General features: G+C 64.2%; 84 protein-coding genes and 4 pseudogenes (1 of these 88 only partly in view). 60 read left to right on the top strand and 28 right to left on the bottom strand.

The features are described 5' to 3' along the window. Positions 1-163 (bottom strand): annotated as a pseudogene (locus DNK59_RS29520) (enoyl-CoA hydratase-related protein); the annotation flags it as partial. On the opposite strand from DNK59_RS29520, the pseudogene DNK59_RS29515 reads away from it, so the two are divergent. Continuing rightward, positions 153-388: pseudogene (locus tag DNK59_RS29515) on the top strand (acyl-CoA dehydrogenase family protein); the annotation flags it as partial. The pseudogenes DNK59_RS29520 and DNK59_RS29515 sit on opposite strands and share 11 nt — an antisense overlap. Before the next feature lie 137 nt (positions 389-525). Here the strand turns inward: DNK59_RS29515 and DNK59_RS29510 are convergent. The 10 genes from DNK59_RS29510 to DNK59_RS29465 all read right to left on the bottom strand — a co-directional run bounded on the left by DNK59_RS29510 (position 526) and on the right by DNK59_RS29465 (position 13,177). Beyond that, the gene (locus DNK59_RS29510; protein ID WP_103742494.1) at positions 526-786 is read right to left on the bottom strand and encodes a PAAR domain-containing protein; all 261 of its coding nucleotides are present in this window, start codon (positions 784-786) and stop codon (positions 526-528) included. Positions 787-882: 96 nt separating this feature from the next. Next, positions 883-1,791, bottom strand: a complete 909-nt coding sequence (locus DNK59_RS31845; RefSeq protein WP_256596733.1) for a T6SS immunity protein Tli4 family protein — start codon at positions 1,789-1,791, stop codon at positions 883-885. A gap of 92 nt (positions 1,792-1,883) precedes the next feature. Then, positions 1,884-3,605 (bottom strand): triacylglycerol lipase, encoded by a 1,722-nt coding sequence (locus tag DNK59_RS29500; RefSeq protein ID WP_110725595.1) that lies wholly within the window; start codon positions 3,603-3,605, stop codon positions 1,884-1,886. Continuing rightward, on the bottom strand, positions 3,602-6,130 hold the full coding sequence (locus DNK59_RS29495; protein ID WP_110725594.1) for a type VI secretion system Vgr family protein: 2,529 nt from the start codon (positions 6,128-6,130) through the stop codon (positions 3,602-3,604). The genes DNK59_RS29500 and DNK59_RS29495 overlap by 4 nt, the downstream gene beginning before the upstream one ends. Before the next feature lie 229 nt (positions 6,131-6,359). After that, positions 6,360-7,133 carry an enoyl-CoA hydratase gene (locus DNK59_RS29490; RefSeq protein WP_110725593.1) on the bottom strand — a complete coding sequence of 258 codons (774 nt, stop codon included), beginning with the start codon at positions 7,131-7,133 and terminating at the stop codon, positions 6,360-6,362. 21 nt (positions 7,134-7,154) lie between these two features. After that, positions 7,155-8,282: an acyl-CoA dehydrogenase gene (locus tag DNK59_RS29485; RefSeq protein ID WP_092314796.1), complete on the bottom strand. Its 1,128-nt coding sequence runs from the start codon at positions 8,280-8,282 to the stop codon at positions 7,155-7,157. A gap of 12 nt (positions 8,283-8,294) precedes the next feature. Further along, on the bottom strand, positions 8,295-9,485 hold the full coding sequence (locus DNK59_RS29480) for an acetyl-CoA C-acyltransferase (protein ID WP_110725592.1): 1,191 nt from the start codon (positions 9,483-9,485) through the stop codon (positions 8,295-8,297). A 12-nt stretch (positions 9,486-9,497) separates the two neighbouring features. Next, positions 9,498-10,259: an SDR family NAD(P)-dependent oxidoreductase gene (locus DNK59_RS29475; RefSeq protein ID WP_110725591.1), complete on the bottom strand. Its 762-nt coding sequence runs from the start codon at positions 10,257-10,259 to the stop codon at positions 9,498-9,500. A 14-nt stretch (positions 10,260-10,273) separates the two neighbouring features. Further along, positions 10,274-11,938, bottom strand: coding sequence for an AMP-binding protein (locus DNK59_RS29470; protein WP_110725590.1), 1,665 nt, complete (start codon positions 11,936-11,938; stop codon positions 10,274-10,276). A 222-nt stretch (positions 11,939-12,160) separates the two neighbouring features. Beyond that, positions 12,161-13,177 carry an AraC family transcriptional regulator gene (locus tag DNK59_RS29465; protein ID WP_110725589.1) on the bottom strand — a complete coding sequence of 339 codons (1,017 nt, stop codon included), beginning with the start codon at positions 13,175-13,177 and terminating at the stop codon, positions 12,161-12,163. A gap of 387 nt (positions 13,178-13,564) precedes the next feature. Between DNK59_RS29465 and DNK59_RS29460 the strand changes: the two genes are divergently transcribed. The 7 genes and pseudogenes from DNK59_RS29460 to DNK59_RS29430 all read left to right on the top strand — a co-directional run bounded on the left by DNK59_RS29460 (position 13,565) and on the right by DNK59_RS29430 (position 21,968). Continuing rightward, positions 13,565-14,836, top strand: a complete 1,272-nt coding sequence (locus DNK59_RS29460; protein ID WP_244168933.1) for a sugar ABC transporter substrate-binding protein — start codon at positions 13,565-13,567, stop codon at positions 14,834-14,836. A 156-nt stretch (positions 14,837-14,992) separates the two neighbouring features. Beyond that, positions 14,993-15,919: a carbohydrate ABC transporter permease gene (locus tag DNK59_RS29455; protein WP_092314786.1), complete on the top strand. Its 927-nt coding sequence runs from the start codon at positions 14,993-14,995 to the stop codon at positions 15,917-15,919. A gap of 10 nt (positions 15,920-15,929) precedes the next feature. Beyond that, positions 15,930-16,760, top strand: a complete 831-nt coding sequence (locus DNK59_RS29450; RefSeq protein ID WP_110725588.1) for a carbohydrate ABC transporter permease — start codon at positions 15,930-15,932, stop codon at positions 16,758-16,760. 24 nt (positions 16,761-16,784) lie between these two features. Further along, a pseudogene (locus tag DNK59_RS29445) lies at positions 16,785-17,887 on the top strand (ABC transporter ATP-binding protein). Positions 17,888-17,912: 25 nt separating this feature from the next. After that, complete coding sequence (locus DNK59_RS29440; RefSeq protein ID WP_110725599.1) at positions 17,913-19,388, top strand: mannitol dehydrogenase family protein; 1,476 nt, start codon at positions 17,913-17,915, stop codon at positions 19,386-19,388. Between the two features lie 125 nt (positions 19,389-19,513). Continuing rightward, complete coding sequence (gene xylB, locus DNK59_RS29435; protein ID WP_110725587.1) at positions 19,514-21,010, top strand: xylulokinase; 1,497 nt, start codon at positions 19,514-19,516, stop codon at positions 21,008-21,010. 13 nt (positions 21,011-21,023) lie between these two features. Continuing rightward, on the top strand, positions 21,024-21,968 hold the full coding sequence (locus DNK59_RS29430) for a carbohydrate kinase (RefSeq protein WP_110725586.1): 945 nt from the start codon (positions 21,024-21,026) through the stop codon (positions 21,966-21,968). 117 nt (positions 21,969-22,085) lie between these two features. Here DNK59_RS29430 and DNK59_RS29425 read toward each other — a convergent pair whose 3' ends face one another. Further along, on the bottom strand, positions 22,086-23,387 hold the full coding sequence (locus DNK59_RS29425; RefSeq protein WP_110725585.1) for an OprD family porin: 1,302 nt from the start codon (positions 23,385-23,387) through the stop codon (positions 22,086-22,088). Between the two features lie 648 nt (positions 23,388-24,035). On the opposite strand from DNK59_RS29425, the gene DNK59_RS29420 reads away from it, so the two are divergent. The 17 genes from DNK59_RS29420 to DNK59_RS29340 all read left to right on the top strand — a co-directional run bounded on the left by DNK59_RS29420 (position 24,036) and on the right by DNK59_RS29340 (position 42,498). Beyond that, positions 24,036-25,388: a UDP-glucose/GDP-mannose dehydrogenase family protein gene (locus tag DNK59_RS29420; protein ID WP_177431317.1), complete on the top strand. Its 1,353-nt coding sequence runs from the start codon at positions 24,036-24,038 to the stop codon at positions 25,386-25,388. Then, the gene (locus DNK59_RS29415) at positions 25,385-26,404 is read left to right on the top strand and encodes an NAD-dependent epimerase (protein ID WP_110725584.1); all 1,020 of its coding nucleotides are present in this window, start codon (positions 25,385-25,387) and stop codon (positions 26,402-26,404) included. Before DNK59_RS29420 ends, DNK59_RS29415 begins: the two co-directional genes overlap by 4 nt. A gap of 57 nt (positions 26,405-26,461) precedes the next feature. Beyond that, positions 26,462-27,214: a sugar transferase gene (locus DNK59_RS29410; RefSeq protein ID WP_110725583.1), complete on the top strand. Its 753-nt coding sequence runs from the start codon at positions 26,462-26,464 to the stop codon at positions 27,212-27,214. A gap of 1 nt (position 27,215) precedes the next feature. Then, complete coding sequence (locus DNK59_RS29405) at positions 27,216-27,860, top strand: CpsD/CapB family tyrosine-protein kinase (protein ID WP_092314766.1); 645 nt, start codon at positions 27,216-27,218, stop codon at positions 27,858-27,860. Positions 27,861-27,882: 22 nt separating this feature from the next. Further along, a complete protein-coding gene (locus DNK59_RS29400; RefSeq protein ID WP_110725582.1) occupies positions 27,883-28,902 on the top strand; it encodes a polysaccharide biosynthesis/export family protein in 1,020 nt (339 codons plus the stop codon). Positions 28,903-28,913: 11 nt separating this feature from the next. After that, positions 28,914-30,506, top strand: coding sequence for a lipopolysaccharide biosynthesis protein (locus tag DNK59_RS29395; protein ID WP_110725581.1), 1,593 nt, complete (start codon positions 28,914-28,916; stop codon positions 30,504-30,506). Beyond that, positions 30,491-31,618, top strand: a complete 1,128-nt coding sequence (locus tag DNK59_RS29390; protein ID WP_110725580.1) for a glycosyltransferase family 4 protein — start codon at positions 30,491-30,493, stop codon at positions 31,616-31,618. The genes DNK59_RS29395 and DNK59_RS29390 overlap by 16 nt, the downstream gene beginning before the upstream one ends. Next, positions 31,615-32,985, top strand: a complete 1,371-nt coding sequence (locus DNK59_RS29385) for an O-antigen ligase (protein WP_110725579.1) — start codon at positions 31,615-31,617, stop codon at positions 32,983-32,985. The genes DNK59_RS29390 and DNK59_RS29385 overlap by 4 nt, the downstream gene beginning before the upstream one ends. 112 nt (positions 32,986-33,097) lie before the next feature. Beyond that, positions 33,098-34,063 (top strand): glycosyltransferase family 2 protein, encoded by a 966-nt coding sequence (locus tag DNK59_RS29380; RefSeq protein WP_110725578.1) that lies wholly within the window; start codon positions 33,098-33,100, stop codon positions 34,061-34,063. Continuing rightward, a complete protein-coding gene (locus DNK59_RS29375; protein WP_110725577.1) occupies positions 34,056-35,192 on the top strand; it encodes a glycosyltransferase in 1,137 nt (378 codons plus the stop codon). The genes DNK59_RS29380 and DNK59_RS29375 overlap by 8 nt, the downstream gene beginning before the upstream one ends. Position 35,193: 1 nt before the next feature. After that, on the top strand, positions 35,194-36,192 hold the full coding sequence (locus DNK59_RS29370; protein WP_110725576.1) for a polysaccharide deacetylase family protein: 999 nt from the start codon (positions 35,194-35,196) through the stop codon (positions 36,190-36,192). After that, a complete protein-coding gene (locus tag DNK59_RS29365; RefSeq protein ID WP_110725575.1) occupies positions 36,189-37,496 on the top strand; it encodes an oligosaccharide flippase family protein in 1,308 nt (435 codons plus the stop codon). Before DNK59_RS29370 ends, DNK59_RS29365 begins: the two co-directional genes overlap by 4 nt. Continuing rightward, positions 37,496-39,424 carry a hypothetical protein gene (locus tag DNK59_RS29360; RefSeq protein ID WP_110725574.1) on the top strand — a complete coding sequence of 643 codons (1,929 nt, stop codon included), beginning with the start codon at positions 37,496-37,498 and terminating at the stop codon, positions 39,422-39,424. The genes DNK59_RS29365 and DNK59_RS29360 overlap by 1 nt, the downstream gene beginning before the upstream one ends. Continuing rightward, positions 39,421-40,122, top strand: a complete 702-nt coding sequence (locus DNK59_RS29355) for a GNAT family N-acetyltransferase (protein WP_110725573.1) — start codon at positions 39,421-39,423, stop codon at positions 40,120-40,122. Before DNK59_RS29360 ends, DNK59_RS29355 begins: the two co-directional genes overlap by 4 nt. After that, on the top strand, positions 40,119-41,243 hold the full coding sequence (locus DNK59_RS29350) for a GNAT family N-acetyltransferase (protein WP_110725572.1): 1,125 nt from the start codon (positions 40,119-40,121) through the stop codon (positions 41,241-41,243). Before DNK59_RS29355 ends, DNK59_RS29350 begins: the two co-directional genes overlap by 4 nt. Further along, the gene (locus DNK59_RS29345) at positions 41,240-42,019 is read left to right on the top strand and encodes a ChbG/HpnK family deacetylase (protein WP_110725571.1); all 780 of its coding nucleotides are present in this window, start codon (positions 41,240-41,242) and stop codon (positions 42,017-42,019) included. The genes DNK59_RS29350 and DNK59_RS29345 overlap by 4 nt, the downstream gene beginning before the upstream one ends. Positions 42,020-42,234: 215 nt before the next feature. Then, entirely contained in the window at positions 42,235-42,498 is a 264-nt protein-coding gene (locus DNK59_RS29340) for a DUF2790 domain-containing protein (RefSeq protein ID WP_110725570.1), read from the top strand. A gap of 52 nt (positions 42,499-42,550) precedes the next feature. Here the strand turns inward: DNK59_RS29340 and DNK59_RS29335 are convergent, their stop codons facing one another. Next, entirely contained in the window at positions 42,551-42,817 is a 267-nt protein-coding gene (locus DNK59_RS29335) for a DUF1652 domain-containing protein (RefSeq protein WP_110725569.1), read from the bottom strand. A gap of 324 nt (positions 42,818-43,141) precedes the next feature. On the opposite strand from DNK59_RS29335, the gene DNK59_RS29330 reads away from it, so the two are divergent. Continuing rightward, a complete protein-coding gene (locus DNK59_RS29330; RefSeq protein ID WP_110725568.1) occupies positions 43,142-43,447 on the top strand; it encodes an NIPSNAP family protein in 306 nt (101 codons plus the stop codon). Between the two features lie 67 nt (positions 43,448-43,514). On the opposite strand, the pseudogene ilvA reads toward DNK59_RS29330, so the two are convergent. Then, positions 43,515-44,537: pseudogene (gene ilvA / locus DNK59_RS29325) on the bottom strand (threonine ammonia-lyase, biosynthetic); the annotation flags it as partial. A gap of 344 nt (positions 44,538-44,881) precedes the next feature. Here ilvA and DNK59_RS29320 point away from each other — a divergent pair. Together DNK59_RS29320 and map are read left to right on the top strand one after the other, a co-directional pair. Continuing rightward, on the top strand, positions 44,882-45,082 hold the full coding sequence (locus tag DNK59_RS29320; RefSeq protein ID WP_092314732.1) for a ParD-like family protein: 201 nt from the start codon (positions 44,882-44,884) through the stop codon (positions 45,080-45,082). Continuing rightward, positions 45,079-45,843, top strand: a complete 765-nt coding sequence (map, locus tag DNK59_RS29315; RefSeq protein ID WP_110725567.1) for a type I methionyl aminopeptidase — start codon at positions 45,079-45,081, stop codon at positions 45,841-45,843. The genes DNK59_RS29320 and map overlap by 4 nt, the downstream gene beginning before the upstream one ends. Positions 45,844-45,846: 3 nt before the next feature. Here the strand turns inward: map and DNK59_RS29310 are convergent, their stop codons facing one another. Together DNK59_RS29310 and DNK59_RS29305 are read right to left on the bottom strand one after the other, a co-directional pair. Further along, positions 45,847-46,788: a magnesium transporter CorA family protein gene (locus DNK59_RS29310; protein ID WP_110725566.1), complete on the bottom strand. Its 942-nt coding sequence runs from the start codon at positions 46,786-46,788 to the stop codon at positions 45,847-45,849. 7 nt (positions 46,789-46,795) lie between these two features. After that, positions 46,796-48,382, bottom strand: coding sequence for a RimK family protein (locus DNK59_RS29305; RefSeq protein WP_110725565.1), 1,587 nt, complete (start codon positions 48,380-48,382; stop codon positions 46,796-46,798). 93 nt (positions 48,383-48,475) lie between these two features. On the opposite strand from DNK59_RS29305, the gene DNK59_RS29300 reads away from it, so the two are divergent. After that, positions 48,476-49,579: a GNAT family N-acetyltransferase/peptidase C39 family protein gene (locus DNK59_RS29300; RefSeq protein ID WP_110725564.1), complete on the top strand. Its 1,104-nt coding sequence runs from the start codon at positions 48,476-48,478 to the stop codon at positions 49,577-49,579. A gap of 99 nt (positions 49,580-49,678) precedes the next feature. On the opposite strand, the gene DNK59_RS29295 is transcribed toward DNK59_RS29300, so the two are convergent. The 3 genes from DNK59_RS29295 to lpxO all read right to left on the bottom strand — a co-directional run bounded on the left by DNK59_RS29295 (position 49,679) and on the right by lpxO (position 52,465). Further along, on the bottom strand, positions 49,679-50,830 hold the full coding sequence (locus DNK59_RS29295; RefSeq protein ID WP_110725563.1) for a PQQ-dependent sugar dehydrogenase: 1,152 nt from the start codon (positions 50,828-50,830) through the stop codon (positions 49,679-49,681). A 74-nt stretch (positions 50,831-50,904) separates the two neighbouring features. Continuing rightward, entirely contained in the window at positions 50,905-51,285 is a 381-nt protein-coding gene (locus DNK59_RS29290) for a hypothetical protein (RefSeq protein ID WP_110725562.1), read from the bottom strand. 280 nt (positions 51,286-51,565) lie between these two features. Further along, positions 51,566-52,465, bottom strand: a complete 900-nt coding sequence (gene lpxO / locus DNK59_RS29285; RefSeq protein ID WP_092314718.1) for a lipid A hydroxylase LpxO — start codon at positions 52,463-52,465, stop codon at positions 51,566-51,568. A gap of 290 nt (positions 52,466-52,755) precedes the next feature. On the opposite strand from lpxO, the gene DNK59_RS29280 reads away from it, so the two are divergent. From DNK59_RS29280 to DNK59_RS29270, 3 genes are all read left to right on the top strand, one after another. Then, entirely contained in the window at positions 52,756-53,559 is an 804-nt protein-coding gene (locus DNK59_RS29280; RefSeq protein WP_371920326.1) for an alpha/beta fold hydrolase, read from the top strand. 249 nt (positions 53,560-53,808) lie between these two features. Beyond that, complete coding sequence (locus tag DNK59_RS29275) at positions 53,809-55,395, top strand: ABC-F family ATPase (RefSeq protein WP_016965368.1); 1,587 nt, start codon at positions 53,809-53,811, stop codon at positions 55,393-55,395. 256 nt (positions 55,396-55,651) lie between these two features. Then, positions 55,652-56,839 carry an MFS transporter gene (locus DNK59_RS29270; protein WP_110725560.1) on the top strand — a complete coding sequence of 396 codons (1,188 nt, stop codon included), beginning with the start codon at positions 55,652-55,654 and terminating at the stop codon, positions 56,837-56,839. A gap of 1 nt (position 56,840) precedes the next feature. On the opposite strand, the gene DNK59_RS29265 is transcribed toward DNK59_RS29270, so the two are convergent. Together DNK59_RS29265 and DNK59_RS29260 are read right to left on the bottom strand one after the other, a co-directional pair. Beyond that, a complete protein-coding gene (locus tag DNK59_RS29265; RefSeq protein WP_110725559.1) occupies positions 56,841-57,878 on the bottom strand; it encodes a dienelactone hydrolase in 1,038 nt (345 codons plus the stop codon). 264 nt (positions 57,879-58,142) lie between these two features. Then, entirely contained in the window at positions 58,143-58,754 is a 612-nt protein-coding gene (locus DNK59_RS29260; RefSeq protein WP_110725558.1) for an FMN-dependent NADH-azoreductase, read from the bottom strand. A gap of 131 nt (positions 58,755-58,885) precedes the next feature. Here DNK59_RS29260 and DNK59_RS29255 point away from each other — a divergent pair, with 131 nt between their 5' ends. Together DNK59_RS29255 and DNK59_RS29250 are read left to right on the top strand one after the other, a co-directional pair. After that, positions 58,886-59,794 (top strand): LysR substrate-binding domain-containing protein, encoded by a 909-nt coding sequence (locus tag DNK59_RS29255; RefSeq protein WP_092314708.1) that lies wholly within the window; start codon positions 58,886-58,888, stop codon positions 59,792-59,794. Next, complete coding sequence (locus DNK59_RS29250; protein WP_244168878.1) at positions 59,791-60,150, top strand: MmcQ/YjbR family DNA-binding protein; 360 nt, start codon at positions 59,791-59,793, stop codon at positions 60,148-60,150. The genes DNK59_RS29255 and DNK59_RS29250 overlap by 4 nt, the downstream gene beginning before the upstream one ends. On the opposite strand, the gene DNK59_RS29245 is transcribed toward DNK59_RS29250, so the two are convergent. Further along, positions 60,147-60,569: a DUF1294 domain-containing protein gene (locus DNK59_RS29245; protein ID WP_110725557.1), complete on the bottom strand. Its 423-nt coding sequence runs from the start codon at positions 60,567-60,569 to the stop codon at positions 60,147-60,149. The genes DNK59_RS29250 and DNK59_RS29245 overlap by 4 nt on opposite strands. Next, a complete protein-coding gene (locus DNK59_RS29240; RefSeq protein WP_110725556.1) occupies positions 60,566-61,396 on the bottom strand; it encodes an undecaprenyl-diphosphate phosphatase in 831 nt (276 codons plus the stop codon). Before DNK59_RS29240 ends, DNK59_RS29245 begins: the two co-directional genes overlap by 4 nt. Before the next feature lie 294 nt (positions 61,397-61,690). On the opposite strand from DNK59_RS29240, the gene DNK59_RS29235 reads away from it, so the two are divergent. The 9 genes from DNK59_RS29235 to DNK59_RS29195 all read left to right on the top strand — a co-directional run bounded on the left by DNK59_RS29235 (position 61,691) and on the right by DNK59_RS29195 (position 69,785). Beyond that, positions 61,691-63,325 (top strand): methyl-accepting chemotaxis protein, encoded by a 1,635-nt coding sequence (locus tag DNK59_RS29235; RefSeq protein ID WP_110725598.1) that lies wholly within the window; start codon positions 61,691-61,693, stop codon positions 63,323-63,325. Positions 63,326-63,413: 88 nt separating this feature from the next. Continuing rightward, a complete protein-coding gene (pnuC, locus tag DNK59_RS29230; protein WP_110725555.1) occupies positions 63,414-63,977 on the top strand; it encodes a nicotinamide riboside transporter PnuC in 564 nt (187 codons plus the stop codon). After that, positions 63,974-64,498 carry an AAA family ATPase gene (locus DNK59_RS29225; protein ID WP_110725554.1) on the top strand — a complete coding sequence of 175 codons (525 nt, stop codon included), beginning with the start codon at positions 63,974-63,976 and terminating at the stop codon, positions 64,496-64,498. The genes pnuC and DNK59_RS29225 overlap by 4 nt, the downstream gene beginning before the upstream one ends. A gap of 329 nt (positions 64,499-64,827) precedes the next feature. Continuing rightward, the gene (locus tag DNK59_RS29220; protein WP_110725553.1) at positions 64,828-65,268 is read left to right on the top strand and encodes a hypothetical protein; all 441 of its coding nucleotides are present in this window, start codon (positions 64,828-64,830) and stop codon (positions 65,266-65,268) included. Between the two features lies 1 nt (position 65,269). Beyond that, positions 65,270-65,848, top strand: coding sequence for a hypothetical protein (locus DNK59_RS29215; protein WP_060839373.1), 579 nt, complete (start codon positions 65,270-65,272; stop codon positions 65,846-65,848). Between the two features lie 63 nt (positions 65,849-65,911). Further along, positions 65,912-66,901, top strand: a complete 990-nt coding sequence (locus DNK59_RS29210; RefSeq protein ID WP_110725552.1) for a heme utilization protein — start codon at positions 65,912-65,914, stop codon at positions 66,899-66,901. Between the two features lie 63 nt (positions 66,902-66,964). Beyond that, on the top strand, positions 66,965-67,645 hold the full coding sequence (locus DNK59_RS29205; protein WP_092314694.1) for a C39 family peptidase: 681 nt from the start codon (positions 66,965-66,967) through the stop codon (positions 67,643-67,645). A 50-nt stretch (positions 67,646-67,695) separates the two neighbouring features. Next, complete coding sequence (locus DNK59_RS29200; protein WP_110725551.1) at positions 67,696-68,436, top strand: hypothetical protein; 741 nt, start codon at positions 67,696-67,698, stop codon at positions 68,434-68,436. Between the two features lie 47 nt (positions 68,437-68,483). After that, positions 68,484-69,785 (top strand): hypothetical protein, encoded by a 1,302-nt coding sequence (locus DNK59_RS29195; RefSeq protein WP_110725550.1) that lies wholly within the window; start codon positions 68,484-68,486, stop codon positions 69,783-69,785. Between the two features lie 66 nt (positions 69,786-69,851). Here DNK59_RS29195 and DNK59_RS29190 read toward each other — a convergent pair whose 3' ends face one another. Continuing rightward, positions 69,852-71,177: a sigma-54 dependent transcriptional regulator gene (locus DNK59_RS29190; protein ID WP_110725549.1), complete on the bottom strand. Its 1,326-nt coding sequence runs from the start codon at positions 71,175-71,177 to the stop codon at positions 69,852-69,854. A gap of 354 nt (positions 71,178-71,531) precedes the next feature. Here DNK59_RS29190 and DNK59_RS29185 point away from each other — a divergent pair, with 354 nt between their 5' ends. Further along, entirely contained in the window at positions 71,532-71,798 is a 267-nt protein-coding gene (locus tag DNK59_RS29185; protein WP_092314686.1) for a hypothetical protein, read from the top strand. A 249-nt stretch (positions 71,799-72,047) separates the two neighbouring features. On the opposite strand, the gene paaX is transcribed toward DNK59_RS29185, so the two are convergent. Further along, positions 72,048-72,971, bottom strand: coding sequence for a phenylacetic acid degradation operon negative regulatory protein PaaX (gene paaX, locus DNK59_RS29180; RefSeq protein ID WP_092314684.1), 924 nt, complete (start codon positions 72,969-72,971; stop codon positions 72,048-72,050). A gap of 82 nt (positions 72,972-73,053) precedes the next feature. Continuing rightward, positions 73,054-73,647: a phenylacetic acid degradation protein PaaY gene (gene paaY, locus DNK59_RS29175; RefSeq protein WP_110725548.1), complete on the bottom strand. Its 594-nt coding sequence runs from the start codon at positions 73,645-73,647 to the stop codon at positions 73,054-73,056. 383 nt (positions 73,648-74,030) lie between these two features. Between paaY and paaF the strand changes: the two genes are divergently transcribed. The 15 genes from paaF to nhaB all read left to right on the top strand — a co-directional run bounded on the left by paaF (position 74,031) and on the right by nhaB (position 89,906). Further along, entirely contained in the window at positions 74,031-74,804 is a 774-nt protein-coding gene (gene paaF, locus DNK59_RS29170) for a 2,3-dehydroadipyl-CoA hydratase PaaF (RefSeq protein WP_110725547.1), read from the top strand. 46 nt (positions 74,805-74,850) lie between these two features. Further along, positions 74,851-75,642 carry a 2-(1,2-epoxy-1,2-dihydrophenyl)acetyl-CoA isomerase PaaG gene (gene paaG, locus DNK59_RS29165; RefSeq protein WP_110725546.1) on the top strand — a complete coding sequence of 264 codons (792 nt, stop codon included), beginning with the start codon at positions 74,851-74,853 and terminating at the stop codon, positions 75,640-75,642. 2 nt (positions 75,643-75,644) lie between these two features. Then, a complete protein-coding gene (gene paaH, locus DNK59_RS29160; RefSeq protein WP_110725545.1) occupies positions 75,645-77,165 on the top strand; it encodes a 3-hydroxyacyl-CoA dehydrogenase PaaH in 1,521 nt (506 codons plus the stop codon). After that, complete coding sequence (gene paaI / locus DNK59_RS29155; RefSeq protein WP_110725544.1) at positions 77,158-77,607, top strand: hydroxyphenylacetyl-CoA thioesterase PaaI; 450 nt, start codon at positions 77,158-77,160, stop codon at positions 77,605-77,607. The genes paaH and paaI overlap by 8 nt, the downstream gene beginning before the upstream one ends. Then, positions 77,600-78,805, top strand: a complete 1,206-nt coding sequence (pcaF, locus tag DNK59_RS29150) for a 3-oxoadipyl-CoA thiolase (RefSeq protein WP_092314672.1) — start codon at positions 77,600-77,602, stop codon at positions 78,803-78,805. Before paaI ends, pcaF begins: the two co-directional genes overlap by 8 nt. An 81-nt stretch (positions 78,806-78,886) precedes the next feature. Further along, complete coding sequence (gene paaK / locus DNK59_RS29145) at positions 78,887-80,206, top strand: phenylacetate--CoA ligase PaaK (protein ID WP_110725543.1); 1,320 nt, start codon at positions 78,887-78,889, stop codon at positions 80,204-80,206. Between the two features lie 177 nt (positions 80,207-80,383). After that, positions 80,384-81,373 (top strand): 1,2-phenylacetyl-CoA epoxidase subunit PaaA, encoded by a 990-nt coding sequence (paaA, locus tag DNK59_RS29140; protein ID WP_110725542.1) that lies wholly within the window; start codon positions 80,384-80,386, stop codon positions 81,371-81,373. A gap of 30 nt (positions 81,374-81,403) precedes the next feature. Continuing rightward, entirely contained in the window at positions 81,404-81,685 is a 282-nt protein-coding gene (gene paaB / locus DNK59_RS29135) for a 1,2-phenylacetyl-CoA epoxidase subunit PaaB (protein WP_060843646.1), read from the top strand. Between the two features lie 8 nt (positions 81,686-81,693). After that, positions 81,694-82,455, top strand: coding sequence for a 1,2-phenylacetyl-CoA epoxidase subunit PaaC (gene paaC, locus DNK59_RS29130; protein WP_110725541.1), 762 nt, complete (start codon positions 81,694-81,696; stop codon positions 82,453-82,455). Continuing rightward, positions 82,442-82,972, top strand: coding sequence for a 1,2-phenylacetyl-CoA epoxidase subunit PaaD (gene paaD / locus DNK59_RS29125; protein WP_092314666.1), 531 nt, complete (start codon positions 82,442-82,444; stop codon positions 82,970-82,972). The genes paaC and paaD overlap by 14 nt, the downstream gene beginning before the upstream one ends. A gap of 28 nt (positions 82,973-83,000) precedes the next feature. Next, a complete protein-coding gene (gene paaE / locus DNK59_RS29120) occupies positions 83,001-84,077 on the top strand; it encodes a 1,2-phenylacetyl-CoA epoxidase subunit PaaE (protein ID WP_110725540.1) in 1,077 nt (358 codons plus the stop codon). A 50-nt stretch (positions 84,078-84,127) separates the two neighbouring features. Further along, positions 84,128-84,436 carry a DUF485 domain-containing protein gene (locus DNK59_RS29115; protein ID WP_092314662.1) on the top strand — a complete coding sequence of 103 codons (309 nt, stop codon included), beginning with the start codon at positions 84,128-84,130 and terminating at the stop codon, positions 84,434-84,436. Then, a complete protein-coding gene (locus DNK59_RS29110; RefSeq protein ID WP_110725539.1) occupies positions 84,433-86,079 on the top strand; it encodes a cation acetate symporter in 1,647 nt (548 codons plus the stop codon). Before DNK59_RS29115 ends, DNK59_RS29110 begins: the two co-directional genes overlap by 4 nt. Positions 86,080-86,142: 63 nt before the next feature. Then, entirely contained in the window at positions 86,143-88,197 is a 2,055-nt protein-coding gene (gene paaZ, locus DNK59_RS29105) for a phenylacetic acid degradation bifunctional protein PaaZ (RefSeq protein WP_110725538.1), read from the top strand. A gap of 206 nt (positions 88,198-88,403) precedes the next feature. After that, positions 88,404-89,906: a sodium/proton antiporter NhaB gene (gene nhaB / locus DNK59_RS29100; RefSeq protein WP_110725537.1), complete on the top strand. Its 1,503-nt coding sequence runs from the start codon at positions 88,404-88,406 to the stop codon at positions 89,904-89,906. Positions 89,907-90,006: 100 nt separating this feature from the next. Here the strand turns inward: nhaB and zwf are convergent, their stop codons facing one another. Next, positions 90,007-91,524 carry a glucose-6-phosphate dehydrogenase gene (zwf, locus tag DNK59_RS29095; protein ID WP_110725536.1) on the bottom strand — a complete coding sequence of 506 codons (1,518 nt, stop codon included), beginning with the start codon at positions 91,522-91,524 and terminating at the stop codon, positions 90,007-90,009. Further along, entirely contained in the window at positions 91,521-92,501 is a 981-nt protein-coding gene (gnd, locus tag DNK59_RS29090; RefSeq protein ID WP_092314651.1) for a phosphogluconate dehydrogenase (NAD(+)-dependent, decarboxylating), read from the bottom strand. The genes zwf and gnd overlap by 4 nt, the downstream gene beginning before the upstream one ends. A gap of 408 nt (positions 92,502-92,909) precedes the next feature. Here gnd and DNK59_RS29085 point away from each other — a divergent pair, with 408 nt between their 5' ends. Next, a protein-coding gene (locus DNK59_RS29085; protein WP_110725535.1) for a DUF6026 family protein crosses the window boundary here: on the top strand, positions 92,910-92,997 show its 5' portion. 95 nt of this gene lie beyond the right edge of the window; 88 of the gene's 183 nt are visible here — the first part of the coding sequence; the start codon lies at positions 92,910-92,912; its stop codon lies beyond the right edge, outside the window.

Raw genomic sequence — 92,997 nt, 5'->3', positions numbered from 1 at the left:
GATCCTTGAACTGCGGATCACGCTTGGCGATGAAGGCGGCCATGCCTTCTTTCTGGTCCTGGGTGGCGAAGGCGGCGTGGAATACCCGGCGCTCGAAGCGCACGCCTTCGGACAGGCTGACTTCGAAGGCGCGGTTCACGCTTTCCTTGATCATCATGCTCAACCTGTGCACCATCCCCGAGGCCAACCCGCTGGGTGAACGGGGCAAGGGCCTGGTTGTCGCCCTGTCCAACCTCGAAGGGGCGCATCGGCATCGCCGCCCAGGCCTTGGGCGAGGACTATCCGGTGGAGCGCTACTACCGCGATGCGCGGATCACCCAGATCTACGGGCTCCAGCGAGATCCAGCGCCTGCTGATTGCTCGCGAGCTCAAGCATTACCAGCTGTAGACAGCAGCGCCGCCAACCAAAAATCGCAGCTCAGGCTGCGATTTTTTGGCTGCTCCCCGCATGAGCCGGCTTGCCGGCGAAGAGCCCCTTGAGTCATGCAATGCGCCTTCGCTGGCAAGTCAGCGACTGCACAAGTATCAGAATTCGGCTCGGCCTTTGGGATCGCTGGCGATAAGATTGGCGCCACAAGCGGTTTTCATCCCATCAAGCGCGATCGCAACGCCCCTGACGTCCAACAAAGTGCTGCCCTGCACAATCGGGAAGGCTCCCTTGCACAACGGGCACATCACCTGATGGCCCACTCCCGCCATGGGCTTGCCATTCAAGTCGGTATCGCCGAAGGCCTCTATGACAGTGCCACCATGGGTGGTGGAGTCGCCAAGCCGTACAATATCCATATCTGTTTCCTTTCCCTTGCTGACTTTGGAAAACATTCATTCGCTTGTCGGTGAAGTCGAACCATGGCGGACAGCCGGACTTCAACCTGTAGGCAGTCAGGACACCGGGCGCAGACGGATCGAATCGATGATTGCGTCCCAAAGCTCCAGCGCCTCTCTATCGGATTTGAAGGCAGGAGGCGGCGGATTGCCATTTTTATCAGGGCTGCGCTCTAGCACCCCAAGGGTCGCGGAGATATTGGGTTCAGTGAGTGACTCATTCTGACCTTGGGCTTCCCAGGCAAAGGTATAGAAGCGTTGCCCCTTATCGCTGGCAGCGAGCAGATACTCATCAGCCGGTACCGGGCCAGCACGTTCTCTTCTACGCAAGGTCTCGATCCCCGAGAACGCTTGTGCTGCACCAATCAGGAAACCACCGACTCGATCCAGCAAACGATCCTGCTCGGCTCCAGTACTTGAACTGAACTCGAAATGCGCACCGGGATAGTTGGGGAAAGTCACACCAATATCGAACCTTTCAGGCTGAAAGCGGCTACCCGCAATGTACGCGCGATCGATGCAGAAACCAGGTTTGCTGGGGATCTCACTGGGCGCGCGCGAATACAGGTTGTGGACGAGGTAGTCCGTAATTTCGATCCCGCGACTCTCTCTGTCCGGAGACATTTCTCCTTTCCAGTGATATGCCCGCCATGATGGTTGTGATACGGCGAAAGTGTCCATCAAGTAAGTTTCGAGGCTGGCGGGGGTAGCCCATGACAACAAACCCGTTGAGCCTCCGGCAAAATCCAACCGACGGATAAACATGCTTCCTTGCACTTTTTTATGGCGTTCACTTTTCAGTTCCTGCTCACGCTGAGTAATCCGAACGGCCAATGCTGTTGGGGTATCCTCAAGTGGCTCGATCACTCGGCCCCACAGGTAGTAACCGGCATTGATCTTCGCCTCAGAGGGCAGATCAATCAGAAAGCGACCAAAGCAATGGGTGATCCATCCGGTTTTTTCCATGACAGGGCTCCGAGAAGAGGACAACGAGGTACAGCTGGCCACACTACTCAGGGTGACCAAGATAAGAATCATGAACAGGTGTTTCGAGCGCATCATGAACCGCCTTGGTCGCCAGAGTGCCAATTTGCAAGCTGGGCGATTTTGATCACGCCATAGAACGCGGCCCATTGGGCACGTTTATCGTTGTAGCTATCCGCATGCTCGTAACCTTGTTCGCTGTTGTAGCTCCCACGTCCCTTGTTGCCGTGCCGAAAGCTAGCCCTGATATTATTTTGTCCGGGTGTTTGCCCAGAGTCGGTGGGTACTGTGCCATCTCCGCCACTGCCAGAAGCTTCATCACCTTGCTCACTCCACGAACCAAGAGTGGGAACGATGTAAGGTAGGCCGCGACGAAACCAACTGTTGTAACTACCTCTTTCATCATCCTTAAAAGTTGAGCCTGGCCTTTCCAACGGTCCAGGCTCGCCCTGCCAGATTATGTCGCGCCAACTGTGGCGCTCTGGAGAGTTATCGGCAGCGTAATGGGCATAAGTTTCAGAGTGATAGCCGGCCGTAGATAGTTCAATATGAAACTCTTCGACAACGTCGATCAGCTTATTAAACATCGCACGCGGACTTAGAATACTGTTCTGTTTGTCAAGCTCCGACGATATATCCAGATACTTACTGTTCTGCTCCGGCACCAGCCCATACCACGCAGAACTCTTATAGATCTCCCGGTAAGGATCCTTGTTTTGCGGATAAGCTCGGCGGCTCTCATCAACATCGCGAATAACCTGTCCTTGTGCATTACATAGGAATAGCCAGGGTTTCCCTTGCCGATACTCGGCAGTTGGTAGCAGCTCCAATGCACCAGGGGAGTTGCCTACCACTGACGTCACCTCACCGGCGTTGGCGCCTAGAATGAGCCGCACTGCACCTTCATAGCCGCAGTGCATGTGATGGTAGATCGCCGACGAGCCGACTGCCGGCTGCACGCCATGAACCACACCCAATACACGCTGATAACCCTGCACCTGAGTCAGAGTGCGGCTGACCAATCCCCCCATGGAATGAGTCACCAGAATCACCTTCATCTGCTCCGCCTGCTCGGAACTGATGCCGCCCCGCTGACGGTAGAAAGACAGCACCGTGTTTTCGATATAGTCACGTACATCCTGAGCCGACTGCCGATTGGACTGCAGCCAGTTGTAACCGGCACACCAGATGTCGAACTGGTATTTACCGGCCTGTAGCAGCTGTTTCTCGTCAAGAGCATCCACTTTGCCCAGCTCCTCACCATACTCGGCAGGCGAGCGCTGGCTTTCTTCACCCCACCATCCCTGAATCTCCTGCTGGCTGACGATGCTATCGAGCCGCGTCTCCATCAGCGCCATAAAGGGACCGTACCCCATGCAATGGACCTTGCCCCAACCTCGACTCCGAGCCGCCTCCTCACTCAGACCTGAGGCGCCCAGGTCGATAGCGCCCAGATCATCGACTTCCACGTCCTCGGCCTTCAGTAACTCCTGGCGTCGCTTGGGCCCGCGAAAAACCCAGACCAGCACAGCCCCAAGAGCTTCCAGCACGCCGCTGAACCCTCCAGCATTCGGTGGTCGCCATACCCTGGCTTTGGTTTTTTTATTTCGTAGGTTCGTCCCCATGATGCCCGGAATGAAGATCACTGGAATGGGGGCGAGTTGTTTGACTAGCAGCACCTTGTCACGTTGATCATCGGCTGGAGTCAGTTGAGCCTTGTAAACCGGACGACCTAAATTGTCCCGGGTTCGGGGAATAATCACATCCTGCTCACTGTGAAGGCCTGCTTGGTTCATGTACTGGACTCCTTGTCAGCGTTGCTACCGTTGCCATTGGCCAGAATCCGTATCTGCACTTGATCCATCGACAGATCCTGCTGTCTTGGCAATCGCCCATGGCTGTCAGTGCTGAGTTTTATAGTCGCCCCGTCACCACGCTGCAGTTCTACCTGGGTGTTGGCCAGCGGCTTTAGTGTGGTTTCGTCGCGTAGGACATAGGCGTCATTGAAGGGGGTCGAGTCCCATGAGTTGAAAGTGGTTGATGCATGAGCGGGGCCGCTATGGCTGTGCTTCGCCGCCTTGACGGTAAAGTTGCCCGGCATACCCAGTTCGACGTCCCCGCCCTTGAGAGTCAGGTAGGCGCCACCGCACATCAGCGTGATGTGCTCCTGGGCCGAGATCAGCACATGCTGCTTGCTCGCACTGAGCTCCACGCTCTGGTCAGCCTCTAGGCGAATGCTGTTTTTTTGCGCCTGCAACAGCATTAGCCCTTGATGCGCGATCTGCCGAATTTCGCCACCTTGGGCAAACAACCCAAGATCAGAGCCCGCGTTGAGCACGATCTTTTGCCCGGAAGTAAGCTGCTGGTTCTGCTGGGCCACGCTGTCGATATGTTCACCAGCGGCCATAGTGATGCTCTGCGGGGAAGCGGCCGCGATGCCAGCGGGACCACTCAGGACGATGGCTGGTTTGCCACCCTTGCCGCCCGGTTCATCGTTGGCCCCGCGCCCCAGCTCGCGAACCACTTCATTGAGAGTTTCCTGAGGCTTGCTGTCATGGGCCACGCCAGCATGCCCCGTGGCGTAGTCGCCCAACCCCTTGGCCACCTGCAATGCCGCTTCCAGCACTTGAACCACACTAGCCCGGTCCAGTTGCCCGCCGTCAGCCTTCAATTGCTCCTCGGTGCTGAGCAGCAATCCTTTAGCGGCACGCAACGCACCGTGCTCATCGGTGCGAAGCTCGAAACCCTCGCCGCGAGCCGCTCCACCAGCAGGGCGTGGATGGGTCAGGTAGCCCAAGTGCAATGCTGTATTGCCGTGATCACTCATCAAGGCTGCGCTGATCTGTTGGGTGGTATCGTCGATGCGCAACTCGTTGGCTCGCGCCTCCCTGTATTCCTTGCTTTTGATCGTGCTGAGAGTCTTGTGATTCGGTAATTGATAGGGTGGCATGTGAGACCTGCGATAGGTACGCCCAGTAATAATCGGCTGGTCGCAATCACCATCCAGATAATCGACGATCACTTCCTGGCCGACACGCGGGATCGCCATATGCCCCCATTCCGCCCCCGCCCAATTCTGCGCCACCCGCACCCAGCAGGAACTGAACGCGTCGTTCTTGCCTGTTCGATCCCACGGATACTGAATTTTCACCCGACCAAATTCATCCACATGGATTTCTTCCTCTTGCGGGCCGACCACCGTCGCGATCTGCGGTCCGTCGACCACAGGCTTGGGCAGTGGCTGCGGACGCCATTCGGTCTCCTCGGTAACGACCTGCGCGGTGAAGTCATAGCTCACACCTCTTTCAGCATCACCTGACTCTTCTTGCTGACTGGCGTACTGGATCCCTTTGTGAGTGATCCTGACCGTACGCCACCAACGATTGAAGTCAGCCCTCGGGTGACCTGTCAGTTGAAAGGAAAATCCCGGTATCAGACGAGGATCATCACCTTGCACAATCGCCATTCGAGCATCGCGGCGCAGGCCCAGCAGACGGTTCTGCGTGAAGGGTTTACCGGTAGCGCTGACCTTGTAGCGGCCAGGGTAGTCATAACGCTCATAGTGCCGAGCCTGATGTTCAAGGTCGTCGCCCACTCTGCGCTGTTGCTGGTTGAATGCCGGCCGCTTGAAGCTGTAGTCCCGTTGAGTTTGCTCGGCCGTGCGAACATTTTCCGTGTAGCTGAAGGCATACAACACCGGCTGCTCAGCATCCCCAGCCGGTTGCCCGCTAAATAGCACCGGCTCTCCTTGAATGCGCTCCTGAACATACAGTTTGTCGCTTTGAATCAACGTACAAGTGCTTTCTTGGTGCTTGAAGAAATAGAACAGCCCCTCTTCTGCCGAAAGCCGTTCGAAAAAATAAAGGTCGCTGTCGCCCACCTGGGCGCAGTACTCGCGGGGCAAGTGGTCGGTATAGATACGTTGCTGATAATCCAGAACACCGTGCTCATCCAATACCGACTTGAGAATCTCTGGCACGCTTTTGTGTTGGAAAATACGCCAGTCAGAGCTCAACCCGAGTCGAGCGAACTGCGGTTCGACCAGCGCCCGGTAACGCGTACGACGAAAACCCGTGGTGCCTTGGGTAAAACTGGAAACCAGGCCGTGGACATGGCGTATGGCCGTACCGCCCTGCCAGATCGTCAGCAAGACGGGTTGATCGAGGACATGAGAAAAATCGATGTTAGGCGTGTAGCTGGCCAGTTCCAGCACCATCCGATAAGACTCGCAAATCGCTTCTTCCAGGGTGAATTCGACAACCTCGAATTCCACCTGTGCTGAAGTGACGGAAAAAGTGAACTTCAAGTCCCTTTGGCGCATATGACGGTTCCTTGTCATGCGTGGGCTGGAATGAGCATCCAGCCTTGATCAAGCTGCACTTGACGCGAGCGCAACAACCTAGCAAGGGGGTCAAGCAAAACCTATAGGATTTGTCGTAAAACGCCGGGCGATGTTCTTCTGTGATGGGAATAGGGGCAGGACCGCGCGACGCTAGTTGAAACAAAAAAACGCAGCCTTGGCTGCGTTTTTTGGCGGTTCAGCGTAGAAGCTACTGATCCTTGAACTGCGGATCACGCTTGGCGATGAAGGCGGCCATGCCTTCTTTCTGGTCCTGGGTGGCGAAGGCGGCGTGGAATACCCGGCGCTCGAAGCGCACGCCTTCGGACAGGCTGACTTCGAAGGCGCGGTTCACGCTTTCCTTGATCATCATGCTCACCGGGATCGATTTGGCGGCAATCACGGCGGCGACTTTCAGGGCTTCTTCCACCAGTTCGTCCGCCGGCACGATGCGCGCGACGATACCGCAGCGTTCGGCTTCCACGGCGTCGATAAAGCGTCCGGTCAGGCACATTTCCATGGCCTTGGCCTTGCCCACCGCGCGGGTCAGGCGCTGGGTGCCGCCCATGCCCGGCAGCACGCCGAGGTTGATTTCCGGCTGGCCGAACTTGGCGTTGTCACCAGCCAGGATGAAGTCGCACATCAGCGCCAGTTCGCAGCCGCCACCGAGGGCGAAGCCGTTGACCGCGGCGATGATCGGCTTGCGCCGGTTGGCCACGCGGTCGCTGTCGCTGAACAGGTCGTCGAGGTAGATCTGCGGGTAGCTCAGCTCGGCCATTTCCTTGATGTCGGCACCGGCGGCAAAGGCTTTCTTGGAACCGGTGATGACGATGCAACCGATCTGCGGGTCGGCTTCCAGGCGGTCCAGCGCCTGGTTCACTTCGCTGACTATCTGCGCGTTGAGGGCGTTGAGCGCCTGGGGGCGGTTGAGGGTGATCAGGCCGACCCGATCCTTGATGTCCAACAAGATGGTTTCGTAGCTCATGTATCAGCTCCTGCTAAAAAGTCAGAGATTGCGCGAAATGACCATGCGCTGGATGTCGCTGGTGCCTTCGTAGATCTGGCAGATGCGCACGTCGCGGTAGATCCGCTCCAGCGGGAAGTCGCTCAAATAGCCATAGCCGCCCAGGGTTTGCAAGGCCGCCGAGCAGACCTTCTCGGCCATTTCCGAGGCAAACAGCTTGGCCATCGAGGCTTCCACCAGGGCCGGCTTGCCGCTGTCGCGCAGGGCCGCGGCGTAATGCACCATCTGCCGGGCCACGGCGATCTGGGTGGCCATGTCCGCCAGGCGGAAGGCCACCGCCTGGTGCTCGATGATCGGCTTGCCGAAGGTTTCGCGCTCGCGGGCGTAGTCGCGCGCCGCTTCAAAGGCGGCCCGGGCCATGCCTACCGATTGCGAGGCAATGCCCACGCGGCCGCCTTCGAGGTTGGCCAGAGCGATCTTGTAGCCCTCGCCCTCCTCCCCCAGGCGGTTGGCCAGTGGCACCTTCACATCCTCGAAGAGGATCTGGCAGGTGTCGCTGGCGTGCTGGCCAAGCTTGTCCTCGATGCGCGCGACCTTATAGCCCGGCGCATCGGTGGGCACGATAAAGGCGCTGATGCCGCGCTTGCCGGCCGCCGGGTCGGTGACCGCGAAGACGATCACCACCCCGGCGTTCTGCCCGGAGGTGATGAACTGCTTGCAGCCGTTGAGCACGTAGTGGTCGCCATCACGCCGGGCCCGGGTCTTCAGGCTGCTGGCGTCGGAGCCGGCCTGGGGCTCGGTGAGGGCGAAGGCGCCGAGCATGGCGCCGCTGGCCAGGGGCTTGAGGAAACGCTCCTTCTGTTCATCGTTGCCAAACTTGAGGATCGGTACGCAGCCCACCGAGTTGTGCACGCTCATGATGGTGGAACAGGCGCCATCACCGGCGGCGATCTCCTCCAGGGCCATGGCATAGGCCAGGTAGCCGGTGTCACATCCGCCCCACTGCTCGGGCACCAGCATGCCGAAGAAGCCCAGCTCGGCCATCTCGGCGATGGCTTCCCGGGGAAAGCGGTGCTCGCGGTCCCAGTCGGCGGCAAAGGGCTTCAGACGCTCCTGGGCAAACTGCCGGGCGGCGTCGCTGATCTGCAGTTGTTCGTCATTGGGCAACATCGGGATTCCTCGTTACAGGCATTCAACGGCCATGGCCGTGGCTTCACCACCGCCGATGCAGATCGCGGCCACGCCACGCTTGAGGCCCTTCTGGCGCAGGGCCGAGAGCAGGGTCACCAGGATCCGCGCGCCGGAGGCACCGATCGGATGGCCCAGGGCGCAGGCGCCACCGTGGACGTTGACCTTGGCGTGGGGGATGTCGAGCTTGTTCATGGTCACCAGGCTGACCACGGCGAAGGCTTCGTTGATCTCGAACAGATCGACCTCGTTCAGTGACCAGCCGGTCTTTTTCATCAGCCGCTCGATGGCGCCCACCGGCGCCACCGGGAACAGGCCCGGGGTGTCAGCAAAGGCCGCGTGGCCATGGATGACCGCCAAGGGCTTGAGGCCGCGTTTGTCGGCTTCGGAGCGGCGCATCAGGACCAAGGCGGCCGCGCCGTCGGAGATCGAACTGGAGTTGGCGGCGGTGACCGTGCCGCCGTCACGGAACGCCGGTTTCAAGGTGGCGATCTTGTCCAGCTTGGCCTTGGGCGGCTGTTCATCATCGCTGATCAGCTTCGACTCCTTGCCGACCGTCACTTGCAGGGGAACGATCTCGTCCTTGAACAGGCCGTCCTTGATCGCCTGCTGGGCGCGGGTCAGGGAGGCCACGGCGAAGTCGTCCTGGGCCTGGCGGGTGAAACCGTTGGCCTCGGCGCAGTCCTCGGCAAAGGTGCCCATCAGCCGGCCCTTGTCGTAGGCATCTTCCAGGCCGTCGAAGAACATGTGATCGAGCACCTTGCCGTGGCCCATGCGGTAGCCGCTGCGGGCGCGGTCCAGCAGGTACGGTGCGTTGGACATGCTTTCCATGCCGCCGGCGATCACCACCTCGGCGCTGCCGGCCAGCAGCCTGTCATGGGCCAGGATGGTGGCCTCCATGCCGGAGCCGCACATCTTGTTCAGGGTGGTGCAGCGGGTGCCCTTGTCCAGCCCCGCGCCCAGGGCCGCCTGGCGCGCCGGGGCCTGACCGAGGCCGGCGGACAGCACACAGCCGAACAGCACTTCTTCTACCGCATCGGCGCCGATGCCGGCGCGCTGCACCGCGGCGCGAATCGCCTCGGACCCCAGTTGCGGGGCGCTGAGGCCTTTGAGTTCGCCCTGGAACCCGCCCATCGGGGTGCGCACGGCGCTGACAATGACAATCGGATCTTGAGCAATGGACATGAGAATTCCTCCTTATTTGGCGGCCATGCGCAAGGCGCCGTCGAGACGGATCACCTCGCCGTTGAGCATGCTGTTTTCAATGATATGCCGCACCAGCGCGGCGTACTCGACGGGCTTGCCCAGGCGCGGTGGGAACGGCACCCCGGCGGCCAGACCGGCACGCACTTCGTCGCTCATGCCGGCCATCATCGGGGTTTCGAAAATCCCCGGGGCGATGGTCATCACCCGGATGCCGAAACGCGCCAGCTCGCGGGCCACAGGTAGAGTCAGGCTGGCGATGGCGCCCTTGGACGCGGCGTAGGCGGCCTGACCGATCTGCCCGTCGAAGGCGGCGATGGAGGCCGTGTTGATGATCACCCCGCGCTCGCCATCGGCGTCGGCAGCGCTCTCGGCGATGGCCGCCGCGGCCAGGCGCAGCAGATTGAAGCTGCCGATCAGATTGACGTTGATCACCTGGCTGAAGCTGGCCAGGGCATGGGGGCCGTTCTTGCCCAGGACCTTCTCGCCGCGCACGATGCCGGCACAGTTGACCAGGCCGTTAAGCCCGCCAAAGGCCTTGACCGTGGCCTGCACCGCCGCTTCGGCCGCCGCCTCCTGGCTGATGTCGGCCACCACGCTGTGGCAGCCCAACTGCTGGGCCTTGGCCGCCACGGCCTCGGCGTTGAGGTCCACCAGCATCACCTTGGCGCCGGCGGCCACCAGCATTTCGGCGCTGGCCGCACCGAGGCCGGAAGCGCCGCCACTGACGAGAAAAACCTTGTTTGCGATCTGCATCGTTTCAATCCTGTTTACGCGGTAGCTGTTGACGCCGCGGCCTCTTGAGCCTTGGCAATTTCCTGGTTGCGCAAGATAAAGCGCTGCAATTTGCCGCTGGGGGTCTTGGGCAAATCACTGACAAATTCGATTTCACGGGGGTAGGAGTGGGCCGCCAGGCGCTTGCGCACATGCTGGCGCAACTCCTCGGCCAACTCCGCTGTGGCGCGGTACTGCTCGCTGAGCACCACAAAGGCTTTCACCAGCTCGGTGCGCTCCGGATCGGGCTTGCCCACCACCGCCGCCTCCACCACCGCCGGGTGCTCGATCAGGGCGCTCTCCACGTCGAACGGGCCGACCCGGTAGCCGGAGGTGGTGATCACGTCGTCGCTGCGACCGACGAAGCTGATGCTGCCGTCCTGGTTCAGCTCGACGGTGTCGCCGCTGAGGTAGTAGTCGCCGACGAACGCCTTGGTCGGCACCCCGGCGTAACCGGCGAACCAGCACATCGGCGACTGGCGCCGGTCGATGGCGAGGATCCCCGGCTGGCCGACACCCAGCTCGCGGTACTCTTCGTCCAGCACCACGATGCGGTGGCCGGGCGAGGCGAAACCGGCGGCGCCGACATGCACCGGGTGCTCCAGGCCGTGGTGGTTGCACAGCACCATGCCCAGCTCGGTCTGGCCGTAATGGTCGTGGATCACCACATCCAGCTGCTCGGCGAACCAGCGGATGACTTCCGGGTTCAGCGGCTCGCCGGCGCTGCTGACGATGCGCAGCCGCCCCTTGATCGAACGGGCGAACTGGTCGCCGCCGGCGATCAGCAGGCGGTAGGCCGTAGGTGAGCCGGTGAGGTTGGTGATGCCGTACTTGTTGATCACCCGGCAGGTGCTTTCCAGGGTGAAGGGGCCATCGTAGAAGGTGATTGGGTGACCCAGGCCCAGGGGCCCGGTGACGCCGAAATAGATGCCATAGGCCCAACCCGGATCGGCGACGTTCCAGAACGCATCCTCGGGGCGCAGGTCCACCGCGTCACGGGTGTAGTTCTGGAACGCGACAATGGCCTTGAGCGGCACTTCCAGGGCTTTCGACGGGCCGGTGGTGCCCGAGGTGAACATCAGCAGGAACGGGTCTTCGCCGGTCAGCAGCACCGGCTCGCAGTGGGCCGGATACTGTTCCAGCTCGGCCCAGAAACTGAAATCGCCACGCACGATGCCCTGCCCTTTGGCCGCCGCGACCGTGACGATGGTCGGGCACTCGGCGACTTCCGCCAGCTTCGGCCGGTTCAGCGCATCGCAGATCACCAGCTTGGCTTTGGAACTATTGAGGCGGTGCTCGATGGCCTTGGGGCCAAAGGCGGTGAACAGCGGCTGGTACACCGCGCCAATGCGCCAGGTGGCCAGCACCGTGATCAGCAACTCGACATTGCGCGGCAGCAGCCCGGCGACCCGGTCACCCTTGCCGACTCCCTGGGCCAGGAAGAAATTGGCCAGGCGTGCGGCCTTGTCCTGCAATTCGGTGAAGGTATAGGTGGCGCTACTGCCGTCGCGGCCTTCCCAGAACAGCGCGATGCGCCCGGGCAACGCATGCCGGTCGCAGCATTCGACACAGGCATTGAGCGCCGACAGCGAACCCGCCAGGGCGGCGTCGACACAGTGCTGATAATTGAAATCCTTGATGGCGGACAGGTAGTTGCGCATTGCCAGAATCCCTCACTGTTCTTATTAGGATGGGAACCTCATGAAAAGCAGGGAAATACTGGCGCCAGAGCCCTCGCGCGACAATGGTCAAAGCTATCAAGTTGCGTGACCGGTTTGGCCAAGAGCCCACGCCGGGCTTGCCGGCGCAGACGGCGTCCGGGGTGGTGCGAGGCTTGCGGGCCTCTTCGCCGGCAAGCCGGCTCCTACGGGCGCTGGGGTGGGTTATGGCGGGTCGTTGAGGATCAGGCTGCGGTAGTGACCAGGATTGGAACCGGACCATTTGCGAAACGCCTTGTAGAACGAGCTGGTGTCGGCAAACCCCAGGCGCCCGGCGATCTCGGCAAAGCTGATCTGCGGCTCGGCCAGCCAGACGATCGCCAGCTCCTTGCGCACGCTGTCCTTGAGCGCCTGGTAGCTCTGCCCCTCCTCGGCCAGGCGGCGGCGCAGGGTCGAGGCGGAGATGCACAGGCTCTGGGCCAGGCTTTCGCTTTCCGGCCACTGCTCTCCGGGCAATTGCCGCAACTGCTGCTTGATGCGGCTGGCCAGGCTTTCAGGGTCGCGGTATTTCACCAGGATGTTGGCCGGGGCCTGGGCCAGAAAGCGCTTGAGCTCTTCCTCGCTGCGCTTGATCGGCAGGTCCAGGCAATCGGCGGCGATGATCATCCGCGTGCGCGACCGGGCAAAGCGCAGGTTGTCGGAGAACATCACCCGGTAGTCGTCGCAGAAATCCGGCTGCGGGCAGCGCAGTTCGATGGCCAGGATCGGAATCCGCCGTCCCGCCAGCCAGCAGGCCACGCCGTGGACGATCATCCAGTAGGTGAAATAGGTGAAGGCCCGGCCCGGCTCATGCTCGTCCTCCTGCAGGACGATTTCCGCCAGGCTCTGCTGGCGTACCAGTTGCGCCGGCAGGCGCTCGAACATCAACGACAGAAAGCCCAGCAACGAGTCCAGCCCCGCCGCCAGGGTCGGCTGGGCCATGGCCGAGCGGCAGAGAAACGCCAGGCTGCCGGATTTCAGCCGGCGCGGGTCCATGCCGAAGAACTCATCGTCCAGGCGCCGGGCCAGCAGACGCCAGAGACGCGCGTAGGCAAGCGCCGGAACCCGCGCCGAGGCCTGCTGCAAGAGCGCCGGATCAATCCCGACCTTGCTCAGCACTTCAGCGGTGGCCGCCCCCGGCGCACAACTTTGCAGCAGCGCCTCGCGCACCAGCTGCATGGAGATGGTGTCTTTTTCCGCCATCGTGACCAACGTTTTCCTAAGAATCCCGGGAGCGCCATCTTAGGCAGTGATCGGGAAAAAGCCAGTGGGCTTTGGCCGTAGTTGACGCCCTTGCGCCAGCAAAAACCGATACGCATTCGTCCGACCCTGCAGCGCCCGAGCACCAGGGCAAGCCGAGCAAACCGCCACCACGCCCCATGACCCGGCATCCCGGCAGTGCAAAAAAGTATCGATTCAAGTGTCAGGGATGATTTGTCAGCACTGCGTTGGCGGGCTGTAATCAGCCCACCTTCTTCCTCGCCCGGCGGAAGACATAACAACAATAACCGTCCTTCTGCAGCCCGCACCGGCGCAGAACAGGAGTGACCGATGAAACCTTGCACCAAAGCCCTGCTCGTCACCACCTGCATGACCCTCAGCAGCGTCACCCTCGGCGCCCAGACCCTGACCATCGCCACCGTCAACAACAGCGACATGATCCGTATGCAGCGGCTGTCGAAAACCTTCGAGGCCGAGCACCCGGACATCCAGCTCAACTGGGTGGTACTGGAAGAAAACGTCCTGCGCCAGCGCCTGACCACCGATATCGCCACCCAGGGCGGGCAGTTCGACGTGCTCACCATCGGCATGTACGAGGCCGCGCTCTGGGGCGCCAAGGGCTGGCTGCAACCGATGCAGGACCTGCCCGCCAGCTATGAGCTGGATGACGTTTTCCCGTCGGTGCGCGAGGGGCTGTCGGTCAAGGGCACGCTCTATGCCCTGCCGTTCTACGCCGAAAGCTCGATGACCTACTACCGCACCGACCTGTTCCAGCAAGCCGGCCTGAGCATGCCCGAGCGCCCGACCTGGGAGCAGATCGGTGAGTTCGCCGCTAGGCTCAACAAGCCCGGCCAGGAGCAATACGGCCTGTGCCTGCGGGGCAAGGCCGGCTGGGGCGAGAACATGGCCCTGATCACCACCCTGGCCAACAGCTACGGCGCGCGCTGGTTCAATGAGCAATGGCAGCCCGAATTCACCGGGCCGGAGTGGAAGAACGCCCTGACCTTCTACGTCGACAACATGAAAAAATCCGGCCCGCCAGGGGCGTCGAGCAACGGCTTCAATGAAAACCTGGCGCTGTTCAACAGCGGCAAATGCGCGATCTGGGTCGACGCCAGCGTCGCCGGCTCCTTCGTCACCGACAAGGGCCAGAGCAAGGTCGCCGAGCATGTGGGCTTCACCTTTGCCCCGCATCAGGTCACCGACAAGGGCAGCGCCTGGCTGTATTCCTGGTCCCTGGCGATCCCCGCCAGTTCCAAGGCCAAGGACGCCGCCAGGACCTTCACCACCTGGGCCACCTCCAGGCAGTACGCGGCCCTGGTGGCGCAGGAGGATGGCATCGCCAACGTGCCGCCGGGGACCCGGGCTTCGACCTACAGCGCGGCCTACATGAACGCCGCGCCCTTTGCCCGGATCACCCTGGAATCGCTGAAGGCGGTGGACCCGGGCCACCCGACCCTGAAACCGGTGCCCTACGTCGGCATCCAGCTGGTGACCATTGCCGAGTTCCAGGCCATTGGCACCCAGGTCGGCAAGCTGTTTTCCGCGGCGCTGATCGGCCAGAGCACAGTGGACCAGGCCCTGGCCGCCGCGCAGCAGAGCACCGAGCGGGACATGCAGCGCGCCGGCTACCGCAAATAACCCGGCGCGTCCCGTAGGAGCCGGCTTGCCGGCGAAAGGGCCTGTGAACCTTGGGTGGCCCTTGAGCACGCCTTCGCTGGCAAGCCAGCTCCTACTGTCCACCGGCAATGCCAGCGCGCTGTCGCGCACTCTTGTACCCAACGGGTTGTGATCACCATGAATACCTCGACTGCCAAGCTCCATCTGCAAGCGCAGACGGCCCCCCGCAAGCGTCGCCAGACCAACCCCGGCTGGTTCCTGGTCAGCCCTTCGGTGCTGCTGTTGCTGCTGTGGATGATCGTGCCCCTGGGCATGACCCTGTACTTTTCGCTGATCCGCTACAACCTGCTGTACCCCGGCGAAAACCAGTTCGTCGGCCTGGAGAACTTCAGCTACTTCCTCACGGACTCGGGCTTTGTGCCCGGGGCCAGCAACACCTTGCTGCTGGTGGGCAGCGTGCTGCTGATCAGCGTGGTGTTCGGGGTGCTGATCAGCGCCCTGCTGGAGGCCAGCGAGTTCTTCGGCCGCGGCCTGGTCCGGGTGCTGCTGATTTCGCCGTTCTTCATCATGCCCACGGTGGGTGCGCTGATCTGGAAAAACCTGATCTTCCACCCGGTATCGGGCATCCTCGCCGCCGTGTGGAAGCTGTTCGGCGCCCAGCCGGTGGACTGGCTGGCCCACTACCCACTGCTGTCGATCATCATCATCGTCTCCTGGCAGTGGCTGCCGTTCGCCATCCTGATCCTGATGACCGCCATGCAGTCCCTGGACCAGGAGCAGAAAGAAGCCGCGCGCCTGGATGGCGCCGGGCCGCTCGCGATCTTCTGGCACCTGACCCTGCCGCACCTGGCGCGGCCGATCGCGGTGGTGGTGATGATCGAAACCATCTTCCTGCTCTCGGTGTTCGCCGAAATCTTCACCACCACCAACGGCGGCCCGGGCTACGCCTCGACCAACCTGGCCTACCTGATCTACAACCAGGCGCTGGTGCAGTTCGACGTGGGCATGGCTTCCGCCGGCGGCCTGATCGCCGTGGTCATCGCCAATATCGCCGCGATCATCCTGGTGCGGATGCTCGGCAAGAACCTGACCGACCAGCGCTGAGGAGCCCGTCATGACCCTGCAACAATCCCGACGCCTGCGCAGCCTGCTGCTGGGCACCCTGGCCTGGGCCATCGCGATCCTGATCTTCTTTCCGATCTTCTGGATGGTGCTGACCAGCTTCAAGAGCGAAATCGATGCCTTTGCCACGCCGCCACAGTTCATCTTCACGCCGACGCTTGCGAACTACCTGCACATCAACGAGCGCAGCAACTACTTCGCCTATGCCTGGAACTCGGTGCTGATCTCCTTCAGCGCCACCGCTCTGTGCCTGCTGATCGCGGTGCCGGCGGCCTACTCCATGGCCTTCTACGAGACTCGCAACACCAAGCGCACCCTGCTGTGGATGCTCTCGACCAAGATGCTGCCGCCGGTGGGCGTACTGATGCCGATCTACCTCCTGGCCAAGGGTTTCGGCCTGCTGGACACGCGCATCGCACTGATCATCATCTACACCCTGATCAACCTGCCGATCGTGGTGTGGATGGTTTACACCTACTTCAAGGACATCCCCCGGGACATCCTCGAAGCCGCCCGCCTGGACGGCGCCACGCTGGCCCAGGAGATGCTCCGGGTGCTGCTGCCGATCGCCAAGGGCGGGCTGGCTTCCACCGTGCTGCTGTCGCTGATCCTGTGCTGGAACGAAGCCTTCTGGTCGCTGAACCTGACCTCTGCCAATGCCGCCCCGCTGACCGCGCTGATCGCCTCCTACTCCAGCCCCGAAGGGCTGTTCTGGGCCAAGCTCTCGGCGGTTTCGACCCTGGCCTGCGCACCGATCCTGATCTTCGGCTGGATCAGCCAGAAACAGCTGGTGCGCGGCCTGTCCTTTGGCGCGGTGAAGTAACCCTCGAATTCTGGAGACACCCCAATGGCTCACCTGAAAATCAGCAACCTGCAAAAAGGCTTCGAAGGCTTCGAGATCATCAAGGGCATCGACCTTGAGGTACACGACAAGGAATTCGTGGTGTTCGTCGGCCCCTCGGGCTGCGGCAAATCCACCCTGCTGCGACTGATCGCCGGGCTGGAGGAAGTCAGCGGCGGGCACATCGAGCTGGACGGTCGCGACATCACCAACGTCAGCCCGGCCAGGCGCGACCTGGCCATGGTGTTCCAGACCTACGCCCTGTACCCGCACATGAGCGTGCGCAAGAACATGTCCTTCGCCCTGGACCTGGCCGGGATCGACAAGGCCCTGGTCCAGCAGAAAGTCGAGGCGGCGGCGCGCATCCTCGAACTGGGGCCGATGCTCGAACGCAAGCCCAGGCAGCTGTCCGGCGGCCAGCGCCAGCGCGTGGCCATCGGTCGGGCGATTGTGCGCAACCCGAAGATCTTCCTGTTCGACGAACCGCTGTCCAACCTGGATGCCGCGCTGCGGGTGCAGATGGCCTGGAGCTGGCGCGCCTGCACCAGGAGCTGCAGGCCACCATGATCTACGTCACCCACGATCAGGTCGAAGCCATGACCCTGGCGGACAAAGTGGTGGTGCTCAACGGCGGCCGAGTGGAACAGGTGGGCGCGCCCCTGGAGCTGTATCACAACCCGGCCAACCTGTTTGTCGCGGGCTTTCTTGGCACGCCGAAAATGGGCTTTCTAAAGGGCCACGTCAGCCAGATGGACAGCCAGGGTTGCGAGGTGCACCTGCAAGCCGGGACGCGCCTGCGCCTGGAGCGCCACAGCGCACAGCTCAAGGTCGGCAGCGCGGTGACCCTGGGCATCCGTCCCGAACACCTGGAGCTGGGAGAGCCCGGCCCCGCCAGCCTGGCGGTGACCGCCGACGTTGCCGAGCGCCTGGGCAGCGACACCTTCTGCCATGTCCGCAACAACTGCGGCGAAGCCCTGACCCTGCGCATCCGCGGTGACCTGGCCAGCCGTCACGGCGAGCCATTGCACCTGCGCCTGGATCCCGAGCACTGCCATCTGTTCGATGCCCAAGGCCTGGCCGTTCCCCGCTTGCTGCGCGCCGCCGCCTGATCCCCTGATGACCGAGAGCCCCCGGATGAAACTCAATCGCTTGAACCTCAGCCAATTGCCGCCCCAGGTGCGGCTGCCCGCCTACTTGCCCAGCGACACCCGCCAGGGCATTGCCCACATCGGCGTTGGCGGCTTTCACCGGGCCCACCAGGCCTATTACACCGATGCCCTGATGAACCAGGGCCTGGGCCTGGACTGGAGCATCTGCGGCGTCGGCCTGCGCCCCGAAGATCGCCGCGTCCGGGACGATCTGGCCGGCCAGGACTACCTCTACAGCCTCTACGAGCTGGGTGACGGCGCCGGCCACGAAGTCCGGGTGATCGGCGCCATCAGCCAGATGCTGCTGGCCGAGGACGGCGCCCAGGCGCTGATCGACAAGCTGGCCAGCCCAGAGATCCGCATCGTCTCCCTGACCATCACCGAGGGCGGCTACTGCATCGACGACAGCACCGGCGAGTTCATGCTGCATCTGCCGCAGATCCAGCACGATCTGGCCCACCCGCGGCAGCCACGCACGGTCTTCGGCTTTCTCTGCGCCGCCCTGGCCCGTCGCCGGGCCGCGGGCATCCCGGCCTTCACCCTGATGTCCTGCGATAACCTGCCGCACAACGGCGCGGTGACCCGCAAGGCGCTGCTGGCCTTCGCCGCCCGCCACGACGCCGATCTGCACGACTGGATCGCCCGTCACGTGAGCTTTCCCAACGCCATGGTCGACCGCATCACCCCCATGACCAGCAATGCCCACCGCCTGCAACTGCACGATGAACAAGGCATCGACGATGCCTGGCCGGTGGTCTGCGAACCCTTTGCCCAGTGGGTGCTGGAAGACCGCTTCAGCAACGGCCGCCCGGCCTGGGAGCGGGTCGGCGTGCAGTTCACCGACGACGTCACGCCCTATGAAGAGATGAAGATCAAGCTGCTCAACGGCAGCCACCTGGCTTTGACCTACCTGGGTTTTCTCAAGGGCTACCGCTTCGTCCACGAAACCCTGGAGGATCCGTTGTTCGTCGCCTACCTGCGGGCCTACATGGACCTGGACGTGACCCCGCAACTGGCGCCGGTGCCGGGCATCGACCTGGCGGCGTACAAGGACACCCTCATCCAGCGCTTCTCCAATCGGGCGATTGCCGACCAGCTGGAGCGGGTGTGCAGCGACGGCTCATCGAAGCTGCCCAAGTTCACCGTGCCCACGCTCAACCGCCTGATTGCCGATGGCCGCGACACCGAGCGCGCGGCCCTGGTGGTGGCGGCCTGGGCCCTGTACCTGCGGGGGGTGGACGAAACCGGCAGGCACTACTCGATCCCCGACCCCAGGGCCGAGTTCTGTCAGGCCCTGGTGGCCGACGACCACCTGTTGAGCCAGCGTCTGCTGGGGGTGGAAGAGATCTTCGGTTTGGCGATTGCGCGCTCCGCCGAGTTCATCGCCGCCTTCGAGCGCTGCTTCAACAGCTTGCGCGAACACGGCGTGAGCACGACCCTGGAGCGCTTGCTCGCGCGATGAAGTGCGCTTGGCGGTAACGTGCCTGGCAAGGGCCCACGGGTCTTTTCGCCGCCTCGCCCAAGGCCCGGCGGCGGCCAGGGCGAGATTATCCAGAGCGCCAACAACCATCAGAACCGGGAATCCTCATGACTCAACCCAGGCTTTTTCTTGGCATCGACTGCGGCACCCAGGGCACCCGGGCGCTGATACTCGACAGCCGCAGCGGCAGCGTTCTGGGCCACGGCGCCGCGCCCCACCACCTGATCAGCGGCGCCAATGGCCGCCGCGAGCAAGACCCGGCGCAGTGGCTGCAGGCCTGCATCGGTGCAACCCGGCAGGCATTGCAGGCAGCCGGGGTGGATGGCCAGCAGGTGCTCGGTGTCGGGATCTGCGGCCAGCAGCACGGGCTGGTGCTGCTCGACGACCAGGGCCAGGTGCTGCGCCCGGCCAAGCTCTGGTGCGACACCCAAAGCAGCGCCGAGAACCAGCGCCTGCTGGACTGGCTGGGGGGCCCACAAGGCTCTCTGGAGCGTTTGGGGCTGGCCATCGCGGCGGGCTATACGCTGTCGAAACTGCTCTGGACCCGAGAGCAGCACCCCCAGGTGTTCCAACGTATCGCGCACATCCTGCTGCCCCACGACTACCTGAATTTCTGCCTGACTGGACGCTATTGCAGCGAGTACGGCGACGCCTCGGGCAGCGGCTACTTCGATGTACGCAAACGCGATTGGGACCGCGCCCTGCTGGCCCATATCGACCCCAGCGGGCGCCTGGAACGGGCCTTGCCGCAACTGCTCGAAGCGCACCAGGCGGTAGGCCGCATCCAGCCAGCGATGGCCCGGCAACTGGGCATCAGCGCGCAGGCACTGGTGGCCAGCGGCGGTGGCGACAACATGCTCGGGGCCATCGGCACCGGCAATATCCAGCCCGGCATCATCACCATGAGCCTGGGTTCCTCCGGCACCGTGTATGCCTTTGCCGACCATCCAAGGATCAGCCCGGAGCCGGCGGTGGCGACCTTCTGCTCATCCAGCGGTGGCTGGCTGCCGCTGATCTGCACCCTGAACCTGACCAATGCCACCACCCTGGTGCGCGAGCTGCTGGACCTGGACCTGGCCGGTTTCAACCAGCGCCTGGCGCAAGCGCCGATCGGCGCCGGAGGGCTGCGCCTGTTGCCGTTTTTCAACGGTGAGCGGGTGCCCGCCCTGCCCCATGCCCAGGGCAGCCTGCATGGCATGACCCTGGACAACCTGACCCAGGCCAATCTGTGCCGCGCCGTGGTCGAAGGCACCACCTTCGGCTTGCGCTACGGCCTGGACCTGTTGCGCGCGGCGGGCTTGCACAGCCAGAGCATCCGCCTGATCGGCGGTGGGGGAAAAAGGCCGCTGTGGCGGCAGATGGTCGCCGATATCATGCACACCCCGGGGATCTGCCCCCGGGGGCGCGAAGCCGCGGCCTTGGGCGCGGCGATCCAGGCCGCCTGGTGTCACGGCCGGGAGCAGCAGCCGACGCTGGACCTGCAATCACTTTGTGAGCGCTGCGTGCACCTGGACCCGAGCAGCGCCACCCAGCCTCGGGCCGAACACGTAGCGGCCTACGAATCGCTGTACCAAGACTATCGACAACGACTGACAACCCTTTGAAGAGCGAAAGACTATGTATTTGGTGTGTGGCGAGGCGCTGTTCGACTTTTTCAGCGCGGATGAGGCCGGTGCTGCGGCCAATAAAGTGGCGTTCCAGGCGATTGCCGGTGGTTCGCCATTCAACGTGGCGGTGGGTCTGCGCCGCCTGGGCATCGACACCGCGCTGCTCGCCGGGCTGTCCCGGGACTATCTGGGCCAGCGCCTGCGGCGGGTGCTGCAAGAGGAAGGCGTGCGCACCGACTACCTGCAGGAGTTCGCCGCCCCGACCACCCTGGCCATGGTCGCGGTAGGCGCCGATGGCTCGCCGCACTACAGCTTCCGCGGCGAAGGCTGCGCCGATCGCCCATTGCTCGAGGAACACCTGCCGGAGCTGGACGCCGGGGTGCGCGGGCTGCATGTCGGCTCATTCGCCCTGGTGGTGCAGCCGATTGCCGACACCCTGCTGACCCTGGTGCGCCGCGAGCGCGGGCGGCGCCTGATCAGCCTCGATCCCAACGTGCGGCTCAACCCGCAGCCGGATATCCAACTGTGGCGCCAGCGCATCGCCGAACTGGCCGGGTACGCCGACCTGATCAAGGTCAGCGACGAAGACCTGACCCTGCTCTATCCCGGGCAGGCGCCGGAGGTGCTGATTCAGGGATGGCTGCAAGACAACGCCCAACTGGTGTTCCTGACCCGCGGCAGCCAGGGCGCGACGGTATTCAGTGCCCGGCATGGCAGCTGGTCGGTGGCCACGCCCAAGGTTCAAGTGGCCGACACCGTGGGCGCCGGCGACACCTTCCAGGCGGCGCTGATTGCCTGGCTGACCGAGCAGGAACTGGACTCGCCCCAGGGCCTCGGGCAATTGACCCGCGAACAGACCGACGCCCTGCTGCGCTTTGCCGTCAACGCCGCCGCCCTGACCTGCACCCGCACCGGCCCGGACCTGCCCTACCGCCATCAACTGCAACCGCTGTAGGAGCCGGCTTGCCGGCGAAGAGGCCCGTCAGCCCTGCGCCGATTCGGGCAATGCCTTCGCTGGCAAGCCAGCGCCTGCAACATTCAGTGCCACCGTGGTGCTTTTCCTCGGCCCTGGTCAGAGCAGGGAGAAGTTGTAGCTGACGATCAGCCGGGTTTCGTCCATGTCGCGGGCGATCTTCTGGTAGTTGCTGCGGTAGGTGGCGTTGCGCAGGCGCAGGCTGAGGTCCTTGAAGGTGCCGCTCTGCACCACGTACTTGAGTTCGCTGTCGCGCTCCCACTCGCGGCCTTCGCGCAGGCTGCCCGGAACCTTGATGTGGTCGCCGCTGACGTAGCGGGTCAGGAAGCTCAGGCCATTGAGGCCAACGGCCTTGAAGTCGTAGTCGTAGCGCAGTTGCCAGGAACGCTCCTGGATCGCCGCGAAATCGTTGACCTGCACGTAGTTCACCAGGTACGGGTTGCTGCCATCCAGGTAGGGCATCGAGTTGTCGCCATACATGCGCTGCCAGCCGGCGCTCAGGGTCTGACCACCGAGGCTGTAGCCGAGCATGGTGCTCAGGGCGCGGTTGTCGATGCCGCCGGCGCGCTCGGCGCCGGTGTCGGCACTCTTGAGCAGGCGCAGGTCGCCCTTGAGCACGCCCGGCCCCAGGGGCTGGTTGGCCAGCAGGCCGACAAAATGCTGGCGGTAGATGTCTTCCAGCTCGGCGTAGTGGTACTGGCCGCTCAGCCGCTCGTTGAACTTGTAGTCCAGGCCGTAGGTGTCGAAGTGATCCGCCGTGGTGTTGCAGGCATAGCGCTTGTTCTTGCAGTGCACGCGGATGTCCTGGGCATCGGTGGAATCCCGGGCGGTGTAGCGGTTGAGCCGCGCGGCGGTCAGGGTCAGGTCCTTGACCTCCCGGGAAGTCAGCAGCGCGCCATTGAAAATCGTCGGCAGCAGGCGCCCGTCGTTGTACTTGAGCAGCGGCAGGTCCGGCAGTTGCGCGCCGTACTTCAACACCGTCTGCGACACCCGGACCTTGGCGGTCAACCCCAGCTTGGCGTACTGGTCCGCCGAACCCCGCGGGTCGTGCCCGCTGGAGGGCAGCAGGCCGCTGTTGCTGCGGTCGGGGCTGGAGTCGAGCTTGATCCCCAGCATGCCCAGGGCATCCAGGCCGAACCCCAGGGTGCCTTCGGTGTAGCCCGACTGCAGGTTGAGGATAAAGCCCTGGGCCGACTCCTCACGCTTGGAAGCGCCCTGCTCGGTGCTGCTATGGCCGTCGCGAAAATCCCGGTTGAAGTAGATCGTGCGTGATTCCAGCTTGGCACTGCTGTCCTCGAGAAAGCCGTCGGCATGAACCGACGGGGCAAATCCTGCCCACAGGACGGCGGCTCCGAGGCCCAGCAACGGGCACGGATTGATCAGGGGAAAAGGGGGACGCATGAACAGGCTCCAGCACAAATCAGTGACGCGAGGTCGGTAAGGAAAGACCCAGGGATCATTCATCCTGCAAATCAAAGATTGCAGGCTGAATTGATTGAATCAATGAGGGGCGTCAATGATGGCAGATGGCCAAAACTGCCCCAACCCGACTTTAGTCTGACTTCCCGGTCGAAAAAATACCCTGTGGCAGCGAACGGCCCGCGACCGGCGAAACCAGCAATAAACCTGTCATTTTTTTCAATTTTTCATCAGGCCAGCAGCGCCATAAAAATTGTCCGAACGATCAGAAAACAGCTCAACCCGAACAGCAGACCGTCAGTAATGGCAAAAAAGCATCATTTTTTTATCGTCCAGACATACCGTTTGTCGGATTTTTTATCTTTTGAAAATGTGAAACCAACTATTTGACGCTTTACATTGGCACCCTAATAAGAACTTATAACTCATTGTTTTATATAGTTTTATATCAAAAAACAAGATTGTGAAAAACGCCAGCGTCATTTATGCATCACCGATAAACGTCAATTAAACGTCTCTTTGTTGTGATAGTGTCAAAAAAAGAGCGCAATAGCGGCAATGTGCCATACGCCTTTTACGGAAGGTGAGCTACAGCCTCACTCAACACTCATCATGGACGAGGTCGTTCCCTTGGAAGTCAGCGTTTTCGGTACTGGTTATGTCGGTCTGGTGCAAGCAGTTGCCCTCGCCGATGTCGGGCATAACGTGATTTGTGTCGATATCGACAGCCAGAAAATCGCCCAGCTGCAACGTTCTATTCCACCGATTCACGAGCCGGGCCTGGCGACCCTGATCGAAGAGAATCAAAAGGCCGGCCGCCTGCACTTCACCACCCAGGCCAGCGATGCCGTGGGCCATGCCCAGGTGATCTTCATCGCGGTCGGCACGCCCTCCAACGAAGACGGCTCGGCGGACCTCGACCATGTCCTGGCGGTGGCGCGCAAGATTGCCAGCCTGATGCTCAGCGACAAGACCCTGGTGATCAAATCCACGGTGCCGGTGGGCACCGCCGATCTGGTGGTCGAAACCGTCGCCGAGCAACTGGCGGACCTGGGCCAGTCCCAACTGCGGGTGCATGTGGTTTCCAATCCGGAGTTCCTCAAGGAAGGCTCGGCCGTGGCCGACTGCATGCGCCCGGACCGGATCATCGTCGGCTGTGCCCACGACCTGCCCCGCCAGCAGTTGAGCGAGCTGTACGCACCGTTCAACCACAACCATGACCGCCTGATGTTCATGGACAATCGCAGCGCCGAGCTGGTCAAGTACGCGGCCAACGCGATGCTCGCCACCCGCATCAGCTTCATGAACGAGATGGCCAACCTGGCGGAGCGCCTGGGGGTGGACATCAATGCGGTGCGCAAGGGCATCGGCGCCGATCCGCGCATCGGCTATCACTTCATCTACCCTGGCGCCGGGTTCGGCGGCTCGTGCTTTCCCAAGGACTTGCGGGCACTGATCCATACCGCACAAAGCCATGGCCTGGAACCGCACATGCTCAAGACCGTGCGCGACGTCAACGAGCAGCAGCGCCATGTGCTGTTTCGCAAGCTGGACACGCACCTGGGCGGCAACCTGCAAGGCAAGGTCATCGCCCTCTGGGGCCTGGCCTTCAAGCCCAACACCGACGACATGCGCGAAGCCACCAGCCGCTACCTGATGCAGGCGCTGTGGGATGCCGGGGCCAGGGTCCAGGCCTACGACCCGGAAGCCATGACCGAATGCCGGCGCCTGTACGGCTACCGCGACGACCTGCAGCTGTGCGCCACCCGCGATGACGCCCTGCAAGGCGCCGATGCGCTGGTGATCTGCACCGAATGGAAAGCCTTTCGCGTGGTGGACTTCAAGTTGCTGCGCGACACCTTGAAGGACCGCCTGATCGTCGACGGGCGCAATCTCTACAACCCGCAACAGGCAGCGGACGCCGGTCTGCACTATCTGAGCATTGGCCTGCCCTACCGCATCCCGGAGGCCCTTGGCGCATGAATATCCTGATCACCGGAGCCGCCGGTTTTATCGGCGCCCATACCGCACTGCGTCTGCTCAAGGATGGGCACCAGGTCACCGGGCTGGATAATTTCAACGACTACTACGACCCCCAGCTCAAGCGCGACCGAGTGCGCTGGGTGGAACAGCAAGTGGGGCACTTCCCGCTGCAACGCCTGGACCTGGCGGACAGCGCCGGGCTGGAGCGGCTGTTTGCCGAAATCCAGCCCCAGGTGGTGATCAACCTCGCCGCCCAGGCCGGGGTGCGCTACTCCCTGGAAAACCCCAAGGCCTACCTGGACAGCAACCTCTCGGGCTTTCTCAACCTGCTGGAAATGTGCCGGCGCTTCCCGGTGCAGCACCTGATCTATGCCTCGTCCAGTTCGGTGTACGGGGCCAACCAGCAGACCCCGTACAAGGTCAGCGACAACGTCGACCATCCGCTGTCGCTGTACGCGGCGAGCAAGAAGGCCAACGAGCTGATGGCCCACAGCTACAGCCACCTGTTCGGCGTGCCGGCCACCGGCCTGCGCTTCTTTACCGTGTACGGGCCCTGGGGCCGGCCGGACATGTCGCCGATCCTGTTCGCCGACGCCATCAGCCAGGGGCGTCCGCTGAAGCTGTTCAACTACGGCATGCACCAGCGCGACTTCACCTACATCGACGACATCGTCGAGTCCCTGGTGCGCCTGCTGGACAAGCCACCGGCGCGGGACCCGCTGTGGGATCGCGAACAGCCGGACCCTTCCACCAGCATGGCGCCGTGGCGCCTGTTCAACATCGGCGGCCAGCGCCCGGTGGAACTCAAGGACTACGTCAGCACCCTGGAGCGGCTCCTGGGCCGCCAGGCCCAGGTGGAGTACCTGCCCCTGCAGCCCGGTGACGTGCTCAACACCTGCGCCGACGTCAGCGCCCTGGAAAACCTCACCGGTTTCGGCCCCCAGGTGCCGCTGCATGAAGGCCTGGAGCATTTCGTCCAGTGGTACCGCAGCTACTACGCCGGCGCCCGGTCCTGAGTCGGCGCCACGGCGCCCTTTACCCAACCCCTTGCAATGGAAGTACTTCCGGTGGAAATGGAAAGACCCCTCTCATCGCCCGCAACCGAGGTGCCGGCACCGGCGCGCATCGACCGGCGCAACGACCCGTTCCGGCGCAAGGTCCAGGCCGCCATCGACCTGCAGCATCACGGCTGGATCACCGGCCGCGACGGCGGCCGGCCCTGGACCCTGTCGCGCAGCAAGCGCCTGACCTCGGCGCTGCTGGCCGCCCTGCTGTTGGTGCTGCTGTCGCCGCTGCTGCTGGCGGTGGCGCTGGCGATCAAGCTCACCAGCCCGGGGCCGGTGTTCTTCGTGCAGCTGCGCACCGGTTTTCGTGGCCGGCGCTTCGGCATGTACAAGTTCCGCACCATGGTGGTCAACGCCGAAGCCCTGAAGGACTCGGTGCGCCACCTGAACAAGCACGGTCCGGACTCGGTGGACTTCAAGATCGACCGCGACCCGCGGATCACCGGGATCGGCGGCTTCCTGCGGCGCACCAGCCTCGACGAGTTGCCCAACCTGATCAACGTGGTGCTGGGCCAGATGCGCATCGTCGGGCCGCGTCCGACCTCGTTTCACGCCCAGACCTACAAGGAACACCACCTCGGGCGCCTGAGCATCTACCCCGGGATCACCGGCCTGTGGCAGGTGTCCGGGCGCAGCGACGTGGACTTCGACGGTCGGGTCACCCTCGACATGACCTACATCTTCCAGCAGAGCCCCTGGCTCGACCTGAAGATCCTGATCAAAACCCCTTTCAAGGTCCTCAATGGCCATGGAGCAAGTTGAAATGGCGGCAGCAACCCTAGCCAGTCTGAAGATCCAGCCTCCCAGCGAAAGCAACCTGGCGGTCACCGTGCTCGACCAGGAGCTGCGGGTGATCCTGCTGACCGCGGCCAACCGCAACAGCGGCATCACCAGCAGCAGCCTGAGCATGGCCAGCGAACTGGCGCGCACCAGCCGCGGCCGGGTGCTGCTGGTGGACACCAGCCTCTCGGACAACAGCCTGACCCGGCGCCTGGACCTGGACCAGCAACCGGGCTTTCTCGACCTGGCCCTGGCCGACACCCCGCCGCTCCTGGCGCAGTGCATCCAAGGCAGCGACGAGCTGGGCTTCGACTTCCTGCCCCTGGGTCGCCGCCAGCAATACGCCGAGCGCCTGACCCCGGAACTGCTGCAGACACTGTTGCAGGCCCTGGCCGCGGACTATCGCTTCGTGATCATCGACGGCGACCCGGTGTACGGCAGCGGCGACATCCTCACCCTGAGCACCCAGGTGGACGGCGTGGTGCTGGTGGTGCGCAGCGAGGAAACCCGCTGGGAAGTGGCCCAGGCCGCGGCGCAGCGTTTGATCCAGGCCGAGGCGAAGCTGATCGGCAGCGTGTTCAACGCTCGCAAGTACTACATGCCCAAGTGGGTTTATGACCGTCTCTGACCGGCACAAGGACCGTGTAACCATGAACAAGCCAAGACTCTCCCTGCTGGGCCTGTCGCTGCTGGCGGCCCTCGGCGGCTGCGTCAACCGCGAGCTGCAGCAGATGCCGGTGCAGATCCTCAGCGCCCCGGCCGACCAGGCCCAGCTCACCGAGGTCATGCCCATCGAACAGGTGCTGCGGCCCCAGGACGTGCTGGACGTGATCTTCCACATCGGCACCACCACCCAGCAGCGCTACCTCGTGCAGCCCGGTGATCAGGTGGACATCGGCTTCCTCACCGCGCCGGAGCTGGGCGGCAGCAAGCTGGTGCTGCCCGACGGCAGCATCGACCTGCCCTACGTGGGCAACGTCCAGGTCGCCGGGCTGTCCGCCGAACAGGCGCGCCAGGCCCTGGAAACCCTATACGCCAAGGTGCTGAAGAAGCCGCAGATCACCTTCTCGATCTCCCACGCCATGGCCCAGCTGGACAACCTGCGCACCAGCCTGACCAACCCGGCCACCGGCCTGAGCCGCGAGATCGTGGTCGGCTCCGATGGCCGCGCCAGCTTCCCGCTGCTGGGCAGCCTGTCGTTGCAGGGCAAGAGCCTCAGCGAGCTGCAGACCCTGGTCAACCAGCGCTACGCCAAGGAAGTGGGCCAGGTCAGCGTCGACGTGCTGCTCAAGACCACCGCCGCCAACGAAGTGTTCGTCATGGGCGAAGTCGGCCAGCCCGGGGCCTACCCGATCCGCCGGCCGATCTCGGTGCTTGAGGCCCTGACCCTGGCCAAGGGCGCCGGCCCCACCGCGCGCCTGGACTCGGTGGTGATCATGCGGCGCAAGGGCAATCAGGTCGAAGCCCGGGTCTATGACGCCGATGCGGCACTGGACGGCAAGGCCCTGCAGTTCGCCTACCTGCAACCGGACGACATGCTCTACGTGCCCAAGACCCGCCTGGCCAAGGCCGGGGCCCTGAGCAAGCAGCTGGCGGACGTGATCATGTTCCAGGGTGTCGGGTTCAGCTTCGGCTACCGCGTCGACAACAAAGAAACGAACAACAACTGAGTTCCCTCTTGATGACCAAGATCGAAAACTACCTGCATGAGTTCCTGCTCGTGTTCTTTGTCAATCGACGCCTGATCAAGCGGGTGTTCCTGGGCTTCGCCCTGATTGCGCTGCTGCTGCCGCTGGTGCTCAAGCAGAGCTTCGAGATCACCGCCGAGGTCATAGTGCAGTCCAAGAAACTGTCGCAGACCGACGCCAACACCGTGCTCACCCCGGACAGTGACAAGTTCATCCCGCCGTCCCTGGCGGACATGGAAACCGAAAGCAATATCCTGCGTTCGCCCACGCTGATCCGCGACACCATCGACCAACTGCGCCGTGAAGGCCAGTTCGGCGGCAACGAGGGCCTGTTGACCCGGCTGATCGTCAAGCCGATCCGCAATGGCCTGATCGACCCGCTGCGCAACCATGTCATCAACCCGCTGCGCGGCTTCTTCGGCCTGGCCGTGGACCCGGTGCGCGACACCAGCCTGGATGCCTTCACCGACCAGGCGGTCAAGGACCTGAAGATCGGCACCCTGCCCGGCTCCAACGTGATCTCCATCGTCTATGCCAGCCCGAATGCCGCCGAAGGCACGCGCTTTGTCGAGCGTCTGCTGGCCAACTACCTGAAAAGCCGCCAGGACCTGCAATCCAACGAACTGCCCGAGGCCTTCTATGAACAGAAGAAGGCCCAGTACCAGTCGCGCCTGGATGACCTGGAGGGCAAGCGCCAGGCGCTGCTGGAAGCGGCGCACGCCTCCGATCCCAAGGAGGAGATCACCTTCCGCCTGAACGCCATCAACACCGAGGAGCAATCGCTCAACGGCTACCGCGACCAGGCCCTGGAGAACCAGCGCCGCCTGGACTACCTGCAGAAGAACCTGGCGGCGGCACGCAAGGCCGGCCTCACGGACTACACCTTCCCCTTCGCCTTCGCCAACACCGTGGACAACGTGGCCTACGAGGACCGCGAGATCAAGCAACTGGGCGAGCAGCTGACCAACCTGGTGAGCCAGTTCGGCACCACCGCCGACACTTACCGGGCCGACAGCGTGCCGATGCAGCAGCAGCGCGAGCAGATCGTGCGGGCCCGGGCGCAGTTCCTCAAGGTGGTGGAGAACCGGGTGCGCGAGCGCAGCAGCGATCTGCAGATCACCCAGTCGGTGATCGCCCAGAAAACCGCGCGGATCAACGACTACAAGGCGCGGGTGCGCGACCTGCAAGAGGTGCTGAGCAAGCTGCGCCAGCTGGACACCGAAATCGATGCCTTGCACAAGGCCTTCTTCACCTACACCCAGCGTTATGAAGAGAGCCGTGGCGAACGCCTGATCAGCGGCGAACTGTCCAACGCCCGGGTGCTCAGCCAGCCTTACGAACCCAGTGAAGCGGCGTTCCCCAAACCCATGCTGATCATCCCCCTGGGCCTGCTCACCGGCCTGCTGCTGGCCATCGCCCTGGGCTATGTCTACGAGTTCTTCGATCACCGCTTCAAGCACCCGGCCCAGGTCAGCGACCACCTCGGCCTGCCGGTGCTGATGGTGCTCAACGCGGTTGAAGAGCAACAGCTCAATCCCTATCCACGCTGGACCTGGCGCTGGGCCTGGTATTGGGCCAAACAGTGAACGACCTGAGCCTGGCCGCACGGCCTATCGTGCACCTGATCCACAGCGGCGGCTTCTATGGCGCCGAACGCATGCTGCTGGATCATTGCCTGGTCACCCCGGGGCAGCATCGGGTGGTGTTCATCAATGCCCCGCAGAGCTTGCTGCAGCGGTTCAGCGAGGCTGGGGTGCCCAGCCACAACTGCCACTGTCTGCAGGCGCTGCTGGCCCATCTGCGGCAGCAGCCGGGCCTGCTCAACGCCCACAACTTCAAGGCTCAGGTGTTCGCCTGGGTCTGTGCCCGGCGCCTGCACCTGCCCCTGGTCATGACCCAGCACGGCTTCACCCCGCGCAGCCTGAAACAGAAGCTCTACACCTGGATCAGCCTGCGCCTGTGCCGCAGCTCTCAGGTGCGCCGGGTGGCCTGTGTGGCCCAAAGCATTGCCCAGTTGCACCGCCAGGCCGGCGTGGCCGAGGACAAGCTGCGGGTCATTCCCAATGGCCTGCCGGAGCCCAAGCGGGTATTGCCGGTGAACCAGGATGGACCGCCGCTGCGGGAGGCCGAAGTATGCCGCGACGAAATGGAGCCGATGGTCGGCTTCGTCGGGCGCCTGAGCGCGGAAAAGGGCCCGGACCTGTTTCTCGACGCACTGATCAGCCTGTGCTGGCAGCGCCCCACCCTCAAGGCGGTGTTGCTCGGTGACGGCGAACAGAACCAGGCCCTGCGCCAGCGCATCGACGCCGCCGGGCTGTCGCTGCGCATTCTGCTGCCCGGTTACCAGCAGGACATGCAGCCCTGGCTCAAGCGCCTCAACGTGCTGGTGCTCAGCTCGCGCACCGAGGGCACGCCGATGATCCTGCTCGAAGCCATGCAGGCTGGCACCCCGGTGGTGGCCTTTGCCGTGGGCGGGATTCCCGATGTCCTGCAACACCGGCAGAACGGCTTGCTGGCCAAGCCCCTGGACAGCGTCGATCTGGAGCGGCGCATCGGCCAGTTGCTGGATGACCCGGCCCTGGCCGAGGAACTGGCCCAGGCCGCCCGCGTCACCCAGCGCAAGCACTATCACCTGCCCACCCTGGCCCGCAGCTGGGATGAGCTGTATCGCCTGGCCAGGGAGAGCACCCCAGTATGATCGCCGCCCCTGTTCTCGGCCTCCTGCTGGGCCTGGCCAGCCTGCTGCTGCTCGCCAGCCCCTGGCCGTTCCTGGCGCCTTTGGTGGTGGTCGGGCTGGTGGGCCTGGCCCTGCTCTATCGCCGTCCGGGCTGGGGCCTGCTGGGCATCTGTGCCCTGGTGCCGTTCGAAGGTTTGTTCAAGGACAGCGCCTTCTCCGCGGCCAAGCTGCTGGGCGCCTCGCTGATCCTGATCATGCTGTTCAAGCTGCTGTTGCGGCACATCCCCGATACCCGCCTGCGCAGCAACCTGTGGCGGGCCCTGGGGCCCTTCCTGCTGTGCCTGCTGCTGAGCCTGATGTACAGCGAGAACCTGCTGGTGTCCCTGGACAGCCTGCGGGAGCTGGCGGTGGGCCTGGTGCTGTTCTTCGTCACCTTGCTGATTGCCCGCGAAGTCAACCTGCTGATGCTCTGCCGCCTGCTGGCGCTGAGCGTCGCCATCACCTGCGTGATCGCCCTGGTGTCGGCCAAGTACCAGGTCGGCGGCCGGGCCATCGGCCTGCTGCAGGACGCCAACTACTTCGCCCTGCTGATCGCCATGGCGGTGCCGCCGGCGATCCTGCTCGCCATGCGTGCGCCCTACTGGCCGCTGCGGCTGTTCTGGGTCGGCATCGGCCTGACCCTGATGGCCGGGATGACCAAGACCGACTCGCGCTCGGGGCTGTTGGTGGTGCTGTTCACCATCGCCATCGGCGTCTGGCACTACCGCGACCGGCTCAAGGGCCTGCGGCCCAAGCACCTGGGGTTTGCCATGTTCGCCGTGGCGATCCTGGTGCCCCTGGGCATCGCCGTGCTGCCGGCGCAGTACGTGGAGCGGATCCAGTCCCTGAGCATGCTCAAGTCCGGCTCGCACTCGGCGGACACCTCCCTGGGCCGACGCACTTCCTACCTGGTGGTGGGCGGCCAGATGATCCGCGAGAACCCGTTGCTGGGCTCGGGCCTGGGCACCTTCCCGATCCATTACGCGCAGACCGGCTTCGCCAGCAGCTTCTCGGAAAACATGAACGAGCCGGATCTGTTCCGCCGCGCCCACAACACCTATCTGGAACTGTTCAGCGAGCTGGGGATTCCCGGCGGCCTGAGTTTCGTGGCGCTGATGCTGATGGGCCTGCGCAACTTCGAGCGGGCGCGCCTGGGCTTTCTCGCCCGGGGTCAGCGCGAGCAGGCCGACATCGCCACCCACCTGGGCCTGAGCCTGCTGGCCATGGCGGTGTTCCTGCTGTTTCTCAGCGCCCCCAACCACAAGTACCTGTGGATCTTCCTGGCCCTGTCCAGCGTGCTGCGGTTGCAGGCCGAAGAGGCCCGCGGGCCGCGCCCGAGCCCGAGCTGACAAGGCCCGAGGGGCCTGCTGGGGCCGCCAAGAGCAGCACCGACAGCAGCGCAACACCGCGCCCTCACCCGGCGCCCATGACCACCACACCATCTGGCCAAGGGAGGCAAAGATGCAAAGGATCAGCGTGATCGTGCCCATGTACAACGAGGCCCGTCACATCACCCGCACCCTGGACAGCGTGATCCTCGCGGCCAGGGTCGCGGCCGTCGACTACGAACTGATCGTGGTCGACAACGGCTCCACCGACCAGGGGCCGCAACGCGCTCGCGAGCTGGGCGCACGGGTGCTGTCGTGCCCGGGGATCGGCATCGGCGCCCTGCGCAATCGCGGCGCCGCGGTGGCCACCGGCGATTGCCTGGCGTTTGTCGACGCCGATATCGAAGTGCCCGGCAACTGGCTGCAGCTCTGGCGGCAGGTGTTGGCCGCCAACCGCGCCGACGTCCTGGCCCTGGATTGCGCCGCGCCGCGCTGCGCGCCCTGGTTCGCCCGGGCCTGGCAACGGCGCAGCCTGACCGCGGGCCGCCAGCCCCGGCCACGGCAATGGTTGCCCAGCGCCAACCTGTGCCTGCAGCGGGCCTGGTTCGAACGGGTCGGCGGTTTCGACGAGCGCCTGCGCACCGGCGAAGACAAGGACCTGGGCCTGCGCCTGCACGCCGCCGGCGCCCGTCAGATCAGCCTGCCCGAGCCCCAGGTGCTGCACTGGGGCTTTGAAGGCAGCTGGGGCGAATGGGCCGGCAAGGAACGCTGGCGCCAGGGCAGCCACGGGCAGTTGCTCAAGGCTGCGGGACTCAATGTGCGCCTGTTGCGCTTCCCCTTGCTGTGCCTGGCCTGCGCCCTGCTCAGCGGGGCGGCGCTGCTGGCCCTGGTCGCGGGCCGGCCGGGCGCGGCCGCCCTGTGTCTGTTGTTGGGCGCCCTGGCGCCGCTGCTGCTGGCCCTGCGTCAGGGCTGGCGCCACCGCGATCCGCTGTTCGTCCTGCAACTCTGGCTACTGCACGGGGTGCGCCTGCACCTGGGTGCCGTGGCGCTGGTGCAGGGACTTTTCAACCGTGCTGCCGTGAGACCTGACCGTGGCTAAGACTCTTTTCTGGCTGTGCCTGCTCCTGCCCTTCTATGCCTGGATCGGATACCCGCTGCTGCTGGCCCTGCTCAGCCTGTTCGTGCGACCGCGGCCGCAGCAGGAGGCGCTGCCGCTGTCGGTCAGCGTGATCATCGCCGCCCATAACGAAGGCCCGCACATCGAACACAAGCTGCGCACGCTGCTGCAACAGGATTACCCGGCCAGCGACCTGCAGATCATCCTCGCCAGCGACGGCTCCAGCGACGACACCGTGGCCACGGCCCTGGCCGTGCGCGACTCGCGGATCGTGGTCCTGGACCTGCCCCGGGTGGGCAAGGCCGGGGCGCTGAACGCGGCGGTGGAGCTGGCGCGCAACGACATCCTGGTGTTCACCGACGCCGATAACCAATGGTCCGGCGACACCCTGGGCAAGCTGCTGGCACCCCTGGCCGACCCGCAAGTGGGCGCCTGCGGTGGGCACATGATCATCCCCAACCCGGGGCACAACCTGAGCCTGGGCGACAGCCTGTACCGGCACTACGAGGCCTGGTTGCGCCAAGCCGAGAACCGCACCGGCTGCATGGTGTCCGCCGACGGCGCGCTGCTGGCCCTGCGCCGCGAGCTGTTCCAGCGCATTCCCGCCGAGGTCAACGATGACTTCTTCATCAGCACCTGCGCCCCGGTGGCGGGCAAGCGCATCGTCTATGTCGAAGAGGCCCAGGTCCTGGACCAGGGTGTGGACGACGCCGACAAGCAGTATCGCCGGCGCCTGCGAGTCACGGTCGGCGGCCTGCAGAGCCTGGCCCAGCGCCGCGAGCTGATGAACCCGCTGCGCCACGGCGCCTACGCCATCGCCCTGATCAGCCACAAGCTGATCCGCCGCCTGGCCCCGGTGCTGTTGCTGCCGTTGCTGCTCAGCAACCTGTGGCTGTGGGACGCCGGAGCCTTCTACAGCCTGTGCCTGCTGGCCCAGTTGCTGGGTTACGGCGCCGGGCTGCTGGGCCTGCTGGACCGTCGCGGGCGCCTGCCCAAGGTGTTTCGTCTCGCCGCCTTCGTGCTGGTAACCCTGGCCGGCATGAGCATGGGCCTCTGGCAGTTTCTCCGCGGGCGGCGCTATGCCCTGTGGAACCCACAACAGAATCGCTGACATGAACTTCAAACAATCCCTCAAGCGCCTGCTCGGCAGCGCCTACCTGCACAGCCTGGCCCGGGTACGCCTGCGCGACGCCGGGGTGGTGCTGATGCTGCACCGGGTGCTGGCCGACGACAGTGCCGCCAGCCTGCCCCATCGCGCCCCGCTGTGCGTTGGCCAGCAGCACTTCGAGCAGTTGCTGCGCTGGCTGCGGCGGCACTTCGACTGCGTGCCCCTGGAGCATCTGCTGGAGTTTCCCGGTGGCGCGCGGCCCCGGCTGGCCCTGACCTTCGACGACGGCTGGCGCGACAACGCCGAGGTCGCCTACCCGCTGCTGGAGCGCTACGAGATGCCGGCGAGCATCTTCCTGTCCACCGACTTCATCGGCAGCCGCCAGGGCTTCTGGTGGGAGTCCATCGGCGAAACCCTGTGGCAGCAGTCCGACAGCGCCGCGGCCCGGCCGCTGTTGGCGCAGTTGCGGGCACTGGCTCTGGCGCCGCCTGCCGAGCTGTTGCAAGCGGGCAACGAGCATGCCCGCAGCCGGCTCCTGGGCGAGTACCTGCAACGCCTCAAGGGCCTGGCCCCGCACAGCCTGCAGGCCCTGGCCGACAGCTGCCCGGACGATCACGCTCCCCACAGCCTGGACTGGGCACAGGTCAGCCACCTGGAGCGTTCGGCGCTGGTGCGCTTCGGTCCCCACGGCGCCAGCCACGGGATTCTCACCCAGCTTGACGGCCCGGCGCTGCACGCCGACCTGCAACGCTCCCACGCCGCCTTGCAGCAACACTGCCAGGCGCCGCTGGGGGTGTATTGCTACCCCAACGGCGATCACAGCCCCGAGGTGCGCGCCGCGGTGGCCGCGCTGGGCTACCGCTACGCCCTGGGCACTCGCCCGGGGCTGATCGAGGCCGAGGGCAATCCGTGGTTGGCCCTGCCGCGCATCGACGTCAGCCAGGCCAGCGCCGCCCGCCCGGGGTTGCTGGCCTGGCGCCTGCTGCAAGGAGCCCGGGCATGAAGCGTGGCAGCTACCTCTGGCACCTGGCCCTGAGCATGGGCACGCGGCTGGCGATGATCGGCCTGCGCCTGCTGCGCAACGTGTTGCTGGCGCGCCTGCTGGGCCCCGCCGATCGCGGCCTGTTCGCCCTGCTCAGCACCCTGCCGGAATTGATCGCCGCCCTGACCAGCGGCGGCCTCAACACCGCCGTCGGTTATGACGCGGCGCGCCAGCGCCCCATGGGCCTGCTGCTGACCCAGGTGCTGGTCTACGGCTGCCTGCTGGCCAGCCTGCTGACCCTGGCCGGGCTTTGCGTGATGCAGACCCTGGGCAGCCACTGGGAACTGAGCCTGCAACTGGGGGACCTGGCCTGGCTGTTGCTGCTGGCGGTGCCGCTGAGCGTGCTCAAGAGCGGCCTGTTGACCCTGCACAACGCCGACGGCCGGGTCGAGGCCTTCAACGCCCTGCGCCTGCTGGAGTCCCTGGTGCCGCTGCTGCTGTTCGTCGGCCTGTGGTGGATCTGGCGCGACCAGCCGCTGTCGGCGGCGCTGCTCAGCTGGCTGGGCGGCACCTTGCTGGTGGCACTCGTCGGCACCTGCTGGCTGCGGCGCTGGCATGACCTGCGCCTGCGCTGGCAGCCCGGGGAGCAGGGCAAGCTGCTGCGCTACAGCGCCCAGAGCCATCCCGGGGTGCTGGCGCAACAATTGATGCTGCGCTCGGATTACCTGTTCATCGGTGCGCTGCTGGACCCCGTCGCCCTCGGCTGGTACGCCATGGCCAGCGCCGCCGCCGAGCTGCTGCTGATCATTCCCGAGGCGGTGACCACACCGCTGATGAAGCGCCTGCTGCAACAGGGCCATGGCATCGAGCAGCTCACCGCCCTGGCCCTGCGCCTGACCGCCACGGTGATGCTCGGCGCCTGCCTGGGCATGGCGCTGATCGGCCAATGGCTGATCGTGACCCTGTTCGGCGCCGCCTATGCCCCGGCCTACGGCGCCCTGCTGGCCTTGCTGCCGGGGCTGTTCGGCCTGTGCTACGCGAGCATCCTGCGCCTGGACCTGCTGGGCAAGCAGCGCCCCGGCAGCCTGTCGCTGCTGCTGGCCGGCGGCGCCCTGTTCAACCTGATGCTCAACGCGCTGCTGATCCCGCCATTGGGCATCGTCGGTGCCGGCCTGGCCTCATCCATCGCCTACCTGGCGGTGAGCCTGGTGATGCTCGGCCTGTACTGCCGGCTCAGTGGCGTGCCCTGGTACCGCACCCTGCTTCTGCTACCTGGAGACATTGCCCACGTGCGCCAGTTGTTGCGCCCTAAGGAAAAGCCCTGATGACACCCCGTTCCCTGTTCGCCCTGATGCTGATCACGGCGACCCCTTCGCTACAGGCGGCCCCCATGCAATGGGCCGATATCCGCGACGGCAGCCTGTACCTGCAACTCGACCGCCCTGACACCCTGCAACTGCGCTGGAGCCCGGCCTGGCAGAGCGACGCCAATCAGGAACAGCTGTACCTGCTGCAACCCGATGGCCAGTTGCTGCAACAGTTGGACATTCGCGCCGACCAACCCTACGGCCAGCGTGACCTCGCCCTGCCCGCGGCCAGCGGCGACTATCGCCTGCAGGTGCCGGGCTACAGCTTTCGCAACTTCAAGGTCAGCCACGACAGCTCGACCCTGGCCCAATTCGAACCGGCCAAGGTGCATTTCAGCGCCGATGTGCCCAGCGGCGTCGAGCTGTACTTTCGCGTGGCCGCCGGCGAACAGGCACAACTGGCCGGCAAGTATTACGGCGGGGTCAGCGTGCTGCAGGCCACGCGCCTGAGCGACGGTGAGCAACGGCGCCTGCAGCTGGTGGAGCATCCGCAATACGGGCAGTTCGACCGTATCGCCCTGCCCGTGGCCGCGCAGGACGAGGTCTGGCGCCTGACCCTGGGCGGCTCGGGCAAGGCGGCGTTCTGGCTCGACGGCAGTGCCAACCTGTTCGCCCAGGACTTGCGCCAGCTGCACCCGCTGCAATGGCTCCCGGGCCGGGTCGAACTCGAACTCAAGCCGCAACGGCGCGGTCCCAGCCCGCAGTTGGGAATCGCCCTGCCCTATGCCGCGCCGCCGCCCTCGACCTTCGAGCTGCTGCGCGCCCTGGGGCCGCGGGCGGCGAACTTCTACAGCTTTGTCGATGTGATCCGCCAGGAGCCCGAACGAGAGCTGAGCTTTCGCCGCCTGTACCGCGAGACGTTCAACATCGACCGCGACATCACCCTGCTGGCCGGCACCGGGCGCCAGGCGGTACTGGAGGCCGATAGCCAGACCTTGGCCGGGCTCGACGCCTGGCTGGCGGACAGCGTGCAACTGGGCAACCGGGGCCTGCACTACCTGGCGTTCGCTGACGAACCCAACCTCAACTACCCCAGCTACGAGGTGTTCGCTGACTATTTCGCGCGGATGCTGGAGCACACCAAGGCCAACCCCGAGGCTCGGGCCGCCGGGGTACGCATCGCCATGCCGGTCAGCTCGCGACTGCTGGACGGACCGTTTCGCGTTGGCGCCGGGCAGCGCCGAGGCCTCGACTGGGCGCGCCAGCTGCTGGCCGCGCACGCCGCCGACATCGATGCCCTGGCCTGGCACGAGTGGATGATCCGTGACCTGCTGGCCACCCGTCGCTATCGCGCCAGCGTGCGCGCCGCCGCCGACCTGGTGGGCCTGGACCAGCAAGGCCGGCCGCGCAAGGCGCTGCTGCTGAGCCAGACCAATATCTCCAGCGGCCCGGACCTGAGCCCCTATCAGCAGGACACCCACTACGCCGCGTTGTGGTGGACCTCGGTGGTGATCAACGCCTCCCAGGACGGCCTGCTGGACATGCTCAACTGGTTCCAGGCCGCCGACGAACCCGAGTATCCCAAGGGCATGCTGGCCCAGCAGGACGCCCAGCGCTTCAGCCTCAAGCCGGTGGCCCGGGCCCAGCAGTTCATCCAGCAGCACTGGCTGGGTGAGGTCCAGGCCCTGGACAACCCGGCTTTTGAAGTGGATGCCCTGGCCCTTGTGGACGGCACGCGCCACAGCCTGCTGGGGGTGGCCAAGACCCCGCGGGAGCAGACCATCGATCTGGGGGGCGCGCCACAGCTCTGCGAGTCCGGCCCCAGCCTGCTGCTGCTTGGGGCCGATGGCCGCGCCCGCGCCGGCCAGTTGCAGTGCCACCAAGGCCGGGCCAGTTTCCAACTGCCCGGTGAAACCCTGTTTGCCTTGACCTGGAACACCTTATGAGTCGCCTGACCGGCCTGTTGGCCAAGATCCGTCGCAAGGGCCTGCGCGGTAGCCTGCGGGTAGTGCGTGAACGCTTCTTCTATTACCACTGGGAACTGCTGACCCTGGAACGCGCCCTGGCCCTGCCGGTGCCCTGCCCCATCAACCCGCAGCGCTGGCCCCAGGTGCCCATCACCCGGGAGCTGCTGCCGGCCTTCGACAAATACTTCAAGGCCCAGTTGCCGGCCATTCGCGGCCTGCTGGACAAGGGCAGTCGCGGCAGCGCGCACCTGGACGAAGACGGCAACGTGATGATGATGGTCTGGGTCAGCGAGCGCGATTACTACGATGACCAGCTGTACCGCTGCTGGATGCGCGTGCCCCCCGGCTGCCTGTACCAGTTCGCCGGTGAATGCGCGCCGCCGTTTCGCGGCTCCGGGGTGGTGATCCTGGCGCAGAAGATGCTCTGGGACGAGTACCGCGAACGGGGCTTCAAGGCCACCCGGGCCCTGGTCAACGTGCGCAACGAGGCGGCGCTGAAGATGCACATGCGCCTGGGCTTTCAGGAAGTCGGCGAATCCCTGCATGTGCATTGCCTGTTGCGCTGCCTGCACTGGCATCGCCGCCGCCCCTACCACCAGCCCCGCCTGCAGCACCTGCGTCGCGGTCGCCTGGCCCAAGCCCCGGTCGCCACTGGCCATGACAAGGAGCGCTCGTGAATCTGCGTTGGCAATGGTGCGCCAGCCTTGGCGCACAAGACTTCCCCGCCGGGGCCTATGAACAACTGTGCCAGCAGGTCGAGGGGGCAACGCCGTTCAATCGCCTGAGCTGGCTGCGGGGCGCGGAACAGGCCCTGCAACAGCAGCAGTTGCAGATTCTCCTGGGCTGGCAGGGCGAGCGCTTGCTGCTGTGCCTGCCGCTGATCCGCTGCCGCGAATCCCGGGCCGGGATGAGGCTGCAGGTGGTACGCCACCTGGGTCATCCCCTGAGCGATCGCCTGGCGCTACTGGTGGCCGAGGCCGGCCACCCGGCCATGGCCGAGGCGCTCGGGCAGATCCGTCGGCAACTGCCCCACGATCTGCTGCAACTGCATGAGCTGGTGGGCGCCGACCGCCTGCTGGCGCCCTGGCGCCGGGCCAGCAGCTACAGCCAGCCGGCCCTGAGCTGTCGCGTGCCGGAGCACCTGATCGTCGCCGCCGACCGCGAAGAACCCAGCGGCACCCTGCGCTACGAACTGCGCCGGGGCCGCAAGCGCTGTGGGGAAATCGACGCCCGGGTGGTTCGCCTGGCCCCCGGGGCCGACGACATCGACCAGGTACTGCAGCGCCTGCGCGAGGTGGAGCAAGCCAGCTGGAAAGGCGCCGACGGCCTGGGGATCTTCTCCGGGCCTCAACGCCAGCGATGGATGGGCACCGCGTTGCGCGGACTGGCCGCCGAAGGCTGTGTGCGGGTGGTGCTGCTGGAACACCAGGGGCGCTGCATCAGCTATCGCCTGGGCCTGCTGGAGCGCGGGCGCCTGTATGACTACAACATCGCCTTCCTCGCCGAGTACGCCAACCTGGGCAGTGGCCGGCTGCTGCTGGACGAGTGGATTCGCTGGGGGCTGGATGATGGCTGGCAGTGGGTGGACGCCTCCCGGGTCAGCCTCAGTCGCTCCAGCCATCAACTGCACGAACGCATGAGCGGCCTGGTGTTGCAACAGCGCTGGAGCTTCTATTCCTGGCGTCCCCGGGGCTTGTTGCTGGGGCTTGCCGAACGCCTCTGGCTGCTGCTCAAACCGCGCCTCAAGGCCTGGCGCGAACGCCGCCAGGCCGATAACGCACAAGGAACCCGCCAATGAAACAGACCCTCAGCGTGACCCGGGCAAACCGGGTCATCGTCAACGCCGACGATTTCGGCCTCGATCCGGACTACAACCAACTGACCCTGGACGCCTTCAAGCGCGGTGTGATCAGCTCGGCGACCCTGATGGCCAACATGCCGGCCTTCGAGGACGCCTGTCGCCTGAGCCATGAGCACGGGCTGCTGGGACGCATCGGCCTGCACTTCAACCTGACCTACGGCGCGCCTCTGAGCCAGGGCATGGCCCGCCAGCCGCTGTTGTGCAACGCCCAAGGGCAATTCGAGCTGGGCCTGTCGCGCTCCGCCCTGCGCCTGCCGAAAGCGGCGGCCGACGCGGTGTGGCAGGAGCTGCAGGCGCAGTGGCAACGCTGCCTCGACCAGGGCCTGCGGCCCAGCCATATCGACTCGCACCAGCATGTACACAATCTGTGGCCGGTGGCGCCGATCGTCGCCCGCTTCGCCGCCCGGCAGGGGGTGCCCGTGCGCCTGGCGCGCAATGTCGGCGGCAATATCGGCCCGCTCAAGCGGCTGTTCAAAAGCGCCTTGAACCGACGCATCGCCTGGCTGGCGGGAGGTTCGGTGCGTTGGGTGTGCACGCCCAGGGACCTGCTGGAGGGTTTTTGCCCGGCCGGCGTGGTGGAGGTGGTGGCGCACCCGACCCGGTTGGCCGATGGCGATTTTGGCGACGACTACCTGCCACCCGGGCAATCCCTGAAGCAGTTGCTGAAGCGCGCCCTGCCCCAGCATCAACGGATCGCCTACAGCGAACTGTGAAGCCGGGCCGGACGCGGCCCGGGAGCCGCCCATCGTCGGGCGGTATATAGGACAGGAACGATATATTTCAAAATCTATCAAAGATCTCTTAATGATAGATTAATCCTAAATAAGCACTCTATTTCGGAGCGCACTGGCCCGGAACGCTTTTAGGGCTTCGTGCAGCGGGTTCAGTCCTCGGGCTGAACCGTCACTGTCTGTAATGGAGAACCACTATGAACACACGCAAGCGCTTTGCCCTGGCCGCCCTGGCCCTGTACGGATTCACCGGCCTGGCCCAGGCCTCGGATGTCAATGTCGAAGTCGTGCCTTATCACTACGGCATGCGCCTGGACGTGGCCAAGGTCATCTCGATGACCGAGCCGCCGACCAGCCGCTGCGAGGTGGTGACCGCCAATATGCGCTACATCGACAAGGCGGGAGAACTGGCGGAAATCTCCTACCAGAAGCACGCTCACGCTTGCCTGTACGAAAACTGATGCAGCGTGGGGCAACCCAAGGGGCGGGCCTCGCTGAGCGTTGCGACCGCGCTCAATGGGCCCTGCGCTTGAGGCCTGGCAACCCGCCCGGGGCATTGGCCAGGTCGTAGCGCAACTCGGCGATCAGTTCGTTGATTTCCCGGCAGCCATTGAGCTGCGCAGCGTCAATGCCGCTGACCAACAGCTCGACACGGTCGGTTTCATGGTCGCCATAGACCTTGACCGTCATCGACAGGTCCGGGCTCAGGGTGCATTGGCAGCGTTTGGGCAGAAAGCTGCTCTCAATGATGTTGCGCAGTTCCAGGGCAGATAAAAACATGCTGAAGCTCTCCATCTGTTCAACACGACCAGTCAATGGGCGAATGCCTGCTGGTCGCGACGTCCGTGTTCGTTAGCGATTCTGGCTCAGGTCCGTTTTGTCCTTACAGACGAAGCCAAGTTACAGAGTAAGTCGCTTTGGCGACCTTGCTAAATTCGATTTCACTCTCAGTACCAGGGGCTTTGACTTTAAGCCGGCCATGGCAGGCGGTTGCGCTGGCGCTTTGCCGCCCCGCAGAATGCCCGGGGCGTCGTGTACGGGTTGATTGATCGCCTGACCCGATCACAACAACGCTGATCCTTCCCCTCGCCCGGAGTGCCTTCTTTGATTACCTGCCATGTCAAATACGTGATCGATCCCTACCAGTTGCCCGAGTTCGAAGCCTATTGCAAAGCCTGGATCGCGGTGGTCAGGCGTTTGGGCGGCACCCACCATGGCTATTTCCTGCCCTCGGAAGGCGCCAGCAACATTGCCTATTGCCTGTTCAGCTTCCCCTCCCTGGCCGATTACGAAGCCTATCGCCAGAACGCCCTCAGCGACCCGGACAGCGTGGCCCTGGTGGCGTCGGTGATGGAGAAGAAGTTCATCCTCAGTTACGAGCGCAGTTTCCTGCGCCCAGTGCTCTCGTAGGCGCCGGCGTTGCCCGCTCTGGCGGGCCTCTTCGCTGGGGAACCCGCGGCTAGGCCGGGATGCTGCTCAAGGCGGCGCGTTCGGCGACGTGGCGCAGGCTGTCGAAATTGATGTTGGCGCCAGAGTCGATGGCCACCAGGGTCTGGCCGCTGATGCCGCCCTGGGCCACGTACTGCTTGATCCCGGCCACCGCCAGGGCGCCGGACGGCTCGGTGATCGAGCGGGTGTCGTCGTAGATGTCCTTGATCGCGGCGCACAACTGGTCGTTGCTGACGCTGATCACCTGGTCCACATGATGCCGGCAGATCTGAAACCCATGCTCGCCGATCTGCGCCACCGCGACGCCATCGGCAAAGGTGCCCACTGCGGGCAAGACCACCCGCTCCCCCGCCGCCAGTGCCTGCTGCAGGCAGTTGGAATGTTCTGACTCGACACCGACGATGCGGATCTGCGGCTGCAGGTATTTGACGTAGGCGGCGATCCCGGCGATCAACCCGCCACCGCCCACCGGGACGAAGATCGCGTCCAGCGGCCCCGGGTGCTGGCGCAGGATCTCCATGGCCACGGTGCCCTGCCCGGCGATCACATGGGGGTCGTCAAAGGGCGAGACGAAGGTACTGCCGGTGTGCTGGGCCAGGCTCAGGGCGTGGGCCAGAGCAAAGGGAAAACTCTCGCCATGCAGAATCGCCTCGGCATCGCGGCTCTGCACCCCCAGCACCTTGAGTTCCGGAGTGCTGGCGGGCATCACGATGGTTGCCTTGATCCCCAGCTCCCGCGCGGCCAGGGCCACGCCCTGGGCATGGTTGCCGGCGGACGCGGTGATCACCCCCCGCTGCTTCTGCTCCGGGGTAAGTTGCGCCAGGCGGTTATAGGCGCCACGGATCTTGAAGGAAAAGGTCGGCTGCAGGTCCTCGCGCTTGAGCAGGATCTGGTTGCCCAGCCGTTGCGACAGCGCGGGCGCCGCCTGCAACGGCGTGCAGATCGCCAGGTCGTAGACCGGCGCGGCGAGGATCATCTTCACGTAGCGTTCCAGCAAGGCCATGTCGGCGCTGGGCAAAGGGGGGCTGGCAAGACGGCTGGGGTGATTCATGAGGGTGCTCCTGGCTGTGTTCGGAGCCCGGGAGACAGAGAGAAAAAACCCGCCTCCAGGGCGGGTTGGGTGCAGTCGTCAGCAAGCCCGCCAATCGGTAATGGCGGTAATAATGCTTGGCTGGGGACGATAGGCAGAAAAAGTCATGGACCGGGAACTAACCGCGCCTGCCCCTTGTGGTCAACGCTTTTCTCCGCGACTCACGCCCAGCACCAAAGCGCCCACCAGCTCACGGCTTGCCGCTTGCCGCTTGCCGCTTGCCGCTTGCCGCTTGCCGCTTGCCGCTTGCCGCTGATTATACGAAACATATACGATTCATATATTTGCTCAAGGGAGCCCCAAGCATGGGCATCGTCAAGATCTCCGATGAACTGCACCAGCAGATCCGCGTGGCCAGCACCGCCATGGATCGCTCGATCAACGCCCAGGCCGAGTTCTGGATCAAGATCGGCCTGCTGGCCGAGCTTAACCCGCACCTGGCCTACAACGACCTGATCAACAAGTTGTTGCTCAACAAGAGCGATCTGCTCAGGGGCCAGGCATGACCCAGGCACTGATCAAGACCCCGGAACAACTGGCGCTGATGCGCGAATCCGGGCGGCTGCTGGCCCAGGTATTCACCTTTCTCGACGGTTTTGTGGTCGCCGGCCTGTCGACCCTGGAGCTGGACAGCGCGGTGGAACACTTCATCCGCCACCAGCTCAAGGCGCGCCCGGCCAGCAAGGGCCAGTACAACTACCCCTTTTGCATCAACACCTCGATCAACGAGGTGGTGTGCCACGGCATGCCCGATGCCAAGGCCGTGCTCAAGGACGGCGACATCGTCAACATCGACATCACCCTGGAAAAGCACGGCTACATCGCCGACGCCAGCAAGATGTACCTGATCGGCGAGGTCGGCCCCAAGGCCCGGCGCCTGGTGGACACCACCTTCGAAGCCATGTGGGCGGCGATCAAGGTGGTGCGCCCCGGCGCTCGCCTCGGCGATATCGGCCATGCCATCCAGGCCCACGCCGAGGCCAAGGGCTACAGCGTGGTGCGCGAATACTGCGGCCACGGCATTGGCCGGCAGATGCACGAAGAGCCGCAGATCCTGCACTTCGGTCGCCCGGGCACCGGTCTGGAGTTGCGTGAGGGCATGGTCTTCACCATCGAACCCATGCTCAACCAGGGCAGCGCCCGGGTCCGCGGGCTCAAGGACGGCTGGACCGTGGTGACCCGCGACAACGGCCTGTCGGCCCAGTGGGAACACACGGTGGCGGTGACCCGCGATGGCTTCGAGGTGCTGACCCTGCAGCCGCAGTAAGACTCAACCGGCCCGGTGGCTGTGGCCGGTGAGCCGACGCAGCCCCAGGGACATGCCGGCCGCCGCCAGCAGCATGGCCAGCAGCAACAGCGAATAGGCGATCCACCACGGCGTGCCGGCGGTCATCATGCTGAACTCGGACATGCCGCCGATGCTGGCAATCAGGTTCAGCGGCAGGAACACCACGTTGATCAGCGTCAGCTTGCGCAACAGCTTGTTGGTGCTGTTGTTCATTAGGTTGCCCCGGGCGTCCATCAGCCCGGCAAACACCGTGGAGTAGATTTCCGCCTGCTTGTAACACTGGTTGTTCTCGATGATCAGGTCGTCGATCAGGCCAACCGCCTGCGGGCCGAAGCGCTCCTTTTCGGCGTGGTTGCGCAGCCGGGTCAGCAGCGCACCGTTGCTGTGCAGGGCATTGAGGTAATAGATCAGGCTCTCGCTCAGGTTGAACATCTGCATCAGGTGGCGGTTTTCCATCGAGCTGTTGAACTTGTGCTGCAGCTCCCTGGCCACCAGCTTGATCACCTTGAGGTGCCCCAGGTAGTGATGGATGTTGTTGAGCAACAGGTCCAGCAGCACATCCAGCGGGCTGTGCAGATGATGGCGCGCGCCCAGGCCCAGCAGTGGCGTGTCGTCGGGGGCGATCACCAGCAGCCGGTCGGGGCAGAACAGCAGGCCGCAGGACGACACTTCGAAGGACAGGCTGCCGCCACCGGAATAGTTTTCCGGACGCTTCCAGATCAGGAACAGGTAATCGGGATGGAATTCGATGCGCGACACTTCATCCGGGTCCAGCGCCGAGGCCAGGGCGTGCTCGTCGAGCTTGAAGGCGCTGTGCAACAGCTCGCGCTCCGCCAGGTCCGGGTTGCTGAACAGCATGACCTGCGCCTCCCCTGCCGGTACTGCCTGCAAGCTGCCCTGGGCCAGCCGATAGCTGTGGATCATCGCCGCCTCACCAGGCCTGGCCGCGACGCTTGAGCTCCAGGCGGCGGATGAATTCCTCCAGCACCAGGGAGTACAGATCGTCCTGCAGGTAGGCGTCCTCGATGCCGGCGTCGAGGTTGGGGTTGTCGTTGACCTCGATCACCACCACCTTGTCCCCGGACTGCTTGAGGTCGACCCCATACAGCCCGTCGCCGATCAGGTTGGCGGTCTTTACCGCCAGCTCCACCACTGCCCGCGGCGCTTCGTGGACCGCCAGGGTGCGGCACTCGCCGTTGATGTCCTGGCCCTTGGCCTTGTGGTTGTAGATCTGCCAGTGGCCCTTGGACATGAAGTACTGGCAGGCAAAGATCGGCTTGCGATTGAGCACGCCGATGCGCCAGTCGTACTCGGTGTAGAAGAATTCCTGGGCCAGCAGCAGCACCGAGTGCTCGAACAGTTCGGCGGTGGCCGCCAGCAGCGCCTGCTGGCTCTCGACCTTGATCACGCCCCGGGAGAAGCAGCCGTCGGGGATCTTCAGCACCAGGGGAAAGCCCAGGCGTTCGCCCACCCTCTCGAAATCCTCCGGTCGCTCCTTGTAGAGAATCTCGGTGGCGGGCATGCCCAGTTGGTGGCCCTTGAGCAGGTCCGTGAGATAGACCTTGTTGGTGCAGCGCAGGATCGAGGTCGGATCGTCCATTACCACCAATCCTTCGCTCTCGGCCTTCTTGGCGAAGCGATAGGTGTGGTTGTCGACGCTGGTGGTTTCGCGGATCAGCAACGCGTCGTATTCGGCCAGCCGCGAGTAGTCCTTCTTCTCGATCAGCTCCACGTCGATGCCCAGGCCCTTGCCGACCCGGATAAAACTCTCCAGCGCCCGGGCATTGGAAGGCGGCAGCGCTTCATGGGGATCGTGAAGTATCGCCAGGTCATAACGGGCCAGTTGCCGGGAACGCGGCACCCGCCAGACTTTGCGGCTGAAACTGTCCAGCGAGTTGGCAAACTGATCTTCCTGATCGTCGCGCAACTTGTGCAAGGCACCGCACTTCACGCCTTCGATATGCCAACTGTCGGTTCTCTTGAAATCAACTAACAGAATCGGACAGGGGAACAATTCAAACAGCTGGCGGGCCAACTCCTGCAATGGCTCGATATGCGTCTTGCCGAAGTAGAGGGTTAAAGTGAAGCCTTCGGTATCGCTGTAAAGATGATTGCTCAGGGCCTTTTCCAGGGTCTTGTCCAGGTCGTCCAGAGCCAACCCGTAAAGGGCCTTGCGGGTCAGTTCGCTGATCGTGCGCACCGAGGGAATCACCCGGTGGCCGCGGGCCTCGGCGAGCAACGAGCAATAGTAACCGTGCCCCAGGTACTTGTAGCTGCGGCACAGGTTGATCACCTGGATCCGTTTTCCCGGCACACTTTCGCGGCTCTGTTCGAGGTACTCCTGGGCCGTGAGAATGTCTTCACTGGGAAAGTAGGACGCCCAGTCTTCCTTGCGTTCGACAATGATGATGACTTGACTTGAAGTTCTGCCCAGTGGGGAAAAATAACTTGTCGAAGTGATTGTCGCCGGCAAACTTTGCTCGGATACTTCTCGCCAATGACCTTGTACCGCTGACATAAAGTTCGCTCTCGCTGAAGAACCTGACCCTTTCTATTAAGCACGAACTTTTTTTGAAGTCTCGTTTCGTTACGCAACTTTTACGGCGGTTATATGGATCTTGTCTTTCGCACTGCAACCCCCGACGATCTGCCGGCGCTGGTGGCCCTGGAACAGCAATGTTTCACCAGCGACCGGCTGACCCCGCGCAGCTTCCAGTGGATGATCAACCGCGCCCACGGCCAACTGCTGGTGGCCGAGCATCAGGCGCGGTTGCTGGGCTATGCCCTGGTGCTGTTTCATCGCGGCACCTCCCTGGCGCGCCTGTACTCCATCGCCATTGCCGAGGACGCCCGAGGGCTGGGCCTGGGCAAACGCCTGCTGCAACGGATCGAGGCCTGCGCCCTGGCCCATGACTGCGCCTACCTGCGCCTGGAGGTACGCACCGACAATCCGGCGGCGCTGGCCCTGTACGAACGCCATGGCTACCGGCGCTTTGCCCGGATCCACGACTACTACGAAGACCACGCCGATGCCCTGCGCCTGGAGAAACGCATCCTCCAGCACCGCGAAACCCGCAGCATCCGCGTGCCTTACTACCAGCAGACCACCGACTTCACCTGTGGTCCGGCCTGCCTGCTGATGGCCATGGCCGCGCTGCAAGCCTCGCGCCCCCTGGAACGGCGCGAGGAACTGCAGATCTGGCGCGAAGCCACCACGGTATTCATGACCTCGGGCCACGGTGGCTGCAGCCCCCAGGGCCTGGCGCTGGCTGCCTGGCGCCGGGGCTTTGCCGTGCGCCTGCAGGTCAACAGCGCCGGGCCGCTGTTTCTCAATGGCGTGCGTGACGAGCATAAAAAGGACGTCATGCGCCTGGTTCACGACGAGTTCTGCAGGGAACTGGACGCCAGCGAGGTGCAGCAGGTGCTGGGCGGACCGCTGGAGCTGGCCAAGCGCCTCAGTGAAGGCGGCCAGCCCCTGGTGCTGATCAGCAGCTATCGCCTGACCCGTTCCAAGGCCCCCCACTGGGTGATAGTCACCGACTGCGACGACGATTTCGTCTACCTGCACGATCCGGATGTGGACCACAGCCAGCACCGCCAGCCCATGGACTGCCAGCACTTGCCGGTGAGCCACGGCGAGTTCGACAAGATGTGCAGCTTCGGCAGCAGCAAGCTGCGGGCCGCGGTCATCCTCTCCTCGCGCGCCCAAGCGTAGGAACCGGCTTGCCGGCGAAGCGGCCCTTGAGCCTGGTGCTGTGCTCGCCGACGCTTTCGCGGGCAAGCCAGCTCCTACGGCTGTGGGTGTTGGGGCGGATTACTCCAGGCCGACCTTGTACAGCGCGCCCTGATCCTCGTCGGTGAGGATGTACAGATAACCGTCCGGCCCCTGGCGCACGTCGCGAATCCGCGCCTTGAGGTCCCCCAACAGACGCTCTTCATGGATGACTCGGTCGCCATCGAATTGCAGGCGGATCAGTTCACGGCCGGCCAGGGCGCCGATGAACAGGTTGTGCTGCCAGGGCTTGAAACGATCGGCGTCGTAGAAGGCCATGCCGCTGATGCCGGGAGACTTGTCCCAGACATGATGCGGGGCCAGGGTGCCCGGGACCGTCTGGCCCGTGGCCTCGGGAATCGGCTGGCCGGAATAGTCGACCCCGTGGGTCGCCAGGGGCCAGCCGTAGTTCTTGCCGCGCTCGATCAGGTTGATCTCGTCGCCGCCCTTGGGTCCGTGCTCGTTCTCCCACAGGGTGCCGCTCCAGGGATTGAGCGCCGCGCCCTGGGGGTTGCGGTGGCCGAAACTCCAGATCTCCGGTCGCACCCCGGGCTGGCCGACAAAGGGGTTGTCGTCCGGCACCCGGCCATCGGCATACAGACGCACGACCTTGCCCTGAAGCTTGTCCAGGTCTTGGGCGGTGGCCCGGTTGTTGTTCTCCCCCAGGGTGATGAACAGGTAGCCGTCGCGGTCGAACACCAGCCGAGAACCGAAGTGATTGCCGGTAGACAGCTTCGGCTCCTGGCGGAAGATCACCTGGAAATCCTTGAGCCCGCTCAGGTCATCGCGCAAGCGCCCGCGCCCCACGGCGGTGCCGGCAGTCCCGCCCTCGCCACCGCCCTCGGCGTAGGACAGGTACACCAGGCGGTCTTGCTTGAAGTCCGGCGACAGCGCCACGTCGAGCAAGCCGCCCTGGCCATTGGCCCAAACCTTGGGCACCCCGCTCAACGGAGCCGCAAGCTTGCCGTCCGGGCTCACCAGCCGCAGGTTGCCGGGACGTTCGGTGACCAGCATGCCCTGGCGATCGGGCAGGAATGCCAAGGCCCAGGGATGCTGCAGACCTTGCACCACCGGGGTCAGGCTGAGACTGCCCTGCTCACTGGCAAAGGACTGGGCACTGGCCGCCGCAGCGGGCAAGGCACTGCCCAGCAGAACACTGGCGCACAAGGTGGCGAAAAGGGTTTGACGCAACATGCTCGCTTCCTTCTATGGCTCAAGAGAATCCCTGGCGAACCGCGCGGCGGCGGCCGCCCATCCAGCAAGACAGCTCAGCGCCGGTTGCTGTTGTCGCTATCGTTGCTTCGGGGACTTTGCACCCGCGGATCGGGGTTTGGCCGCTGCACCCCGCCACGGGGATAGCCATTGCCGATACCGCCATTCTCCAGGCTAGGCGGCCGGCCAATGGGCGCGGTGCTGGGGCCGCGCACCGGCGGACTGGCGCTCCGGGTGCCCTGCATGCTGTTGGGATTGGCCCGGCGAATGGGGTTGCTGTAGGGATCGTTGTTGCCGCTGTTGGGCAGGTTTTGCGCCAGTTGCACGGAACCGGGCAGCGCTTTGAAAGGAGGCGTTTCAGGGCTGGCGGCCCAGACAGTGCCGCTGGCCCAAGCCAGCGTGATCAATGCGGCAAAGCCGCGAGCCAGACTGTTCATGACAAGCCTCCTGAGGAGCGACAAGGTATCGAATACGATTCCACGCTACGCCCAGGGTTCGGCTTTGTTAATTAAATAATCCTGCAGAACCTGTAACACCCGATGTCCGCGGCCCGCATGAGGCGCCGCTGTGTCGGGGCCGGCTGGCCGGCGAAGAGGCCGCTGAGCCCGGCATCGCCCAGGCCGGCGTCTTCGCTGGCAAGCCAGCGCCTACACAAGCCAGCCCCTACGCGGGCCCGCCTCCAGATGCAGGAGCAGGCCAAGAGGCGGGAGGAGCCAGTCAGATATAGATGAACAGCAGCAGCAAGGCGGCGAAGATCGCCCACTTTTCCAGGTAGTAGCGGGTGCGATTGCGCTTCTTCAGCTCCTTGCCCCGCAGGCGAATCTTGTACAGCTTGTTGAAGGCGCGGTTGAGGCCACCGGTCTTGTCCCCGGCATCGTTGGGCGAACCCGCAGCAGACATCACGGTGCGGCTGAACCAGCCATTGAACGCGGCGGCCCAGCGATACTTCATCGGTCGCTCGACATCGCAGAACAGAATGATGCGGTTCTGTTCGGTGGTGTTTTCCGCGTAGTGGATGTAAGTCTCGTCGAACATCACCGCTTCGCCGTCGCGCCAGTGATAGCGCTCACCGTCCACTTCGATGAAGCAGCCTTCGTTGTTCGGCGTGGACAGCCCCAGGTGATAGCGGTAGGACCCAGCATAGGGGTCGCGGTGGCGCACCAGGCGCGAACCCGGTGGCAGCTCGGCGAACATCGCCGCCTTGATCGAGCCGATGCTCTGCACCAGCTCGGTGGTGCGCGGGCACAGTTTCATCGCCGAAGGGTGGCTGTCGCCGTACCACTTCAGATAGAAGCGCTTCCAGCCGGTCTTGAAGAAGGAGTTGAAACCCACGTCGTTGTACTGGTCCGAGCGCTTGATCTCCCCGGCCTGCAGCAACTGCTGACCTTCGGCGCGGATCTCTTCCCAGTGTTCCTGCAGCTTGTTCATCTCGGGGAAGTCGGCCGGGTCCAGGTAGGGCCGGTTGGGAAACTTGGAGAACAGATAGAGGAAGCAGTTGATGGGCGCCAGGAAGGTCGAGTGATCGCTGAGTTGGCGTCCCAGTTTATGGCGCACGCGCCCCCGCAGGTGTACGTACGCAATGGATAAAACGTATGCAGCGGCAATGATGAGTTTCACGGAAATCGTCACACGTCAGAAGAGAACATGCTGCGCCCTGCGAGCCCGGTGGGCCAAAGGCAAATGGCAGCGTCTGAGTTGAAAAAAGCGTGATCGGCGAAGGTTTCCATCGCCGATCCGACCCTCGGCATCTGGCCGTCGGCTGGCATTTTAGCCACAGTTTGTAACCAAGGGTTAACTCAAATTTGTGAAAAGCTGCGCGACTTCTGTAGAAAATTGCGGGTATCGCGTGAGGTTTTGATTCAGCTCAACAAAACCCTCTGCAGCCCTCTGGCCTGCCCCTGCGGGCTGTGTCGAGCAGATGGCTGCGCTATGCTGCGCGCCGCCCACTTCCCTTCCACCCCGCAAGGACAGCGCCATTGATCGCCCTCACTGTTTCACCAACCCTGGTCCTGCTGCCGGGAATGGATGGCACCGGCACCCTGTTCGACCCGCTGCGCCAGGCCCTGGACCCGAGCCTGCCCGTGCAAGTGCTGGATTACCCCGCCGATCAGGTGCTGGACTACTGCGCATTGGTGGAACGGGTATGGCAACAACTGCCGACGGACCGCCCGTTCGTATTGCTGGGCGAGTCGTTTTCCGGCCCGGTGGCGGTGAGCATTGCCGCCCGGCGTCCGGCAGGACTGCTGGGCCTGGTGCTGTGCTGCAGTTTCGTGCGCAACCCACGGCCGGCGCTGGCGCCCCTGGCGCCGCTGCTTGGACTGTTGCCCATGGGGCGCTTGCCTTTCTGGCCGATGGATGCCCTGCTGCTCGGCGGTTTTTCCACGCCATCGCTGCGCCAGGCACTGGCGGCCGCCATTGCCCAGGTGGCGCCGCGCGTCTTGCAGGCCCGGCTGCAAGCGGTGATCGCGGTGGACGCGCGCCGGGCCCTGAGGGAAACCTCGGTGCCGGTGTCATACCTGCGGGCCTCCCGCGATCGGCTGGTGCCCGCCTCGGCGGCGGCCCTGGTCAGGCAGTTGCGCCCGGATGCGCGCCTGGTGGACATCGACGGTCCCCACTGCCTGCTCCAGGCCGCGCCGCGAGAGGCCGCCGCGCAGCTGCAGGCCTTTATCCAAACGCTGATTCCTGCCTGCAACGGGGCCGGCGACCACTGAGCATCGCCCTCCCAGGCTAAATTCCCTACCCGAGCGTCATACAACTGCTCGTTTACATATGCGACAATGCGCACAAATTCCAACACGCACCCCGCACTTTTTGCTCAGCAACCCGGCCCTGGCGCCGGAATGTTGCGCTCGACGTACGCCCGCTGGCTCAGCTCCACACTCAGACCGGCCCGACCTGGAAGGCTCCAGATCGCGCTTTGTGGATTCAAGGTCGGCGCTAAATCACTGGTAGGTAAGTAATTGATCTCCACAGCTAACATCACCATGCAGTTCGGCGCCAAGCCACTGTTCGAGAACGTTTCGGTCAAGTTCAACGGTGGCAACCGTTACGGTCTGATCGGCGCCAACGGTTGCGGCAAGTCGACCTTCATGAAAATCCTCGGCGGCGACCTTGAGCCGTCCGGCGGCCAGGTCATGCTGGAACCCAACGTGCGCCTGGGTAAGCTGCGCCAGGACCAGTTCGCCTACGAAGAATTCACCGTGATCGACACCGTGATCATGGGTCACGAGGAGCTGTGGAAGGTCAAGGCCGAGCGCGATCGCATCTACTCGCTGCCGGAAATGACCGAAGAAGACGGCATGGCCGTGGCCGAGCTGGAAACCGAGTTCGCCGAGATGGACGGCTACACCGCCGAATCCCGCGCCGGCGAACTGCTGCTGGGCCTGGGCATTCCCCTGGAACAGCATTTCGGCCCGATGACCGAAGTCGCTCCAGGCTGGAAACTGCGGGTGCTGCTGGCCCAGGCGCTGTTCTCCGATCCGGAAGTGCTGCTGCTGGACGAACCGACCAACCACCTGGACATCAACACCATCCGCTGGCTGGAAAACATCCTCACGGCGCGTAACAGCACCATGATCATCATTTCCCACGACCGGCACTTCCTTAACAGTGTCTGCACCCACATGGCCGACCTGGACTACGGCGAGCTGCGCCTGTTCCCGGGCAACTACGACGAGTACATGATCGCCGCGACCCAGTCCCGCGAGCAGCTGCTGTCGGACAACGCCAAGAAAAAGGCCCAGATCGCCGAACTGCAGACCTTCGTCAGCCGCTTCTCGGCCAACGCCTCGAAAGCCAAGCAGGCCACTTCCCGGGCCAAGCAGATCGACAAGATCCAGCTGGCCGAAGTCAAGCCGTCGAGCCGGGTCAGCCCGTTCATCCGCTTCGAACAGACCAAGAAGCTGCACCGCCAGGCGGTGACCCTGGAGCGCATGTCCAAGGGCTTCGATGGCAAGACCCTGTTCCAGAACTTCAGCTTCACCGTCGAAGCCGGCGAGCGCGTGGCGATCATCGGCCCCAACGGTATCGGCAAGACCACCCTGCTGCGCACCCTGGTGGGCGAGCTGACCCCGGACGCCGGTTCGGTGAAATGGACTGAAAGCGCGGAAATCGGCTACTACGCCCAGGACCACGCCCACGACTTCGAAGACGACGTCAGCCTGTTCGACTGGATGGGCCAGTGGACCCAGGGCGAGCAGATGATCCGTGGCACCCTGGGCCGCATGCTGTTCTCCAACGACGAGATCCTCAAGTCGGTGAAGGTGATCTCCGGTGGTGAGCAAGGTCGCATGCTGTTCGGCAAACTGATCCTGCAAAAGCCCAACGTGCTGGTGATGGACGAACCGACCAACCACCTGGACATGGAATCCATCGAGGCTTTGAACCTGGCCCTGGAAAACTACCCAGGCACCCTGATCTTCGTCAGCCACGACCGTGAGTTCGTCTCGTCCCTGGCCACTCGCATCATCGAGCTGAGCCCGAGCGGCGTGACCGACTTCAGCGGTACCTACGACGACTACCTGCGCAGCCAGGGCGTGATGTTCTAAAGGCAGCGGCAAGCTGTAAGCGGCAAGAAGAAAGCCCCGTCCGATGTGACGGGGCTTTTTTGTATGCACACTCCCCTCTCGTAGGAGCCGGCTTGAACTGGCGAAAAGGCCCTTGAGTCGGCATTGCCCCTGAGAACGCCTTCGCTGGCAAGCCAGCTCCTACGAGGCGGAGGGGAAAGATCGTTAGCCTGCTTCCTTTTATAATCGCGCCACGCGATGATGCGGATCTCTAACCGCCGCACGCGAACGAGCCTTCATGCCAGAGCCACAAAGCCCCGCTCAAAGCTCCATGGCGATCACCCTGCAGATCGTTGCCATCGTTTTCTATACCTTCATTGCGTTTCTCTGCATCGGCCTGCCAATCGCGGTGCTGCCGGGCTATGTGCATGAACAGCTGGGTTTCAGTGCTCTGATTGCCGGGTTGGTCATAGGCGCCCAGTACCTGGCCACCCTGCTCAGCCGGCCCATGGCCGGGCGCCTGTCGGACACCGTGGGCACCAAGCGTTCGATCATCTACGGCTTGCTGGGGATTTTGCTCAGCGGCCTGCTGACCCTGGGTTCGGTGCTGCTGCAAGACTGGCCGCTGGCAAGCCTGAGCGTGCTGCTGGGGGGACGCCTGCTGCTGGGCGTGGCCCAGGGCCTGATCGGGGTCGGCACCATCAGTTGGTGCATGGGACAGGTGGGCGCGGAGCACACCGCACGCTCGATTTCCTGGAACGGCATCGCCTCCTATGGCGCCATCGCCATGGGGGCGCCGCTGGGGGTGGCAATGGTCCAGCAGTTCGGGTTCGCCAGCCTGGGGATCGCCCTGTCGCTGTTGGCGGTACTGGCGCTGCTGCTGATCCGCAACAAACCCTCGGTGCCGGTGATTCGCGGTGAACGCCTGGCCTTCTGGGCGGTGTTCGGACGCATTGCCCCGTTCGGGACCAGCCTGTGCCTGGCCTCCATCGGCTACGGCACGCTGACCACCTTTATCACCCTGTTCTACCTGAGTCGTGGCTGGACCGGCGCAGCCTATTGCCTGACGGTGTTCGGGGTGTGCTTCATCTGTGCGCGACTGCTGTTCATCTCCAGCATCAGCCGGGTTGGCGGCTTTGCCGCAGCCATTGCCTGCATGTGCATCGAGACTATTGGGCTGGTCCTGCTTTGGCTGGCGCCGTCCGCTGCCTGGGCGCTGGTGGGCGCCGGACTGGCCGGCTGCGGCCTGTCGCTGGTGTACCCGGCCCTGGGGGTGGAAGCCATCAAGCAAGTGCCCAACAGCAGCCGCGGTGCCGGCCTGAGCGCCTATGCGGTGTTCTTCGATCTGGCCCTGGCGATTGCCGGGCCGCTGATGGGCGCCGTGGCGCTGAACCTGGGGTATGCCTGGATCTTCTTCTGCGCCGCCCTGCTGTCACTCGCCGGCCTGGGCCTGACCCTGCTGCTCAAGCGCCGGGCCGACGGCTGAGTCACTGGTCGGCGGTCTGCATCCCGGCCCGGCTTGGGCGGCCGAGGGTATCGGCAAAAAAGCGACCGGCTTCGGCAATCAGGTTGCGATGAATGTCTTCGCGATCTACACCGTCGGCGTCGGTGCACAGGGCCGGCATGGCCGCCAACTGCTCGGCGGTGCACGGCGCCATGAACACGAAGTGCCCGGCGCCGGCCAGCAGCTTGAAGTCCGGAGCCACCGGCAGCTTGCGTGCCAGGGCCGCGGCATTCTTGTCCAGGGCCACCAGCTGGTCGCCATCGCCGCTGTAGAGCAGCACAGGCACATGCACCCCGGCCAGGGTGTGGCGGCCGAACTTCAGGCTCAGGGGCGCCATCAGCATCAGCGCATGCACTCGCGGATCGGCCACTGGCTGCAGGTCGTCGCGGTCGACGATCAGCTCGCCCCGGGTATTGCAGGCATCGCGATCATCGGGGCGTTCCTGGCAGTAGCGCCGCAGGCGATCCAGATCGGGCGTGGCGCCGGAGAGGATCAAGGCCGTCTCGCCGCCAGCGGAATAGCCAATCACCCCGACCTGGTCGGCATTGACGAAGGGCGACAGCATCGGATCGCCCAGGGTGGCTGTAATGGCTTCGGAAATCTGGATCGGCCGCCCATAGAGATTGCTCAAGGTGCCCAGGCGGCTGTGGTCCTTGGAGTTGTCACCGGGATGAATCACCGCCACCACCACGAAGCCCTTGCGCGCCAGGGAAGTGGCCAGGTCGTGCAGGGCCAGGGGCGTACCGGTGTTGCCGTGGGACAGCATCAGCATGGGAAAGCGGCCGATGGCGATCTTGGCATCCCGCGAGGCGGCGATTTTGTAGCCTTCGAGCGCACTGGCGTGCTCGACGCCGGTGGAAGGATAAAAGGCGATGGCGCGCATCGGCTGCAGGTCCAGGGGATCGAGAAAGCTCATCTCATGGAAACCGACGCTCCAGTGCGGATGTGGCCCAGGGGCGGCTTGCACCGATATCAGGCTGCCGAGCAGGCAGATCAGTAACACTGCACCAAGACGTTTCATGACACGCCCACCTTTGCCGCTGGATCGAGAAAGCGCTTTGCCTCTGCTATCCCTTGCCGCCAAGGCCTTGCAGCGAGATCGGCCCAGCACTCGGAATGCACAGCGCGCAAGTATCACTGCGCTGATCATCAAACGTGCATAACCTGGGCCAGAAACACTGAAAACCACCAATAAAAAAACTCCGTATCCTGATCACTTCAAACAGTGATCAGAATACAGAGTCTAGTGCCGCCTGCCGTGCAGGAAAGCGTCTTTACACAAGTCTTACGCGGCGGCGAAAAGTTGCTCGCTGATCTGCGCCTGGGCATCGCTGAGGGCTTTGCTGCGCACTTCTTCGCCGTAGGCCAGGCCGTGGGCACGGACGAACTCGATGTCGGTGATGCCGAGGAAACCGAACAGCAGCTTGAGGTAATCCTCGTGGGCAACCCCTGTGGCCTGGCCCGCATGCAGGCCGCCGGCAGTGGAAACCACTATCACTTTCTTGCCACCGCACAGGCCCTGCGGGCCGGCTTCGGTGTAGCGGAAAGTCTGGCCGGCCACGGCAATCCGGTCGATCCAGGCCTTGAGCTGGGTGGGAATGGTGAAGTTGTACATGGGCGCGGCGATCACCACGGCATCGGCAGCCTGGAACTCGGCCAGGGCCTGGGCGCTGAGCTGGGCTTCGTGCTGCTGCGCGGCGTCGCGCAGTTCGGCGGCGGTGCCGGCGGCCACCAGGGTGGCGGCGGAGAAATGGCTGATGGCGTCCGCGGCCAGGTCGCGGTAGGTCACTGTCACGTCAGGCTGGGCGGCTTTCCAGGCCTGGACCACGCTGTGGCTCAGCTGGCGGGAGGCCGAGTTGTCACCAAGGATGCTGGAATCGATATGCAAGAGTTTCATCTGGGATCTCCAAGTGAGGACCGCCACTGGGCGATCAGATGTGGGCAATCCTACAGATGAATTCAATAGCTGATTAGCCGCTATAAATGCGATAGTTCGTCCCATCAGCAGGACAATCGAGCCCTCCTCTCATGCAAGACCTCAACGATCTGTATTACTTCGCCAAGGTGGTGGAAGCCGGTGGCTTCGCCGCTGCCGGGCGTGTGCTGGGCATCCCCAAGTCGCGGCTGTCGCGGCGCATCGCCGAACTCGAAGAGCGGCTCAAGGCCCGGTTGCTGCAACGCACCACCCGCCAGCTCAAGCTCACCGCCGTGGGCGAGCGTTACTTGCGCCATTGCCAGGCGATGTTGCTGGAAGCGGAAATGGCCGACGAAGCCGTGGCCAGCATGGCCAGCGAACCCCGAGGACGCCTGCGGGTGTCGAGTCCGGTGGGGCTGGCCCATGAGTTGCTGACACCGCTGGTCAGCAGCTACCTGCAGAAATACCCCCAGGTGCAGCTGGAGATGCTCTTGCTCAACCGCCGTGTCGACCTGGTGACCGAAGGCATCGACGTGGCCCTGCGGGTGCGTGAACACGGTGACGAAGATCCGCTACTGGTGACCCGTCGCCTGCGCCGCGCGCAAACCGCAATAGTCGCCAGTCCCGACTTCCTCAAGGAGCACCCGGTGCAGCATCCGCAAGACCTGCGGCAGGTGCCTATCCTCGGCGCCCTGGAGGCCGATCGGCTGGTGCACCTGCGGCTGCTGGACCAACAGGGCAACACCTGCGACCTGGCCCTGGAAGCGCGCCTGGGCAACGACGACTTCATCATGCGGCGCGCCTGTGCCCTCGCCGGCCTGGGCTGCACTGTCCTGCCGATGCTGTATTGCGAGGCCGAACTGGCCAGCGGCCAACTGGTGCAGATGCTGCCGCAATGGTCATTGCCTGGCGGCTGGCTGCAGGCGGTGTATCCTCACCGCCGCGGTGTATTGCCGGCCGTGCGGGCCTGGATCGAGCACCTGAGCGAATCCTTCGAAGGCTGTGGAGAAAGACTGCTGTGAATGACGCAATCCTCACTGAACAACAAGTGGCGCAATTCTGCCTGGACCTGCCCGGAGCGCGAGAGGATTACAAATGGGGCGGTGTGCGCGTGTTCTCGATTGCCGGCAGCAAGATGTTCGCCCTGCAGAACCTGCGGGGCAGCTCCCTGGCCTTCAAGGTCGACCAGGAGCTGTTTCTCGGCCATGTCGACCGTCCGGGTATTGCCCCGGCGCCCTATCTGGCGCGGGCGCACTGGATCATCATGCAGACGCCCTACCCCCTGGGTGCCGAAGAACTCCGGGCACTGCTGCAACGCTCCCATCAACTGGTGGTGGGCAAGTTGCCCAAGCGGGCGCAGGTCGGGCTGCTGCTCTAGAACAGGCTCAGCAGGCTGTTTTCCAGGAACAGCCGGTCGATCCAGTAGACCTGATGCAAGGCCACAATCAGCCAGAACAAGGTCTGATAGGACAGCTTGCGGGTCTTGTGCCGCAACAGTTGCTGGGCCAGCAAGGCCCCGGGCCAGCCGCCGGCCAGCTCCAGGGCGTGCAGCACATTCTCCGGAATCCGCCGGCCCTCGGCCCGGGCCTGACGCTTGTCGTGCCAGTAACACAGGAACGTCAGCAGGCTGACCGCGCCGTAGGCCACCAGGGGCACGATCGAGATCCCGCGCCACCACAACGACAGCGAACCGAACAACGGCAAGGCACACAGCAGGACCAGCACCAGCAGCTTGAACCTCAGGTGGCGAATGCGCGCAGCGCCGCCCGGCTGCGCTGCGTGGCCGGAACTCTTCACGACTTGACCGCCGTCCAGTCGACCCAGCCGAACTGCCAGGTCGCCAGGATCAGCAGGCCGAAGGCGATACGGTACCAGGCGAATGCCGCATAGCTGTGGCTGGCAATGAACTTCAGCAGCCCCTTGACCGCAATCATGGCGAAGATGAAGGCGGTGACGAAGCCGATGGCGAACACCGGAAAGTCGTCGGGCTGGAACAGGTGCCGGTACTTGTAGCCCGAATACACCGCGGCCCCGACCATGGTGGGCATGGCCAGGAAGAACGAAAACTCGGTAGCGGTCTTGCGCGACAGGCCGAACAGCAGGCCGCCGATGATGGTCGAGCCAGAGCGCGAAGTCCCGGGGATCATCGCCAGGCACTGGGCACAGCCGACTTTCAGTGCGTCCTTCCAGGTGATCTCGTCCACGCTTTCGGCGTGCACCCGATGCTCGCGCCGCTCGGCCCAGAGCATGATGATCCCGCCGATCACCAGGGCCGTGGCCACGGTGATGGGATTGAACAGATAGGCGTGGATCAGGTCGGCGAAGATCACCCCCAGCACCACCGCCGGGAAGAAGGCGATCAGCAGGTTGACCGTGAAGCGCTGGGCCTTGGGCTGGCTCGGCAAGCCGATCACTACCTCCAGGATCTTGCGCCGGAACTCCCAGACCACGGCCAGGATTGCGCCCAGCTGAATGATGATGTTGAAGGCCATCGCCCGCTCGCCACCAAAGTCGAGCAGGTCAGCGACAATAATCTGGTGTCCGGTACTGCTGATGGGCAAGAACTCGGTCAGCCCTTCGACAATCCCGAGTATCAATGCCTGTGCGGCGCTCCAAAGATCCATCAATCCCCCATAAGGCAATGCTCCAGGCATGCCTCTTTTTTAAGTAGTCGATTCAAGCAATGCGCTCGGCGCAGGTGAAATTTTCCCGGCCGCAAGTTCAACACAAGCCCATGAAAATTCTGTGAAAAAGGCAGAAAGGTTCAGGTTTTGCGCGAAGACGCCGAAATCCTAGCAGACAGGCGCAAAATACACCGCGATGTTATTGGACTTCCGTAGGGTAGGCGCTCGAAGGCTGGCGTGCTTGGATGCTCACGGCCTTTCATGACAAGTACAAGAACCAGGAGTGACCGGATGATGAATAGCTTGCGCAAGATGTCCATCAGTCAGCGTTTGTGGCTGATCCTGATCGTGGCGGTGCTGACCCTGGTGACCCTGGGCGTGATGATGCTCGGGCAGATTCACGGTGACCTGTACCGGGCCAAGGCGCAGAAAACCCAGCATGTGGTACAGACCGCCGCCGGGGTGCTCAATTATTACCAGGGCCTGGAGGCCGCCGGCAGCCTGAGCCGCGAACAGGCGCAGCAACAGGCGCTGCAAGCCATCCGCGGCTTGCGCTACAACCAGAACGACTACTTCTGGATCAACGACCTGACGCCGGTGATGATCATGCACCCGGCCAACCCCAAGCTCGACGGACAGAACCTGGCGGCAGTCAAGGATCCGGACGGCTTCGAGGTGTTCAACGAAATGGTCGCCCTGGCCAAGGCCAAGGGCGCCGGCATGGTGGATTACCGCTGGCCCAAGCCCGGGGCCGAGCAGCCAGTGCAGAAGACCTCCTATATACAGCTGTTCCAGCCCTGGGGCTGGATCATCGGTTCCGGGGTGTACATCGACGACCTGCAGCAGGAGTTCTATGCCCAGGTCCTGCAGGCCTCTTCGATTGGCCTGGTGATCGCCCTGTTGATGACCGTCCTGGTGGTGCTGATCGCGCGCAGCATCGTCAGCCCGCTGCGCGAGACGGTGCATGCCATGGCCAACATCGCCAGCGGTGAAAGCGACCTGACCCGGAGCCTGGATACCCACGGCCAGGACGAAGTCACCGAGCTGGCCCGGCACTTCAATGGCTTCACCGCCAAGCTGCGCGGGGTGGTCACCCAGTTGCAGTCCAGCGCTGCGGCCCTGGAGCAGTCATCCAGCGAACTGGGCAGCAACGCCAGCGAGGCCCAGGAACGCAGTCAGCAGCAGTCCCAGCAGATGGAGCAGGTGGCCGCGGCCATCAGCCAGGTCACCAGCGGCGTGCAGGATGTGGCCAGGAACGCCGAGCACGCGGCCAGCGAAGTGCGCGAAGCCGAAGCCCAGGCCCAGCAGGGCCAGCTGAACATCGACGGCAGCCTGCAGCAGATCGATCAGCTGTCCACGACCATCGACCAGGCCGTGGAAGTGATCCGCACCCTGGCGACGGAAAGCACCCAGATCGGCAGCGTGCTGGAGGTGATCCGCTCCATCGCCGAGCAGACCAACCTGCTGGCCCTGAACGCCGCCATCGAAGCCGCACGGGCCGGGGAGCAGGGCCGGGGCTTTGCCGTGGTGGCCGATGAAGTGCGCCTGCTGGCGCAGCGCACCCAGCAGTCCACCGCGGAAATCCAGGGCATGATCGAACGCCTGCAGAGTCACTCCGAAGCCGCGGTCAAGGTCATCGGCGACAGCAGCCGGGCCTCGCAGTCGACCATCGAACAGGCCGGGCTGGCCGGCACCAGCCTCAACGCCATCGGCCAGGCCTTGCGCACCCTCAACGGCCTGAATGCCTCGATCGCCAGCGCCACCCTGCAACAGGCCCATGTGGTGGAGGACATCAACCACAACGTCGGGCAGGCGGCGGGCCTGTCCCAGGGCACGGCACTGGCCGCCCAGCACTCCAGCGCCGCCAGCCGGCACCTCAAGGAACTCTCGGAGCAGCTCAACGGCCTGCTGCGCCAGTTCCGCGTCTAGTCGCCACGGGTTACGCGGCTCCGGGCTAACGTCCGGGGCCGAGTCTGGGTACAATCCGCCCCCTCCTCCACTTCCCCAAGGAACCGCCATGTCCGGGCTTGAACTGTTTGCCGCTGCGCTAGGCGTGATCGCCGTCTGGCTGACGGTCAAGCAGAACCCCTGGTGCTGGCCCATCGGCCTGGTCATGGTGCTGCTCTACAGCTGGATCTTCTACGAGGTCAAACTCTATTCCGACATGCTCCTGCAGGTGGTTTACGCCGTGCTGCAGCTCTATGGCTGGTGGCAGTGGACCCGGGGTGGCGATCAGCATCAGGGGCGCCCGGTCAGCCAGTTGCAGACCGGCGGCCTGCTCCAGGGCCTGGCCCTTGGCGCGCTGGGCAGCCTGTTGCTGGGGGCGGCCATGGCCCATTGGACCGATGCCGCGCAACCCTGGCTGGATGCCGCCCTGACCGCCTTCAGCCTGGTGGCGCAGTGGTGGATGGCACAGAAACGCGTGCAATGCTGGCCATTGTGGATCGCCGTGGACGTGATTTTCGTCGGCCTGTTCGTCTACAAGGCGCTGTACCTGACCGCCGCCCTCTACGCCCTGTTCACCTTGCTGGCGGTCCAGGGCTGGCGCTCCTGGCGCGCCGACCCGGCCCTGCAATCGTGAAGGTGCTGGTCCTTACCGGCCCCGAGTCCAGCGGCAAGAGCTGGCTGGCGGCCGAGTTGCAAGCGCATTTTGGCGGCATCCAGGTGGGCGAGTACGTGCGCCACTTCATCGAGCAGGAACGCCGCGACACCTGCCTGGCGGACATCCCCGCGATTGCCCGTGGCCAATTGGCCTGGGAGGATCAGGCGCGCTCGCAGCAGCCGGCCCTGCTGATCCTCGATACACACCTGCTGAGCAACCTGCTGTGGAGCCAGACCCTGTTCGGCGATTGCCCGGCCTGGCTGGAGCCGCAACTGCTGGCCCGCCACTACGACCTGCATCTGCTGCTATCGCCGGAGGATGTCGACTGGAGCGATGACGGTCAACGCTGCCAACCACAACTGGCGCAGCGCCTGGCCTTCTTTGCCGCCACCCGGCAGTGGCTGGAGCGCCATGGGCAAGCCTATCGGATCATTCGCGGGGATTGGCAGGCGCGCCGGCAACAGGCCTTCGCCGAGGTCCGGCAACTGCTGCAGAACTGATCCGGCAACGCTGGCCGGGCGCCAGAATGTCCATTTCTGAAACACCCGGCGGCGGGTCAGGCCGCTAATTAAGGGGCCTGCGCCACGCGCGGGGAAAACTGTTAAGTCACTGATACACCCCCGCAGCAACCCCTGTTCCAGAGCATTTGCAAGGTTATGGCTAGTGGCCGCTATGGCGAACTGTCTCAGGCATGAAACAGTCAGGTGGCCAAACGCCGGGACGTATTCGCAAGCCATTGAATCTGCAAGACAAATCAAAAGCGGCACGGCTTCTGCTCTCTCCCTGTCAACGCTGACTAGGGCCAGCACCGAGAAGAAGGAATGCCGCCGTGGGGACTCTGAAGCAACGTTTCACCCGCCTACTGTTGATCGGCTGTGCCGTCAGCGCGGTCAGCCTTTCGGTCCTGGCGGCAGGCAATGGCCAGATCGTGCTGCAGCGCCAGGTGCATCCGACCCCCGCCGGTCGTCCGCTGAATCTGGATCCCAACCCGACCACGGTCAACGCCAATCCGTCGGGACCGGTCACCGGCACACTCAACAACGAAATGAGCGACAGCGAGTTCGCCGGGATCAACAGCGGTTCGCTGGTTCGCGGCGTCGTGATGCCCAGTGGCAGCGGGGTCGCCGGCCTCAACGTGGTGACCAACCCCAACGGCCTGCCCGGCATGAGCGCTGGCCACGGTGGCGGCTCCGGGTCATCGATCTCCGGGTCGATCAACCGCTCCATCAGCTCCGGCATGGCGCCGTTGAGCAACATCGGAGGCCGCTGAGATGAAGCGCTCACTGCTGTTCATCGCCCTGCTGGCCTGCACTTCAGCCATGGCCGATAGCGCCACCCAGGTCCAGGACACCGCGACCCTGAACAATTCCGGCTCGGGCTACACCGGCAACCTCAACATCAACCAGGCCGCCGGCGACCAGCAACAGCAGACCAACGTGCGGGCCATCGCCATCGGCACCAATGCCAAGGCCAGCACCAGCGTGACCCAGAAGATCACCACGCCAGCCGACCGCTCGGTCAATGCCAGCAGCACCATCGGCGGCCACTCGTTCAGCAACGGCAACGGCGCACTGGGTGTCAACCAGTCGTCCGGGGCCAACAACCAGATGGTCAATGCCTTGCGGATCAGCATCAGTGCCAATCCGCAAAGCATCGACGACAGCGCGCTCTCCCAGCAGAACGTCGCGCTGTTACCAAGCTCGGGAGCATCTGACCCTCAGCAAGGCAGCCGCCAGGTCGTTACCAGCGACCAGGCCTTCACCGGCAGCCGTGGGGTGATTCAGGTGAACCAGAGTGCCGGGGTGGGGAACCGCATGGCTAACACCCTGAGCATCCGGGTCGCCGATTGACCCGTCGTAGTGCGATTAGAAAGTACCAACACTTAACCAACTAATAAGCACCGGAGAAACACCATGAAACCTACAATGGCTCTCAAACCACTGGTTTTCGCACTGGCCGCAGTCATGGCAATGGCCGCTCAGGCAGGTGGTAACGAACATGGTAACAACGGCGGTCATGGCAATGGCCATGGCGATCACAACCAAGGTCCGGATCTCAACACTCTGCTGCAAATCACCGCTGGGGCCGGTGCTGCAGTGATCGACGTGCAGAACAGCAACACCAACGTGGTGAAAAATCAGGGCACCAACAACAACGCCAAGATGGACAACTCCCTGAACAGCTCCAACGGCAACATGGGCGCCAACGTCGCCGCCGGCGACGGCAACCAACAAGACAATGCCGCCGCCCTGGCAACCGCTGACGAAAGCTTCATCTTCGGCAGCGCCGTGGCCGCTTCCAGCGCCACCCAGGTCAACAACAACAACTACGTGAAAAACTCGTCGACCCAGAACAACGCTACGATGAACAACTCCGGCAACAACGGCTCCGGCAACATCGGCGTCAACGTTACCGCCGGCGACTTCAACCAACAGAAAAACAACCTGGCCATTGCCGTATCCGGTGGTCGCGTAGCCACCGCCGCCGCCTCGGCCAACCAAACCTCCACCAACCTGGTGGTGGATAACAAAGGTGTCCAAGCCTACAAAAAAGACACCCTCACTGGCGGCTTCGTGGCCTCCGGCACCTACAAAGGCACCGGCAGCGGCAAGATCGAAGGCGGCGACGATCACAGCGGCCATGGCTATGGCGACAACAAAGGCCACGGCAACGACGATCAAAAACTCACCTTCAAGGAACAAGGCACCATCGAACTGGCTGGCTTCTGGACCCAGCAAGTGCTGACCAAAGACGGCTGGAAAAACCCAGTGGTCAACAACGCCAGCATGACCAACTCGATGAACGGCTTCTCCGGCAACGGCGGCGCCAACGTCTCGGCTGGTGTGGGCAACCAACAAAGCAACTCGCTGTCCATCGCCGCCGGCTGCAAAGCCTGCATGTAGTAGCGATCGTAACGAAAGCCCCGGAAACGGGGCTTTTCCACAGTCTCACCAGGCGTAACGATCATGCGTACTGCGATCATCATTCTACTGTTGAGCCTATGCGGCCCCGTGTACTCCGCGCAGATGGCCGTGGCCGGGCTCGCGGGCGGCGGCCTGATCTTCAAGCAAGTGCAGAGCGTGCGTGAGCGCAAATTCAGCGACATCGTCGAACAGAAGACCGACTTCAGCTGCGGTGCCGCAGCGCTGGCAACCATCCTGCGCCAGGCCTACTGGCTGGACGTCAACGAGGAACAAGTGATCAAGGGCATGCTGATGAATTCGGACCAGAAGCTGGTCCAGACTCAGGGCTTCTCGATGCTTGACATGAAACGCTATGCGGAAAGCATCGGCATGCGCGCCAGGGGCTACCGGATTCCTCCGGAAAAGCTCGAGGCAGTGACCATCCCGGTGATCGTATTGATGGAAATTCGCGGCTACAAACACTTCGTGGTGATGCAGCGGGCCCAGAAAGACTGGGTCTACATCGGTGATCCGGTACTGGGTCACAAACGCTACACCCATGAAGACTTCGTCAAGGGCTGGAACGGCATCGTCTTTGCCATCATCGGCCCGGGCTATGACAAGACCAATGCCTTGCTCGACCCGCCCGCCCCGCTGACCGCGAAAAACAAGCTCGATACCTTCTATCCAGTCAAAGACGCGGAACTGATGGATTTCGGTTTCATCCAGAGCGACTTCTTCTAAAAGGAGCGCGCCACGCTAAAACGGGGGGCAGGACGCTCCGGGAGCAGCAGATGAAGACTACATACTGGCTGGCAGCGGCCTGTCTGGCAGCAGCGCTTCCAGCCCATGCTGGTTTCAAGCCCATCGAAGTGCAGGACCAGGAACTCTCGCAAATGCGCGGGCGTTATGTAATGCCGGGACGCATCATCAGTTTCGGCATCGTCATGAGCAGTACCTGGCGCAACGCCAGCGGCGACCTGATTGGCGCCACCAGTACCCTGCAGATTCAGCAGTCCACCGTCACCCCGCAGTTCTACGTCACCACCATCAACCAGGCCGGTAACGGCAGCACTCCTGCCCAAGGCAGCGGCAACGTGATCGGTGGCGCCGGCCTGGGTACCGGCCAGGGCGTGACCCAGGTGGTGCGTGCCGCCGGCGACGGCAACAGCGCCTACAACAACGTCAGCATCAATGTCAGCGAGGCCAACCAGGCGCCCGGCCTGAGCAGCAACCCCGGCCAGGCCCTGCTCAGCGGCCAGACCATCACCGGCAGCAATGCCGCCGGCAGCGTCTCGGTGTCGGCGATCAACGGCGGGATCCAGATGGCCATTCTGGCCAGCGCCAATCAGGGCGGAACCTTGCAGCAGGTGGGCCAGGGCAACGTCCTGCAGAACACCCGGCTGCTGGGCAACAGCAACCTGGTCAGCAACCTGACCCAGCTCAACGTAGTCCTGCAAAACAACGGCCCCAGCAAAGGGGCACTGGACTGCAACCTGACCACCCTAAACGGACTACGCAATCTGAAATTTTGAACTACGCTTTTTTCGACCATTGGGGTTCACAAGGGACGGTTTATTTCATGTATCGATCGGTTTCACTGCGCGCAGTTGTATGTTTGAGCACTCTATTTCCGGCGGCGGCCTTGCAGGCGGCGCCTGATGCGGACGTAGAGACCCTGAAACAGGAACTTCTGGAGCTGAAGCAACGTTACGAAGTGCAGCAGAAGGCGCTAGCAGTATTGGAACAAAGGGTACGCCAAGTCGAAGACCAACCCGCGGCGCCGCCGCCCAAGCGCCTGGCCAAATCACCCGCCGACCTCAAGGGCAACCAGCAGGTGGCTGGCAGAGGCGCCGCAGCAGCGTCAGGGGGCGCAGCGGGGGGCGCGAGCTATGGCCAGTCACTCAAGGATGACTCGACGCCGGCGCAGAGCGTGACCAACCTCTACGACGAGGCCAGCGGATTCTTCGGTGGTGGCAAGTTCAGCGTTGAAACGGGCATCAGCTACGCCCGCTACGACACCCGCCAGCTGACCCTCAACGGCTTTCTGGCGCTGGACTCGATCCTGCTGGGCACCGTCAACCTGGACCGGATCAAGTCCGACACCTGGACCCTGGACCTGACCGCCCGCTACAACCTGGATAACCGCTGGCAATTCGATATAAACGCGCCGGTTGTCTATCGCGAATCGACTTACCAGTCGGGCGGCGCAAACGGCGGCAGCAGCCAATCCATCTCGGAAAGCACCGTTACTCGCGATCCGACCCTGGGTGACGTCAACGTCGGGGTGGCCTACAAGTTCCTCGACGAGTCCGACTCCCTGCCCGACGCCGTGGTCAGCCTGCGGGTCAAGGCGCCCACCGGCAAGGACCCTTTCGGCATCAAGTTCACCAATCCGGACCCTGGCAACAACAACCTGGTCGTGCCTGAAAGCCTGCCGACCGGTAATGGTGTCTGGTCGGTGACCCCCGGGATCTCGCTGGTCAAGACCTTCGACCCGGCGGTGCTGTTCGGCAGCCTGTCCTACACCCACAACCTGGAAGAATCGTTCGGCGACATCAGTTCCAATGCCGGGCAGAAGATCCCCGGCAAGGTGCAATTGGGCGACAGCTTCCAGATTGGCGCCGGCGTAGCCTTCGCCCTCAACGAAAAGATGAGCATGGCGTTCTCGGTGTCGGATCAGATCCAGAAGAAGAGCAAGATCAAGTACACCGGGCAGGACTGGCAAACGGTAGAGTCCAGCGACGCCAACGCCGCCTACTTCAACGTCGGCATGACCATTGCCGCCACCGAGCACCTGACCGTCGTGCCCAACCTGTCCCTGGGCATGACCCAGGACGCACCGGACTTCACCTTCAGCCTGAAATTCCCCTACTACTTCTGATCCACCCGCTAACAACCAAGGCCCGCCGCGATTGTCCGATCGCTGCGGGCCTTGGCGTTTTTCGCCCTAGCGGATCTGATGCTTGTGCAGCAAACGGTAGAAGGTCGGGCGCGAGATACCCAGCACCCGGGCCGCAACGCTGAGGTTGTCGCCGTGCCGGTTGAGCACATCGCACAGGGCCTCGCGTTCGGCGCGGTGCTTGTAGTCCTCCAGGGTGCCCATGGGCAAATCCTGGGCCTGAAGGCTCTGCAGCCCCAGATCACTGGCCTGAATCTGCCGCCCCTCGGCCAGCACCAGGCCCCGGCGCACCCGGTTGGCCAGTTCACGGACATTGCCCGGCCAATCGTGCTTGCCCATGGCCACCAGGGCGTCCTCGCTGAAACTGCGGGGTCGGCGGCCGGTTTCCTGGCTGTAGAAATGGGCAAAGTGACTGGCGAGCATGCCCAGATCACCATGACGCTCGCGCAAGGGCGCGGTGATCACCTGCAACACATTCAGCCGGTAGTACAGGTCTTCACGGAAACGGCCAGCGGTGATGGCCGCCTCCAGATCGACGTGGGTCGCCGCCAGGACTCGCACATCCACCGGAATCGGCTGGCTGCCACCGACCCGCTCGATGTGTTTTTCCTGCAGAAAGCGCAACAGGTTGGCTTGCAGTTCCAGTGGCAGGTCACCGATCTCATCGAGAAACAAGGTGCCGCCATGGGCGGCCTCGATCCGTCCGACCTTGCGCTGGTGGGCCCCGGTAAAGGCTCCCTTTTCATGACCGAAGAGCTCGGACTGGATCAGATGCTCGGGAATCGCCCCGCAGTTGATCGCCACAAAGGGCTTGTCATGCCGCTGGGACTGGCGATGCAGGGTGCGCGCCACCAGCTCCTTGCCGGTGCCGCTCTCGCCGCGGATCAGCACCGGCGACTCGGTGGGCGCGAGCTTGCTCAATAACTTGCGCAAGTCGCGGATCGTCCGGCTGTCCCCGAGCAACTCGTGCTCGGGCTGATCCACATGAATCGAGCCCTGGCCGCGCAGGCGAGCCATGCCAAAGGCCCGGCCCAGGGTGACCTGAACCCGGGATACGTCGAACGGTAGCGTATGGAAATCGAAAAACCATTCGCAGACGAAGTCACCGACCTTCTGCAGGCGCAGCACTTCAGGACTCAACACCGCAATCCACTCGGTGCCGCTGTGGCTGATCAGCTCCTTGACCGCCTCCGCGCGCTCCAGATGACAGGGCTGCAAGCGCAACAGGCCAACATCGCAGGAACGCTCGCGGGCCGCTTCCAGGTCACAGCTGTCGACATCCCACCCTATGGCGCGCAATCCGGGTAACAGACGATGGCAATCGTCACAAGGATCGACCACCAGCAAGCGACGCTGCACAGGAGCTTCGAGCATGAGCATTCCTTGACGCCAAAAGTTCGAAAAAGTTATTAGAAACAGTGGTTTGGGAAACCTGGCTGTAACATTAGCAAGAACTTGACGAGCAAATGTATCGATTGCTTATAGCCTTGATTACCAAAAGAACTAAGACGTCGGCGAACTGGCTCTGCGAGCGACTGATTGTCGCAGTAGTTTTTTAAAAGCGCCGCAACTAATGGCCCGCACACAGGCGTGCAGCACGAAAGTTGTAAAAACTTGTTTTTCCGTGTGACCCGATCCCCACCTCAGTGCATCAGTACACATAACCAGCCGAACGGTAAGCCCAACCGACGGCACATCATCTGATTGGGCACACTGAGAGAAGACCCCATGAACGCCCCGCTCCGTAGAAACGAAGCACTGTTGATCGCCGACCGCGCATTCAAGCCTTTTCAATGCGTGGCCTGGGCCCCACAGGACGGGAACGGCGAACTGAGCCTGACCGTCGTCGACCGTACCAGCACCCGTATCGGCCAGACCCGCATCCCCACCAGCGCCTACTCCGATCCGGCCCAGCTCGAAGACCTGCTCAAGCAGGCCCGGGCTGAACTGAGCCAGGAAGGTTATATCTTGCAGTCCTGGGCCATGCCCAAGTAAGCGGTGCTGTTAACGGATCACCCCAAGGGGTGATCCGTTATTCAAGACAAACAACTAAGCACGCTATCTATCTCTCCCTCCTCGACAACTTACGCGCTCAGCCGCTGGTTGTTTCTGCTGTTATGAACAGCACGCCGCCAACCCTGTTTCTGGCAACTAGCCAGCGCACTTTAGGCGCCTTTGCCGCGCAACCATCCGCCCCATCAACGGATCGCCGAGACTGACCGGCCCGATCAGCAAAGCTTGCACCTAGAGCAGTCCGCCAAAACGCCGGTAGTAGCTCTCGCCGACATCCGGCAGCGGGCCGTCGGCGTTTTCCAGGGCGCTGGCCAGCCATTGCTCGGCCCGGGCCTGGATCAGGCGATAGATATTGCGGCACAGCTGGCGCGCCGCCCGACCCTCCCAGTCCCCGGGAAGCAGCTCGTCCGGCAACTGCGGATCACGCAGCAACAGCTTGCGGTACTCGTGGATCAGCAGCAGACGGGCCAGGAAACAGTCCTCCGGCTGCAGTTGCTCCTGCTCCCGCAGCGCCTGCCAGAGCGGGCGGAACAACTGAATGAACTCGCTGTAATGCGCCGCCAGCTCATCGATGTTCCAACTCTCGCGCACCTGCAGGCGCAGGGCCCTGGAACCCAGGACATCCTCGGCCGTGGTGCTAAAGACAATGGTGTCTTCCAGGGCGCCCAGTTCCTGCAAGGTGGCATTGACGTCGGCGCGATCGCTGCGCGGGCAGGCCAGCAACAGCGGCGACATCGCGGCGAATCCTTGCCATTCCAACTCCTCCCGCACCTGCTTGCGCAACTCCGGTTGCAACTGCGAGAGCATCACCAGGCACCAGGAGCCATCCCAAGCCGGCACAGCAGCGCTGTACACCCGCTTGAAGGCCTTGTCGAAACGCCGGCGACCGCTGAGGGTCAGGCTGTAGTAGCTGCGCCGCCCGACCTTTTCGGCGCTCAGCCAGCCCTCCTTGCTCAAACGAAAGATCGAGGTGCGGATCAGTCGCTCGTTGATCCCCATGGGTTCCAGCAGTTGGATCAGGCTACCCAGCCAGACCGTGCCGCCATGGGGCTCGATGGCATCGCCGTACAAGGTGATGATCAGCGAACTGGCGCGGATCGGGGTCTGTTCCTGAAAGCGTTTGATCAGATGATTCAGTGGCGCAAGGGACGACATGGACGTACCGGAAAAAAAGGAAGAAATATAGCGGGTTTCAACGGCCAGCAGCGGCCCGAGCTGTTGATTGCTGCGCTTGGCCTCAAAGACTGTGCTTGGGACGCACCTGGCTGCCGGCAAAACGTGGCCGGTCAGGCTCCACCTGCGGCAGTGGCTCACAGACCTGCATCTGTGCCAGGCAGCGTCGGGTCAGGTGCTGATATTCACGGGTGCCGGCCTGTTTCCAGGCCACCTCCTGATCACTCAAGGTCCGCGTGACCCGAGCCGGCGCGCCCATCACCAGCGACTGCGGCTCACAGGCAAAGCCGGCCTTGACGAAAGCCGCCGCCGAAACGAAAGATCGCGCCGCGATAACCGCGTTATCCATCACCACCGCGTTCATGCCCACCAGCGCATCGGCGCCGATCCTGCAGCCATGCAGCACCGCGCCATGGCCGATATGGCCGTTGCGCTCGACCACCGTATCGCTCTCGGGAAAGCCGTGCATGACACAGGTGTCCTGCAGATTGGCGCCCTCTTCGAGGATGATCCGCCCGAAGTCCCCCCGCAGGCTGGCCAGCGGACCGACATAACAGTGCGGACCGACGATCACATCACCGATCAGCACCGCCGAAGGGTGTACATAAGCACTGGGATCGACCACTGGAGTCAATCCATCGAGGCTGTAACACGTCATGCTCTCCCCCCGCCAAACACTCAAAGACCATCGTTGTAGGAGCCGGCTTGCCGGCGAATGCGGCAGCGCAACAGCGCGACGCGAGTCAAGCCCATTACAAGCCAACAGCGCCGGCATTCTGTATCAGATCATTCTCAGCACACAAGAAGCAGTGGCAGGCCAGCAGGCTACATACGGATAACAGCTCAGCCTTCATCCAGCGGCTGATCAAGCCAGCCCTTCTGTCCAATCACACCCCATCCTCGGAAAACAATGAGACACATTAAATCTACTCACTATTGATTTTATGTATCGCATTGACGATATACTCGGCCAAAACCGGCTCCCCAGCCGATCCAACAATCGAGCCGGCAACCGGCCGCAACCTCCCGAGGAGGTTCACCATGCCTCAACACCTTGCAGTCGAAACCCTGGGCGGCGGTGTTCGCCTGATCACCCTGCAACGTCCGCAAGCCCTCAACGCCCTGACCACTGCCCTGCTGGCGGAGCTGGCGCAAGCCCTGGCAGAAGCCGAGGCCGACCCGCACACCCAGGTCGTGGTCCTGACCGGCAACCGCAAGGCGTTCGCCGCCGGTGCCGACCTCAAGGAAATGGCCGAACGCGACCTGACCGGCATCCTCAACGATCCGCGCCAGTCCAGCTGGGAACAGATCCGCCGCTTCGGCAAACCGCTGATTGCCGCGGTCAACGGCTTCGCTCTCGGTGGCGGCTGCGAGCTGGCCATGCACGCCGACATCATCATCGCGGGCGAGGACGCGCGCTTCGGCCAACCGGAAATCAATCTCGGGATCATGCCCGGTGCCGGCGGCACCCAGCGCCTGCCGCGCACCGTCGGCAAGTCCCTGGCCATGCAGATGGTGCTCACGGGCGAAGCCATAGATGCCCGGCATGCCCTGCGCGCCGGCCTGGTGAGCGAAGTCACCCAGCCGGAACTGGTGGTCGAGCGCGCCCTGCAACTGGCCCGCCTGATCGCCGGCAAGGCGCCACTGGCGCTGCGCCTGGCCAAGGAGGCGCTGCTCAAGGCCATGGACACCGACCTGGCCAGCGGCCTGCGCCTGGAACGCCATGCCTTTACCGTGCTGGCCGGCACCCGCGACCGCGAGGAAGGCATCGCCGCATTCCAGGAAAAACGCCCGGCGCAGTTCTCGGGCCACTGAGAACAACCCGCACCGTCCCTTTCGACCTGCACAGAGTGTCCCGACCATGAACTTCGCCAGCCTCTTGTTCTCCATTGACCAGGGCGTCGCCCTTGTCAGCCTCAACCGTCCCGAACAGCTCAACAGCTTCACTGCGCAGATGCACGGCGAGCTGCGCAGCGCCCTCAAGCTGGTGCGCAACAACCCCGAGGTGCGGGTGTTGCTGCTGACCGGCGAAGGCCGCGGCTTCTGCGCCGGGCAGGACCTGGGCGAGCGTAACGTCGCCCCCGGCGAGGCACCGCCGGACCTGGGGCAATCCATCGAAGCGTTCTACAACCCGCTGATACGCGAGCTGCGCGACCTGCCACTGCCGGTGATCTGCGCGGTCAACGGCGTGGCCGCCGGCGCCGGGGCCAACCTGCCCCTAGCTTGCGATCTGGTGCTGGCGGCGCGCTCCGCGAGCTTTATCCAGGCGTTCTGCAAGCTCGGGCTGATTCCCGATTCCGGCGGCACCTGGCTGCTGCCCCGGCTGGTAGGCATGGCCCGAGCCAAGTCCCTGGCCCTGCTGGGCAATCGCCTGAGCGCCGAACAGGCCGAACAGTGGGGGCTGATCCACCAATGCGTGGACGACGACGCGCTGCGGGACGAAGCCCTGCGCCTGGCCCGCCACCTGGCCAGCCAGCCCACCTACGGCCTGGCCCTGATCAAGCGCAGCCTGAATGCCAGCCTGCACAACAGCTTCGACCAGCAGCTGGACCTGGAGCGCGACCTGCAGCGCCTGGCGGGCCGCAGCGAGGACTACCGCGAGGGCGTCAGCGCCTTCATGGAAAAACGCAGCCCCGTCTTCAAGGGGTGCTGAACATGGGCCCACTCAGCCATAACGCACGCATTGCCGTGGTCGGCGCCGGGGCCATGGGGGCCGGCATCGCCCAGGTCGCGGCCCAGGCCGGGCATCCGGTGCTGCTGCTGGACCAGCGGCCGGAAGCGGCGGCCCAGGCCATTGCCGCGATCGACCAGCGGCTCGGCCAACGGGTACTCAAAGGCAAGCTTGAACAGAGCGCCCTGGAGGACGTCCGCCGCCGCCTGCAAGCGGCGCAGAGCCTGGAACAACTGGCGGACAGCGACCTGATCATCGAAGCCATCGCCGAACAGCTGCCGGCCAAACAGCAACTGTTCGCCGAGCTGGAAGCCCTGTGTCGCGCCGACTGCATCCTTGCCAGCAATACCTCTTCCTTGTCGATCACCGCGATTGCCGCCGACCTGCAACACCCACGGCGCCTGCTGGGGCTGCACTTCTTCAACCCCGCGCCGGTGATGGCCCTGGTGGAGGTGGTGCGCGGACTGGCCAGCGACCCGGTCCTGGCGGACCGCCTATACCAGACCATGAGTCGCTGGGGCAAGCATCCGGTGCATAGCCGCTCGACCCCGGGCTTTATCGTCAATCGCGTGGCCCGGCCCTTCTATGGCGAAAGCCTGCGCCTGCTGCAGGAAGGGGCCGCGGACTGCGCCACCCTCGACGCGCTGCTGCGCGAGGCCGGCGGCTTCGCCATGGGCGCCTTCGAACTCACCGACCTGATCGGTCAGGACATCAACTACGCGGTGACCTGCTCGGTGCACGCAGCCTATTACGGTGACCCACGCTACCAGCCTTCACTGATCCAGAAGGAACTGGTGGACGCCGGCTACCTGGGGCGCAAGAGCGGCCAGGGCTTCTACGCCTACGCCGACGGCGCGCCACGTCCGCCCGCGGCCGGGTTGAGCAGCGACGCCGTCATCGAGCACTGCGTGCTGGAGGGCGACCTGGGCTGGGCCGCGCCCCTGGTCCAGCGCCTGGAGAACCAGGGCGTCCAGGTGATCCGCCGCGACGGTCGCGGCCTGCTGCGGGTCGGCGAGGCGATCCTCGCGCCGAGCGACGGTCGCCCGGCCGGCCAACGGGCCCGGGACGAAGGCCTGGGCAACAACCTGGTGCTGTTGGACCTGGCGCTGGACTATCGCCAAGCCAGCCGCCTGGCCGTCAGTTGCTCCGGCGCAATCGCCCCCAAGGCCCTGGACCAGGCCGTCGCCTTGCTGCAACGAGCCGGACTGCAGGTCAGCCGACTCAGCGACACACCGGCCCTGGCCGTATTGCGCACCGTGGCCATGCTCGCCAACGAAGCCGCCGATGCCGTGTTGCAGGGCGTGGCCTCGGCGGCGGATATCGATCTGGCCATGCGCAGCGGGGTCAACTACCCCCAGGGCCCTCTGGCCTGGGCCGACCGGCTGGGCCTGGAACCTCTGCTCAAGGTGCTGGAAAACCTCCAGGGCACCTACGGCGAGGAGCGCTACCGGCCGTCCCTGCTGCTGCGGCGCTACGCGGCTGAAGGGAGGGGGTTTCATGACTGAGCATGACGCCATGGAACTGGCTCGACGCTGCGCCCAGCGTCTTTTCGAACGCGACAGGGCCAGCAACGCAATGGGCATGCGCCTGCTCTCGGTGGCCCCCGGCGCGGCCCGGCTGGGCATGACCGTGACCCAGGACATGCTCCAGGGCCACGGCACCTGCCACGGCGGCGTGCTCTTCGCCCTCGCCGACTCGGCATTCGCCATGGCCTGCAACAGCTATGACCAAGCCACGGTGGCCATGGGCTGCAGCATCGAATACATCGCGCCGGCGCATCAGGGCGACGCCCTGACCGCCGACTGCCATGAACAGAACCGCAAGGGGCGCACAGGGCACTATGCGGTTCGTATCGAAAACCAGCAGGGACAGCTGATTGCCCTGTTTCAAGGCAAATCCTACAAAGTGCGCGGCCCAGTGCTGACACAGGAGACAGACCATGAATGACGCACTGATCATCGATGCCGTCCGAACCCCGATCGGGCGCTACGCCGGAGCGCTGAGCAGCGTGCGCGCCGATGACCTGGGGGCGATCCCCCTGCGTGAATTGCTGCGCCGCCATCCGCAGGTCGACTGGAGCGAGGTTGACGACCTGATCTACGGCTGCGCCAACCAGGCCGGCGAAGACAACCGCAACGTGGCCCGCATGTCGGCGCTACTGGCCGGGCTGCCCACCGGCGTATCGGCGGTCACCCTCAATCGGCTGTGCGGCTCCGGGCTGGACGCCGTGGGCAGCGCCGCCCGCGCGATTCGCAGTGGCGAGGCCGGGCTGGTCCTGGCCGGCGGCGTGGAGTCCATGTCCCGGGCGCCGCTGGTGCTGGCCAAGGCCGAAAGCGCCTTCTCGCGCCAGGCCGAGCTGTACGACACCACCCTGGGCTGGCGTTTCGTCAACCCCTTGATGCAGCAGCAGTACGGCATCGATTCGATGGCCGAAACCGCCGAGAACGTCGCCGAGCAGTTCAACATCTCCCGCGCCGACCAGGACGCCTTCGCCCTGCGCAGCCAGTTGCGGGCCTGCGCGGCCCAGGCCAGTGGCCGCCTGGCCCGGGAGATCGTCACGGTGAGCATTGCCCAGCGCAAAGGCCCGCCGTTGGAGATCGCCGTGGATGAGCACCCGCGGGCCGCAACCACCCTGGAGCAGTTGCAGAAACTGCCGACGCCCTTCCGCCGTGATGGCAGCGTCACTGCCGGCAACGCCTCGGGACTCAACGACGGCGCCTGCGCCCTGCTGCTGGCCAGTCCGGCCCTGGCCCAGCGCCATGACCTGCGGCCCCGGGGCCGGGTGGTGGCCATGGCCACCGCCGGGGTCGAGCCCAGGATCATGGGCATCGGCCCGGTGCCAGCCTGTCGCAAGGTGCTGGACCTGGCCCAGCTCAGCCTGGCGGACCTGGACGTCATCGAGCTCAACGAGGCCTTTGCCGCCCAGGCCCTGGCGGTGCTGCGCGAACTGGGGCTGGCGGACGACGACCCGCGGGTCAACCCCAACGGCGGCGCCATTGCCCTGGGGCATCCCCTGGGCATGAGCGGTGCGCGGCTGGTGACCACCGCCCTGCACGAACTGGAGCAGCGTCAGGGACGTTATGCCCTGTGCACCATGTGCATCGGGGTCGGCCAAGGCATTGCACTGATCATCGAGAGGCTGTAACTACTTCAGGACTTCATCCCTGCATGCACTCAGAACCCGCCTACCGGCGAGTGACAACACAACAACAATTCGAGTGAAACCATGAACATGCCGATTGCCCGAACCGTGCCCGCCCCCCTGCTGGACCCGATGGAAACCGCCAGCATCGACCAGTTGCGCCAGCATCAACTGGAGCGCCTGCGCTGGAGCCTCAACCATGCCTACGAGCGGGTGCCCCTGTATCGCCAGCGCTTCGACGCCCAGGGCGTGCACCCCCAGGACATCCGCCGCCTGGAAGACCTGGCGCAACTGCCCTTCACCACCAAGTCCGACCTGCGGGACCACTATCCCTACGGCATGTTCGCGGTGCCGATGCACGAGGTGGTGCGCCTACACGCCTCCAGCGGCACCACCGGCAAGCCCACGGTGGTCGGCTACACCCGCAACGACATCGACACCTGGGCCCAGGTAGTGGCGCGCTCGATCCGCGCCGCCGGCGGCCGGCCGGGGGACAAGGTGCATATTTCCTACGGCTACGGCCTGTTCACTGGCGGCCTGGGAGCGCACTACGGCGCCGAACGCTTGGGCTGTACGGTGATCCCCATGTCCGGCGGCCAGACCGAAAAGCAGGTGCAACTGATCAAGGATTTCCAGCCGGACATCATCATGGTCACGCCCTCCTACATGCTCAACATCGCCGACGAGATCGAACGCCAGGGCCTGGACCCGCAGCAACTGGCGCTGCGCCTGGGTATCTTCGGCGCCGAGCCCTGGACCGATGAACTGCGCGGCGCCATCGAACGGCGCCTGGGCATCAGCGCCCTGGACATCTACGGACTGTCGGAAATCATTGGCCCCGGGGTGGCCATGGAATGCGCCGAAACCCGCGACGGACCGACCCTGTGGGAAGACCACTTCTATCCAGAGATCATCGATCCGCTGACCGGCCAGGTCCTGCCCGACGGGGAAATGGGCGAACTGGTGCTCACCTCCCTGACCAAGGAGGCGCTGCCGATGATCCGCTACCGCACCCGCGACCTGACCCGCCTGCTACCGGGAACCGCACGCCCCATGCGGCGCATCGACAAGATCACCGGGCGCAGCGACGACATGCTGATCATTCGCGGGGTCAACGTGTTCCCCACCCAGGTCGAGGAGCTGGTGCTCAAGGCCGAGCACCTGGCGCCCTGCTACGAGATCCACCTGTACCGCCACGGCAATCTCGACAGCGTCGACATCCACGTCGAGCTCAAGAGCGAGCACCAGCACCTGGGGGACCAGCAACAACGGACCATCTGCAGCGAGCTGAGTCGCCACATAAAGAACCACATCGGCATCAGCTCGCGTATCGTTTTGCAGCCACCGTTCAGCCTGAAGCGTTCCGAGGGCAAGGCCTGCCGAGTGCTCGACAAGCGCAAGTAGTGATTAGCATGCCCATCTGCCCCGTGATGACGGGGCTTTTTTTTGCCCGGAGAAACAGCGTGTCGGCAAAGCGATACACAAACCAAACATGACACGCTATTTTGTATTTGATATTTATTTGTGTATCACATATAAACATCACAGCCTCACCCACACCTTCAACCCGGGAGACACTGCATGTACGCACAGCTGGTAGACACGGGGGTCAAGCGCATCACGCCGCTGGCAGAAATGTCCGAGCAGGAACGCACCTTCCAGGAAAAAATCGATAGCGAGATCAAGATCGAGGCCAAGAACTGGATGCCCGATGCCTACCGCCAGACGCTGATCCGGCAGATCTCCCAGCACGCCCACTCGGAAATCGTCGGCATGCTGCCCGAAGGCAACTGGGTGACCCGCGCCCCGACCCTCAAGCGCAAGCTGCAACTGATGGCCAAGATCCAGGACGAAGCCGGCCACGGCCTGTACCTGTACAGCGCCATGGAAACCCTGGGTGCCGACCGCGACGAGGAAATCGCCAAGCTCCACAGCGGCCGCGCCAAGTACTCGAGCATCTTCAACTACCCGACCCTGAACTGGGCCGACATGGGTGCGGTGGGCTGGCTGGTGGACGGTGCCGCCATCGTCAACCAGGTGGTGCTGCAGCGCACCTCCTACGGCCCCTATGCACGGGCCATGGTGCGCATCTGCAAGGAAGAGAGCTTTCACCAGCGCCAGGGCTACGAAATCCTCCTGACCATGATGCGCGAGGGCAACCAGGCGCAGAAGGACATGGTCCAGGACGCCATCGACCGCCTTTGGTGGCCGGCCCTGATGATGTTCGGCCCCAGCGACGAACACTCGCCCAACAGCGCCCAGTCCATGGCCTGGAAGATCAAGCGCCAGAGCAACGACGAACTGCGCCAGCGCTTCATCGACCAGACCATCCCGCAGCTGGAGTTGCTGGGCTGTACCTGCCCCGACCCGGACCTGAAGTGGAACGCCGAGCGCGGCCACTACGACTTCGGCCAGATCCAGTGGCAGGAATTCTACGAGGTGCTCAAGGGCAATGGCCCATGCAACCAGGAGCGCCTGGAAACCCGCCGCAAAGCCATCGATGACGGCGCCTGGGTGCGGGCCGCCGCCGTGGCCCATGCCCAGAAGAAAGCCAACAAGAACGCCGCCTGAGCGCGCCCAGCCTGATCCGGAGCCAATGCCATGTCTGAATGGACCCTTTACGAAGTCTTCGTGCGCAGCAAGCACGGTCTCAATCACAAGCATGTCGGCAGCGTGCACGCCGCCGACGCCGCCATGGCCATGACCAACGCCCGGGACCTCTACACCCGGCGCAGCGAAGGCGTGAGCCTGTGGGTGGTGCCCTCGGCGCAGATCGTCGCCTCCTCCCCGGATGACAAGGATCCGCTGTTCGACCCCGCCGACGACAAGGTCTACCGCCACGCCAGCTTCTATCAGCTGCCCCCTGAAGTCGGACATATGTGAGGCCGGCCATGAACCCTGCAAACGATCTGATCAACCCCCTGCTGCGCCTCGGCGACAGCGCCCTGATCCAGGGCCAGCGCCTGTGCGAATGGTGCGGCCGGGCCCCGGCCCTGGAAGAAGAGCTGGCGCTGATGAACGTCGGCCTCGATCTGGTGGGCCAGGCCCGCAACTGGCTGGACTACGCCGCCGAACTGCTGGCCGATGGCCGCGACGCCGATCACCTGGCGTTCCGCCGGGACGAGCGGGCCTACCGCAATCTGCTGCTGGTGGAGCAGCCCAATGGCGATTTCGCGGTGACCCTGCTCAAGCAGTTCTTCTACGACGCCTGGCACCTGGAAACCCTCAAGGGCCTGAGCCAGTCGGCGGATGAGCGGATGGCCGGGATCGCCGCCAAGGCCCTCAAGGAGGTCACCTATCACCTGCGGCGCTCCAGCGAATGGGTCGAGCGCCTGGGCGACGGCACCGAGGAAAGCCACCAGCGCATGCTCCAGGCGATCCCGCGGCTGTGGCGCTTCACCGGCGAGCTGGTCGAGCAGCACGCCACGGAAATCGAGCTGCACCGGGCTGGCCTGTGGGCCGATCCGGCCCAGGTGGCCGAGGCCTGGCGTGCCAGCGTCGAAAGCCTCTTCGCCCGGGCCACCCTGCCCGTGCCCGAGGCGCCGAGCCATTTCTACCTGGATGCACGCCGGGGCCTGCACACCGAGCACCTGGGCCCACTGCTGGCCGAGATGCAGTTCCTGCCGAGGGCCTACCCCGATGCGGTCTGGTGAACTGATCGGCAGCGACCAGGGCGCAAGGGACCTGCAACAGGGCGACCTGGACCTGGCCTGGAGCACCCTGGATCAGGTCATGGACCCGGAAGTGCCGGTGGTCAGCGTGCTCGACCTGGGCATCGTCCGCGACCTGGACTGGCAGGCCGGCCATCTGCAGGTGGCGCTCACCCCCACCTACTCCGGCTGCCCGGCCACCGAGGTGATCGAGCACGACATTCGCCAGGCCCTGGAACAGGCCGGCTTCAAGGCCCCGCGCCTGGTGCGCCAATTGACCCCGGCCTGGACCACCGACTGGATCACCGAGCGCGGTCGCCAGCGCCTGCGGGCCTACGGCATCGCGCCGCCCTCGGGCAGCAGCAAACGCAGCCTGCTTGGGGACGCGCCCCAGGTGCTCTGCCCGCAATGCGGCAGCGCCCACAGCGAGCGCCTCAGCGAGTTCGGCTCCACCGCCTGCAAGGCCTTGTACCGCTGCCGCGACTGCCTGGAACCCTTCGACTATTTCAAGTGCATCTGAGCCGTCCGCGCCTCAGAGGAGAATCAGCATGAGCCAGTTCCACCGCTTGACCATCAAGGATGTACGCAGCGAAACCCGCGACGCGGTGTCCATCGCCTTCGAGATTCCCCCGCACCTGCAAGCGCAGTTCCACTTCACCCAGGGTCAGCATCTGGTGCTGCGCGCCGAACTGGAAGGCGAGGAAGTCCGCCGCTCCTATTCGATCTGCAGCGGGGTGAATGACGACGAGCTGCGCATCGCGGTGAAACGCGTCAGCGGCGGACGCTTTTCGGCCTTCGCCAACGAACGGCTCAAGCCCGGGCACTCGCTGGAGGTCATGCCTCCGGCCGGCCGCTTCTATGTCGAGCTGGAGCCGACCCGTCGCGGCCACTACCTGGCGGTGGCCGCGGGCAGCGGCATCACGCCGATCCTGTCGATCATCAAGAGCACCCTTGAGGGCGAGCCGCTGAGTCGCATCACCCTGCTCTACGGCAACCGTTCCAGCGCCTCGGCGCTGTTTCGCGAACAGCTGGAGGACTTGAAGAACCGCTATCTGCAGCGCCTGAACCTGGTGTTCGTGTTCAGTCGCGAACAGCAGGACATCGACCTCTACAACGGCCGCATCAACCAGGACAAATGCCGGCAGCTGTTTTCACGCTGGGTCGATGTCGGGCAACTGGACGCGGCCTTCATCTGCGGCCCCCAGGCCATGACCGAAACCGTGCGCGACAGCCTCAAGGCCGCCGGGATGAACGCCGAGCGCATCCACTTCGAGCTGTTCCATGCCGCCGGCGACCAGCACAAGCGCCAGGCCCGGGAAGCCGCCCGCGCCCAGGACCCGCAAGTCAGCCGGGTCACCGTGATCAGCGATGGCCGGGCCCTGGCCTTCGACCTGCCGCGCAACAGCCAGAGCCTGCTGGATGCCGGCAACGCCCAGGGCGCCGAGCTGCCGTATTCGTGCAAGGCCGGGGTCTGCTCCACCTGCAAGTGCAAGGTCATCAAAGGCGAGGTGGAAATGGACAGCAACCACGCCCTGGAAGACTACGAAGTGGCGGCCGGTTATGTGCTGTCGTGCCAGTCCTTTCCCCTCAGCGACACGGTGGTCCTGGACTTCGACCAGCCCTGAGCCAAGCGTCGCTACGCGTGCCCCAGAACAACAACAAGAGAGAACAGCTCATGAGCCCGCAAGAAATAGACCGCATCACCCGCCACCCGGACTTTATCCAGCTGGTCCGGCGCAAGCAGCGACTCTACTGGTCCCTGACCCTGGTCATGCTCCTGGCCTACTACGGCTTCGTCTTGCTGGTGGCCTTCAATCCCGCCCTGCTGGGCCGCTCGCTGTCCGGCGGGGCCACCAGTGTCGGCATGCCGGTGGGCGTGGCGATGATCGTCCTGGCCTTTGCCCTCACCGGTCTTTATGTGTATCGGAGCAACCGGCTGCTGGACCCGCTGAACGACAGACTCAAGCGCGAGTGCCGGTCATGAAGCGCCTTGCAGGAGCCTGCCTGCTGCCCTGCCTGCTGGCCGGGGACCTGGCCCTGGCCGCCGACGACAGCGCCCGCCCGCTGAACTGGAACGCCATCGGCATGTTCCTGGTGTTCGTCCTGCTGACCCTGGGGATCACTCGCTGGGCCGCCCTGCGCACCCGCTCGGCCAAGGATTTCTACACCGCCGGCGGCGGCATGAGCGGCCTGCAGAACGGCCTGGCGATTGCCGGTGACATGATCTCCGCGGCGTCCTTCCTGGGCATCTCGGCGATGATGTTTCTCAACGGCTACGACGGCCTGCTGTACGCCCTCGGAGTACTGGCCGGCTGGCCGATCATCCTGTTCCTGATCGCCGAACGCCTGCGCAACCTGGGCACCTACACCTTCGCCGACGTGGTTTCCTATCGCCTGGCCCAGACTCCGGTACGCCTGACCTCGGCCTTCGGCACCCTGACCGTGGCCCTGATGTACCTGGTGGCGCAGATGGTCGGCGCCGGCAAGCTGATCGAACTGCTGTTCGGCCTCAGTTACCTCCACGCGGTGATGCTGGTGGGCCTGCTGATGGTCTGCTACGTGACCTTCGGCGGCATGCTGGCCACCACCTGGGTGCAGATCATCAAGGCGGTGATGCTGCTCTCGGGCACCAGTTTCATGGCCTTCATGGTGCTCAGGCATTTTGGCTTCAGCACCGAGGCGCTGTTCGCCCGAGCCAGTGAGGTACACGCCAAAGGCAGCGCGATCATGGCCCCCGGCGGGCTGTTGTCGAACCCCGTGGATGCCATTTCCCTGGGGCTGGGGATGATGTTCGGCACCGCCGGGCTGCCCCATATCCTCATGCGCTTCTTCACCGTCAGCGACGCCCGGGAAGCGCGCAAGAGCGTGCTCTATGCCACCGGCTTCATCGGCTACTTCTATCTGTTGCTGATCGTGGTCGGCTTCGGCGCGATCGTCATGGTCGGCAGCGAGCCTGCGTATCGCGACGCCAGCGGCGCGATCATCGGCGGCGCCAACATGATCGCGGTGCACCTGGCCCAGGCGGTGGGCGGCAACCTGTTCCTGGGTTTCATCTCGGCCGTGGCCTTCGCCACCATCCTCGCGGTGGTGGCCGGGCTGGCGCTGTCCGGCGCCTCGGCGGTGTCCCACGACCTGTATGCCTGCGTGATGCGCCAAGGCCAGGCCAGCACCCAGCAGGAAATGCGCGTCTCGAAGATCGCCACCCTGTGCATCGGCGTCCTGGCGGTGCTGCTGGGGCTGTTGTTCGAATCGCAGAACATCGCCTTTCTCTCGGGGCTGGTGCTGGCGATTGCCGCGTCGGTGAATTTCCCCGTGCTGTTTCTTTCCATGTTCTGGAAAGGCCTGACCACCCGGGGCGCAGTGGGCGGCAGCCTGGCCGGGCTGATCTCGGCGATTGTCCTGCTGATCCTCAGCCAGGCGGTCTGGGTCAATGTGCTGCACCACCCCCAGGCGCTGTTTCCCTACGCCAACCCGGCGCTGTTCTCCATGAGCCTGGCGTTCTTCACGGCCTGGGCCTTGTCCGTCAGCGACCGCTCGCCCCGGGCCGAGCTGGAGCGCGGTCGCTACCTGGCGCAGTTCATCCGGTCCATGACCGGCATCGGCGCTGGCGGCGCCAGCCATCACTGAGTTGCCTCCCGGCGCCCGCTACGGTGCGCCGGCCCTCAACTGACCTTTCGGAGCCTTTCTCCCATGCCACAGTCTCCTACCCTGCAAAGCTTTATCGGCGGCCGCTGGATCGGCCAGCACCCGGCCCAGGCCTTGCGCAGCGCCATCGACGGCCATGAAGTGGCGCGCACCCATGAAGAGCCCCTGGACTTCGCCGAAGCGCTGCAACATGGCCGCGTGAACGGCGCCCGAGCCCTGCTGGCCGTGGATTTCCAGGAACGCGCCCGGCGCCTCAAGGCCCTGGCGCTATACCTTAGTGAACGCAAGGAACAGCTGTACGCTCTGTCCCACCACAGCGGCGCGACCCGGGCCGACAGCTGGATCGACATCGAGGGCGGCAACAGCACCCTGTTCAGCTATGCCGGGCTCGGCGCCCGCGAGCTGCCCTCGGGCAACCTGCTGCACGAAGGCCCGGCGCAGACCCTGAGCAAGCTCGGCAGTTTTGCCGGCACCCATATCCTGGTGCCCCGTGGCGGCGTGGCGGTGCACATCAACGCCTTCAACTTTCCCATCTGGGGGATGCTGGAAAAGTTCGCCCCCTGCTTCCTCGCCGGCATGCCCTGCATCGTCAAGCCGGCCAGTGCCACCAGCTACCTGACCGAGGCCGCGGTGCGCTTGATGCATGAATCCGGCCTGTTGCCCGAAGGCAGCCTGCAACTGGTGATCGGCGGCACCGGCGATCTGCTGGATCGCTTGCAAGGCCAGGACCTGGTGACCTTCACCGGCTCGGCGGTCCCCGCCGCCACGCTGCGGGCCAACCCCAACCTGATCCGCCACTCGGGGCCCTTCAACGCCGAGGCCGATTCGCTGAACTGCGCGATCCTGGCGCCGGACGTAACTCCGGACGACCCGGAATTCGAGCTGTTCATCAAGGAAGTGGTACGGGAAATGACGGTCAAGGCCGGACAGAAATGCACCGCCATCCGCCGCGCCATGGTTCCGGCCAAGCAGTTGGACGCCGTGGCCACGGGCTTGCGCGAGCGTCTGTCGAAGGTGGTGGTCGGCGATCCATCGGTGGAAGGCGTGCGCATGGGCGCCCTGGCCTCCCACGCGCAACAGCGGGATGTGGCCGAGCGCCTGGAAAGCCTGCTGCACAGCAGCGACCTGTTGTTCGGCGCCCGGGACGGTTTCGAACCCCGGGGCGACAACGTCAGCCAGGGCGCGTTCTTTGCCCCAACCCTGTTGTTGACCCGTGATCCCCTGGCCCAGGGCGGCGCCCACGATATCGAGGCCTTTGGCCCGGTCAGCAGCCTGATGGCCTACGACGATCTGGACCAGGCCCTGGAACTGGCCGCCCGCGGCAAGGGCAGCCTGGTGGCCAGCCTGGTGACCAAGGACCCGGGCATCGCCGCCCAGGTCATTCCCCGGGCTGCCAGCTGGCACGGCCGCTTGCTGGTCCTGGACCGCGAGTGCGCCGGCGAATCCACCGGTCACGGTTCGCCGCTGCCGCAACTCAAGCACGGTGGCCCGGGTCGCGCCGGCGGCGGTGAAGAGCTGGGCGGCCTGCGGGCGGTCAAGCACTACCTGCAGCGGGCTGCGGTGCAGGGTTCCCCGAGCATGCTGGCGGCAGTGACCGGCGAATACCTGCGCGGCGCCAAGGTCATCGAAACCGAGGTCCACCCGTTCCGCAGGCACTTCCAGGACCTGCGCATCGGCGAGTCGCTGCTGACCCACCGACGCACCGTGACCGAGGCCGACCTGGTGAATTTCGGCTGCCTGTCGGGGGACCACTTCTATATGCACTTCGACGAGATCGCCGCCAAAGAGTCGCAGTTCGGCAAGCGCATTGCCCACGGCTACTTCGTACTTTCGGCGGCGGCCGGCCTGTTCGTCTCCCCGGGCCCGGGGCCGGTCCTGGCCAACTACGGCCTGGACACCCTGCGCTTCATCAGCCCGGTGGGGATTGGCGACACCCTGCAGGCGCGCCTGACCTGCAAGCGCAAGATCGACCAGGGCAAACAGAGCCCCCAGGGCACGCCACAAGGAGTGGTGGCCTGGGACGTGGAAGTGACCAACCAGCTGGGTGAACTGGTGGCCAGCTACGACATCCTGACCCTGGTCGCCAAGCGCACCCACTGACCGCAGGCGCCGGCTTGCCGGCGAATGGCACCCGCGACGCTGTCGGACTTGGGAACGCCTTCGCCAGCGAGCTGGCGCCTACAAGAGGGTGCCGGCGCCTTTGCGGAGGCTTGGGTCGGGCAGATTGTCGCAAAAGATTTCATCAATTCTTGATTCTCAATTCGCCATGCGGCAAGTTGCGCGCTTCTCAACACAAGGAGCAGCCCATGTCCGGCTCAATGGCCCAGGCGTTTGCGCACAATTTTCTCGGCCAGTCCCCACGTTGGTACAAGGCCAGCATCCTCGCCTTCCTGCTGCTCAATCCCTTGCTGTACGTCTGGGTCAGCCCGGCCGCGGCCGGATGGTGCCTGGTGATCGAGTTCATCTTCACCCTGGCCATGGCCCTCAAGTGCTACCCCTTGATGCCCGGCGGCCTGCTGCTGGTGGAGGCGATGCTGCTGGGCATGGCCACGCCCCAGGCCCTGTACGACGAGCTGGTGCACAACTTCCCGGTGATCCTGCTGCTGATGTTCATGGTGGCCGGCATCTATTTCATGAAGGAGTTGCTGCTGTTCCTGTTCTCCCGGCTACTGCTGGGGGTGCGTTCCAAAGCGCTGCTGGGCTTGCTGTTCTGCTTTCTGTCGGCCTTTCTCTCGGCCTTCCTCGACGCCCTGACCGTCACCGCGGTGTTCATCAGCGCCGCCGTGGGCTTCTACTCGGTGTACCACCGGGTGGCCTCCGGCAATGACCCGCGCCAGGACAGCGCCTTTGCCGATGACCAGCATCTGCCGACCCTGCATCACGACGACCTGCAGCAGTTCCGCGCCTTTCTGCGCAGCCTGTTGATGCACGGCGCCGTGGGCACGGCCCTGGGTGGCGTGTGCACCCTGGTGGGTGAACCACAGAACCTGTTGATCGGCCATGAAATGGGCTGGCACTTCGCCGAGTTCCTGAGCAAGGTGGCGCCGGTTTCAATGCCGGTGCTGGCGGCCGGCCTGGTGACCTGCGTGCTGCTGGAGAAACTGCGCTGGTTCGGTTACGGCACCCTGCTGCCGGACAACGTGCGTCGGGTACTGGCCAACTACGCTGCCGAGGACGACGCCCAGCGCACCTCGCGCCAGCGTGCGGCGCTGCTGGTGCAAGGACTGGCGGCCTTGATCCTGATTGTCGGCCTGGCCCTGCACGTGGCCGAGGTCGGCCTGATCGGGCTGCTGGTGATCGTGCTGATCACCGCCTTCACCGGGATTACCGATGAGCACCGGCTGGGCAACGCCTTCAAGGACGCCATGCCCTTCACCGCCCTGCTGGTGGTGTTCTTTGCCGTGGTCGCGGTGATTCACCAGCAGCAACTGTTCGTGCCGCTGATCCAGTGGGTGCTGGCGCTGCCGCAGGAGCAGCAACCGGGCATGCTGTTCATCGCCAATGGCCTGCTGTCGGCCATCAGCGACAACGTGTTCGTCGCCACCATCTACATCACCGAAGTGAAACGCGCCTTTGTCGCCGGACAGATGAGCCGCGAGCACTTCGAAACCCTGGCGATCGCCATCAACACCGGCACCAACCTGCCCAGCGTAGCCACGCCCAACGGCCAGGCGGCGTTCCTGTTCCTGCTGACGTCGGCGATTGCACCGCTGGTGCGCCTGTCCTATGGCCGCATGGTGTGGATGGCCCTGCCCTACACCGTGGTCATGGGCCTGCTGGGCTGGTACGCGGTGAGCTACTGGCTGTAGCGTTGGAGGATGTTTTAAGGGCTGAGGCGCTGATCCGGGTGCAACGGGGTGCCGTCCATATCGCTGAGCAGGAACGCGATGGACCGCACCTTGCCCCCCTTCATCCGAGGGTGTGCCAGACGCGACCATCCCGGGCCAGCAGCTCATCAGCGGCATCCGGGCCATCCTCACCCGCAGGGTAAGTCTGCACGCTCGCGTCCTGCTTCCAGGCATCGAGGAAAGGCTGCACGGCGCGCCAGCCGTTCTCGATGTTGTCGGCGCGCTGAAACAGCGTCTGGTCGCCGATCAGGCAGTCATAGATCAGCGTCTCGTAGCCGGTGGACGGCTGCATTTCGAAGAAATCGCGGTAGGCAAAGCCCAGCTCGATATTGGCCATGTCCAGGCTCGGCCCGGGCTTTTTCGCCAGCAGGTCGAACCACATGCCTTCATTGGGCTGGATCTGGATCCGCAGGTAGGTCGGCGACAGACGCTCGACCTCGGTGTCACGGAATTGCGCATAGGGCGCCGGCTTGAAGCAGATGACGATCTCGGTGTCGCGCACGCTCATGCGCTTGCCGGTGCGCAGGTAGAACGGCACCCCGACCCAGCGCCAGTTGTCGATCATCACCTTCAGCGCGACGTAGGTTTCAGTATTGCTGTCCGACGCCACATTGGCCTCGTCGCGATAGCCCGGCAGCGGCTTGGCGCCTGCCAAGCCGGCACCGTACTGACCGCGCACCGAGTTGGCCCGGGCTTCTTCCAGGGACCAGGGGCGGATCGCCCCCACCACCTTGGCCTTCTCGCCACGCACCGCGTCGGCGCCAAAGGCTGCCGGGGGCTCCATCGCCACCATCGCCAACAGCTGGAACAGGTGATTGGGCACCATGTCCCGCAGGGCGCCGGTGTGTTCATAAAAGCTGCCACGGGTTTCGACCCCGACGGTTTCCGCCGCAGTGATCTGCACGTGGTCGATGTAATGATTGTTCCAGAACGCTTCGAACAGGCTGTTGGAGAACCGGCTGACCAGAATGTTCTGCACGGTTTCCTTGCCCAGGTAATGGTCGATGCGATAGATCTGCTTCTCGCTCATGACCTTGAGCAGGCAGGCGTTGAGGGCTTCGGCGGTCTGCAGGTCGGAGCCGAAGGGTTTCTCGATCACCACCCGGCGAAAGCCATCCTCGCGCTCCTCCAGCAGCCCCGCCGCCCCCAGCCGCTGCACCACTTCACTGAAGAAGCGCGGCGCGGTGGCCAGGTAGAACACCGCGTTGCCGGTGCCGCTGGCGGCAATCCGCGCGGCCAGCTCGACATAGGTGCTGTCGTCGAGGAAATCGCCCTGGACGTAGCTGATGCCCCGGGTCAGGCTGGCCCAGACGGCGGCGTCCACGGACGCCCCCTGGCCTTGTTTGTTCAACACCTCATCGCGAAGGAAGTCTTCCAGCAGCGTGGCGAACTCGGCGTCGCTCACCGCGTTGTGGTCGACGCCGACAATCCGCAGTCCCTCATCCAGCAAGCCGTCGCGGCTCAGGTTGTACAGCGCCGGGGTCAGCAGGCGCTTGACCAGATCGCCCCGGGCACCGAACAGGAACAGCGTGGTCGGCGGCGCCGGCAACGCCTTGGACTTCTTTCGCGTGGCGGTCATTTCTTCCCGCTCTCCACATGGCCGCCAAAGCCGAAGCGCATGGCCGAGAGCAGTTTGTCGCCGTAGGTACCCTGGCCGCGGGAGCGGTAGCGGGAGAACAGCGAGTTGGACAAGACCGGCACCGGCACCGCCTGCTCCATGGCCGCTTCGATGGTCCAGCGCCCTTCGCCGCTGTCGGCCACGGAACCGGAAAAGCCCTCGAGCTTCGGATCGCCGGCCAGGGCATCGGCGGTCAGGTCCAGGAGCCAGGACGACACCACGCTGCCGCGACGCCAGACTTCGGCGATGTCCGCCACATTCAGGTCAAAACGCTGATCTTCCGGCAGGATCTCCGACGACTTGGTCTTGAGAATGTCGAAGCCCTCGGCGAAGGCCTGCATCATCCCGTACTCGATGCCGTTGTGGATCATCTTGACGAAGTGTCCGGCACCGGCGGGACCGGCATGGATGTAGCCGCGCTCGGCACGGTCGTCATCGGCGACCCGATCCTTGGTTCGTGGAATCGAACCCAGGCCCGGGGCCAGGGCCGCGAACAGCGGGTCCAGGCGCAGCACCTCATCGGCGTCGCCGCCGATCATCATGCAGTAGCCGCGCTCCAGGCCCCAGACGCCGCCGGAGGTGCCGACGTCGATGTACTTCAGGCCCTTTTGCGCCAGATCGCGGGCGCGACGGATGTCGTCCTTATAGTAGGTGTTGCCGCCGTCGATGATGACGTCACCCGGCTCAAGCAACTGGCTGAGGGTGTCGATGGTGTCCTCGGTGGGTGCGCCGGCGGGCAGCATGACCCAGACTGCGCGGGGTTTTTCCAGGCCGGCCACCAGGGCCGGCAGATCGGCGACGCCCTTGGCGCCTTCGGCGGCCAGGGTGCTGACGAACTCGGTGTTGCGGTCAAAGACTACGGTTTGGTGCCCATTGAGCATCAGGCGCCGTGCAATGTTACCGCCCATGCGGCCCAGTCCAATAATCCCCAGTTGCATGTGCTGATGCTCCTACTGCAAAAAATTCAGATCAAAAATATATGGCCCAATGAGCCGGTACCCACTTCAAGGGGCGCAACTATACAAGGCAAGACGCTCCAAGACAGCGCAATCTTCAGCCATAAGCGCAGTTTTTACGGCCACCTGTGCTCGACCCGACGCGGCCGAACCTGATCCCCGCCCCGGCGGGCGGGCAACGAGTGAAGATTAGTCCAGGCACCCGGGGCGAAGTTTCGCAGAGCCTGGGGCAATAGCGACAGAAAACCACAACAAGACACGGCGACCCCGAAAAATAAAAAAGTTCCCATTGCCCGAAAAAGAAATAAAATCGCCGCCTGCGACAGCGCTCCACACCCGGCATGGGCAGAGCAAAGCATAGTTGAGGCACGCCATTTGCGAGGTGAAGCAATGGGCACAGTACAAACGGCACGACCAGCACAAACCCTGTATGTGACCATTCGTCGCGACGAATTGCGTCAGCTCAGGGAGCAACGCG

The sequence above is a fragment of the Pseudomonas sp. TKO26 genome (assembly GCF_003225665.1).
GTDB lineage: Bacteria > Pseudomonadota > Gammaproteobacteria > Pseudomonadales > Pseudomonadaceae > Aquipseudomonas > Aquipseudomonas saponiphila.
This window is presented reverse-complemented; position numbering and strand designations above follow the sequence as displayed.

Bases quoted from the DNA above. Each gene is read 5' to 3' on its own strand.
- DNK59_RS31845 (WP_256596733.1), bottom strand. From the start codon at position 1,791: ATGGAAAAAACCGGATGGATCACCCATTGCTTTGGTCGCTTTCTGATT.
- pcaF (WP_092314672.1), top strand. From the start codon at position 77,600: ATGAATGACGCACTGATCATCGATGCCGTCCGAACCCCGATCGGGCGC.
- DNK59_RS29400 (WP_110725582.1), top strand. From the start codon at position 27,883: ATGAACAAGCCAAGACTCTCCCTGCTGGGCCTGTCGCTGCTGGCGGCC.
- DNK59_RS29510 (WP_103742494.1), bottom strand. From the start codon at position 786: ATGGATATTGTACGGCTTGGCGACTCCACCACCCATGGTGGCACTGTC.
- DNK59_RS29320 (WP_092314732.1), top strand. From the start codon at position 44,882: ATGGGCATCGTCAAGATCTCCGATGAACTGCACCAGCAGATCCGCGTG.
- paaA (WP_110725542.1), top strand. From the start codon at position 80,384: ATGTACGCACAGCTGGTAGACACGGGGGTCAAGCGCATCACGCCGCTG.
- DNK59_RS29295 (WP_110725563.1), bottom strand. From the start codon at position 50,830: ATGTTGCGTCAAACCCTTTTCGCCACCTTGTGCGCCAGTGTTCTGCTG.
- DNK59_RS29190 (WP_110725549.1), bottom strand. From the start codon at position 71,177: ATGCTCGAAGCTCCTGTGCAGCGTCGCTTGCTGGTGGTCGATCCTTGT.
- DNK59_RS29255 (WP_092314708.1), top strand. From the start codon at position 58,886: ATGCAAGACCTCAACGATCTGTATTACTTCGCCAAGGTGGTGGAAGCC.
- paaE (WP_110725540.1), top strand. From the start codon at position 83,001: ATGAGCCAGTTCCACCGCTTGACCATCAAGGATGTACGCAGCGAAACC.
- paaF (WP_110725547.1), top strand. From the start codon at position 74,031: ATGCCTCAACACCTTGCAGTCGAAACCCTGGGCGGCGGTGTTCGCCTG.
- DNK59_RS29260 (WP_110725558.1), bottom strand. From the start codon at position 58,754: ATGAAACTCTTGCATATCGATTCCAGCATCCTTGGTGACAACTCGGCC.
- paaK (WP_110725543.1), top strand. From the start codon at position 78,887: ATGAACATGCCGATTGCCCGAACCGTGCCCGCCCCCCTGCTGGACCCG.
- DNK59_RS29480 (WP_110725592.1), bottom strand. From the start codon at position 9,485: ATGTCCATTGCTCAAGATCCGATTGTCATTGTCAGCGCCGTGCGCACC.
- paaD (WP_092314666.1), top strand. From the start codon at position 82,442: ATGCGGTCTGGTGAACTGATCGGCAGCGACCAGGGCGCAAGGGACCTG.
- zwf (WP_110725536.1), bottom strand. From the start codon at position 91,524: ATGACCGCCACGCGAAAGAAGTCCAAGGCGTTGCCGGCGCCGCCGACC.
- DNK59_RS29470 (WP_110725590.1), bottom strand. From the start codon at position 11,938: ATGCGCAACTACCTGTCCGCCATCAAGGATTTCAATTATCAGCACTGT.
- DNK59_RS29265 (WP_110725559.1), bottom strand. From the start codon at position 57,878: ATGAAACGTCTTGGTGCAGTGTTACTGATCTGCCTGCTCGGCAGCCTG.
- gnd (WP_092314651.1), bottom strand. From the start codon at position 92,501: ATGCAACTGGGGATTATTGGACTGGGCCGCATGGGCGGTAACATTGCA.
- DNK59_RS29465 (WP_110725589.1), bottom strand. From the start codon at position 13,177: ATGGCGGAAAAAGACACCATCTCCATGCAGCTGGTGCGCGAGGCGCTG.
- DNK59_RS29450 (WP_110725588.1), top strand. From the start codon at position 15,930: ATGACCCTGCAACAATCCCGACGCCTGCGCAGCCTGCTGCTGGGCACC.
- nhaB (WP_110725537.1), top strand. From the start codon at position 88,404: ATGTCCGGCTCAATGGCCCAGGCGTTTGCGCACAATTTTCTCGGCCAG.
- map (WP_110725567.1), top strand. From the start codon at position 45,079: ATGACCCAGGCACTGATCAAGACCCCGGAACAACTGGCGCTGATGCGC.
- DNK59_RS29305 (WP_110725565.1), bottom strand. From the start codon at position 48,382: ATGTCAGCGGTACAAGGTCATTGGCGAGAAGTATCCGAGCAAAGTTTG.
- DNK59_RS29345 (WP_110725571.1), top strand. From the start codon at position 41,240: ATGAAACAGACCCTCAGCGTGACCCGGGCAAACCGGGTCATCGTCAAC.
- DNK59_RS29210 (WP_110725552.1), top strand. From the start codon at position 65,912: ATGAAACCTACAATGGCTCTCAAACCACTGGTTTTCGCACTGGCCGCA.
- DNK59_RS29300 (WP_110725564.1), top strand. From the start codon at position 48,476: ATGGATCTTGTCTTTCGCACTGCAACCCCCGACGATCTGCCGGCGCTG.
- DNK59_RS29215 (WP_060839373.1), top strand. From the start codon at position 65,270: ATGAAGCGCTCACTGCTGTTCATCGCCCTGCTGGCCTGCACTTCAGCC.
- DNK59_RS29185 (WP_092314686.1), top strand. From the start codon at position 71,532: ATGAACGCCCCGCTCCGTAGAAACGAAGCACTGTTGATCGCCGACCGC.
- DNK59_RS29385 (WP_110725579.1), top strand. From the start codon at position 31,615: ATGATCGCCGCCCCTGTTCTCGGCCTCCTGCTGGGCCTGGCCAGCCTG.
- paaI (WP_110725544.1), top strand. From the start codon at position 77,158: ATGACTGAGCATGACGCCATGGAACTGGCTCGACGCTGCGCCCAGCGT.
- DNK59_RS29495 (WP_110725594.1), bottom strand. From the start codon at position 6,130: ATGCGCCAAAGGGACTTGAAGTTCACTTTTTCCGTCACTTCAGCACAG.
- DNK59_RS29335 (WP_110725569.1), bottom strand. From the start codon at position 42,817: ATGTTTTTATCTGCCCTGGAACTGCGCAACATCATTGAGAGCAGCTTT.
- paaZ (WP_110725538.1), top strand. From the start codon at position 86,143: ATGCCACAGTCTCCTACCCTGCAAAGCTTTATCGGCGGCCGCTGGATC.
- DNK59_RS29205 (WP_092314694.1), top strand. From the start codon at position 66,965: ATGCGTACTGCGATCATCATTCTACTGTTGAGCCTATGCGGCCCCGTG.
- paaX (WP_092314684.1), bottom strand. From the start codon at position 72,971: ATGTCGTCCCTTGCGCCACTGAATCATCTGATCAAACGCTTTCAGGAA.
- DNK59_RS29200 (WP_110725551.1), top strand. From the start codon at position 67,696: ATGAAGACTACATACTGGCTGGCAGCGGCCTGTCTGGCAGCAGCGCTT.
- DNK59_RS29115 (WP_092314662.1), top strand. From the start codon at position 84,128: ATGAGCCCGCAAGAAATAGACCGCATCACCCGCCACCCGGACTTTATC.
- DNK59_RS29355 (WP_110725573.1), top strand. From the start codon at position 39,421: ATGAGTCGCCTGACCGGCCTGTTGGCCAAGATCCGTCGCAAGGGCCTG.
- paaC (WP_110725541.1), top strand. From the start codon at position 81,694: ATGAACCCTGCAAACGATCTGATCAACCCCCTGCTGCGCCTCGGCGAC.
- DNK59_RS29195 (WP_110725550.1), top strand. From the start codon at position 68,484: ATGTATCGATCGGTTTCACTGCGCGCAGTTGTATGTTTGAGCACTCTA.
- DNK59_RS29340 (WP_110725570.1), top strand. From the start codon at position 42,235: ATGAACACACGCAAGCGCTTTGCCCTGGCCGCCCTGGCCCTGTACGGA.
- DNK59_RS29405 (WP_092314766.1), top strand. From the start codon at position 27,216: ATGGCGGCAGCAACCCTAGCCAGTCTGAAGATCCAGCCTCCCAGCGAA.
- DNK59_RS29475 (WP_110725591.1), bottom strand. From the start codon at position 10,259: ATGCAGATCGCAAACAAGGTTTTTCTCGTCAGTGGCGGCGCTTCCGGC.
- DNK59_RS29240 (WP_110725556.1), bottom strand. From the start codon at position 61,396: ATGGATCTTTGGAGCGCCGCACAGGCATTGATACTCGGGATTGTCGAA.
- DNK59_RS29370 (WP_110725576.1), top strand. From the start codon at position 35,194: ATGAACTTCAAACAATCCCTCAAGCGCCTGCTCGGCAGCGCCTACCTG.
- DNK59_RS29440 (WP_110725599.1), top strand. From the start codon at position 17,913: ATGAAACTCAATCGCTTGAACCTCAGCCAATTGCCGCCCCAGGTGCGG.
- DNK59_RS29290 (WP_110725562.1), bottom strand. From the start codon at position 51,285: ATGAACAGTCTGGCTCGCGGCTTTGCCGCATTGATCACGCTGGCTTGG.
- DNK59_RS29310 (WP_110725566.1), bottom strand. From the start codon at position 46,788: ATGATCCACAGCTATCGGCTGGCCCAGGGCAGCTTGCAGGCAGTACCG.
- paaH (WP_110725545.1), top strand. From the start codon at position 75,645: ATGGGCCCACTCAGCCATAACGCACGCATTGCCGTGGTCGGCGCCGGG.
- DNK59_RS29235 (WP_110725598.1), top strand. From the start codon at position 61,691: ATGAATAGCTTGCGCAAGATGTCCATCAGTCAGCGTTTGTGGCTGATC.
- xylB (WP_110725587.1), top strand. From the start codon at position 19,514: ATGACTCAACCCAGGCTTTTTCTTGGCATCGACTGCGGCACCCAGGGC.
- paaY (WP_110725548.1), bottom strand. From the start codon at position 73,647: ATGACGTGTTACAGCCTCGATGGATTGACTCCAGTGGTCGATCCCAGT.
- DNK59_RS29415 (WP_110725584.1), top strand. From the start codon at position 25,385: ATGAATATCCTGATCACCGGAGCCGCCGGTTTTATCGGCGCCCATACC.
- DNK59_RS29395 (WP_110725581.1), top strand. From the start codon at position 28,914: ATGACCAAGATCGAAAACTACCTGCATGAGTTCCTGCTCGTGTTCTTT.
- DNK59_RS29460 (WP_244168933.1), top strand. From the start codon at position 13,565: ATGACCCTCAGCAGCGTCACCCTCGGCGCCCAGACCCTGACCATCGCC.
- DNK59_RS29365 (WP_110725575.1), top strand. From the start codon at position 36,189: ATGAAGCGTGGCAGCTACCTCTGGCACCTGGCCCTGAGCATGGGCACG.
- paaG (WP_110725546.1), top strand. From the start codon at position 74,851: ATGAACTTCGCCAGCCTCTTGTTCTCCATTGACCAGGGCGTCGCCCTT.
- DNK59_RS29455 (WP_092314786.1), top strand. From the start codon at position 14,993: ATGAATACCTCGACTGCCAAGCTCCATCTGCAAGCGCAGACGGCCCCC.
- DNK59_RS29380 (WP_110725578.1), top strand. From the start codon at position 33,098: ATGCAAAGGATCAGCGTGATCGTGCCCATGTACAACGAGGCCCGTCAC.
- DNK59_RS29110 (WP_110725539.1), top strand. From the start codon at position 84,433: ATGAAGCGCCTTGCAGGAGCCTGCCTGCTGCCCTGCCTGCTGGCCGGG.
- DNK59_RS29490 (WP_110725593.1), bottom strand. From the start codon at position 7,133: ATGAGCTACGAAACCATCTTGTTGGACATCAAGGATCGGGTCGGCCTG.
- pnuC (WP_110725555.1), top strand. From the start codon at position 63,414: ATGTCCGGGCTTGAACTGTTTGCCGCTGCGCTAGGCGTGATCGCCGTC.
- DNK59_RS29425 (WP_110725585.1), bottom strand. From the start codon at position 23,387: ATGCGTCCCCCTTTTCCCCTGATCAATCCGTGCCCGTTGCTGGGCCTC.
- DNK59_RS29430 (WP_110725586.1), top strand. From the start codon at position 21,024: ATGTATTTGGTGTGTGGCGAGGCGCTGTTCGACTTTTTCAGCGCGGAT.
- DNK59_RS29270 (WP_110725560.1), top strand. From the start codon at position 55,652: ATGCCAGAGCCACAAAGCCCCGCTCAAAGCTCCATGGCGATCACCCTG.
- DNK59_RS29410 (WP_110725583.1), top strand. From the start codon at position 26,462: ATGGAAAGACCCCTCTCATCGCCCGCAACCGAGGTGCCGGCACCGGCG.
- paaB (WP_060843646.1), top strand. From the start codon at position 81,404: ATGTCTGAATGGACCCTTTACGAAGTCTTCGTGCGCAGCAAGCACGGT.
- DNK59_RS29485 (WP_092314796.1), bottom strand. From the start codon at position 8,282: ATGTTGCCCAATGACGAACAACTGCAGATCAGCGACGCCGCCCGGCAG.
- DNK59_RS29500 (WP_110725595.1), bottom strand. From the start codon at position 3,605: ATGAACCAAGCAGGCCTTCACAGTGAGCAGGATGTGATTATTCCCCGA.
- DNK59_RS29360 (WP_110725574.1), top strand. From the start codon at position 37,496: ATGACACCCCGTTCCCTGTTCGCCCTGATGCTGATCACGGCGACCCCT.